Genomic DNA, 115,343 nt, shown 5'->3' on the forward strand with positions numbered 1-115,343 from the left:
CTACGTATCGGTGCCGAGCCAGACTCTGCGCGAGAACCTCCGCGACATCCGCGACCTCGTGCCCGCCGGCGTGCCGGTCGTCAGTCTCATGAAGGGCGTCGAGAAGGGTACCGGCCTGCGGATGAGCCAGGTGATCGTCGAGGAGCTCGGGATCGATCCCGCGCTCGTCGCCGTCGCCTCCGGCCCGAACCTCGCGCTCGAGATTGCCAAGCGGCAGCCGACCGCCGCGGTCATCTCGTCGGAGAGCCTCGAGACGGCGACGCTCGTCGCCGCGACGGCCACGAACCCCTACTTCCACTCGTTCGTCAACACCGACGTGATCGGCACCGAGTTCGGCGGCGTGCTCAAGAACCTCATCGCGGTGGCCATCGGCATCGTCGACGGCGTGGGCTACGGCGAGAACACCAAGGCGTCGATCATGACGCGGGGGCTCGCCGAGATGACCAGCTTCGCCGTGTCGTTCGGCGCGCAGCCGTCGACGATGGCGGGCCTGGCGGGTCTCGGCGACCTCATCGCGACCTGCCAGTCACCCCTGTCTCGCAATAACACGGCGGGCCGCCTTCTCGGGCAGGGCTACCGGTACGACGACGTGGTGCGGCAGATGAACCAGACCGCCGAAGGGCTGTCCTCGGTCGCGCCGATCCTCGAGCTCGCCCGCAGCAGGGGAGTCGACATGCCCATCGTCGCCCAGGTCGCCGAGGTGCTCGCCGGTACGCTGGATCCGCGAGACATCGCGCCGCATCTCACCGAGACCGGAGAGCCACAGGGCGAATAGCCGGCTCGCCACCACCCGAAAGGCCCCCGTGACCGACACCGCTCCCGCTGCCCGCCTGAAGGTCGTCGTGCTCTTCGGAGGGCGCTCCAGCGAGCACTCGATCAGCTGCGCCACCGCGGGCGGCGTGCTCGCCGCCCTCGACCGTTCGAAGTACGACGTCGTGCCGGTCGGCATCACGAAGGAGGGCGCCTACACGCTCCAGCCCGACGATGCCGAGCACTTCGCGCTCGACGCGACGAAGCTGCCGGTGGTCGACGACAACGGCACGCGGGTGCGGTGGCCCGACTCGGCCGCCACGCGCGAGATGACCGTCGTGTCGGCCTCGGGCGAGGTGTCGTCGCTCGGGGACATCGACGTCGTCTTCCCCATCCTGCACGGCCCCTTCGGCGAGGACGGCTCGGTGCAGGGCATGCTCGAGCTGGTCGGCCTGCCGTACGTCGGAGCCGGGATCCTCGGGTCGGCCGTCGGCATGGACAAGCACTTCTCCAAGTCGGTCCTGCAGCAGGCCGGCATCGCCGTCGCCCCCTGGCTGACCGTCCGCGCGCACGAGTGGCGCGACCACCGCGCCGTCGTCGAGGAGCGCGCGGAGGAGCTCGGCTGGCCCGTGTTCGTGAAGCCGGCGCGCGCCGGCTCCAGCGTCGGGGTCTCGAAGGCCACGTCGCTCGCGTCGCTCGCCGAGGCGATGGAGGTCGCCCTCGCCGAGGACAACAAGGTGCTGATCGAGGCCGCGATCGTGGGCCGCGAGGTCGAGATCGCCGTGCTCGGCGGCGTCGACGGCGGAGCACCGCGTGTCTCGGTGGCCGGCGAGATCGTGCTCTCCGACGACCGCTTCTACGACTTCGAGTCGAAGTATCTCGGTGGCCCCGGGGCCGAGCTGCTCTGCCCCGCGCCGCTCACCGACGCCGAACTCGCAGCGTTCCAGGACCTCGCCGCCCGCGCCTTCGAGGCGATCGGCGGCGCCGGGCTCGCCCGCGTCGACGTGTTCCTCACCGACGACGGCTTCGTCGTCAACGAGCTCAACACGATGCCCGGGTTCACGCCGATCTCGATGTTCCCGGCGTGCTGGCTGGCCTCCGGGCTCAGCTACCCGGCGCTCCTCGACGAGCTGATCGCGCTCGGTCTCGCCGAACAGCGCTAGCCGCACGGCGCCGGCCCGCCGCCGTGCTGCGCTCCCAAGCCCGTAAAGAACCTCCGAGCGGCCAAGGAACCGCCGCGCGCTAAGGTTCGTCCGCCGCTTGGCGGTTCGCAGGCGAAGGGGCGGAAACGGACGGCCGCCCCGAGCACTGTGCACAGCTGCCGGCTTGTCCACAGATCGCCGACCGGCGGCCCGGTGGCGGGTAGGCTCGGCCACGATCGGCGTATGGATCCTGTGCCCCTCGCCCTCCGCTCCACTGACCTCGTGCACGCGGGTTTCGACGACCGTGACGTGCGTGATCGCGCCGCGCGGGGGCAGCTCGCCCGCGTCACCCGCGGCTCGTATCTGCCGAGCGAGGACTGGCGGTCGTTGGACGCACGCCAGAAGTACGTCTCGCTGATCCACGCGGTCGTGTCGGGGTTCGAACGGCAGTGCGCCGTCTCGCACTGGTCCGCAGCCGCAGTGTGGGGGCTGCCGGTGCCTGACGAGTGGCCTCGGCACGTCGAGGTCATCGATCCTGCGCGCTCGACCGCGCAGCTCGCCAGCCGTATCCGTCGACGCCCAGGCACACTCAGACGGGCCGATGTCCTGCCCCGGGAGTCCACGTGGATCACGTCGGCGGCGCGCACGGCGACGGACATCGCCCTGACCGGCCCTTTCGAGGAAGCCGTGCTCGTCTTCGACCACGGCCTGCGCCTCGGGCTCTTCACGACGAGCGACATCGAGCGGGAGCTCGCCGGGCGGCCCGGCGCCCGTCGGTCGCGCTCGGCCGCCTCGGCCCTCGGCTTTGCCGACGGCGCAGCCGAGTACGCGGGCGAGTCGTTCAGCCGCTGCGGGATGGCGGCGCGAGGACTTCTCATGCCGACCCTGCAGGAGGAGTCCCGGCGTGGGTGGCGACTGATCGCGAAGGCGGACTTCTGGTGGGAGAGCTCCGGCATCGTCGGCGAGTTCGACGGCGACTGGAAGTACTCCGACCCGCGGTGGCTCCGGGGCCGCACGCCCGCTGAGGCGATCGCCGACGAGAAGCGTCGGCAGAACGAGCTCGCGGCCCACCCGCGTGTGCGCACGATCGTGCGGTGGGACTACGCCGTGGCGCGGAACCCCGACGAACTGGCGCGGCGCCTCCTGGCGGCGGGCGTGCCGCGCGTGCGTCCGCCGGCCGGGCGACGAACCGTCGAGCGGCGAACACACCGCCGATAGGGGCGGTTCGTTGGCCGGAGGAAGGTTTACCGGGGTGGGCGGGCCGCCCTACTTCGACAGGGCGGACTGGCAGCTGCCGGTCTTCGGCAGGGTCTTGACGGCCGAAGCGACGTCGAAGAGCACGTTGCTGGCCGTCGGCACGGCCTTCGTGTCGACGACCACCTGCACTCCGGGCGATCGCCCGTAGGTCGTGTAGACGGCGTCCTTGTCGCCCGCGCCCGTCTGCGTGACGAGCCAGTCGACGCCGCCGACCGTGTAGCAGGCCAGATCGGAGACCTTCGGTGTCGTGATGCCGCAGGTCATGAGCACCGAGGCGGGCGAGCCCCACGCCGCCGTGCCCTGCGCGTTGGTCGAGCGAGCTGACAGTCCCTCGAGCGAGCTCGGCAGGCGCACGACGACCCCCGCGCACCCGACGGTGTTCGCGCGGGCGGCCGGCGTGAGCGACACCGTCGACGTGCAGCCGGCCACGAGCGGCAGGAGCAGCGCGAGAGCCAGCCCGGCGAGAGTGCGTCGGCGTGCGGAGGGGACCATCGAGGACACGTTAGCGTGAGTGGCATGAGCAGCGAGTGGACGGGCGACGAGACGGTCGCGAGCTTGGGGGAGGCCGAGACGCTGTCGCGGATCCTGCCCCTGATGCCCGCCGCCCGCGACACCCTGCTCGGCCCGGGCGACGACGCCGCGCTCGTCTCGGCGCCCGACGGTCGCTTCGTGGTCACGACCGATCTCATGGTCGAGGGGCCCGACTTCCGGCGCGCCTGGTCGGAGCCGCACGACCTGGGCTGGAAGGCCGCCGCTTCGAACCTCTCCGACGTCGCCGCGATGGGCGCCCGGCCGACCGCGCTGGTCGTGGCCCTGGCCGCGCCGACGAGCACGCCGATCGCCGTGCTCGAGGGCATCGCCCGCGGTCTCAGCGACGGCTGCGCGGCGATGGCGCCGGGTGCCGGCGTCGTGGGCGGCGACCTCTCGACGGCTCCCGTGCTCATGATCGCGGTCACGGCGTTCGGCGACCTCGGGGGCCGGGCGGCGGTCACGCGCAGCGGCGCGCGGGCCGGCGACGTCGTCGCGGTCTCCGGCGTGCTCGGCGATTCGGGCCGTGGTCTCGACCTGCTCTTCCGTCTCGCCGTCGATCACGAGGGCGAGCCCGACGCGCGCCTCGGCTCCGAGCTGCGCGGCCGCGACGCGGGGGTCCGCTGGCATCTCGCGCCGACTCCGCCGGTGGGCGACGGTGTCCGCGCCGCCGAGGCGGGTGCGACCGCCATGCTCGACCTCTCCGACGGCCTCGCCCTCGACGCCACCCGGCTCGCCCGTGCGTCGGGCGTCGTGATCGCCCTCGACTCCTCCTCGCTCGGCGACGACCCGCACGCGGCGCTCTCCGGCGGCGAGGACCACTCGCTCCTCGCGACCTTCCCGTCCGGCACGCCGCTCCCCGGAGGCTTCCGGCCCATCGGCACGGTCGTCCCGCGCGAACACGGGGCGCAGGAGCACGCGCACCCCGTCACCCTCGACGGCATCCCGCTGGCCCAGGTGCCCGGCTGGGATCCCTACGCCTGGTCGCCCGAGGCGCGCTGACCCTCGGGGTCGGCGGTCGCCGCACCGTCCGGAGCGACGCGTCTCGCCCACCACAGGACCGTGTCGCCGTACGCCTTGCTCTGCTCGAGCTCGAGCCCCGCGGGCCAGCGCGGCTCGCCGCCGCGGGCGCGCCGCTCGACGACGACGAGGGCGTCGTCGGCCAGAGCGGGCACGAGCGCCTCGAGATCGGCGTCGAGCGCGGGGGAGTCGAGCTCGTACGGAGGGTCGATGAACACGACGTCGAGGGAGGCCGGCGCCGCGTGGAGCAGCCAGGTGCGGACGGCGGACGCGGCCACCTCGACCGCCGGTGCCGTGGCTCGGCCGGCCCGGGAGGCGACGAGCCGGGCGTTCTCCCGGCAGATCCTGGCGGCCTGAGGGGCCTTCTCGACCAGGGTGACGTGCGCGGCCCCGCGCGACGCGGCCTCGAGCCCGAGCGCGCCCGTTCCCGCGTACAGGTCGGCGACGCGCAGGCCCCGGATCTCGTCGCGGGACTCCAGGGCCGAGAAGAGGGCCTCGCGGACCCGGTCGCTGGTCGGCCGGGTACCGGTCTTGGGCACGGCGAGAGCGGTGGACCCCGCGAAGCCGGCGATGATGCGTGTCACCAGGACATCCTGGCATGCGCGGGGCGAGTGGCCCCGACTCGGCTGTCGGCGGCCGCCTGTAGCGTGGTGGCGTGGTCACCTCCGTCGTCTCGCCACTCGACACGACGCTTCAGAACGCCCTCGGCGGGCGCACCGCGGGCGCCCTCAAGCGCGCCTTCGGCATGGAGACCGTGGGCGACCTGCTCAGCCACTACCCGCGCCGGTACGCCAAGCGCGGCGAGCTCACGGCGCTCAACGAGCTCGCGATCGGCGAGAGCGTGACGATCGTCGCCGAGGTGCTCGACGTGCGCGAGCGCACGATGCGGGCCCGGCGCGGGTCGATCCTCGAGGTGAGGATCGGCGACGGCCAGGGGATCCTCACGCTGACCTTCTTCAACCAGGGCTGGCGCGCGAAAGACCTCGTGCCCGGCAAGCGCGGCATCTTCGCGGGCAAGGTCGGCGACTACCGCGGCAACCGGCAGCTGGCGCATCCCGACTACGAGCTGTTCGACGCCGACGACGAGCGAGCGGCCGAGGCGGGCGACGTCACCGCCCAGGCCTGGTCGAAGCAGCCGATCCCGATCTACCCGGCCAGCGCATCGGTCGCGTCGTGGCAGGTGCAGAAGTCGATCGCCGTCGCCCTCGACACGCTGCCGCCGCTGCCCGACTCGGTGCCCGAGTCCGTCCGCCGCGAGCTCCAGCTGATGCCGCTGCGCGAGGCGTTCGAGAAGATCCACCGCCCCGAGCGCGACCGCGACTTCATGGCCGCCCGCGAGACGCTGAAGTTCGACGAGGCGTTCGTGCTCCAGGCGGCGCTCCTCCAGCAGCGAGCGCTCCTGCGGCAGTCCGCCGCCGTCGCGCGCGTCGCGAGACCCGGCGGCCTCCTCGACGAGTTCGACCGGCAGCTGCCGTTCAGCCTCACCGGCGACCAGGCGCTCGTGGGCGACGAGATCGCTCGCGACCTCGGCTCCGACGTCCCGATGAACCGCCTCGTGCAGGGCGAGGTCGGCTCGGGCAAGACGCTCGTGGCCCTCCGAGCGATGCTCGCGGTGGCGGAGTCCGGCGGCCAGTCGGCCCTCCTCGCCCCGACCGAGGTGCTCGCGGCGCAGCACCTCCGCTCGATCGTCGCCACTCTCGGCCCCGACCGCGCGGCGAGGCTGCACCCCGTCCTCCTCACCGGCCAGATGTCGACGGCCGAGCGGCGTCGCGCCACCCTCGCGATCGTCAGCGGCCAGGCGCACATTGTCGTCGGCACCCACGCCCTCATGAGCGACGGCGTCGAGTTCTACGACCTCGGCCTCGTCGTCGTCGACGAGCAGCACCGGTTCGGCGTCGAGCAGCGCGACGCCCTCCGGCAGAAGGGCCACGTGCCGCCGCACGTCCTCGTGCTCACCGCGACGCCGATCCCGCGCACCGTCGCGATGACCGTCTTCGGCGACCTCGACGTCTCCACCATCGCCGAGCTTCCGCGCGGCCGCCAGCCGATCGAGTCGTTCGTCGTGCCCCTCGACCGCCCGGTGTGGATCGACCGGGTGTGGAAGCGCGCCGCCGAGGAGATCGCCAAGGGCCGCCAGGTCTTCGTGGTGTGCCCGGCCATCGATGCGCTGAGCTCGCTCGAGAATCCCAACCCGGAAGAGGGCGAGACCCCGACCGGGACCGCCTCGGGCGACTCGGTCGACGTCGACGGGCCTCAGGGTGCAGGAGCGGCGGCTCACCTCCCCGAGATCGCCAACGTCGTCCGCACCCTCGCCACCCTCCGCACGACCGAGGCCCTGCAGGGGCGCCGCGTCGAGGCGCTCCACGGCCGCATGCCGTCCGCCGAGAAGGACGCCGTGATGCAGGCGTTCGCGCGCGGCGAGATCGACGTCCTGGTCGCCACGACCGTCATCGAGGTCGGCGTCGACGTGCCGAACGCCTCCACGATGGTCGTCCTCGACGCCGAGCGGTTCGGCGTCTCGCAGCTGCACCAGCTCCGCGGCCGAGTCGGCCGAGGCGGATTCCCGGGCCTCTGTCTGCTCGTGACGAGGGCCGAGGAGGGCTCTCTCGCCCGCCAGCGGGTGGACGCCGTCGCCTCGACCACCGACGGATTCGAGCTGGCGCAGATCGACCTCGAGCTGCGGCGCGAGGGCGACGTGCTCGGGAGCACGCAGTCGGGCGGGCGCTCGTCGCTTCGCCTGCTTCGTGTCGTGCACGATGCGGACGTCATCGAGCAGGCCCGCGAGGTGGCTGCCAGCGTGCTGGAGTCGGATCCTGCGCTCGATGGGCACCCCGCGCTGGCCGCGGCCATCGAGCGGCGTCTGGACGACGGCAGTCGCGCGAGCCTGTCGAAGAACTGACCCACCGGCGCTCTCCGGAAGCATCGATGACACATCCTCGAACCGTTCAGCCTGCGGACACGCCCGGCGGCTAGTGTGAGGAAATGAGCACCATCGCCGTCGTCCCGGGATCATTCGACCCGGTGACCCTGGGGCACCTCGACGTCATCGACCGTGCCGCCCGCATCTTCGACGAGCTGCACGTCCTGGTCGTGCACAATCCGGCCAAGAACGCCCTGATCCCGGTCGGGAAGCGGGTCGAGCTGATCGAGAGCGCTCTGGACGAGAGCCGCAGCCCCGCGACGGGCGATCGCTCGAACGTCCGCGTCACCAGCTGGAGCGAGGGGCTCCTCGTCGACTACTGCACGCAGGTCGGCGCGACCGTGCTCGTGAAAGGCATCCGCTCACAGGTCGACGTCGCCTACGAGACGCCGATGGCGATCATGAACCGGTCTCTGGCCGGTGTCGAGACGGTCTTCCTGCTGCCGGATCCCGCGCACGCCCTCGTCTCGAGCTCGCTCGTGCGGCAGGTCGCCGGGCTCGGCGGCGACGTCGGGCCCTATGTGCCGCGGCCAGTCGTCGAGTATCTTTCCGAGCAGGCCTCGATCAAGGGGGAGAAGTGACCACCACGACGTCCGACACGCACGCCCCCGGCGGCATGCGTTCCGGCGACGCGGCGGGCCGCGCGGGTGCGCCGAGCGACCTCCCGCCGATGGAGCTCGACGAGGTGCAGCAGCACGCCCGGTCGATCCTTGAGGCGATCGGCACGGTGATCGACGGCAAGGCCGGCGCCATCTCGACTGCGCTCACCGTGCTCCTGGCCGAAGGTCACCTGCTCATCGAGGACGTCCCCGGCGTCGGCAAGACGCAGCTCGCGCGGGCCCTGGCCAAAGCCGTCGACGCGTCGGTGAGCCGCGTCCAGTTCACCCCGGACCTCCTGCCCAGCGACATCACCGGCGTCTCGATCTTCGACCGCCAGCGGAACGAGTTCGAGTTCAAGCCCGGCCCCATCTTCGCCAACGTCGTCGTCGGCGACGAGATCAACCGCGCCTCGCCGAAGACCCAGTCCGCCCTGCTCGAGAGCCTGGAGGAGAAGCAGGTCACCGTCGACGGCATCTCGCACCCGCTCCCGACGCCGTTCCTCGTGGTCGCGACGCAGAACCCGGTCGAGATGGAGGGCACGTACTCGCTGCCCGAGGCTCAGCGCGACCGCTTCATGGCGCGGATCTCGCTCGGCTACCCCGACGCCGCGAGCGAGCTGCGGATGCTGCGGCAGCGCGAGACCCGAAGCCCACTCGACATCCTCGAGCCGCTGGTCAGCCTCGAGCAGCTGCGCCGAATGATCGCGACCGTCCGGTCGGTCTACGCGGCGAGCGTGGTCGAGCGGTACGCGGTCGACATCGTGCAGGCGACCCGCGTGCACCCCGACCTCCGGCTGGGCGCGAGCCCCCGGGCTACACTGCAGCTCATGCGGGCCGCGAAGTCGTGGGCGGCCCTGAACGGCCGCCGCTTCGTGATCCCCGACGACGTCGACGCGCTGGCCGGCCCCGTGCTCGGCCACCGTCTGATCCTGGCCGGTCGCGCAGGAGCAGGGGCGGTCGCCGCCGCCTACGACATCGTCGAGTCCGTGGTCGCCTCCACCCCCGTCCCGCTCGACGACGCCGTCTGAGCCGCACGTGAACGCTCCCCGGCGGCACCTGCCGCGCCCGACCCGGCGCGGCGTGGGCGTCGTCGTGGCGGGCGCCCTGCTGATCGGCGTGGGTCTCGGCCTGTCGTCCCTGCCCCTGGTCTTCGCGGGCGTCGCGCTGGTCGCCCTCGTGTTCGCGTCCCTGGTCGGTGTCGCCATCCGCGTGCCGTCGATCGAGGTGTCGCGGCGATTCGCGCCAGACCGTGCAGTCGCAGGGTGGTCGGTCGTCGAGACGGTGACGCTCGTCGCGCCGGGATCGCGCTCGCCGGTGAGCGTGCGGGTTCGCGACACCGTCGCGTGGCGTGTCATGCACTCGAGCGAAGGCCGCGTCACGACGATCCCGGGCGGGGGAGCGGCGACGGTGTCGTTCCTCCTCGACGACCTCCCGCGCGGTCGCCACCGCGTGGGCCCCGCTCTCGTCGACGTCGTCGAGGCGTTCGGCGTCGCGCGCCGGCTCGTGTCGGTGCCCGGTCGCAGCGAGCTCACGGTGCTCCCCGAGGTGGTGCCCGTGGGCCGCGGACGCGAGTCCCGCGCGCTCGGCGAGACCGGCCGGCAGCGTCGCGACCACACCTCCGGCGGCCAGGACGACCCCATCACGCGCGAGTACCGCCGGGGCGACGCCATGCGCCGCGTGCACTGGAAGGCGACAGCCCGGCAGGGCGAGCTCATGGTGCGGCAGGAGGAGCAGCACGGCCTCCCCAGCGCGCGCGTCGTCCTCCCCACCGACCCGGCGAACTGGCGTGACGCGCACCCGGCGCTCGGCTCGAAGCTCCCGGTGAGCGACGGCTTCGAGTGGGCCGTCTCGGCGGCGGCCTCGATCGCGATCGAGTTCGGCCTCGCCGGGTCCGAGACGCGCGTCGTCACCCTCGACGGCTCCCTGCTCGCCGACCACGACCCGGCGATGACCCCGCTCTTCCTCGAGATGCTTGCCGACATCACCCTCGGCGACGAGGTCGACCTGCTCAGCCCCGAGCCCGCCCCGCGCGAGCCCGTCATCGCCGTCGTGTCGAGCCTCGCGCCCCGCGAGATCGACGCACTCGGCCGCAGCCGCGGGCCCGGCGTGCGCGGCGTGGCCGTCGTGGTCCACCTCGACTCCGACCCGCTCACGCCCGACGACAGCGGCGAGGGGTCGCCGGGCAGCGTGGCGCGAGCGCTGCGTGAGACGGGATGGCTCGTGGTGGAGACCGACTCGGTGGCCGACGTGGCTGCCGTGCTGCAGACGCCGGGGGTGTTCGGTGGTTGACCTGCGCACCCGGCGCCAGGCTCCTGCGCCCTCGCAGCCCCGCCCCGCACGGCAGCCGGCGCGCCCGCGCTGGGGCCTCACCGCCGCCCTCTGGTTCACGCTCGTCGTGTCGCTGGCGAGCATCGGCGGGCTCTTCCAGGGCACGGGCTGGTGGTTCGCGAGCGCGACCGTCGCCCTCGTGGTCCTCGGGGCGCAGGAGCTCGCGCGAACCCTCCGCTGGCCGGCGCCCGCGGCGCTCGCCACCGGCCTCGTGGTGGCCGCGATCGCCTGCACGCTGACCGTCTCGGGCGGCACGGCCCTCCTCGGCGTCATCCCCACGGCCGACACGATCGACCGGGTGCGGCTCCTCGCTCAGCAGGCGAGCGAGACCATCGTCGCGGACCAGGCCCCTGTGCCGGTGTCGGCGGCGATCCTGGCGGTGATCGTGGGGTGCGTGGCCGTGGCGTCGATCGTCATCGACGTGCTCGCCAGGATCCTCCGGACCCCCGTCCTCACCGGCGCCGTCTTCGCCGTCGTGCTCGTCGTCCCCTCGCTGGTGCCCGATGTGCAGCCGAGCTGGCCCTGGGTCGTGCTGACCGTGCTCGGCTTCATCGTGGTGCTTCTCGTCTCGACCGGTCGCCGCCCGTCGCGGTCGACGGTCATCACGGGTGTCGCGTCGCTCGCCGCGGCGGGAATCGTGACCAGCCTCGTGCCGATGTCGGTCGACACCGCCCTGCAGGGGCTCGGCACCGGCGCCGGGATCTCGACGGGCGTCAACCCGGTGGTCAACCTCGGCAAGGACCTCCGGCGCGGCACGGCCGTGAACGTGCTCTCCTACACGACCACGGACCCGAACGGCGAGTACCTCAAGCTGGTCGACCTGGTCGACTTCTCGGGCAAGAGCTGGAGCCCGGCGAAGGTGTCGCTCAAGTCGTCCGACACCGTGTCGAAACTCCCGGCGGCCCCGGGCATCTCGTCGACCACGAGGCGGAAGACCGCCACGACGAAGGTCTCGGTGAGCCTGCTGCGCAGCCCCTACCTGCCGATCCCGGTGCCGGCGACGAAGATCACCGGCGTCGACTCCCAGTGGAAGTACGTCGACGCGTCGGGCGTGACCGTCCGCTCGTCGACGGAGGGCTCGCAGGGCCTCGACTACACCGTCGTCTCGAAGCCGGTGAACCCCACCCGGGCGCAGATCGTCGCGTCGCTCGGGCAGACGCCGGCCTCCCTCGCCGAGTACCGCAGCGTGAAGGGCGTCCCGGCGTCGATCTCGACCCTGGCGAAGAAGGTCACGGCGGGCGCCGCGAACCCGTTCGACGCCGCGGTCGACCTCCAGAACTACTTCCGCAACGGCGACTTCACCTACTCGGAGACGACGCCCGTGCGCGAGGGCTACGACGGCACCGGGCTCGACGCCATCTCGGTGTTCCTCAAGCGCAAGAGCGGCTACTGCGTCCATTTCGCCTCCGCCATGGCCGTCATGGCGCGCACGCTCGGGATCCCGTCGCGCATGGCGGTCGGGTTCCTGCCGGGCACGCAGAACGGCGACGACGAGTCGTGGACGGTCACCAGCAACGACCTCCACACCTGGCCCGAGCTGTACTTCCAGGGCCTCGGCTGGGTGCCGTTCGAGCCGACGCCCGGCCAGGGCACGACGAGCGACTACCTACAGCAGACAGGCAGCACCGCCAGCCCCTCGGCGAGTGCGACCGCGAGCCCGAGCGATTCCTCCAGCGCGTCCGCGTCGTCGTCGGCGACCGCCCAGGCGACCGCGACGAGCACCGGCGCCGTCCCGTCGAGCGCGGCGGCGGCCGCGACCACGGGAACACCCGTCGGGACGACACCGCTTCTGGCGGCCGGCATCGGGATCCTGCTGCTGCTCGCCCTCAGCCCGTGGTGGCTGCGGACGCAGCGGCGCCGACGGCGGCTGAGAGCGGGTCCGCCCGACGCGGCGCTCAACGCCTGGCGAGAGGTGGTCGACACGGCGAGAGACCTCGGCATCGCGGTGCCGGCGGCCGCAACGCCCGTGCAGGCGGCCGACGTGCTCCGGGTCTCGCTCGCCCGAGACGGCACGGAGCCCGGCGCGCCCGAGCTCGAGTCGCTTCTCGCCGCACTTCAGCGCGAGCGGTTCGGTGACGAGCCGGCCGCGCACGAGGTCCACGACCAGGCCCGGAGGGTCATCGCGAGACTGCGCCGCTCGGTCGGAGCACCCGCTCTCGTGCGGGCGACGGTGGCACCGCGCACGCTGTTCGCCGAGCAGCGTTCGCGACAGGCGATCTGACCAGGGGCACGATCCCCGCCCGACTCTGCCGGGGGAGGCCCTGCGGGGCGTACAATCGTCGCTCGTGTCTCATTTCGAAAAGACCCCGTACACCGTCGGTGTGCTGGACCTCATGCGCCGCCCGGGCGAGATGCGCCAGACCGATCTCGACGTCGTCGTGCCGACAAAGCTCGGCGAAGGCGTGATCGCCGTGCCCGAGGGCTCGACCCTCGAGCTCGACCTGCGCCTGGAGAGCCTCCACGACGGCATCCTGGCCTCCGCGCACGTCTCCGGAACCGCCGTCGGCGAGTGCAGCCGATGCCTCAAGCCGATCGAAGAGGGTGTCGAAGTCGATTTCGCGGAGCTTTTCGCGTATTCTGACGAGGAAGGTTTCGACTACCAGGTTCAAGACGATCACGTGGATCTTGAACCGGTCGTCCGAGATGCGGTGGTCCTGTCACTGCCCTTCCAACCGGTTTGCCGGCCAGACTGCCCTGGTCTCGACCCCGAAACGGGCGAGCGCATCGAAGATCTGGTCGACTACCACCCCCGTGAAGTGCTCGATCCTCGCTGGTCGGCGCTCGCCCAGCTCGCAGGCGACAGCCTGCAGGCCGACACGGACTCCAAGCCCACCGATTAGTCGTGTGCGGGAGGCGAGAGCCTCCGCGTGCACCGAGCACCACCGATACGAAAGCAGAGACAGACATGGCAGTTCCGAAGCGCAAGCAGTCGCGCGCCAACACGCACGCCCGCCGTTCGCAGTGGAAGGCCGCGCCCGTCACGCTCGTCAAGAGCGTCGAGGGCGGCAAGACCGTCTACAGCCTCCCGCACCGCGCCAAGGTCGTCGAAGACAGCGCCGGCACCGCCCTGTACCTGGAGTACAAGGGCCGCAAGGTCGCCGACGTTTGAGCCGCGTCCGACTCCGGTCGGTAAGCTCCTCGTCATGAGTCAGCCCGTGTCAGGTTCCGCCTCCCTCGAGAGCGGGCCCGACCGGGCTGAACTTCTGTCCACGCTCGGCGTGGATGTCTCGCCCGACCTGCTCGAGCTCGCCCTCACGCACCGCTCGTACGCGTACGAGCACGGCGGCATCGGCAACAACGAGCGCCTCGAGTTCCTCGGCGACTCGATCCTCGGGCAGGCCGTCACGGTCATGCTGTTCCGCGAGAACCCCGACCTCGACGAGGGGGACCTCGCGAAGCGGCGGGCCAGTCTCGTCTCGACCGTCGCGCTGGCGGAGGTCGCCGGTCACATCGGCCTCGGAGCCTTCATCCGGCTCGGGCGCGGGGAGGAGATGACGGGCGGTCGCAAGAAGCACTCGATCCTGGCCGACACCGTCGAGGCCATCATCGGGGCGACCTATCTCGACGCCGGCCCCGTCGAGGCCACGGCGCTCGTCATGCGTCTCATCGCACCCCTGCTCGCCGACCCCGACCGCTTCGGCGCCGCCATGGACCCGAAGACGAGCCTCCAAGAACTGGCCTCGGCCCTTGGCCGCGGCATGCCGAACTACGTCATCAGCGACTCCGGCCCCGACCACGACAAGCGATTCCACGCCGTCGTCCGCCTCGGGAAAGACGACATCGCGTCCGGCGAGGGGTCGAGCAAGAAGATGGCCGAGATGGCGGCGGCGCTCGAGGCATGGACCTCGCTCACCGCAGCGCAGGCCGGGGGCGGCGTCGCATCCGACGACACGGTCGGCTCGCCGGCATCCGCCGACGTCGCGACGACACCGGGCGCCGACTCGTAGGTGCCCGAGCTCCCCGAGGTCGAAGTCGTCCGGGCCGGCCTGCATCCCGCCGTGAGCGGCGCCGTCGTCGAGGGTGTCGCCGTCCTCGAACCGCGCTCGCTCCGTCGCCACGAGGGCCCGCCGAACGACTTCGTCTCGCGGCTCCAGGGCGCGACGATCCTCTCGGCCGTGCGACGGGGCAAGTTCCTCTGGTTCCCCCTCGAGCTGGCGCACGAGCCCGCGTCCGAGTCGTCGACCGCGCTCGTCGCCCACCTCGGCATGAGCGGCCAGGTGCTGCTGCGCGATCGCGAGGCCGCCGACGACCGGCTCCTGCGCATCAGGCTGGACCTCGCTCACCCGACCCGCGGCCACGTGCGCGTCGCGTTCGTCGACCAGCGCATCTTCGGGTCGATGGCGCTCGACGAGACCGTTCCGGTGGCAGACGGCGCCGCCGCGGGCTACTCGGGGCCGGGGCTTCTGGGGCACGACATGGCCGACGAGGGGGTGTCGGGCGGCGGGCAGCAGGATCCTGCGCCCTGGCTTCTCAGGATTCCCCACCAGGTCGCGCACATCGCCCGCGACCCCCTCGACCCGGCCTTCGACGACGCCGCGTTCTCGCGGCGCCTGCGGGCGCGGAAGACCGGCGTGAAGCGAGCCCTGCTCGACCAGACCCTGGTCTCGGGCATCGGCAACATCTACGCCGACGAGTCGCTCTGGGCGTCGAAGATCCACTTCGAGCAGCAGTGCACGTCGCTCTCGGCGCGGCGCGTCTCGCTGCTGCTGCTTGAGATCCGCGCGGTGCTCTACAAGGCTCTGGCCGAGGGCGGCACGTCGTTCGACGAGCAGTACAAGAACGTGAACGGCGAGTCGGGCTACTTCGCGCACAGCCTCAACGCCTACGGGCAGCAGGGGAAGCCGTGCCCGCGGTGCGGCACCCCGATCCGCCGAGTGTCGTTCATGAACCGCGGCAGTCACTTCTGTCCGCGCTGCCAGCGGCTGCGCTGACCGCCCGGCTGCGAGAGCCGGGCGGTCACCGCGGCGTTGGCTACGAGCGCCAGAGCACCTTCGAGCCCTGCGCGAGCGTCACGACGCCCGTCGTCGAGAGGCTGAGTGCGGCGCCCGAGGTGCCGGCGACGCCGTGGTGGAACCAGACGATCGGGCCCGTTCCGTCGAGCGCCTCGACGTCGAAGTCGCCGTTCGGGTCGACGAACGCGGCCGCCCCGGCGTGCCCGGAGGTGCCGCTCGACCAGACGGCCTTGCCGTTGACGTACGAGACGAGGTTGCCGTCCGACTGCATGATCAGCTGCGCGGGGCCGTTGTAGAGGTACCAGCCCGTCTCGAGCTCGGCGTACCCTCCGCCCATCGACGACGTGCCCGCCCCGGGGCTGCGCCAGACGACCTGGCCGGTGTTCCGGCGCACGACCCAGTAGCCGTCCTTGCCGACGGCGACCTCGCCCTCGACCTCGACGCCCGCCTTCGCGGTCTGCGTGCTCCAGAGCGGCTTGCCGTTCGACGTGTAGACGACCGCGTTGCCGTCGGTCTGCATCTTGAAGTAGGCGCCCGGGTGCCCGCCCGTCTTCGACGACCAGATCGCGCGGCCGTTGCCGACCTCCACGAGGTTGCCGTCGGTCTGCATCCGCAGGATGTACTGCCCTCCGGTCGACATGCGGTACTGGCCCGACTGCAGCGACAGGTTCGTCGGCAGCGTGTTCGGCGTCCGGTTGACGGGGCTCGAGGCGTTCGCCGGAGCGAGGCCGAACGCCGCCCCCGCGACGACCGCGGCCACGGCGACGGTGGCGGCTGCGCGACGGATGGTCTTCTTCATCATGGTGTCCCCCCAAGGACTCTCGGCAGCGGCTCATCCGCTGCGACACGGCCACGGTAGGCGACGCTCGGGGAGTGCCGCGTCGGCCGCGAGAGCGATGCCCCGTCATCCTGCGGTCGCGTCGCGAAGGCCCGGAATGACGGGGAAGTGGGTGCCGCGCCGCTACTCTGGGATGATCGGCGCAGGGCCGGTCGGTCAGGAAGGGGCGGCGTGTACCTCAAGAGCCTCACCCTCAAGGGCTTCAAGTCGTTCGCCCAGCCGACCACCTTCGCCTTCGAGCCCGGTGTCACCTGCGTCGTCGGCCCGAACGGCTCGGGCAAGAGCAACGTCGTCGACGCGCTCGCCTGGGTCATGGGCGAGCAGGGCGTCAAGACTCTCCGCGGCGGCAAGATGGAGGACGTCATCTTCGCCGGCACCTCGACCCGAGGGCCTCTCGGGCGCGCGCAGGTCGTGCTGACGATCGACAACTCCGACGGCGCTCTGCCGATCGACTACACCGAGGTGACGATCAGCCGCACCCTGTTCCGCAACGGCGGCAGCGAATACGCGATCAACGGCGAGGGCTGCCGACTCCTCGACGTGCAGGAGCTCCTGAGCGACTCCGGCCTCGGCCGCGAGATGCACGTCATCGTCGGGCAGGGGCAGCTCGACGCGGTTCTCCGCGCCACGCCGGAGGAGCGCCGCGGCTTCATCGAGGAGGCCGCGGGCATCCTCAAGCACCGGCGCCGCAAAGAGAAGACGATCCGCAAGCTCGAGGCGATGCAGACGAACCTCACGCGGCTGAGCGACCTCGCGGGCGAGATCCGCCGCCAGCTCAAGCCGCTCGGGCGCCAGGCCGAGATCGCCCGCGAGGCGCAGGGCATCGCCGCCGTCGTCCGCGACGCCAAGGCCCGCCTGCTCGCCGACGAGGTCGTCACCCTCCGCGAGGCGCTGACGACTCAGTCGAAGAACGAGAACGAGCGGAAGAGCGAGCGCATCGTCCTGCAGGAGCAGCTCGACCAGAACAAGCTCCGCGAGCAGCGTCTCGAGCAGGCCATGGTCGGCGACGCGGTCGACGACGCCCGTCGCATCACCTTCGGCCTCGAGAGCGTCCAGGAGCGCCTGCGGAGCCTGCAGAGCCTCGCCAACCAGAAGCTGACCCTGCTCGCCCAGCAGGCCGACGGCCCCGGCGTCGCCTCGACGGTGTCGTCGGGCATGGTCGCCGACGCGCAGGACGAAGCGGAGCGCCTCGCCGAGGGCGTCGCCGAGGCCGAGCTCGCCGTGGCTCAGGCCGCCGCCGAGGTCGCCACGGCCCGAGCCTCGCTCGACTCGCTCGACGACGAGATCGCCGCGCAGAGCGCCCTCGTCTCCCAGCACGACCTCGAGGTGGCGCGGCTCGCCAGCGCCGTCGAGGTCGCCCGCTCCAAGCTCGCCGCGGTCAAGGGCGAGCAGCTGCGCCAGTCCAACGCACTCGAGGCCTCCGAGGCGAGGCGCGAGTCGAGCCGAGAGGAGTTCGCGGCGCTCGACTCGTCGCCCGAGGCAATCGACGAGGGCGCAGGAGCAGCGGGAGAGCCCGCCGAGCCCATCGACCACGCCGCGGCACAGCAGCTCGCCGACGAGCGCGTGCAGGCCACGCAGGCCGACGTCGAGACCTTCCGCGACCGTCTCCACGCTCTCGAGCGCGAGCGCGACGGACTCGCGGCGCGCACGAGCGCCCTCTCGCTGGCCCTCGACCAGAACGACGCGTCCAGCGCCCTCGTGGCCGCCGCCCGACCGGGTGTCCGGGGACTCGTGGCCGAGCACGTCCAGGTCGAGCCGGGCTACGAGGTGGCCATCGCCGCCGCCCTCGGCTCCGTCGCCGACGCGGTCCTCGCCGACACCGAGGCCTCCGCGTTCGGGGCGGTCGAGCACGTCACCGCTGAAGAGCTCGGGCGCGTCGAGGTGGTGTGGGAGCACGTCCCGGCCGAGGCGCAGGAGCCGGCGCAGAGCCTCCCCGCGGGAGCCGTGGCGGCCGCCTCCGTCGTCACCGCACCCCCCGGGATCCTGCGCGCCCTCGCCTTCACCGCCATCGCCGACGACCTCGCCGGAGCCCACGCGGTCGCGGACGACCTCTCGCGGTCGGGCCGCCCGTTCACGGTCATCACGCGCGCGGGCGAAGCCGTGACCGGGCATTCGGTGCGCGGCGGCTCCGCCGGCGGGCGCTCGCGCCTCGAGCTCGTCGCCGAGCGCGACACCGCGGCCGAGGCCCTCACCGGCGTCAGCATCGAGATCGAACGCGCGGCGGACGAACTCGCCGCGGCTCGTGAGGCCAACTCGGAGGCCCGCACGGCCGCGAAGGCCGCGGCGACCGCCGCCCGCGAGGAGGAGACCCGCAGGGCGGCCCACGACCAGCGCGCCAGCCGCCTCCGCGCGGCGCTCGACGCCGCCGAGGCCGAAACCGAGCGCCTCGCGACGGCTCTCCAGGCCTCCGCCGAGAACGTGCACCAGGCCGAGCGCGCCGTCCAGGCTGCCGTCAGCGCGCACGAGGAGTACTCGGCGCAGCCGCGGCCGATTCTCGATGTGTCGGCCCGCGACGGCGTCCTCGCCGAGGTCGAGAACGCGCGCGGCGTCGAGATCGAGAAGCGGATCCAGCTCGAGACGATCCGCGAGCGGGTGCGCGCCGAGGTGTCGCGCGCCAAAGACCTGCAGCGGCAGCTCGACGAGCAGCGCGCCGCCGCCGAGGAGCACGCGCGCCAGACGGTCATCCGCCAGCGGCAGATGGCCGCGACGACCCGCGTCCTCGACGCCCTGCCCTCGGTGCTCGACGCCGTCGACCGCTCGGTCTCCGAGGCGAGGGGAGTCCTCGCCGCGCGCGAGAGCGAGCGGTCGACGCAGAACGCCGAGCTCGCGACGCTCCGCGCGGAGGAACGCACCCTTCGCGAGCGCCTGCACGCCGTCACCGAGAACGTGCACGGCCTCGAGATGGAGATCTACGAGAAGAAGCTCCACCTGTCGAGCCTGCTCGAGCGTGCCGGATCCGAGCTGGGTCTGGTCGAGTCGGTTCTGGTCGATGAATACGGTCCCGAGGTCGGAATCCCTGCGGCCACCGACGACGACCCCGACGCCCTTCCGCTCCCGTACGACCGCAAGGAGCAGAAGGCCCGCCTCGCGAAGGCCGAACGCACCCTCGCGCAGCTCGGCCGGGTCAACCCGCTCGCGCTCGAGGAGTTCGCGGCGCTGGAGCAGCGGCACAAGTTCCTCACCGACCAGCTCACCGACCTCACCGAGACCCGCAAGGACCTCCTCGAGATCATCGCTGAGATCGACGAGAAGATGCAGGCCATCTTCCAGTCGGCGTTCGACGACACGAAGGAGGCGTTCAACCGCGTCTTCCCGATCCTGTTCCCGGGCGGGTCGGGGTCGATCCAGCTGACCGACCCGGAGAACCTCCTCGAGACGGGCATCGAGGTCACGGTGAAGCCCGCGGGCAAGAAGATCGAGCGCCTCTCGCTGCTGTCCGGCGGCGAGCGGTCGCTGGCAGCCGTGGCGCTGCTCATCGCCATCTTCAAGGCGCGGCCCTCGCCGTTCTACATCATGGACGAGGTCGAGGCGGCGCTCGACGACGCCAACCTCGGCCGGCTCCTGACGATCTTCCAGGACCTCCGCGAGAACAGTCAGCTCATCGTCATCACGCACCAGAAGCGGACGATGGAGATCGCCGACGCCCTCTACGGCGTCTCCATGCGGCAGGACGGCGTCTCGGCCGTCGTCGGCCAACGCGTCGTCTCGGAGGCCGAGCGGGCGCAGGCCGCCTCGTAGGGCTCCCACCCGAACGGGGCGGCGCGCTCACAGACGCGGCCGGGTAGCCTTCGAGGGTGAGGGGATACTGGCCACCGCCCATCTGGGTGCCTGCCGAGCAGCCGGCGAAGAAGTGGATCGGCCGATTCGGCGGTCTCTGGATCGCCGGAGCAGGCGCGGTCCTCTTCGTGTACCTCCTCGTCGTCGGCGCGCTCCTGCTCCACAACGGCGCCGACGTCACCATCGCGCTCGTCGTCGGCTCGGTCACCGTCGCCGCCTCGTTCATCTACACGATGGCCTACCGGCTGGGGCCGCGCGACACCGTGAGCCTGTCCCGGCTCCTGCTCGCCTTCGGCCTCGGCGGCCTCGTCGCCGTGACCCTCGGCTCGACCTTCGACTCGCTGCTCACCAAGGCGGCTCCCGGGGTCGACGGCAAGACGAGCGTCATCGTGCTCTTCCTCGCCGGCATCTCGGAAGAGCTCGCGAAGATCCTCGCGGTCGTCCTCATCTCCAAGGGGCTGTCCGACAAGTCGATGCGCAACGGGCTCTTCCTCGGCGGCGCAGTCGGACTCGGCTTCGCCGCCATGGAAGACCTGGCCTACGCCTACAACTTCTACTCGAACCCGCCGCCGCAGCTGCATCTCACGCACATCGGGGCCGCGCTGGTACTGGTGCCGACCCGGGCGGTTCTCACGCCGCTCCTGCACCCGCTCTACACGGCGCTCTTCGGCGCCGCGCTGTTCTCGGCGTCGAAGAACGGCCGGTTCAGGATCACAGGGCGCGTCGTGATCGCGTACCTCGGCGTCGCGCTCGCCCACGGCCTCTGGGACGGCGGCGCGGGGCTGCTGCAGGAGCCCGCGCTGAAGCGGTACCTGCTGCTGCTCGCACCGATCGTCGTCTTCGTCGTCTATCCGGGCGTGATCGTCGGCACGGGCCTGATCTGGATCAAGGTCGCGCGCCGCGCGCGGTGGGCGTTCCAGCTGCCGGTCGCCTGGTGGCTCGCGCCGCCGCCGTTCGGCGGGCCCCCGCTGCCGCCTCCCGGCCCGCCAGGGCAGCAGGTGCCCGTCGGGGCGTGGCCCGCGCCGGCGTGGCCGCAGCCGCACGCCCAGCCCCAGCAGTCCGGCCCGCCCGCGCAGCAGTGGCCTCAGCCGCAGCTTCCGCCGGGGCCGCCGCCCGTGCCGCAGTGGGCGCCGCCCGCCCGCCCGGGCCGCCACCTCTGATCCTGCGCCCCATTGCCTTGGCGCGACAAAACGCGACACGTGCGACGCACGAGGACGTCGCAGGTGTCGCGTTTTGTCGCGGGGGAGGGGCCGGGACGGCCCACGGGACGAGGAGCGAGCTAGCCCTGGTCGCCGACGACCGAGACGGTCTCGTCGACGGCGTCGGCGAGCGAGTCGACCGGCTCGTCGTTGATCGACAGGACGTGCCAGCGGCCGTCGCGCCACTCGATCTGGTTCGCCGCCGCATTGTGGATGTGCCCGACCTCGCGGCCGAGCAGCGCCGAGAGCGTGAACCGGATGATGGTGCCGTGGCAGACGACGGCGATGTTCGCGCCGTCGCCGTCGAGTGGCAGCCGACTGTCGCGGATGTCGGCGATCGCGGCGAGCCCGCGCTCGGCGACGGCCCCGCGCGGCTCGATGTCGGGGAAGAACTCGTTCGGCTCGTCGGGGATCTTCGTGGTGGCGACGGTGCCCTCGCGCGACGCGTAGTCGCGCTCGATCAGCTCGGGGTAGGCGGCGCCCAGCTCGATGCCGAGCTCGGCCGCGATGATCTCGGCGGTCTCGCGGGCTCGCATCAGCGGCGACGAGACGATCGCCGACCACTCGTAGGGGGCGAGGAGGAGCGCGGCGCGGTGGGCCTGCTCGCGGCCTGTGTCGTTGAGCGGGATGTCGGACGAGCCCTGCAGCTGGTCGTGGAGGTTCCAGTCGGTCTGTCCGTGGCGGATCAGTTCGAGGCGCATGTCGTCCGTTCTCGTCGATCGCTCGACGTCGTGTGCGCCGGTGAGGCGCGGTGTCGCGCCTCTTGCCGCAGGACGGTCACGAGGCGCTCTTTCGTCGCGCGGCGACCTCGGCGCGCTGGTCTTCGTCTGCTCGGTCTCTGCTCGACTTCCGCAGGCTGAGGACGGTGGCCACCAGGATCGTCAGCACGATGAAGCCGAGCGAGACGGAGATCGGGATCTCGGGGATCCACTCGACGGAGTGGCCGCCGTTGATCCAGGGTACTTCGTTCACGTGCAACGCGTGGAAGACCAGTTTTACTCCGATGAACGCCAGGATCACGGCGAGCCCCTGCGCCAGATACACCAGCCGCTCGAGCAGCCCCGAGATGAGGAAGTACAGCTGCCGGAGGCCGAGGAGTGAGAAGGCGTTCGCCGTGAAGACGATGAACGCATCCTGCGTCAGACCGAAGATCGCCGGGATCGAGTCGAGGGCGAAGAGCACATCGGTGAAGCCGATCGCCAGCATCACCAGCAGCAGCGGCGTGAAGAGCCGTCGGCCGCCGACCTTCGTGGTGAGCTTCTGCCCGTCGTAGTCGGGCGAGGTGGGGATCACGCGACGCAGGATCCGGATGAGCCGGCTGTCGCCATCGCCCGAGTGGTCGTCGTGCCCGCCTCGCACCTGGCTGTACGCCAGCCAGAACAGCAGGGCGCCGAACAGGTAGAAGACCCACGAGAAGTTCTCGATGATCGTCACGCCCACGGCGATGAAGAGCCCGCGCGAGACGAGGGCGATCGCGATGCCGACGAGCAGCACCTTCTGCTGGTAGATCCGTGGCACCGCGAAGCTCGTCATGATGATGAGGAAGACGAACAGGTTGTCGACGCTGAGCGCCTTCTCGGTGATCCACCCGGCGAAGTACTGCCCGCCGAGGTCCCAGCCGCTCGTCAGCCCGACACCGACGCCGAACGCCACGGCGATGCCGATGTAGACGATCGACCAGGTGGCCGACTCGCGGATGGTCGGCTCGTGCGGCGTGCGGACGTGGCTGTAGAAGTCGAAGATCAGCAGGCCGAGGACGAACAGGATCGTCAGCAGCCAGATCCAGAACGGGGTCTCCATGCGGTCTCCTTCGGTCGGCGCGCACACTGCGCGCTCGGGTACCGAAGGTCTCTTCCGCCGCGGACTCGCGGGGCGAGGCCTGGGCCGACGCACCCGGGACCAGGTCGATCTGATCCGTATTGACGAGTGCGCCGCGAGAGGAATACTCCCCTTCAACACGGCCAGTCTAGCCGAGGGCGCAGGATGCGAAGGCCGCCCGGCTAAAGTTGCACCCATGGCAAATCCCTGGTCGCTCTCGGGCGCTCTCCGCGGCGTGTTCGGCCGCAAGACCATCGACGACTCGACGTGGGACGACCTCGAGACCTCCCTCATCGGCGCCGACTTCGGCCCCGACGTGACCGAGCAGGTGACCGACGAGCTCCGCGAGAAGGTCGCTCGGTACAACACGACCGACCCAGCCGACCTGCGCCGCATGCTCCGCGAGACGCTGGAGGAGCGCCTGTCGAAGCTCGACCCGACGCTCAAGCTGTCGAACCGCCCGGCGGTCGTGCTGGTCGTCGGCGTCAACGGCGTCGGCAAGACGACGACGATCGGCAAGTTCGCGAAGTTCCTGCGCAACTTCGACCGCTCGGTCGTCGTCGGCGCCGCCGACACGTTCCGCGCGGCCGCGGTCGAGCAGCTCGGCACCTGGGCCGAGCGCGCCGGCGTGTCGATCGTCAAGCCGCAGGCGCAGGGGCAGGATCCCGCGTCGGTCGCCTATCAGACGGTCGAGAAGGCCGTCCGCGAGGGCATCGAGATCGTCATCATCGACACCGCCGGCCGCCTCCACACCAAGGGCGGGCTCATGGACGAGCTCGGCAAGATCAAGCGGGTCGTCGAGAAGCAGACGGAGATCGCCGAGGTGCTTCTCGTGCTCGACGCGACGACGGGGCAGAACGGCCTGGCGCAGGCGGAGGCCTTCATCGAGCACGCGGGCGTCACCGGGCTCGTGCTCACGAAGCTCGACGGTTCGGCGCGCGGCGGATTCGTGCTCGCCGTGCAGGAGCAGACGGGCATCCCGATCAAGCTCGTCGGCCAGGGCGAGGGCATCGGCGACCTCACCGGCTTCACGCCGCACGTCTTCGTGCAGAACCTGATCGGCTGAAAGCCGACCGGGGCTAGACCGCCTGGCGGCCGGGAGCGGCCTCGAGCAGGTGACGCAGCGGCTCCTGCACTTCGCGGCCCCGCGCCTGCATCGTGCTGGCCCAGAGGCGCCCGGCCCGGTACGACGAGCGCACCAGCGGCCCCGCGAGCACGCCGCTGAACCCCATGTCCTCGGCGATCTCGCGCAAGTCGACGAACTCCTCTGGCCGCACCCAGCGGGCGACCGGCAGGTGTCGCGGCGACGGCCGGAGGTACTGCGTCAGCGTGATGATGTCGGTGCCCGCGTCGCGGAGGCGTTCGAGGGCGTCGATCACCTCGCCGTACTCCTCGCCCATGCCGAGGATCAGGTTCGACTTCGTGACGAGCCCCGCGTCGCGCCCCTGTCGCAGCACGTCGAGAGAGCGCTCGAAGGTGAACGCCGGCCGGATCCTGCGGAAGATGCGCGGCACCGTCTCGACGTTGTGGGCGAAGACCTCGGGCGCGGCGTCGAAGACCAGGCCGAGCAGCTCGGGGCGGCCCGAGAAGTCGGGCACCAGGATCTCGACGCCCGTGCCAGGGTTCAGCCGGTGCACCTCGCGGATCGTCTCGGCGTAGAGCCACGCCCCCTCGTCGTCGAGGTCGTCGCGCGCGACGCCGGTGACCGTCGCGTAGCGCAGGCCCATCTCGCGCACCGACTCCGCGACCTTCCGGGGCTCGGCGCGGTCGAGCGGCGACGGGCGCCCGGTGTCGATCTGGCAGAAGTCGCACCGCCTCGTGCACTGCGACCCTCCGATGAGGAAGGTCGCCTCGCGGTCCTCCCAGCACTCGTAGATGTTGGGGCAGCCCGCCTCCTGGCAGACGGTGTGCAGCTTCTTGTCGGTCACCAGCGCGGTGAGCTCACGGAACTCGGGCCCCTGCTTCGCCGTGGTGCGGATCCACGCCGGCTTCTTCTCGATCGGGGTGGCCGCGTTGCGGGCCTCGAGGCGCAGGAGCCGGCGGCCGTCCGGGCCCGCGCTCATGCCCGCCCGCCCACGAGAGCCGTCTGCGCCTGCCGTCCGTCGGCGGCGTGACCGTCGCGGCGCCGCTCGGCGAGAGTCGCGAGGTACGCGTCGAGGTGCGCCTCCAGAGTGTCGACGACGTCGCCGGGCGAGACCCTGCGGCCGAGGACCCTGCTGAGCGTGGTCACCCCGGCGTCCGCGATGCCGCACGCGACGATCGCGCCGTACGGCTCGAGGCTGTTGTCGCAGTTGAGCGAGATCCCGTGCATCGTCACGCCGTTCGCGACGCGGATGCCGATGGCGCCGACCTTCTCGTCGCGGAACGGGCGCCGGATCCAGGCGCCGCTGCGGCCCTCGACGCGCTCGGCGTCGACGCCGAACACCGCGCAGGTGTCGATCACGACCTGCTCGAGCGACCGCACGTAGGCGACCACGTCGAGCGGTTCGGGCAGGCGCACGATCGGGTACGCCACGAGCTGGCCCGGCCCGTGCCAGGTGATGCGGCCGCCGCGGTCGACATCGACGACCGGGCTTCCGTCGCGGGGGAGGTCGGAGGGCTCGGTGCGGCGGCCGGCGGTGTAGACGTCGGCGTGCTGGCAGAGGACGAGGTGGCTGTCCGCTGCTCCTGCGACCACCTCGTCGTGGAGGCGACGCTGCAGGGCGTAGCCCTCGTCGTAGTCGAGGGGCGGGCCGGAGAGTCCGAGGCGCATCGTCGTCATGCCGACACTGTAACTGATAAGTAGACGCAGTACAGAAACCTCGGCGCCACGGCTTTCGCCGTCGGCGATCGCGCGCCGGGCACGCACGGACGCGTCGGTTAAGATGGTCGGATCATGGCCACTTTTGGATCGCTCTCCGACCGCCTCGCGCAGACCCTCACCAACCTGCGCGGCAAGGGCAAGCTCTCACCCGCCGACGTCGACGGGACCGTCCGCGAGATCCGTCGCGCCCTGCTCGACGCCGACGTCTCGCTCGACGTCGTCAAGGCGTTCACCGGCGCGATCCGCGAGCGTGCCCTCGGCGACGACGTCAACAAGGCGCTGAACCCGGCCCAGCAGGTCGTGCAGATCGTCAACGAAGAGCTCATCACGATCCTCGGCGGTCAGCAGCGCCGCCTCGAGTTCGCGAAGCGTCCGCCCACGGTGATCATGCTCGCCGGCCTCCAGGGCGCGGGCAAGACGACGCTCGCGGGCAAGCTCGCCAAGTGGCTGAAGAAGGAGGGGCACACGCCCGTCCTCGTGGCCAGCGACCTCCAGCGCCCCAACGCCGTGACGCAGCTCCAGGTCGTCGGCGAGCAGGCGGGCGTTCCCGTCTTCGCGCCGGAGCCCGGCAACGGCGTCGGCGACCCGGTGAAGGTCGCGAAGAACGGCGTGAAGTTCGCCGAAGACAAGCAGTACGACACGGTCATCGTCGACACCGCCGGTCGACTCGGCGTCGACGCCGACCTCATGAAGCAGGCGTCGAACATCCGCAAGGCGGTCGACCCCGACGAGGTCTTGTTCGTCATCGACGCGATGATCGGTCAGGACGCCGTGGCCACCGCCAAGGCCTTCCAAGACGGTGTGGACTTCACCGGCGTCGTGCTCACGAAGCTCGACGGCGACGCGCGAGGCGGTGCGGCGCTCAGCGTCGCGAGCGTCACGGGCCGCCCGATCATGTTCGCGTCGACGGGCGAGACGCTCGACGACTTCGAGCCGTTCCACCCCGACCGCATGGCGAGCCGTATCCTCGACCTCGGCGACATCCTCACCCTCATCGAGCAGGTGCAGAGCGCGTTCGACGAGAAGGAGGCCGCCGAGATCGCGGAGAAGTTCGCGACCGACAGCTTCACCCTCGACGACTTCCTCAAGCAGATGCAGCAGCTGCGCAAGATGGGCTCGATCAAGGGCATGCTCGGCATGCTCCCGGGTGCCAAGGGCATGCGCGAGCAGCTCGACAACTTCGACGAGCGCGAGATCACGCGCACCGAGGCGATCATCCAGTCGATGACCCCGCAGGAGCGCGCGAACTCCAAGCTGCTGAACGGGTCGCGCCGGCTCCGCATCGCCCGCGGCTCGGGCATGACCGTGACGGACGTGAACCAGCTCGTCAACCGCTTCGAGCAGGCCGCGAAGATGATGAAGACGGTCGCCAAGGGCGGCGTCCCGCAGGTGCCGGGCATGGGCCCCATCCCCGGTGCGAGCTACGGCGGCCGCAAGCAGGTGGCGAAGAAGAAGGGCTCGAAGGCGGGCAACCCGGCCAAGCGCGCCGCGGAGAACGCTCGCATCGCGGCCGGCGAGCGGGCTCAGCCTGCAGCGGCCCCGGCGGGCGGCTCCGGCTTCGGCCTCGGCGGCCGTGGGGGAGCGAAGCCCGCACCCACCGAGGAGGAGCTCGCCAGCCTGCAGAAGTTCCTCGGCCGCTGACCCGCCGCCGTGGCCGCTCTCCCGTACGTCGCTGAGGACTTCGCCTGGCCGGAGTCCGTCGACCCGCGTGCCGTGCGGTTCATCGAGGGCTACAACGGCACCGCGGGTGCGCGGAACGTCGCAGCGTGGCAGGGCATCGACATCGTGCCCCGGATGCTCCGGGACTCGACGGCGGTCTCGACCGCCTGGACCCACACGGGCCTGAGCTTCAGCAGCCCGATCGTCGTGGCGCCGTGGGCGAGCCAGACCTTCGTGCATCCCGAGGGTGAACGCGCCACCTCGCGCGGCGCGGCCGACTCGGGTTCGCTCCTGGTCTTCTCGTCGAACAGCGCGACCGCCGTCGGCGATCTGCCCTCCGACGGTGCACCCTTCTACGCCCAGGTCTATGTCCCCCCGGTGCGCGACGACCTCGTGCCCTACATCCGCGAGGCCGAGCGGGCGGGCGCCCTCGGGCTCGTCCTCACGCTCGACACGCCCCCGACGCGCGAGGAGTTCCCGTTCCGGGCGGCCGTGGAGCGCATCCTGCCGCCCTCGGTCAACTTCGCCGGCGGCGCGCCCGCCAAGGCCGGAGACCTCGGGCCGGGCGACATCGAATGGCTGCGCTCGATCACCTCGCTGCCCGTGTGGGTCAAGGGCGTCCTGGCCACGGCCGACGTCGAGCTCCTGCTGTCCCTCGATGTCGCCGGGATCATCGTCTCGAACCACGGCGGGCGGCAGCTCGGCGCCGCCGTCACCACCGCGTGGGCCCTGCCCCGCGTCGTCGACGCCGTCGCTGGCCGCGTGCCGGTGTGGGTCGACTCCGGCATCCGCTCAGGGGAGGACGCCTTCCGCGGCCTCGCGCTCGGAGCCGACGCCGTGCTCGTCGGTCGCCCCGCCGCCCGGGCCCTCACCGAGGGCGCGGAAGGCGTGGCGCGGCTGATGGAGGCGCTCCGCGAGGAGCTGCACGTGGCCATGATGCTCTCGGGCGTGACCGACCTCGCCGCGTTCGACCGGTCGTACCTCGCCCTCTGAGGGACGCGCCCTAGGCCCCGGCGACGCCGTCGCGCAGCTCGGCCACGAGGTGCGCCACGACGGCCTTGAGGCTGCCGTCGCTGCGCGCGGCGACCGCCAGCTGCCGCTGGTACGAGGCGCCGTGCTCGACGATCGTGTTCACGCCCATGAGCTCGGGCACGCAGCCCAGGCGGTGGGCGACAGGTTCGAGCCGGCCCAGCAGGTCGACGAGGTCGTCCGTCACGAGCCGCTCGTCGCCGGCGGCGTTCTGGATGACGATCGACTCGAGGCCGTAGCGAGCGGCGCGCCACTTGTTCTCGCGGACGAACCACGACGGCATCCTGGGCAGCTCCTCGCCCCTGTCGAGTCGCTCCGAGAAGTCGTCGACGAGGCACTGGACGAGCGCCGCCATCGAGCCCACCTCGGCGACCGTCGAGATGCCGTCGAACACCCGCACCTCGAGCGTTCCCCACTTCGGTGACGGCCGGAGGTCCCAGCGCAGCTCGCTGTGGTCGTCGATCACCCCGGTGCGAGTCATGTCGCCCACCATCGCCTCGTACTCGCCCCAGTCGTCGAACTGCGGCGGCAGACCGGCCGTGGGCAGCTGCTGGAACATCATCGCCCGGTTCGACGCGTACCCCGTGGCCTCGCCGACCCAGAACGGGCTCGAGGCCGTCAGCACCTGGAAGTGCGGCACGTAGGTCAGCAGGGCGTTCAGGATCGGCAGCACCTTCCGGCGATCGTCGATCCCCACGTGCACGTGCACGCCCCAGATCATCATCTGACGTCCCCACCAGCGCGTCCGGTCGATGAGGGTCTCGTAGCGCTCGGAGTCGGGCGTCACCTCCTGCTGGAACCACTGGCTGAACGGGTGGGTGCCGGCGCAGAGGAGGTCGGCCCCGAGCGGCTCGGCCTCGTCGCGCACAGCGGCGATGGTGCCCTCGAGGTCGGCGACGGCGTCGGCCACCCGCTCGTGCACTCCGCTCACCACCTCGACGGTGTTCGTAAGCAGCTCTTTCGTGACCCGATCGCCGTCGTCGTTGAGGTGACGGAGGGCGCTCAGGATCCGAGGCGCGTGCGGTGCCAGCTCGCCCGAGGTCCGATCGACGAGCGCGAGCTCCCACTCGATGCCCAGCGTCGAGCGCGGCGAGCGTGAGAACTCGATCTCCGGCGAGGGGTTCATCCGCCCATCGTGCCAGGGCACCGGGGTACGCGGCACACGGCAAGTCCATATCCTCCGAAGAAGGGGCGCCGTTTTTGCAGGGTGTCTCACGACTTTGCGAGCGTCGCTCGAAACACGCTCCTGCGCGCCGTGCAGTCTTCGGTCGTGGACTAACCTTTTGGGCGGCGCAGGCTCACGAAGCCCGTCGGTGCTAGCTAGGGAGGCATACGCGATGCAACTGGTCGTCCGCGGAACATCAACCCGACTCGAAGGCGAACTCGACATCCCGGTGTCGAAGTACCACGCCCACCGCGCTCTCGTCCTGGCCTCCCTCGCTCCCGGCCGCTCCGTCATCACCGGCGTCTCCACCACCCGTCAGGTCGAGTGGACCGTCGGCACGCTCCGCGCCCTCGGCACGAAGATCACCATCAAGGACGGCACGTACATCGTCGAGGGCGGCCCGTACAAGGCCACCGACGTCGTCGACCACGGCTCGAAGGGCGCCGAGGGCCTGCTCAACATGGGCTCCTCCGGCACGACGCTCTACTTCATGGTGGGCCTCGCATCGCTCGCCGACCAGCCGATGACCCTGACGGGCATGAAGTACTTCCGTCGCCGGCCGATCAAGGCCCTGCTCGACTCGCTCAAGCAGATGGGCGTGACCCTCGACGCCGACGAGGACCGCCCTCCGGTGCACGTCCAGCCGGGCCGACCCCTCGGCGGCGACGTGTCGATCGCCGGCACGCTCAGCCAGTGGATCTCCGGTCTGCTCCTGGTCGCGCCGTTCGCCCAGACCGACACCACGATCCACATCACCGGCGGCACGCTCAACGAGCAGCCCTACGTCGACCTGACGATCCGCATGATGCGCATGTGGGGGCTCGAGGTCACCCACTCCGACGACTGGCTGACCTTCCACATCCCGGCGAACCAGACTGCCACGCCGCACGACTACGTGATCCCGGCCGACATCGGCTCGGCCGCGTTCGGCATCGCGGCGGCCGCGATCCACCCCTCCGACGTGCTCTTCAAGGGCCTCCGCACGCATCTGACGAGCGAGACCGACCACCCCGAGTCCGAGTTCCTCGACCTCTCCACGGCGATGGGCGTGCCGTTCTCGATCGACGAGAAGACCGGCTTCGTCCGCATCACCAGCGACGGCAAGCCACTCAAGGCCATCGACATCGACTGCCAGCCGATCCCCGACCTCCTGCCGATCCTGTCGACCATGGCGACCTTCGCCGAGGGCACCTCGACGTTCCGAAACGTCGGGCACATCCGGCTCAAGGAGAGCGACCGCGTCTCGGCCATGCTCCAGCTCAACAACCTGGGCGGCTCGGCCGACCAGACCCACGACGAGCTGCGGGTCACCGGCGCGTCGGGCCCGCTCACGGGCGCACCGCTGTCGTCGTTCAACGACCACCGGGTGCTCATGTCGCTCGCGATCGCGGCGACCAGGGCGGTCGGAGCAACGTCGCTCACCTACCCGCGCGCCTACCGCATCTCGTATCCCACCTTCCTCGAGGCCATGACCTCCATCGGTCTCGACCTCGACATGGGCGACCCGAAGAGCCTCGAGAGCGCCGAGAACGTCGAGTTCGAACGCGACGAGCTGAGCGAGGAGGCCTCGCTGCAGGAGGCTCCGCTCGAGCTCCAGGGCGTCGATGCCGATCCGCTCGTGCTCAGCGAGAAGGTCCGCGCTCTGGCCGAGTCGCAGCCCGACGAGCCCGCCGTGATCGAGGTCGGCGGGGTCGAGCCCGTGACCACGACCTGGCGCGAACTGCAGGACGAAGCGGACCGCGTGTCGCAGCTCCTGCTCGAACTCGGCGTCCAGAAGGGCGAGTCGGTGGCCATGCAGCTGCCGAACTGGAAGGAGTTCGTCGCGATCACGCTCGGCACCGTCCAGATCGGCGCCGTCGCCACCCCGATCATGCCGGTGTTCGGCCCGCGCGAGACCACGATGACGCTGTCGCGGTCGCGCGCCCGCGTCGTGTTCCTGCCCAACGTCTTCCGCCGTCGCCGGCCGGCGATCGAGCTGCTCGACGTCATCGACGAGGCGAAGGCGCAGAAGCGCCGCCTCGCCCTCGAGCACGTGGTCGTGCTGCGCTCGGAGAGCCGCGGCGACGCCGGCGCCCACAGCGACGTCACGCCGATCCCGCAGGCGGTCGCCGCCCGGGTCGAGGCGTCGGAGTGGAACTGGCGCTACTACGACCTCGCCCTCGCCGCGGTCACGCCCGACCAGGGGCTCATCCGCGAGCGGGCGCCGAAGCCGGACGACGTGTGCCAACTCCTGTTCACCTCCGGCACCACGGGCGAGCCGAAGGGCGTCCAGCACCCGCACCGCACGCTCGGCCTCGCCACGGCGATGGAGGTGGCGCACCTCGGGCTCACCACCGACGACCGCATCTACATCCCGTCGCCGCTCGCGCACCAGACCGGTTTCCTCTACGGCATGCTGCTCTCGTGGCGCCTGGGCGTCGCGAGCGTCATCCAGCCGGTGTGGGACGCCCAGATCTCGCTGAACCAGGCGTTCGCGCAGGGTGGAGCGACGTTCGTCCAGTGCGCCACGCCGTTCCTCACCGACCTGGTCGACGCGGTCGAGGCGGGCGCCCGGGCTCCTGAGTCCCTCCGGATCTTCGTCGCCACCGGCGCCGCGGTGCCGCGCGCCCTCGCGCAGAAGGCGACGACCGTGCTCGCCACGAGCGTGCTCGGCGCGTTCGGCACCTCCGAGACCTGTCTCGGCGCGCTCTCGACGCCGTTCGACGCGCCGGAGGACGCCTGGGGGAGCGACGGCAAGCCGCTCCCCGGAATCCGGCTGCGGATCGTCGACGACGAGGGCGTCGAGCTGCCCCGAGGCACCGAGGGCAACTACGAGCTGCACTCGCCGACGATGTTCGGCGGCTACCTCGACCGTCCCGACCTCACCGACGACGTCTTCACGAGCGACGGCTGGTACCGCACCGGCGACCTCGCGAAGGTCGACGAGAAGGGCTTCCTGCACATCACCGGGCGCGTGAAGGACGTCATCAACCGCGGCGGCGAGAAGATCCCCGTGGTCGAGATCGAGAACCTCCTGTACCAGCACCCGATGATCACCGACGCCGCCATCGTCGCCATGCCCGACCCGCGACTGGGCGAGCGCGCCTGCGCCTTCGTCGTGGCAGCCAAGCCCGACGCCCACCTCGAGTTCGCCGCGATGCAGAAGTACCTCGGCGACGCGGGCGTGTCGAAGTACTACTGGCCCGAGCGCCTCGAGTTCATCGACGAGATCCCGCGCAACGTCGTCGGCAAGGTCCAGAAGAACGTCCTGCGCGACATCGCGGCCGAGCTGGTCGCCGCGTCGTCCGCCGAGTCCGCCGCCGCCGGCACCACCGTCAAGGAGAAGTAGAGATGACCACCACCGCCGCCGCGACGGCCGCCGATTTCGACGAGGCCGACTTCCAGGCGATCAAGGCCGACATCACCGCCTGGGTCGAGGGCCCGGGCGAGGCGTACGCCGACGAGATCGAGGCCACCGGGCAGGTGCCCGACCGGCTCCTGCCCGAGCTGCGCGACCGCGGATACCTCTCGCTCGCAGCCCCCGTCGAACTCGGCGGCCGAGGCATCCCGTTCTCGCGCTACCTCGAGCTGATGGAGATCGTGTCGCGCTCGCACGCATCCATCCGCATGCTCGTGCACGTCATCAACGGCACCTGGCGCGCCATGGTCCCCTTCGCCACCCCTGAGCAGCTGGAGGAGGTCGTCAAGCCCTCCATCGCGGGCACGAAGCTCGTCGCCTTCACGCTCACCGAAGCCACGGCCGGCACCGGGCAGGATCTCCGCACCACGGCCCGCCTCGAGGGCGACACCTGGTACCTCAACGGCGAGAAGCACCTCATCACCTTCGGCGTGAAGTGCGACTACTGGCTCATCGCCGCCCGGATCGAGGGGTCCACCGCTCCCGACGGCTTCGTCGCCTTCCTCATGCCGAACACCGGGCTTCCGGGCGCCGAGGTCATCGACGACAGCGACACGATGGGCGTGCGCGGCACGGACCACGCGATCCTGCGCTTCACCGAGACCCCGGTGCCGGCGTCGGCCCTCCTCGGCGAGGAGGGCGACGGCCTCAAGGTCGCCCTCGGCGGGTTCCTCCTGCCGAGCCGCGTCTCGGTCGCCATGAGCGCCGTCGGCCTCGCCGAGCGCGCCCAGCAGCTCGCCGTCGAGTACGCCAACCGTCGCGAGACCTTCGGCAAGAGGCTGTCGAGCCGCCAGGCGATCCAGTTCTACCTGGCCGAGAACTACGCCGACATCGCGGCCGCCCGAGCCCTCGTCATCGAGGCCGCGAAAGCCTACGAGGAGGACCGCGCCGACGCCGGTGTGCTCTCCAGCGCGTCGAAGATGGTCGCGGTCGACATGCTCGCCCGCGTCACCGACAAGGCCCTCCAGGTCCACGGCGGCCAGGGCTACTGGAAGCGCAACAAGATCGAGCGCGTGTACCGCGACGCTCGCGCGCAGCGCTTCGAGGAGGGCACGAACGAGATCCAGAAGCTCGTCGTCGGTCGTGCCGTGGTCTCCGGCGCCGTCTCCTACTGATCCACACCCTCGCAGAAAGGCCTCTCGTTGGCTGACTCCACCACCCGTCCTGTAGCCCTCATCACCGGTGCCTCGCGCGGCATCGGCAAGGTGCTCGCGCTGAAGCTCGCGAGCCGTGGCGTCGACGTCGTCGTGACCTACAAGAAGAACGCCGAGATGGCCGAGGGCACCCTCGCCGAGATCCGCGAGCTCGGAGCGGACGGCATCACGGCCCAGCTCGACGTCGAGCAGCCCGAGTCGATCGACGCGGTCTTCGCGACGGTCAAGGAGACCTACGGCAAGCTCGACATGTTCATCGCGTCCGCCGCTGCGTCGGCCTTCAAGCCGGTGTCGGAGCTGAAGCTCCACCACCTCGATCGCAACTACGCGACGAACATCCGCTCGTTCGTGCTCGGTGCCCAGGCCGCGGCGGCCATCATGCCGAACGGCGGCCGCATCGTCGCGATCACGAGCTACGGCTCGCTGCGAGCCTTCCCCACCTACGCGTCGCTCGGGGCGGCGAAGGCCGCCAACGAGGCCTACGTGAAGTTCATGGCGACCGAGTTCGGCCCGCGCGGAATCACGGTCAACGCCGTCAACGGCGGGCTCATCGACACCGACTCGCTCGACTACTTCTACAACTCCGTGCCGGGCATGGCGCCGATGGAGACCGTGCTCGAGAAGATCCCGCTGCAGCGCAAGGGCACCGCCGACGACGTCGCCGACGCCGTCGACTTCCTCCTGTCCGAGAAGGCGGGCTACATCACCGGCCAGACGCTGTCGGTCGACGGCGGCCTGACCGTGATCGCGCCGCCGTTCTGGGCCGACACGACGAGCCCCCTTCGTGACGCGGTGCTCGGTGGCTCCGACGCCTCCTGAGGTCTCGGATCCTGAGCCCTCGGGTCCTGAGCCCACTCTCTCGGGCTCGTCCGCGCTCGAGCTGACCCGACGGCCCTGGTCGCTGGGCTCGCTCCGGCTGTCGCACCGCGTGGTCGTGGGCAGCATGCACACCGGGCTCGAGGTGAAGGACGACGGCGGGGCGGCGCTCGCGCGCTTCTACCAGGAGCGCGTCGAGGGCGGCGCCGACCTCGTCATCACGGGTGGCCTCGCGGTCAACTCCGAGGGTCGCGGCGGCGAGGACTACGCCGTCCTCGGGCAGGAGGCCGACGACGCGCGATTCCGGCGGGCCGTCGCCGCAGTCCACGAGGCGGGTGGGGCCATCTCGGCCCAGCTGTTCCACGCGGGTCGATACGCCCTGACGGCCGGGCTCACGAAGCCCGACGGCTCACCCGAGCGGTCGGTCGCGCCCTCGCCGGTCCCGTGGCGAGCGGCCCGCGGCGTCGTACCGGTCGAGCTCACCGACGAGGGCGTCCGCAGAACCATCGGCGACTTCGCCTCCGCGGCCGCGAGGGCGCAGGAGCTCGGGTTCGACGCCGTCGAGGTCATGGCGTCCGAGGGCTACCTCGTCAACCAGTTCTGCTCGCCGATCACGAACCAGCGCGACGACGAGTGGGGTGGCGACGCTGCTCGCCGCCGCCGCTTCCCGCTCGAGGTGCTTCGCGCGGTGCGTGCCGCGGTGGGGCCGGCCTTCCCCGTGAGCTTCCGTGTCTCCGGTGACGACCTGATGCCGGGCTCCTCGACGCCCGACGAGGTCGACGCGCTCGTGACAGCCCTGGTCGAGGCCGGTGTCGACGGCATCAGCGTCGGCGTCGGCTGGCACGAGTCGACCGTGCCCACCGTGCAGGCGGCCGTGCCGCACGGCGTCTGGGTGCCGATCGCCGAGCGCCTCGCTGGGGTCGTGCGGGCGACCACCCGCCCGGAGGTCGCTGTCATCGCGAGCAACCGGCTGACCGACCTGCGCGATGTGGAGGACATCCTGTCGCGCGGCACCGTCGACGCCGTGGCCCTGGCGCGTCCGTTCCTCGCCGACCCGGCGATCGTCGCCAAGAGCACCTCGGGCCGGTTCGATCTCGTCACCACCTGCATCGGCTGCAATCAGGCGTGCATCGACCGCTCGATCTTCGGAAAGCCCGTCTCGTGCCTCGTGAACCCGCGGGCCGCGCGCGAGCTGGAGTTCCCGCTCGTGCCGAGCCGCCGGATCCTGCGGACCGCCGTCGTCGGCGCCGGCCCCGCGGGCCTCTCGGCCGCCCTTGACCTCGCCCGCCGCGGCAACGACGTCACGGTCTTCGAGGCTCGCGAGAACCTCGGCGGCCAGTTCGATCTGGCCGCGTCGATCCCGGGCAAGGAGGACTACGCCGGCCCCGTCCGGTCGATCAGCGCCGAGCTCGAGCTGCTCGGCGCCTCGATCGTCACCGGCACGAGGGTGGGGGCGCAGGAGCTCGCCGCATACGACCACGTGGTGGTGGCCACCGGCGTCTCTCCGCGTGTCCTCGACCTGCCCGGGATCGACCTCCCGCACGTGCTGAGCTACGAGCAGGCCCTGCGAGGGGGCGTGCCCGACGGGACCGTCGCCATCATCGGAGCGGGCGGCATCGGAGTCGACACGGCGGCGTTCCTCGTCGAGTCCGGCCACGAGGCGACGCGCGCCTCGCAGTTCGTGGCGTCTGTCGGTCTGCCGTCGTCCGCGACGGACGCGTCGTCGGCTCCGCAGCGGCGCGATGCCACGAGGCCGCATCCCGTGCGCCCCGGTTCGCAGGTCACGCTCGTCAGCCGGTCGGGCAAGTTCGGCAGCGGCCTCGGCGTGACGTCGAGGTGGGTGGCGGTCGGTCGGCTCCGCGAGGCCGGCGTGAACTTCGTCGGGGGCGTCTCGTACCGGTCGATCCGGCCCGGCTTCCTGGACGTCGCGGACGAGTCGGGCGACCTCGTGTCGCTGCCCGCCGACGTGGTCGTCGTCTGCGCCGGGCAGGAGCCCGTGGCCGGCCTGGCCGCATCGCTGGCGGCCGCCGGGATTCCCCACACCGTGGTCGGGGGTGCCCTGGACGCGCGTGCCGTCGACGCGGTCCGCGCCACGACGGAGGGTCTCGAGGCGTCGCGTCGCGTCGCCCCCTGACCCTCGCTCCTCCGCCCGCCGCCCCCGTGCGGCCCAGTCTTTCGCCGATCGCCTTCCCTCGGGACGGAGTAGTCAGTGCGGGTGAGTTACAGGTTCGCCTGAATTCAGGCGAACCTGAAATTGGGGTTCAGGTCGAGAGTGAGGCCAACTTCAGGAATTCCTGAATTCAGGCGAATCTGTACAACGCTCGAGACGAACTCTTCTCCGGTGCTCCGGCCTGACGACCAGGCCTTCACAGGCGCTCAGCGAGGGTGCTTCGGACCTGGGTGCTGTGGAAAGCGGGAATCGCCGGTGGCGCGGCCTGGACAATCGCAGCATGAGTCCAGACCGAGCACCATCGGGAGACGCGTGGGACGCAATGGGTCACCCGGCCCGCCGATTCATCATCCGCGAGCTCGCTCAGCGCGAGAGCCTGTCGCGCGAGATCGCGGAAGCCGTGCAGCACGTGTTCGGGCTGGGCTGGCCGGCAGTGACGAGACATCTCAAGATCCTCAACGCGGCCGGATTCGTCCGCGTGCGCCGCGTCTGGAACGAACGGCTTTACCGGTTGGACGATCAAGCGCTCGATCGACTGGAGGACGACGTCCGAGAACTCGGCCGATTGTGGAGAAAGCGAACCGGCGGCGGATATCACGGTCTGTACGACGAAACTGACGACAGCTGGGGCCGTCCGCGACAACCGCGCAGGCCGGTCGACGCCGCCGAGGCGTTCGACCGACTTCTGCGCGACGAAGGCATCGATCCGGCGACCGGGAAGTTGGTCCGAGACGCACCGGGGGAGGGATTGGCCGAAACGGCGGGGGTCTGACAGAATGGGGGGTCGAGTCTGCGCGCGCCCGACCCTCTAATCAGGCGCGACGCACGACCCCATCAGAGCTTTCGAGCCGAGTGTGCCCCCACGCTCACGGCTGGCAACTCGCACCGCAACCATGCACACAGGAGAACCGTGGCAGTCAAGATCCGTCTGAAGCGACTCGGTAAGATTCGCGCGCCCTACTACCGCATCGTCGTCGCCGACTCGCGCACCAAGCGCGACGGCCGCGTGATCGAGGAGATCGGCAAGTACCACCCCACCGAAGAGCCCTCGCTCATCGAGGTCGACTCCGAGCGCGCCCAGTACTGGCTCGGCGTGGGCGCACAGCCCACCGAGCAGGTCACCGCGCTGCTCAAGCTCACCGGCGACTGGGGCACCTTCAAGGGTGAGAAGGACGCCAAGAGCACCGTCAAGACCAAGGCCGAGAAGGTCGCCTTCGTCGCCGACGAGAAGAAGAAGCCGGTCCTCAAGCCGAAGACCGAAAAGGCCGCCGAGCCGGCTCCGGCCGCCGAGGCGCCCGCTGCTTCCGAGGCTCCCGCGAGCGACGAGGCCGCCGCCGAGTCGACCGAGGCGTAGTCAGTGCTCGCACCTGCACTCGAACACCTCGTCCGGGGGATCGTCGATCACCCGGACGAGGTGCAGGTGGTCTCGAAGACCTCCCCGCGCGGCGACGTGCTCGAGGTCCGCGTGAACCCCGAAGACCTCGGCCGCGTCATCGGACGCGCCGGGCGCACGGCCAAGGCGCTCCGCACCCTCGTCACGGCTCTGGCCGATGGCAAGCGCGTGCGCGTCGACGTCGTCGACACCGATTTCTGATTCGGTGACCGACGCACCAGTCCCCGGCGGCGACGACGAGCGGACCCGCCTCCGGGTCGGCCGCCTCACCAAGGCGCACGGTCTCAAGGGCGCTCTCAAGCTCGAGCTCTACACCGACGCCCCCGAGAAGCGCTTCGTGCCCGGCGCCGTCTTCGCCCTTCAGGTGCCGCGCGACTCCGCGTGGCACGGCAAGACCGTCGAGCTCGCAGAGCTCCGCTGGTACAACTCGCACCCCGTCGGCTTCTTCAAGGGAATCGACGACCGCACCGCCGCCGAGACGCTCGTCAAGGCCATCCTGTGGATCGAGCACGACGGCGTCGAGGTGAGCGATGAGCCCGACGCCTGGTTCGACCACCAGCTCGTCGGCCTCCGCGTCCTCCGCGACGGCGCCCAGGTCGGCACCATCGCGCGCGTCGACCACCTGCCCGCACAGGACCTCCTGGCGATCGACACCGACAGCGGCGAGGTCCTCGTCCCGTTCGTGAGCGCGATCGTGCCGAGCGTCGACCTCGCCGCAGGCACCGTGACAGTCACCCCGCCGGTCGGCCTCTTCGAGCCGAACCCCGACGACGACGCCGTGCCGAGCGGCGACGCCGCCGCGACGAGCAGCATCGGCGACGACGACGCGAGCGACGACTCCGCACCGTCGGCCGAATGACCTCGCGATGCGCATCGACATCGTCAGCATCTTCCCCGAGTTCTTCGGCGTGCTCGACGTCTCCCTCCTCGGCAAGGCCCGGCAGCAGGGCCTCCTCGACGTTCGCGTCCACGATCTCCGCGACCACACCCACGACCGCCATCGCACCGTCGACGACACCCCGTACGGCGGCGGCGCCGGCATGGTGATGAAGCCCGGGCCGTGGGGCGAGGCCCTCGACGACCTGCTCGGCGAGAGCGAGACCGAAAGCGACGGCGCAGCGCAGGAGCCGGCTCCTCGCGTGGTCATCATCGTCCCGTCGCCCGCCGGCCGCCCCTTCACGCAGAAAGAGGCCCGCGCCCTGGCGCTCGAAGACCGCCTGGTCTTCACGTGCGGACGCTACGAGGGAATCGACCAGCGCGTCATCGACCACGCCGCGACGCGGCCCGGTGTCGAGGTGCGCGAGATCAGCCTCGGCGACTATGTCCTGAACGGCGGCGAGGTCGCCGCGATGGCCATGATCGAGGCGATCGGCCGCCTCGTCCCCGGCGTGGTCGGGAACCCCGAGAGCCTCGACCAGGAGAGCCACGAGGGCGACGGGCTGCTCGAGTACCCGAGCTACACGAAGCCGGCCGAGTGGCGTGGGCTGGCGGTGCCCCCGATCCTGCTCAGCGGAAACCACGGTGCGATCGACGCGTGGCGCCACGAGCAGCAGCTCGAGCGGACCCGTCGCGTCCGGCCCGACCTGCTGCCCGACGCCGACGCGGCCGAGTAGCGCGCGTCGGCCGGGGCGCGCGTCAGTCGCGAGCGGTCAAGACCAGCGGCCCGTCTTCGGTGATCGCCACCGTGTGCTCGGCGTGCGCCGTGCGCGAGCCGTCCTTGCTGCGCAGGGTCCAGCCGTCGGCGTCGGTGTAGATCTCGTCGGTCGTCGCCATCAGCCACGGCTCGATCGCGATGACGAGGCCGGGCTTCAGCGGGAAGCCGCGGCCCGGGCGCCCGTCGTTGGCGATGTGCGGGTCGCCGTGCATCTCGGTGCCGACGCCGTGGCCGCCGAACTGCAGGTTCACGCCGTAGCCCGCCCGGTGCGCGACGGTGCCGATCGCCGACGAGATGTCGCCGACCCGGTTGCCGGCCTGCGCTGCGGCGATGCCGGCCGCGAGCGCCTCCTCGACGGTGGCGATGAGCTTCGCGTCGCCGGGGGTCTCGTCGCCGCCCACGACGAAGCTGACGGCGCTGTCCGACACCCAGCCGTCGACCGAAGCGGCGAAGTCGAGCGTCAGCAGGTCGCCCCGCTGCAGGCGGTAGTCGTGCGGGAGTCCGTGCAGAACGGCGTCGTTGACCGACGTGCAGATCACCTTGCCGAACGGGCTCGCGCCGAACGAGGGGTGGTAGTCGATGTAGCAGCTCTCGGCCCCGCGGGCGTTGATCATGCGGTGCGCGAGGGCGTCGATCTCCAGCAGGTTCACGCCCGGCTCGGCTGCTGCGCGGGTGGCGTCGAGCACGGAGGCGACGAATCGACCGGCAGGTCGCATCGCCTCGATCTCGGAGGGCGTTCGGAGGTCGATCATGCTCCCATTCAACACGGTCGCAGGCTCGTCTTCGAAGGCGTGGCAGGAGCCCGCGAGAGTGTGGCACAATAGACGCTTGTGCCCGCGCACGACTCTGCCACAGGGGAGTCCGCATCTCACGGGTACGGTGTCGATCGCGAGGCGAAGTCTCGCGCGGCCCACTTCCTTTGACAATTCACACCCGCGTTCGACCTGTGGCGGTCGCAGAGAGCGAATCATCATGAGCCACATCCTCGACAGCCTGGATGCAGCGTCGCTTCGCAGCGATGTCCCCGACTTCCGCGCCGGCGACACCGTCCGCGTCCACGTGAACATCATCGAAGGCACGCGCTCGCGTGTCCAGGTGTTCCAGGGCATCGTCATCGGCCGCCAGGGCGACGGCGTCCGCGAGACCTTCACGGTCCGCAAGGTCAGCTTCCAGGTCGGCGTGGAGCGCACGTTCCCCGTGCACTCGCCGGTCATCGACCACATCGAGGTCGTCACCCGCGGTGACGTCCGCCGCGCCAAGCTCTACTACCTGCGCGAGCTCCGCGGCAAGAAGGCGAAGATCAAGGAGAAGCGCGAGAACTGATCTCGCCGCACCTTCGCACGATCCTGAGCCCCCCGCCCGTACACTCGGGCGGGGGGCTTTTCGCATGACACGGAAGAATCGATGACTGAGACGGGTACGACGCACTCGCGCGAGGAGCGTCGGGGCGGCGGATGGAGATTCCTCCGCGACATCCTCATCATCGTCCTCGCCGCTCTGCTGGTCTCGTTCCTCATCAAGACCTTCCTCGTGCGCTCGTTCTACATCCCGTCGGTGTCGATGCAGAACACCCTGCAGGTCAACGACCGGATCCTCGTCAACGAGCTGGTGCCGCGAATCGAGTCGATCCACCGAGGCGACGTCATCGTCTTCACCGACCCGGGCGGCTGGCTGTCGAACAGCGAGACGCAGACCTCGACGACGTCGTCGAACCCGGTCGTGCACGCCGTCCAGGACGCCCTCACCGCCGTCGGCCTCGGCACGGCCGACTCCGACAACCACCTCGTCAAGCGCGTGATCGGACTGCCGGGCGACAAGGTTGCCTGCTGCAACGCCTTCGGCCAGATGACGGTCAACGGCGTGCCGCTCGACGAGCCCTACACGAAGCTCCCGCCGGGCGTCACGCGCGAGTCCCAGAACGACTTCTCGGTGACGGTGCCGAAGGGCGAGCTCTGGGTCGAGGGCGACAACCGGTATTCCTCGGCCGACAGCCGGTACCAGCGCGACACCCCGACGAAGGGCTTCGTGCCGGAGGCGGACGTCGTCGGGCGGGCGTTCGTCATCACCTGGCCGTCGAGCCGGTGGAGCTGGCTCTCCTCGTACCCCGATGTCTTCCAGGGCACCGGCAAGGGGGCGTCGTGATGGCCGTCGTCGACCCGACGATGGACTTCGAGCGCGAGCTCCACGACTCCGGCGCCGGCTGGGTCGTCGGCTGCGACGAGGTCGGGCGCGGCGCGATCGCCGGGCCCGTGGCCGTGGGCATGAGCGCCGTCCTGGCCGGGTTCTCGCCGCTGCCCGCGGGGCTGCGCGACAGCAAGATGCTCAGCGAGAAGAAGCGCGAAGAGCTGTACCCGCAGGCGCTCGAGTGGTGCTCGGTGTCGGCCGTGGGGCTCGCCGGGCCCGAGGAGGTCGACGAGATCGGCATCATCGCGGCTCTCGGGCTCGCGGGGAGGCGAGCGCTGGTGAGCCTGCACGAGGCGGGTGTCGAGATCCTGCGCTCGGTCGTGGTCCTCGACGGCAACCACGACTACCTGACCCCGGCTCTGACCAGCGCGCCGACGGTCGTCACCCGCATCAAGGCCGACCGCGACTGCGGCTCGGTGGCGGCCGCCTCGGTGATCGCCAAGGTGCACCGCGACCGGCTCATGATCGCCCACCACGACGACCACCCGGGCTACGGCTGGGCGGCGAACAAGGGCTACGGGTCGACGACCCACTACGAGGCGCTGCACGAGCTCGGCCCGTCGCCCCTGCACCGGCTCACCTGGCTGCACTGACGTAAGATGAGCGTCCGATGGACGACGACGATTTCGAAGACTACGACCGCGAGGTCGAACTGGCTCTCTACCGCGAGTACCGCGACGTGGTGTCGCAGTTCCGGTACGTCATCGAGACCGAGCGGCGCTTCTACCTGGCGAACGAGGTCGAGCTCGTGCGGCGCGACACCGAGCACGACTTCTACTTCGAGCTGACGATGAGCGACGTCTGGGTGTGGGACGTCTACCGCTCCGACCGCTTCGTCAAATCCGTCCGCGTGCTCACCTTCAAAGACGTCAACGTCGAAGAGCTCACAGCCCGCGACCTCGAGCTGCCGAAAGAGCTGGCGCTCGACGAGTAGGGCCCTGCCCGCTCCCTGACCCTTCCACCCCTCCTCCACAGGGGCGCAGGATCGGCAGCCCTCTCCACAGATTCCCTCTCACCCCGTTCCCGGCTCCTCCCTTCGGCGATCCTCGACCCGGGAGGTCGAGATGACGAAGTCGACGAGAAGCAGAGAGCTGGGCATCCGCGGCGAGCAGGAGGCAGCTGAGCACCTGGAGAGGTCGGGGTTCCGGATCCTGGCCCGCAACTGGCGGTGCGCCGAAGGGGAGATCGACATCGTGGCGCACGAGGCCGCCACTGGCGACGTCGTGATCGTCGAGGTGAAGACCCGGCGCGGGCACGGAGCCGGCCATCCGTTCGAGGCGGTGAGTCGCGAGAAGCTCTCACGGCTGCGGACTCTGGCGACCGCCTGGTCGCTGGCGCACCCCGGCGTGGGGTGCCGGCGGCGGATCGACGTGGTCGGCGTGACGGCGTGGCCCGACGACAGCCTGACGGTCCAGCACCTCGTGGCGGTCGACCTGTGAGCGTCGCACGCACCCGGGCGGTGTCGCTGCTCGGGCTGACCGGCGCCCTGGTCGAGATCGAAGCCGACATGAGCGACGGCCTGCCCGGGTTCCTACTCATCGGCCTTCCCGACGCGTCGCTGGGTGAGGCGCGCGATCGCGTCCGGGCGGCCGCGTCGAACTCCGGCTGCCCCCTGCCGCCGCGCAAGCTCACCGTGAACCTGTCGCCGGCGTCGCTGCCGAAGCACGGCTCGTCGTTCGACCTCGGGATCGCCGTCGCGGCCCTCGCAGCCGCCGACCTCGTCGACCGCGAGTCCATCGAGCGCGTGGTGCACCTCGGCGAGCTCGGACTCGACGGTCGCCTCCGGCCGGTCAACGGGATCCTGCCCGCGGTTCTCGGGGCGGCGCGCGCCGGCGCGGCGACGATCATGGTGCCCTCTGCCAACGCCGATGAGGCCTCGCTCGTGCCGGACGTACGGATCGTCGCGGTGCCGAGCCTCCGCGACGCCGCCATCTGGCACGGCGGCGACTTCGCTCCCGAGCCGGTCGAGGCGATCGCGCGAGAGACCCCTGCGCAGAGCGAGTCTCCCACGCTCGAGCTGGGCGACGTGATCGGCAACCCGGCGGCCGTCGACGCGCTCATCGTGGCGGCGTCCGGCGGGCACCACCTGCTCATGGTGGGCCCGCCGGGTGCGGGCAAGAGCATGCTCGCGGCGCGCCTTCCCGGGATCCTGCCGGATCTCGACGTCGCCTCGTCGCTCGAGGTGTCGTCGCTGAGATCCCTCAGCGGGCGGGGTGTCGCGGGTGCGCTCGAGGTGCGGCCGCCGTTCGAGAGCCCGCATCACTCGTGCAGCGCGGCCGCCCTCGTGGGAGGCGGCAGCTCGGTGATCCGACCGGGTGCGGCGTCGCTGGCGTCGCGCGGCGTGCTCTTCCTCGACGAGGCTCCCGAGTTCGCCGTCTCGGTGCTCGACTGTCTGCGTCAGCCGCTCGAGTCAGGGGAGGTCACGATCCATCGGTCGCGGGCCGTCGCTCGATTCCCCGCGCGGTTCCAGCTCGTGGTCGCTTAGATAGCGTCTGACGCGTCAGTGCTACAGTCGGGGCCATGGATGGCGCATTGGATCAGGCTCGGGCAGAAGCGCCTGCGCCATCGTCATGGCGAGTTTGGAGTACGTCGCGCGGTTATCGGAGAGGCGCTGACCCCGCCTCGTGGATCGCGGAGCGCGAGTGGCTAGATTCGCAGATGCTCGAAGAGGGTTCTCCCTTCATCCTGTCTCCCGATGGCGGATTTGATGTCGATGTAAATCGCTACCTGTCACGGGCCGTGATGCTGTCGCGTTCCATAAACACGAGGAAGGCGTACGCCGATGATTTGGCGCGTTTTCTCACGTTTCTCGGCTTAGGTCGGCCTGGCAGTCGTGAACCGATCGACTGGCGCGAGGCAACGGTCGAAGACCGTCGTCGTTTCAACTTCTGGCGGAATCGGAGTCCGGAAGGCCCTCACGTCTCAGCGAGAACGTGGAACCGCGAGGTCACGGCGGTATTTCAGTTCTACGAGTGGGCGGTCAACGAGGATCTTGTCACCGAGTCTCCCTTTGAGACCAAGAAGACGTGGAGGAGCCACCGTGCGGGCGGCGGTTGGGTCCGCGTTCCGACGGAGACTCGAGCGGATGACGATGCGTCGTTCGCGACTTGGCTGACAGCATCGGAGTACCGGCAGTGGCGCGACATCGGGATCCGTGGATTCACGGCACGGGGTCTGCCGGATACGGCTTTCCGGGGGCCGCAGGCTGGCCGCAACGTGGCGTTCGTTGATCTGATGGTGAGTTCCGGGATGAGGCTGACGGAGCAGGCAGTCCTGTTGAAATCGGACGTCCCGAGTCGTTCCGGGGGCAACTCGCATGAACGATTGCGCCTCTCCGCTCGGACGACAAAGGGCAGCAAACGGCGGCATGTGTACGTTCCTCATTCCGTACTTGGCGAGATTGAGGCGTACTGCGAGTTCGAACGCGCTCAGGTCGTCGAAGACGCGCAAATGCGTGGCGACTACGGGTCGTTGGAAGACTGGTTTCTGCAGTCGTCGCCGACGGTAGCGACCGTTGTCGGTCCCAGCGGAGAGAAACGAAAACTGGCGACTCTCACGGCTCGCGAGCGAATGCGGGTTCTCGTCAGAACCGAGGCGGGCTTAGAGCCGGCCGCCCTGTGGCTTTCGGAGCGAGGTTTGCCACTTCGACCGCCGAGCTGGCAAACGATATTCCGAGGGGCCAATGAGCGCAACGTGAAGGCCGGCACCGGCATTACCTGTCATCCTCACGCGCTCCGCCACACGTACGCAATGGCCACGCTGGAGAAGCTCCAGCGAGGCCAGAACGATGTTCTCGCCGACAAGTCCGAGCGGCAGCGAATGCACTACGCCCAGGTGTTCGGAGATCCCATCAACTGGTTGCGACTTCGCCTCGGTCACCGATCTGTCACGACAACCCACCTCTACCTCCGGCTTCTGGGTGACCTCGAGATGGAGACACGGCTTCGTCTCCTGGGTGATGACCAGGAATGGTCGCTTCCTGTCGACGACGGAAATCAGATCACCGACCACTCGATGGCGAGGACTCAACTGTGACCCGACGCGCACGTCCCACCGGCAACGGAGTTTCCTCGGTCCAGCCTCTTCACGGCGATGGCTACGTCGATCCGTTGACGGTCATGGATGACGGGACAGTCCGAATCGCATTCTCCGGGCTTGATGGCCGGACAGCGACGCTCTCCACTGCGTCTTGGCCGATGCGCCAGCTACATGAAGCAATCGGGCGTCAATTCGCTCAGATCGTGACCGTCAGCGGCACACGTAATACGCTCGCGTCGGCAAAGAGTCTCTGGAGCGACTGCAGGAAAGTCGTCCGCTACCTCTCGGAGGAAGCCCCCGACCTTCCGGGCCTCGGGGCTCTGCGCGTCGAACACGCGCGTGAGTTCTGGGCGGATCTCACACGGAAGAACTCGGCTAGTGCAGCGGCCATCATCGGCAATGTCAACGTCGTCCTCGGCAGCGACGACTCGCTTGACAGCGGATTTCTCGTCGAGCTCGGTCGTCCGCGACGCCAGAATCGTTCGGCAAACCGTGACGGACTCGGCAAGGACCTCAGCGACGCGGAGTTCGAACGAGTCAAGGCCGCCGCGCGCAGCCAGGTCGTCGACATTCGGCAGCGCGTGCGAAAGGGGCACCGCTTGATTGAGGCCTACCGGAACGACCCCGAGGCGGTTCCCGCCCACGAGAGACGTTTGGCCGCACTTCTGACAGAGTTTGCCGACACAGGGTTCATGCCGGTCCTCGCGCCCTTGGGGCCCGACTACCAGTACAACAAGGGCCGGATGAAGTTCGCCGCCCACATCTCCCTCGTCGAGGCAGACATGATGCCGCTGTTGGCACTCTTCTGCTGCCTCTCCGGGCGCAACTCGGAAATTGTGAAAGAACTCCCTTTCCGCCACGAGATTCGCGACGGCGTCGCACTGAGCTGCAAAGTGGTGAAACGTCGCTCGGGCAAGCACAGTTGGAACGAAACCGCAGTCTGGGAGATTGGCCGAGAGAGTCGACAGCTTCACGAGCCCGGGGGATTCTTCCTGCTCATCCAAGAACTCACGTCGATGGCCCGGCCCCACGTGGACCAAGACCGACTATTCCTGACCTGGGTGAACCCCTACGGAAAATACCGCGACGGATTCCGGTTCGCGTGGTCTCAGGGCCTGGACCAGATCAAGATGCTCTGGGCGCATTGGGCCCGAGAGCAAAACCTCGTCAACGACGACGGTGGAGAACTCGTCTTTGACCTGAACGCTGTCCGCACGGCATTCATTCGTCAGCGATCACGCGCCCTCGGAGGGCACGCCCCCTCGTCAACGTTCCAAAACAGCCTCGAGGTCCTCTTCGACAACTACCTCCGAGGAGATCCCGAAACCATCCAATGGGCCAGGAATCTGGTCGCCGACACGTACCGCGACGTCGAGGTCATGATCCGCGCTCAGCACGCGAAGACATTCCAGGCCACGGGTGGCCGCATCCCGTCCCTCGACGACGACACCTCAGAGGGTGCCCCGGATCCGGCACTGCGCGCCTACAACTCCTGCGCCGATCTCCTTCTCGGACCGGTCAACCCAGGGGAGCCCTGCCGGGCAAGTGTCCTGACCTGTTTCAGGTGCCCCAATGCGCTTGTCGGCGAACGTCACCTCCCCGCACTGGTTCATCTCGAACGTGACCTCCGGGAACGCTCCGAAACGATGCCCATTCACGATTGGTGGGCGCTGTTCGGACAGGCGTGGATGGCCCTCACCGAAGACGTCCTCACGCGGTTCACCGACGCGCAACTCAACGCGGCCGAGGAGGCGGCTGATGACTTCCCGCCGCTCGAATGGCTGGAGGACGCCGCATGAGTCACGTAGGCCTCGCCGCATCCGCAGCAGCCCACGAGCCGACGCCTTCCGTATTCGGCCGACGGACAATCCGCCTCGATGACGCCCGCGGGACCCTTCCGACCTTCGCCGATGACGCGTGGGATCTCTCCGCCATCCAACTCGCCGAGAACCTTCGCAAGCTGACCTTGAACTTCGCGGCCCTGCCACCGTTCTACAAACTCGTCACGAAGAACCTTTTCCGCACCCTGATCACACTTGAAGGCTCGGACGGTGAGGCTGCCATGGCCGCAGCCACAATCCACACCAAACTCTCCAACATCAAAGCGTTCCTGGAATGGCTCAGCGCCGACGGTGAGCCCGCCCTGTCGGCTGTGACGATGAGAGACCTGGAGCGATTCACCGACTTCGCGGTCTCCACCTGGAAATCCGTCAAAACGAAGCCCTTCGACGTCGTCGACGCCGTCAGGCTCTTTTACCTGTTCCGCCAGGAACTCGACGGCGACGGTCTCATGGTCGACCCCGGCCAGACCGAGTGGCGCCGATCCACTCCCTATCCACGATCCAGCGCCGACAACACCACGCTGCGCATCCCGGAAGGCGTTCTCCGGCCCCTTCTCGAATGGTCACTGCATTGGGTCGACCACTATGCACCCGACATCTTCCGCGCCCGCGACGAATACTTCGAACTCCGAAGCCGAGGCCGAGTAAGAGCAACTCGACAGCGTTTCGGAGACCCGGGTGTCCCTGCCATCGGTGAACTCGCCAAAGCCCGCCTCCGTGACGTCTTAGACCGCTACGTCAAAGAAGGACGGCCTTTGCCTAGCCGGCATCTATCAGGGGACGACCGTCGGGTCAACGTGCTCGCGCTGGCGCGAGAAGCGCACGCCAACGACATCTACATCGGCACCCATGGACGCGAACTTATCGATACCGCTGCGTCCATTGTCGGCATCGATGACGACACCTACCTGCGAACGGAGACATCAGCGCTGGGGGACCGGCCAGCTCTCCCTCGTTTCAACACGACGAACTTCCTCAACGAACTTTCAAACCTGCAAGCCGCCTGTTACGTCCTCATCGCGTTCTTCTCGGGCATGCGCGATGACGAAATCAAGAGCTTGCAACGCGGGTGCCTCCGTGAAGTGCACGATTCGACCGGCGCGATTACGCGCTTCCACGTCAAAGGCATCGCCTACAAGAACGAGCCCCCGGGTGGCACCGAGGCGATGTGGGTTGTCGGGGAGTACGCCGCTCGATCCATTCGTGTTCTCGAGCAGCTACACCCGGAGACGCAGGCTGCACTATTTGCGGCGCCAGCGCACGGGCAGAGCGCGCAGAAGCGATCCAGACAAGCTGTCCCGTACTCGAAAACAAACCTCGACCTTGCGCGGCTCGTGGCCGTCATCAACGGTCTCATGGATACCGCAGGGGTCGGCGAGTCGCTCCACCATGAAGGCAGCCCTTGGTCACTGGCTACGAAACAGTTCCGACGGACTCTTGCTTGGTTCATTGCTCGAAGGCCCGGTGGTTCCATCGCCGGCGCAATCCAGTTCCGCCACCAAACAGTGCAGATGTTCGAAGGGTATCTCGGCACGGACACGGCGGGATTCCGCGTCGAGGTCGAGGGCGAAGAGACCCTGCTGCGCGGCGAGTACCTGATCAACGTTGCCCAACAGGGAGCGGGCCACTTCCGAGGCCCGTCCGCAGCCATAGCGGATACGCGTGCAGCAAACTTCGCGTCCCGAATCGGTTTTCCCGGAAACGTCGCGGAAGGCACCCGCCAGTTCGACATCGCCGTCAAGCGCGCTCAACCTGACGTCTTCCACGGACCGCACGTGACCTGCGTGTTCAATCGCCCCAAGGCGGCGTGCCTCAACGGCGACACGAAGGCCGTCAGGCCAGTCTTCGCTCGCTGCCGTCCATTCGCCTGCGCCAACGTCGCGCTCGACGACGAGAACGTGCAGTTCTGGCAGGACGAGTATGTGGGAGTGCAGCGTCTCCTCGCAGTCTCTGCCACACTCGCACCATTTGTCGTCGATCAGATGACGACATACCTTCAGAACATCGCTGAACTGCTGGGAATTGAAGGCTAGACGAGCATGGCTACTCCCAAGGACCTCAACCGGGCCGATGTCGAACGGCTCCTCGCCGCCTACCTCGAAGAAGCGGAAGCGGACGGCGGCGAGCCAACCGTCGCCGAGTTCGCTCGTCGCCTCGACGTCAAACGACCCGCGTTCATCTACGCCTTCCCCGATCTCGTCGCACGCATCGTCTCACCACCATCACGACCGACGCTTGAACCTTCAGTCCGGGAAGCTCTCGAAACTAAGCTCCAACGCGAGCGCGGCAGGCGACGTGCGGCCGAACGTGGCCTCGAGCTCTACGCCGCCCAAATCCGCCGGCTCACCCTCACGAACGCAGAGCTCGAACGGCAGCGCGCGGCTCTCGAGGCAGACCTGGCCTCGCGAGAGGGCATCGCCGACCTTCGGAGCCGGCGACCCCGTAATCCATAAGTTCGGGTCGCGTCGGCAGTCGAGGACTGGTCACTGGTCTATGAGCCTGCGAATCGAGACTCCGAGGCACCCCTAAACGGGGGTAGGACGATTCGTTGCCATCTTTCGGGGTCGTCGTTAGATTTCTCTCACGATCACTTGGGGGAATGACAGTGAAAATCAAAGTATTTGTCGTGTCGGTCGTTGCTATCACGTCGATTGCCGTGGGGATGGGGTCGGCGGCGTCGGCGGCGCCATCGGCCAGCACCACGTCCGCATCAACGCCGGTCGCTGCGTCGACAGGGCAGGCAGTGACGGCCGAACAAGCAGCGGAACTGGCTAAGAACGGAGTCGCGACCGGGGTGGCTCCTAGCGTCCCGGGCTCGGCACCGAAGATGAACGCCATGAAGTCGAAGACGTGTTCTGCGCCTTCGTCCGCGGGCACATACGAGTGCCTCGAGCCGGCCACCGTGGCGAACGTTGGAAAAGCGGAGATGGCCAAGCTGCAGAAAGCGGCGGCGGGCATCGAGACGAAGCCTTCTAACTCGGCGAAGGCGCCACAGCAGTCTGCCGCGGCCGTCGATGCCGACGGGACCCCGCTCTATCCCGTCGACTCATGTCAGAAGGCTCAGCCTGAAGGCGAAGTAGTCCAGACCAGATTCGAGGCTTGCCAACTCGACGACTGGGTTGCCGATATCTATCAAACGGATGACGACGGCAGTCAGGAACTCATCGGTTGGGTCGACGGTATCGACGCGATTTACTCGCAGATGGTCGACGGCTCGACGAACTGGGCATCCGGTGTGGACCTGGAAGTACTCGACACGGTTGGGGCGGGCGCTTCGGCAGTGTTGACGGCCGAGCCCGTGTGCGCAGGTGATGCCTGCAACGTGCTCGAAATTGACGCAATCAACATGGACCCGGTGACAGCCGAGGACGAACAAATCGGGTCGGCCTACTACGACTGGACACCCGTCAAGGGTGGCACCGGCCTGGGCGAAGTGGCTTGGACCGTTACCGTCGAGACGCCCGGTGCAGTGCCCGGTACAGCGGAGTTTAGGAACGTGCCGACGCGCTGCGACAAGGCTCTGCCGAACAGCAACAGCGTCGGTTGCGTCGACCCCGACACAACCGAATACATCCTGTTCGACACCACGGTTCTGCCATCATTCACGCACCACCTGGCCGAAGCACTCGGATCGGGTCTGCCTGGAGCCGACTACGGCAGCAACCCTTCGCCCCTGCACAGGCTCGTGAACGCCACGCTCCGCAACAAGAACCGCTCGACAGCCTGCCCGGCATCCTTCCCTCGACCTTCGGGTGAGAGTTGCGACGAATACCCATTCGCCTCGACCAAGGAGGGCGCCTTCACCGGCAACGGCGCCGGCGCCCGTACGTTCGATGGTTGCGACATCACCCTGCCGAATCCTTCGTCGACCGGGCCGACCGGTTGTAGCGTCTGCATGATTGATGCGACTCAGAACTCCAAGGCCGGTTCGGATCTTCAGGTGCAGCTCTACCGCCCGTACCGGATGCTCGACGGCGACACGTTCAACGTCGACTACACGGTCATCAACTAGGAGATGAGCCATTGACCAGCGGAGTCATCAACGTCGACGACCACCTCTTCTACCTGAGTAGCCGGGCAATGTACGACTTCGGGGCGGCACGGCAGAGCAGGATCGACGGACTCGTAAGCGATTTCGACGGAACGTTGGCTGTCATGGCCGGCATAGCCGCTGGACCTGTCCGCATTCATGCCTCTCTCGTGGACGAAGCGCCTCAAGATCTCGACACGACACCTGACACAGGTTCGGGTCGACTCATCACAGCGGGACCGCTCTACTTCTACGGGCCCGACGGCGACACATTCAGCCCGCCAGAATTCGCTGCCGTCGAACGCAGCGCGTACGGAGTCCAAATACAGGCCGAGGGGCGGGACGTTGCCTGGGACCTCGTCGTGACCGAACCTGTCGAGGACTACAACGTCATCGTCTGGCCCCTCCGCCCAAGCGAACGGTTCGCACTCCTCAAGCAAGCGCACAAACAAGCACTGGCCAGAACAACGCCAGGAGTCTTCGTCGGCGAAGAAGCGCGCAGAAGGCAACGCGAGGCACGCGCGCGGCAAGAGCAAAAACGGAACGGCGGTGACGTCGGTCCGGGGGAAGCCGCACATCGGTGAGTCCAAGGCTTGAGCAGGTTCAGTACGTCGCGTCGATAGACATCTCGTCTCTGCACGTCATCGGCGCGCAAGCCGCGAGCGAGATTAGGTCGAACGACACGGATGGAGACCTGATCATGTCGCTTCCCGATGGCCTGCTCGTGACAACGGCAGCCGAGGACGGCGACGTACCGGTCACGGCCGAGCGTTGGGACAGTGAGCCGCCCACCGATGAGTCCTGGGAGGAATCGTCGGAGATAACTATCGAGACGCACTCCGAGGATGGGAATCTGTGGGTCGGTGGATATGACTACACCAATCCGGAAGAACCCATTCTGACGGGCGGGAATGACGGGCGATTCGTTCTGCGGGTGTATGCCTCTGGCCGGCAGATCCCGTGGGTCGGACCGATCACCGAGAGCTACCTCGTGCAGGTCTGGCCTTCGGAATAGCCGGATCTCGCAATGGCTCTGTGCGATTCGTTCGTCTATCTCAAGGTGCCTTTGGCTGCGTCTCTAGGTGCCCGAAGTTCCTGACCTAGTCAGCCCGGTCGGGAGTACCGACCTTTCCCATTGGCTCTGCTCAGCTCCCCTCGGGCGCTTCTGGTTCTGACTAGTCAAAGTAGCGCCATAAGATGGCGGCCAATCCCTGCCCCTGCGGGCAGTACGGCGCGCGGGACGCCGCGTGCACGTGCTCGGCCCAGTCGCGGCGGCGCTACCTGGCCCGGCTCTCCGGGCCGCTCGTCGACCGCATCGACATGCAGCTCCGGGTGGCCCGGATCGCGTCGGCGCAGTTCCGGCTGGCGGAGAGCGGCGAGGTCACCACGGTCTCGACGGCCGATGCCCGCGAACGGGTCCTCGGCGCACGTGCGCGTGCCCGCGAACGCCTGCGCGCGACCCCGTGGTCTCTGAACGCGGAGGTGCCCGGGCAGTTCCTCCGCAGCGGCGACCGACGCCTCGACGCCTCGCGCACGGGCGCGATCGATCGCGCCCTCGAACTCGGCACGCTGACCATGCGGGGCTACGACCGCGTTCTCCGCCTGGCCTGGACTCTCGCCGACCTCGATGGCGCCGACCGGCCCGACCGCTCGCACGTCTCGAATGCGCTGGCGCTGAGGAGGTCGCTGTGACCGGGCGAGGGCTGCTCGCTGGCTTCGGCGACGGCGAGATTGCCGACATGCTCGGCGGTGTCGGCCGCGCTGGCGGCGCTGACAATGTCGCCCGCGCTGCGGGCGCCGGCGGCGCCGGGGCGAATGACGCCCTCGCCAGCGCCGTGTGGTCGTGCCTCACAGAGCCGGGCGACGGCGCAGCAGGCCTTCTGCGTCTGGCTCTGGGGCCGGCCGGTGCTCTGGCGGCGCTCGAACTGCCCGACGACGAGATCGTGCGCCGCCTCGAGGCACGCGGTGCCGGCGAGGCGTCCCGTGTCGATCTCACCGGCGCGCGCAAGCGCTGGGAGCCGCGCATGTCGGCGACCGCCGTGCGATCCGCCTTCCGCGCCGCGTCCGTCCTCGGGGTGCGCCTCGTCGTTCCCGGCGACGCCGAGTGGCCCGCGGGCCTCGACGATCTCGGCCTCCACGGCCCGGCAGCGCTCTGGATCCGGGGCGACGCGGGTGCGCTCACCGCGAGACCCGGCATCGCGATCGTGGGGAGTCGTGCCGCGACCGGCTACGGCGAACATGTCGCAGCCGACCTCTCGGACGGTCTGAGCACTCGAGGGTGGTCGGTGTTCTCGGGCGGCGCGTACGGCATCGACGGAATGGCGCACCGTACGACCGTGGCGTCCGACGGCCTCACGGTCGCCATCATGGCGGGCGGCGTCGACCGCTACTACCCGGCCGGGAACGCCGACCTGCTCCGCCGCGTCGCGGAGACGGGTGCGGTGGTCGCCGAGGCGCCCTGCGGAACCACGCCGTCGCGCTGGAGATTCCTCCAGCGGAACAGGCTCCTCGCCGCCACGACGGCGGCGACCGTCGTCGTGGAGGCCGGGCATCGCTCGGGCGCGCTGAACACGGCCAACCACGCTCGCGCGCTCGAGCGGCCCCTGGGCGCCGTGCCCGGTCCGGTGACCTCGCCCGCGTCGGCCAGCTGCCACCGGCTCCTCCGGGAGGGCGGCGCCGAGTGCGTGACGAGCCCTGACGACGTCGTCGCGCTCGTGACCGGAGGCGTCCTCGACGACGTCGCCCGCTACGGGCCCGGTCGCGACGCACCAGGCGAGATGCGAGTCCTCGACGCCCTGTCGACCCGGTCCGCGCAAACGGACCTCGACGTCGCGCGACGCTCTGGTCTCGCCGCGGGCGAGATACGGGGGATCCTGGCTGTGCTCGAACTCGGCGGCCGCGCCGAGGAGCGCGAGACCGGCTGGGTGAGATGTCATTAGGCTCGGGCCGTGACCGTCTCCGCGACCCCGCCGACACCCGACTTCACCATCGCGCACCTCAGCGACACGCACTTCCTCGGCGGTCGCGCCCCGTGGGGCGGCGTGATCGACACCGACACGCAGATCGAGTCCGCTCTCGCGCAGCTGACGCGCTCAGGGCGCCGCCCCGACGCGATCGTGCTCACGGGCGACCTCACCGATCTCGGCGAGCCCGAGGCCTATCGCCGCCTCCGCGCCATCGTCGAGCCCGTCGCCGACGACCTCGGGGCGCAGCTGGTCTGGGTCATGGGCAACCACGACGAGCGCGGCGTCTACGCGCGCGAGCTCTTCGGGGAAGACCTCGAAGGGCCCGACGAAGACCATCCCCAGGATCGCGTCTACGACGTCCGGGGGCTGCGGATCATCGCCTTCGACAGCACCGTGCCCGGGTATCACCACGGCGACGTCGACGCGGCGCAGCTGGAATGGCTGCGCGGGGTTCTCGCGGATCCTGCGCCCCACGGAACCCTGCTGGCACTGCATCACCCGCCGATCAAGACGCCGCTCGAGCTGATGAACCTGCTGCAGCTGCAGCACCAGGACGACCTCGCGGAGGTGATACGCGGCACGGACGTGCGAGGCGTGCTCGGCGGTCACCTGCACTACTCGACGTTCGGGCTGTTCGCGGGTGTGCCGGTCTCGGTGGCGTCGGCCACCTGCAACACCATGGACCTCACGGCGCCGCCGCGCGAGCTGCGGCAGATCGACGCGCTGCGGACCTTCTCGCTCGTGCACGTCTACCCCGACGGACTCACGCACTCCGTGCTTCCCGTCGACGACTACGAGCCGGTCGAGACCCTCGACTCCGACTTCCTCGCCCGTATCGAGGCTCTTCCCGCGGCCGAGCAGTTCGAGCGATTCTCGAAGAAGCGGACGATCGGCTGATCGTGGCGGAGTCGATGGCGCGCGCGGTCGAGGACTTCCTCGGCCACCTGCGGCACGCCCGCGGCCTCAGCGACAACACGGTGCGCGCCTACGGCACCGACCTCGACGCCCTCGTGGCCGACATCGGCTGGAGAGTCGACGGCACGCCCGGCGTCGACGGGCTCGACCTCGAGACCCTGCGCGACTGGCTCTGGCGCTCGACGGAGCAGAAGCTCGCCCGAGCCACCATCGCCCGGCGCTCGGCGTCGGCGCGAGGCTTCACGAAGTGGCTGCACGAGAGCGGCCGCCTGCCGACCGATGTCGGGGCACGTCTCCGTGCGCCGAAGGCCGAGTCGCACCTCCCGCGGGTCCTCACCGAAGAGCAGGTCGACGGGGTCCTGCGCGGGCTCGCCGAGAGGGCGGCCGGCGGCGAACCCGGCGCCGTGCGCGATCTCGCCGTGATCGAGCTGCTCTACGGGTCGGGGCTGCGGGTCTCCGAGCTCACCGGACTCGACAGAGGCGGCGTCGATCTGGAGCGCCTCACGGTCCGTGTGCTCGGCAAGGGGGCGAAGCAGCGCGTCGTTCCGTTCGGCGTGCCGGCCGCCGCCGCCCTGTCGGCCTACCTCGACCGCGGAAGGCCCGTCCTCGCCGCCCAGGAGGGCGCGGACCCCGCCGCGTTCTTCCTCGGCCGATCGGGCCGGCGTCTCGGCTCCCGCGCGGTCTACTCGCTCGTCGCGCGTCTCCTCGAGCCGCTGCCAGGCTCGGGCCCCGCGGGGCCGCACGCCCTCCGTCACACCGCGGCGACCCACCTCCTCGACGGCGGAGCCGACCTCCGGGCCGTCCAGGAGCTCCTCGGGCACGCGAGCCTCGGCACGACGCAGATCTACACGCACGTCTCCACCGAGCGCCTCCGCGAGAGCTACCGCTCGGCGCACCCGCGCGCCTGAACCCGACGGGGCCGCCGCGTGGTGCCCCGCTCCCTGCCGCCGCGCCACCGGCCCGTCACGGCACCGGGCGCGTCGGCAGCAGCACGGCCGGCCGCAGCTCACCGAGCAGGAGCAGCGGATTCACGTACCGCCCATCGACCCGCGCGCCCAGATGCAGGCACACCGACACGCCGCAGTGCCCGGTCACGAGGACCCCGATCGGCTGCCCCCGCGCGACCGCCTCACCCTGCTTCACGACGCCCGCGACCGGCTCGAAGCTCGACAGCACGCCGCCGCGATGCTCGATCGACACCACCGGGCGGTCCACGACCGTGCCCGTGAAGTGCACGACCCCCGCCTCGGGCGCGACGACGACGGCCCCGTCCGCGGCGGCGATGTCGACGCCGCGATGGCCGGGCGACCACGCCTCGGCCGGCTGGACGTAGCCGCGCACCACGTCGTGCGGTGCGGGCAGCGGCCACGTCCACCGGCCCGTGAGCGACGACGGCACGGCCGGCGCCGCACTGGAGACCGGGGCCGCCGCCGCCTGCTCGAGCACCACCCCCGGCGCCACGCCCGAGAGCACGACCAGGGCGAGCAGGAGCACCGCGAGAGCACCTCGGCAGAGTCGGGCGGGCGGACGCGGCCGTGCGGGCGGAGAATCGGGCGAGCGGGACATACGCCGATCCTGCTGCGTGATCGACCGCTCGCCGGACGGCGTATGGTGCAGGTGGTGCACAACGTTTCGTGCATCGCATTTGTGGGGGAGAGGTGATCACGAGTCGCCCTCCTCGGAGCGCTTCCGCGACGGAAGCCGACGGGGCCGCGAGAACGGCCCGCTGAGAAGAGATGAGTACCGTGTCACAACCGACCACATCACCGATCGAACTGAGAAGGCTCGACCGCAAGGTCACCGCCCTGGCTGTCGTCGCGGCCATCGGCGGCTTCCTGTTCGGCTTCGACTCGTCGGTCATTAACGGCGCAGTGAACTCGATCACGTCGCACTTCAAGATCCCCGAGGCTCTTTCGGGCTTCACCGTGGCGTCGGCCCTGATCGGCTGCGCTGTCGGCGCGTACGTCGCCGGTCGCCTGGCCGACCGCATGGGCCGCATCCGCGTCATGCTGATCGGCTCGGGACTCTTCCTCGTCTCGTCGATCGGGGCGGGCCTCTCGTTCGCCGTGTGGGACTTCGTCCTGTGGCGCCTCATCGGCGGACTCGGCATCGGCATCGCCTCGGTCATCGCGCCCGCGTACATCTCCGAGGTCAGCCCGAAGGCGATCCGCGGCCGGCTCGCGTCGTTCCAGCAGCTCGCCATCACCCTCGGCATCTTCGCGGCCCTGCTCTCCGACCAGCTGCTCGTCACGGGCAACAACGGCGACGCCTCGGCCAACCTCGGCCCGTTCGAGGCCTGGCGGTGGATGTTCCTGGTCGGCATCATCCCGTCCGTGGTCTACGGCGTCCTCGCGCTGACGCTTCCCGAATCGCCGCGCTATCTCGCTGGTGCGGGCCGGCGGGACGACGCCCGTGACGTGCTGTCGAAGATCGTGCCGACCGAGACGGTCGAGACGAACCTGAAGGACATCGAGGACGCCATCCAGAAGGAGGCCTCGATGGAGACGAAGGCGAGCATCCGCGGCACCGTTCTGGGGCTCAAGGGCATCGTCTGGGTGGGCATCATCCTGGCGATCCTGCAGCAGTTCGTCGGAATCAACGTGATCTTCTACTACTCGACGACGCTCTGGCAGGCCGTGGGGTTCAAGGCGTCGCAGTCGTTCCTCATCTCGACGATCTCGTCGATCATCAACGTCGTCGTCACGTTCGTCGCGATCATCTGGGCCGACCGCTGGGGTCGCCGCCCGCTGCTCATCGCCGGCTCGGTCGGCATGACGCTGAGCCTCGCCTTCATGGCGATCGCGTTCAGCCAGTCGCACCTCGTGAACGGCAATCCGCAGCTGCCCGGCGCCTGGGGCCCGATCGCCCTCGTCGCGGCCAACATCTTCGTCATCTCGTTCGGCGCCACCTGGGGTCCGCTCATGTGGGTCCTGCTCGGCGAGATGTTCCCTCCCGGCATCCGCGCCGCCGCGCTGGGCATCGGCTCGACCTTTAACTGGATCGCGAACTTCGTCGTCACCGTGATGTTCCCCGTCCTGGCCGGCATCAACCTCGCGTTCGCCTACGGGATCTTCGCGTTCTTCGCCCTGGTGTCGTTCTTCTTCGTGTTCTTCAAGATCAAGGAGACCAAGGGCCGCTCGCTCGAGGAGATGGGCGAATCCGCCCTCGCGGGGGAGGCCTCCGCGCGGGCCTAGGCCTGCTATTATTGCCACGCAGCCCGCTCGGCGGGCTGACTTCGCGCGCCTACAGCATTCGCAACCGAATGCATCCGGCACCATCCCCACTCGGTCCCTCGTAGAGGGCGGGAGCATGGGCCCGGGCGCCAGGCAGAGGCGGTCGACCGACCGTCCATCCAACCGAAAAGCGTGCGCGCGTGAGCGCGCAGAGAAAAGGAGAACGGCCATGGCCGTCGTCACCATCCGCCAGCTGCTCGACAGCGGCGTCCACTTCGGACACCAGACCCGCCGCTGGAACCCGAAGGTGAAGCGCTTCATCCTCGCCGAGCGCTCGGGCATCCACATCATCGACCTCCAGCAGTCGCTCGGCTACATCGACAAGGCCTACGACTTCGTCAAGGAGACCGTCGCGCACGGCGGCACCATCCTCTTCGTTGGCACCAAGAAGCAGGCTCAGGGCTCGATCTCCGAGCAGGCGATCCGCGTCGGCCAGCCCTTCGTCAACCAGCGCTGGCTCGGTGGCCTCCTCACCAACTTCCAGACGGTCTCGAAGCGCCTCGCTCGCATGAAGGAGCTCGAGGAGATCGACTTCGACGACACCACCCAGGGCTTCACCAAGAAAGAGCTCCTGATCAAGAAGCGCGAGCTCGACAAGCTCCACAAGACGCTCGGTGGTATCCGCAACCTCACGAAGACGCCGTCGGCACTCTGGGTCGTCGACACCAAGAAGGAGCACCTCGCGATCGACGAGGCCAAGAAGCTGGGCATCCCGGTCATCGGCATCCTCGACACGAACTGCGACCCCGACGAGATCAACTTCCCGATCCCGGGCAACGACGACGCGATCCGCTCGGTGGGCCTGCTCACCCGCATCGTCGCCGACGCCGCGGCCGAGGGTCTGATCCAGCGCCACCAGAAGCCCGACGAGAACGACGCGGTCGCCGCCGAGCCCCTCGCCGAGTGGGAGGCCGAGCTCCTCGCGCAGACCACCGAGGCCGACGACAAGCAGGCCGTCGAGCTCCGCGAGGCCGTCGCCTCCGTGGGCGAGAAGACCGAGGCTCCCGAGCCGACCGAGGAGAACGACGCCGACGCGCAGGTCGCCGAGAAGGCCCTGGGCGAGCCCGTCGCCGAGCCGGTGGCCGAGGCCGACCCCGAGGTCGCGAACGCGGTCGACGCCGACGCCGCTGCGGTCGACGCCGAGTCGTCCAAGTAATCCCTTCTCTCAGCAAGCCACGAAAGGGCACATCCATGGCCAACTACTCCCTGGCTGACGTCAAGGTCCTCCGCGACCGTCTCGGCGCCGGCATGCTCGACTCCAAGAACGCTCTCGTCGAGGCGGAGGGCGACCTCGAGAAGGCGATCGAGATCCTGCGCGTCAAGGGTCTGAAGGGCGTCGCCAAGCGCGAGGGCCGCACCACCACGGCCGGTCTCGTGACCGCCGCCGAGGGCACCGGCTCCGCGACGATCATCGAGCTCGCCAGCGAGACCGACTTCGTCGCGAAGAACGAGAAGTTCATCGCTCTCGCCGAGAACGTCCTGACGGCCGTCGCGGCCGCCGGTGCGACGTCGGTCGAGGCCGGCAACGCTAGCGCCATCGAGGGCACCACGGTCGAGTCGTTCGTCAACGACGAGGCCGCGCTGCTCGGTGAGAAGGTCGAGCTCCGCCAGGTCGCGACCGTCTCCGGCGACCACTTCGCGATCTACCTCCACAAGACCTCCAAGGACCTGCCTCCGCAGGTCGGCGTGGTCGTGGGCTACACCGGCGGCGACGCCGAGACCGCCCGCTCGATCGCTCAGCACATCGCCTTCGCCGCGCCGACGTTCCTGTCGCGCGACGAGGTCCCGGCCGACGACGTCGAGCGCGAGCGCGCCATCGTCGAGGAGACTGCGAAGAACGAGGGCAAGCCGGAGGCGGCGCTGCCCAAGATCATCGAGGGTCGCCTGACCGGCTACTTCAAGGAGATCGTCCTCCTCGACCAGGCCTACGCGAAGGACAGCAAGCTGTCGGTGCAGAAGGTCGTCGACGAGGCGGGCATGACCATCCAGGGCTTCGCCCGCGTGAAGGTCGGCGCGTAACAGCGACGTGAAGGGGTTCGAGACGAGCAATCGTCTCGAACCCCTTTTCCATGCACCCCGATACCCTGACACCAACCGTCCGGCGCGCGCGGGCGCCGTCGAGAGAGGCCACATCATGAAGACACCGAAGACCAACCGCAGGCGCGTCCTCCTCAAGCTCTCCGGCGAGGCGTTCGGCGGCGGATCGCTCGGCGTGAACCCCGACGTCGTCAGCCAGCTCGCGGGCGAGATCGCCGAGGCCTCGAAAGACGTCGAGGTCGCGATCGTCGTCGGCGGCGGCAACTTCTTCCGCGGCGCCGAGCTCAGCCAGCGTGGCATGGAGCGCGGCCGGGCCGACTACATGGGCATGCTCGGCACCGTCATGAACGCCCTGGCCCTCCAGGACTTCCTCGAGCAGACCGGCGCGTCGACCCGCGTCCAGTCCGCCATCTCCATGACGCAGGTGGCCGAGCCCTACATCCCGCGGCGCGCGGGCCGCCATCTCGAGAAGGGCCGCATCGTTATCTTCGGCGCAGGAGCAGGCCTCCCGTACTTCTCGACCGACACGGTGTCCGCCCAGCGCGCCCTCGAGATCGGCGCCGACGAGGTCCTGGTGGCCAAGAATGGCGTCGACGGGGTTTACTCCGACGACCCGCGGACCAACCCGGCGGCGACGAAGTACGACCACCTGACCTACCAGGACGCCCTCGTCAAGGGCCTCAAGGTGGTCGACTCGACCGCGTTCAGCCTCTGCATGGACAACGGCATGCCCATGCACGTGTTCGGCATGGAGCCTGCGGGCAACGTGGCGAAGGCGATCCTGGGCGAGCGCATCGGAACCCTCGTCAGCAACTGATCGCGACGCGGCGGGCCGGGCGTCCGCCCACCGCCGCCCGAGTAAGCTGACCAAGACATAAGGAGCATTGTGGCGATCACAGACGTACTCAGCGAGACCAAAGAGAAGATGGGCAAGGCCGTCGACGTCGCGAAAGACGACTTCAACACGGTCCGCACCGGTCGCATCAACCCGGCCCTCTTCCAGAAGATCCCGGTCGACTACTACGGCACGCCCACCCCGCTGTCGCAGCTCGCGTCGCTGCAGGTCCCCGAGGCCCGCACGATGATCGTCACGCCGTACGACAAGACGGCGCTGAAAGAGATCGAGAAGGCCATCGCGACCTTCCCGAACCTCGGGGCCAGCCCGACGAACGACGGCACCATCGTCCGCGTGACGATCCCCGAGCTCACGCAGGACCGCCGCAAGGAGTTCGTGAAGATCGTCAAGACGAAGGGCGAGGACGCCAAGATCGCGATCCGCAACATCCGCCGCAAGGCGAAAGACGACCTCGACTCGCAGAGCGATGTCGGCGAGGACGAGATCGCCCGCGCCGAGAAGGAGCTCGAGGCGATCACCAAGAGCTTCGTCGACCAGATCGACGAGGCCCTCAAGAAGAAGGAAGCCGAGCTGCTCGAGGTCTGATGGCGCGCATGGACGACGACCCAGGCGCTCCCGAGCACCACCAGACCGGAGCCGAGCGCGCGCAGGCGGCCCGCTCCGACATCGAGGCGCAGCTGCGTGCGCAGCGCGCGAGGCTCGAGGCGAGCAACGAGAAGCTGACGGCCCGCACCGGCCGCAACCTGCCGGCGGCGATCGGCATCGGGCTGGGCCTCGGCGGCTCGGTGCTGGTGAGCCTGATCCTGTTCAAGGCGCTCTTCATGATCGTCGCCGTCGTCCTGATCTTCTTCATCGTCTTCGAGCTGACGACCGCGATCCGGGCCGCGGGGCGCGACGTCCCGCGTGTGCCGAGCGTCGCGGTCGGCATCGCGATCGTCCCCGCCTCGTACTTCTTCCGGGCGGAAGGGCAGTGGCTGACGCTGATCGGCGGCATCGTCGTGATCTCGCTGTGGCGGCTCGCCCTGCAACTGGGCTCGTCCCGGCGCACCGGCGCGACGGACCTCTGGCGCGACCTCGGCTCCGGCGCGTTCGTGCAGATCTACACGACCTTCCTCGGGTCGTTCCTCGTGCTCCTCACAGCTCAGCCCGGCGGGCAGTGGTGGGCTCTCGCGACCCTCATCGTCGTCATCTCGGTCGACACGGGCGCCTACGCGACGGGTCTGTCCTTCGGCAAGCACCCGATGGCACCGCGGATCAGCCCGAAGAAGACCTGGGAGGGCTTCGCCGGCTCGGTGGCGGCCGCGATGATCGCGGGCGTGCTGATCTCGCTCTTCATGATCCACCAGCCCTGGTGGCTCGGCCTGGTCATGGGCGCCGTTCTCACCCTCACGGCGACGATGGGAGACCTCACCGAGTCGCTGATCAAACGCGACCTCGGCATCAAGGACATCTCGACCTGGCTGCCCGGTCACGGCGGGTTCCTCGATCGGCTCGACTCCACGCTGCCGTCGGCCGTCGTGGCTTACGCGCTGTACCTCATCTTCGCCGCGCACTAGGCGACGCTCGCGACGCGCATCCTGCGACTCGCGCGAACGCGCATCAGGCGATGCTCGCGACGCGCACAGGTCGCACTCACGTCCTCCCTCGGAAACGTACGGCACAATGGGCGCGTGAGTTCGACTTTTTCCACGGTGAGCGGTTCGCAGCGCGGCTATGACGTCCAGCAGGTCGAGGCCTTCCTCGCCGAGGCCCGCAGCGCGTACTCCGGCGAGCCCGACGCCCCGCACGTCACCGCCGAGACCATCCGCCAGACCGCCTTCGCGATGGTCAAGAACGGCTACATCCCCGAGCAGGTCGACTCCGCACTCGAGCGGCTCGAAGACGCCTTCGCCATGCGCGAGCGTGAGCGCGTGCTCCGCGAGACCGGGGACGAGACCTGGTTCACGCAGGCGCGGTCGGTGGCCGAGGCGATCGTGAACCGGCTCGACCGCCCCGAGAAGCACCGCTTCGACCGAGTCTCGTTCCTGTCGAACGGCTACGACACCGGCGACGTCGACCGCCTCGTCGAGAAGCTCAAGGGCTACTTCTCCGAGGGCAAGGCTCTCAGCATCGAAGACGTCCGCACGAGCGTCTTCCGGCCGAAGCGCGGCGGGTACCGCGAGGGCCAGGTCGACCTGGTGCTCGACAGCGTCGTCGACGTGATGCTGGCCGTCCGCTGACGGTTTCCCCGTGTCGATCACGGGGTGCAGGATCCGACTCACCGTGGTTCGGCCTTGGCGGCTCGTGATCCGTCCGTTATAGTTGTCGGACTTATGGGTAGGCACGCGGCAGTACACGTATCCGGTAAGGCTCGTCCGACAGACGCCGACGCTCTCGCGTCGGCAGGCGCCGTCGACGAGGAGTTCCGCCGGGAGGGCGTCGAGCGACCCTCCGCGACGCAGACGGGCGACCGCGCTGCGGCCACCGCCGGGTCACGTCGGGCGCTTCGCGAGGCGGCTGCGACGGCCGCCGCGGCTGAGGTCGCGCGGCCCGTGGCTGCTCCTGCGCCCGCCGTCAAGCGCGTCGTCTCACCGGCGCCGGTCGCCATCGACGCGCCGGCCTTCCGTCGCCCGATCCTCACGCGCAAGCGCGTCGCACTGCCCCTCGTGGGCTTCGCCGCGACCTTCGCCTTCGTCTCGGGCTCGCTGATCAACCCGCTGTCGGGCGCCTACGCCTCCACCGCCTCGGGCACCGACGTCGCCACTCCGGCCGTCGCGACCCGTATCGCCGGCCAGAACTACCAGGTGACGGCGACGGGCGGCCCGTCCGCCTCGCGCGACAGCTACACCGTCAACTACACGCCGCCGGTGGTGAAGAAGGCCACCGTCAAGGCGACCACCACGTCGACGAGTTCGGCCACGACCACCACGACCGCGACTGCTCCCGTCGCCGGCACGCCCGACCCCGGCAGCGCGCAGGCGATCGGCGCCCAGATGGTCGCCGCACGCGGTTGGGGCACCGACCAGTACAACTGCCTCGTCTCGCTCTGGAACAAAGAGTCCGGCTGGAACGTCTACGCCTCGAACCCGAGCGGCGCCTACGGAATCCCGCAGGCCCTGCCGGGCAGCAAGATGTCGAGCGCCGGTGCCGACTGGCAGACCAGCGCCGCCACCCAGATCACCTGGGGTCTCGGCTACATCCAGGGCCACTACGGCACTCCGTGCGCGGCCTGGGCGCACTCCGAAGCCGACAACTGGTACTGATCCTCCCGGGGTCGCCCTCATGCCGCGCAGCAACCGCCCACGGCGCGGATCGTCACGCCCCGACGGCGACGACGAGGCCGGCGACCTCTCGCGTGTCCTCTACGGCGGCCAGCACACCGAGATCCGTCGCGGGCGCGCGTACACGGTCCAGGCGATCGCCGGCACGTCGTCGACGAAGCCGTACGTCTGCCCGGGCTGCACGCTGACCATCGAGCCCGGCACCCCGCACATCGTCGCCTGGCCCGCCGACGGGCTGTTCGGCGAGGAAGCCGATCTCGCCTCCCGGCGACACTGGCACAACCACTGCTGGAGGATCTCATGACGGCAGGCCACCCCGAGGCCGAGTCGACCGAGCGCATCGAGGTGCGCGGCGGCGTCCTCCTGCCCGCGAAGCGCGCAGACATCGAGCTGCACACCGACGACGGCCTCACTCTCGTCGGGGAGCTCTCGGTTCCTGCCGACCGCGCCCCCGTCGCGACGCTGCTGACGCTGCACCCGCTGCCGACCGCGGGCGGCTTCATGGACAGCCACATCATCCGCAAGGCCGCCGCCCGACTTCCGGCCCAGGCCGACCTCGCCGTGCTCCGGTTCAACTTCCGCAGCGTCTCGTCGCCCCGGGGCCGCTCCGAGGGCGAGTTCGGCGACGGCGAGACCGAGGGCTACGACCTCGCGGCGGCGATCGCCTTCCTGGACGAGCAGGGTCTGCCCACGCCGTGGCTGGTGGGCTGGTCGTTCGGCACCGAGGTGGCGATCAAGCACGGTCTCGAGCACGAGATCGCAGGAGCAGTGCTCCTGTCGCCGCCCCTCCGCCGCGCCACCGCTGACGAGCTCGCCCGCTGGCACGGGGCTGGTCGGCGCCTCGTCGCCGTGATCCCCGAGTTCGACGACTTCCTGCGACCCGCCGAGGCCCGGCAGCAGTTCGCCAGTGTGCCCGAGACCGAGCTCGTGGAGGTGGAGGGCGGCAAGCACCTGTGGGTGGGCGAGAACCAGACCCGTCGAGTTCTCAGCGAGATCGTCCGCGTCGTGAACCCCGACGCCCTGCCGCTCGGCGAGCACTGGCCCGCCTGACCCCGCCCCGCGACAAAACGCGACACCTGCGACCCGACCGCGCGTCGCAGGTGTCGCGTTTCGTCGCGCTAGCGCTCGTTCTGCCGGGGTATGACCACCTCGCGCACGATCAGCAGCACCGCCGCCGCCACGGGAACCGCGATGAGCGCACCGAGCACGCCGAGCAGCGTGCCGCCCACCAGAGCCGAGATGATGACGATGACGCCGGGCACCTTGACCGCCTGGCGCATGACGCGGGGCGAGAAGACGTACGCCTCGACCTGCATGTAGATGAGGTACCAGACGGCGATCGAGATCCAGGTCGCAGGGGAGAGCGGCAGGAGAGCGACCTGGGCGCAGACGATGACAGCGGCGGCGCCGACCGTGCCGACGAGCGGGATGAGCGCGCCGATGAACGCCAGGAACGCGAAGAAGGCCGGCAGCTGCGCCCCGACGATCGACAGCACGATGAAGCTCAGCACGCCGTTCAGCAGGGCGAGGGCGACCTGGCCGATGACGTAGCGGCCCACCGAGGCGCTGATGGCGTCGGCGAGTCGGGCGAACTCCGACCGGCTCGACTTCGGCACCAGCTGGTACAGGCCGCTCTTCATGCTCTTGAGCGAGGCCATGAAGTAGAGCGTGAGGATCAGCACGATGATGGTGCCTGTGACCCCGTTGGTGATGGCGACACCGACCGCGAGCACGCCGCCGCCGATGGTCACGATGTTCTTCGGGTCGGTGAGGAAGCCGATCACCGTGTTCAGGGCATCCTGCACGTTGAAGACGTTCTTCGGCACGAGCGACTGCAGGTTGTCGACGAACTGCTGGGCGGTGAGGCTCTGCAGGTAGGTCGCGAGATTGTTCACGAGGTCGGTCGTCTGGCTGACGATGGTCGGCACGATCGCGAAGACGACGCCGACGAACGCGGCGAGGACGGCCACCATGACGATCGCGACGGCGGCGGGCCGAGGCACCCGGCGCGCCTCGAGGAAGGCCACGACCGGGTCGAGGCCGAGCGCGAGGAAGAGGGCGACGCCGACGTAGGTCAGGATCGTCGAGAGCTCGCCGAGCGCCGTTCCGATGAGGACGGCCGCCAGGACGCCGAGCCCGCCGAACAGGCCCAGCCGGAACGCGCCGTGGATTCTCACTCGGGGGAGACCTGCTCGATCTGGCCGATGCTCTGGCGGACGTTCTCGAAGTACGCGGCCACCTGGTCGCGCTCGCGCGTGATCTCCGCGAGGCGCTCCTCCGCGTCGCCGATGATGTCGCGCGCCTGACGCTCGGCGTCCTTCACGACGAACTCGGCCCGCGACTGCGCGTTGCTGATGGTCTCGCCTGCGACGCGCTCGGCGTCGAGCCGGGTGGTGCGCGCCTCGGTGTACGCGGCCTCCTCGGCCGCCCGCGACTCGCGGCGCTTCGTCTCGGCCCGTGCGGTGACGTCGGCCAGCTGCCGGTTCGCCTCGTCGAGATAGGTCTGGGTCTCGGCGACGGCGTCGTTGTGGCGGCTGATGAAGTCCTGCTCGGCCTCGTCGCGCTTGGTGGCGAGCTCGGCGTCGAGGTCACGGCGCGCCTCGGCGGCCTCGCGCTCGAGGATCCCGTGCACCCGCTCGCGCTCCGCGCGGAGCTCGGCGTCGAGGGTCTCGCGCTCGTTCTGGAGGCGGGCGCGCTGCTCCTCGTCGTCGTGAGCGAGTCGGGCGCGCGTCTCGGCGAGGTCGGCCTCGAGGTCGGCCTTGGCCTGAGCCTCCTCCGCGGCGAGGCGAGCGGCCTGGTCGGCGACCTCGCGTGCGAGGGTCGACCGCGTCTGCTCCTGCTCGCGCTCGATCTGCTCGCGGCTCTGGCGCTCGGTGCGCTCGATCTCGTCGCGGCTGGCGGCCTTCGCGGCCTCGATGTCGTCGTGGGCGTCGGCGACCTCGCGGTCGAGGTCGGCGCGCGTGGACTCGGCTTCGCGCTCGAGAGCCGTGCGCTGCGCCTGCGCGTCGGCGGCGAGGGCCTCGCGGGCGGCGGAGATCTCGCGCTCGAGAGCGGCGCGCTGGTTCTCGCGGTCGTCGTCCAGCTCTTCGCGGGTGTTGATGACCTCGCGGTCGAGGGCGTCGCGGCGGCTGCTGACCTCGCGCTCGAGCTCGGCGCGGGTGGTCTCGTCGAGGCGTGCGAGGTCGTCCCTGACCGTGGCGGCCTCGAGCTCGAGGTCGGCCCGCTGCCGCTCGGAGTCGCTGAGGAACCGGGCCCGCCCCTCTTCGGTCTGGCGGTCGAGGTCGGCGGCCTCCTCGCGCGCACGGGCCAGGTCGCCTTCGACCTGCTGCCGGAGCTCGGCGACCTCGCGCTCGGCGTCGGAGCGCAGGGCCGCGGCCGTGCGCGTGGCCGTCGACACGGCCTCCGCCGCCTCGGTGGTGGCGGTGGCACGCGTGGCGGCGGCGTCGCGCTCGGCGTCGGCGATCATCGCCGCGGCATCGGCGCGTGCGCGCTCGACGAGCCGGTCGGCCTCGCCGGTGGACTCCTCGACCTGGGCGGCGGCGCGCCCGCGAGCGTCGTCGAGCATGTCGGCGGCGCGCTCGCCCGCCTCTTCGACGATGCGCTGCGCCTCGGCGGCGGAGGAGGTGCGCAACTCCGACGCGTTCTTCTCGGTCGTCGCGATGAGGCGACTCGACTGCTCTTCGGCCACGCGGAGGGTCGACTCGAGCTTCGCACCGAGACCGCGGTAGCTGGGGGCTCCGACCTCGTCGAGCTCGGCCTCGAGGTCGGCGATGCGCTGCTGGAGCTGACGACCCTGGTCGGCCACGTCGGCCCGGTCGTTGTTCGCCTTGATGAGCTCGCGGCGCAGGTCGCCCAGGGCCTTGTCGACCTCCTCCTTGCGGTAGCCGCGCAGCTCGGTGCCGAACTCTGCCTCGTCTGTCGCCACGTCTTCTCCTGAATGGTCTCCGGGCCCGCAAAGGGCGAACCTCCGCATTTTAGCGGGATACCCCTCCTCAGGGCGGAGGTAGGTTGCTCTCAGAGACGTCCGCTAACCTGAACCGTCTTAAATTCGCTGCCGCTCAGCCCGAGGGCGAGCCCGGTCCGATCCGGGTCGGCGGCACGAAGGGAGTGAACACGTGCGTTTCGTCATCGCCGTCATCACGCTGGTGGTGGCGGCCCTGCTGGTGCTGCTCGGCCTGGCCCAGCGGACCGTCTTCGCTCCGCCCTCGTCGGTGACCTCGTCGGTCTCGACCACGAAGTCCGACGCGACGCTCACCGTCATCAGCGCGAAGGCGCTGAAGGGCTACGCGGGCCGCGAGCACATCGTCATCTCGGGCAGCGACCAGACGATCATGGCGGCGTACGGCCGCACCAGCGACATCAAGGGGTGGGTGGGCGACGCGACCTACAACTCGGTGACCTTCGACAAGACCACCGGCAAGCTGGTCACGAAGAAGATCTCGGGCTCCGAGACGACCGTGCCGAATCCCCACGGCAGCGACCTCTGGTACCAGGAATACCGCGGCTCCACGCTCGACTTCTCGCTCGACGCGCCGAGCGACATCTCGCTCATCATCGCGACCGACGGCACGCACCCGGCCCCGTCGTCGATCTCCGTGACCTGGCCGCTCTCCACCGCGACGCCGCTGGTGGGCCCCCTGATCTCGGCCGGCCTGCTCGTCTTCCTCATCGGGATCCTGCTGTTCGTGTGGGCGATCCTGCACCACCGCCGCCTCCGCGGCCCGCGCCGCTCGTCCGGCGGTGGTCGCGGCCCGAAGCTGCCCCGGTCCGAGCGACCGCGCTCGGTCCGGTCGGGTCGCCGCACGGCCCTCGGCATCGAGAGCGGTTCGAAGAGGCGGACGCGCAGGATCATCGCGGTCGTCCCGGTCGTGGTCGTCGCCTCTGTCGCACTGGCAGGCTGCTCGCCCGACTACTGGCCCCAGCCCGCGAGCGGCGACGCCTCGAGCCAGGCGACGCCGACGGCCACGGCCACGACGGCTCCCGGCAACCAGCTCCAGCCGCCGGCCATCACGCAGACCCAGGCGACCGACATCATGCAGCGCGTCGTCTCGGTCGAGAACGTGGCCGACAAGTACTCGAGCGCCCGCGTCCTCGGCGGCCGCTTCGAGGGGCCGGCCCTCGCCCAGCGCTCCGCGTACTACACGATCAAGAAGACCGACAAGACGGCAGCCGCCCCGGTGACGATCCCCGAGGGCAAGCTCACGCTGACCCTGCCGCAGCAGACCGACACCTGGCCGCGCACCGTCTTCGTCGTCGTGCAGTCCTCGACGAGCACGACGACCGCCCCGGTCGGCGTCATGCTCAAGCAGGACTCCGCCCGCGACCCCTACAAGGTCGACTATCTCGTCGGTCTGGAGGCGCAGGCCAAGCTCACCAACCTCCCGCCGGCGTCGCTGGGGGCCGCGCGTCTCGCTCCCGACGTCAAGCTCCTGCTGGTGCAGCCCGACGCTCTCGCGGCCGACTACGCCGACATCCTCAAGAACGCCGACGCCAGCGACTTCGCGAAGTATTTCGACGCGACGGGCGACACGCTGCGCGACAAGATCGGCCGACCGTACAAGCTCGCGAAGGCCGCCAAGCTGCCGTCCACGGCCAAGATCGCCTACACGTCCGCCGTCGGGTCCGAGCCCAGCATCGCCCTCGCCACGAACGACGCCGGTGCGATCGTCTCCGTGTCGCTGAACGAGATCGAGACGGTCACGCCGACGAAGGCCGGCGCCGAGGTGAACACCGAGGGCGAGGTCAAGTCGCTCTCGGGTGTCGCGAAGTCCACCAAGGGCATCACCGCGACCTACGGCGTGCAGCTGCTGTTCTCCGTCCCGCCGGTGGGAAGCAAAGACAAGGTCGAGCTGTTGGGATTCAGCCAGGGCCTGATCTCCGCGAAAGAGGTGTCCAAGTGACCAACGTCCCCCCGTCCCCGGCGTCGCTCCGCGGCGCAGTCGACCTCTCCTCCCTCGTCAACCGCGCGCAGGCGCCTGCGCCGGCTCAGGGCGCAGGAGGCGGCGCCGCGCCGTCCGACACCACCCCGACCGGCACCCTGCCCTCCCTGGTCGTCGACGTCACCGACGCGACGTTCGGCGCGGTCGTCGAGCTCAGCCAGACGGTCCCGGTGATCGTCGACATCTGGGCGGAGTGGTGCGGCCCGTGCAAGCAGCTCTCGCCGATCCTCGAGAAGGTCGTGAACGAGTACGCCGGCCGGATGGTCCTCGCGAAGGTCGACGCCGACACGAACCCGCAGCTCACGCAGGCGTTCCAGGCTCAGTCGATCCCGACGGTCGCGGCGATCGTCGGCGGTCGACCGGTGTCGCTGTTCGTCGGCGCGCTGCCGGAGGCCCAGGTGCGCGACGTGCTCGAGCAGGTGCTCGAGCTGGCCGCGCAGAACGGCGTGACCGGCACCGTCGCCGTCGACGGTGACGCGCTGGCCGAGCCTGCGGGAGAGCCCGAGCCCGAACCACTGCCGCCGCACCACCAGGACGCCTACGACGCCATCGAGCGCGGCGACTACGAGGCGGCGCAGGCGGCCTATCGGACGGCGATCGCCCAGGACCCACGCGACCAGCTCGCCGTGGCGGGCCTGGCGCAGGTGTCGCTGCTCGCACGCCTGCAGGGGACGACGATGGCCGAGGTGAGGAACGCGGCTGCCGCGGCTCCTGCCGATGTCGATGCCCAGCTCGCGGTGGCCGACCTCGACGTGTCGGGAGGCCACATCGACGACGCGTTCGATCGCCTGCTGGCACTGTTCCCGTCGCTCGATGCCGACGGGAAGAACGCCGTGCGTACGCGGCTGCTGGAGTACTTCGAGATCGTCGGGACGGACGCCCCGAGCGTCGTCGCCGCCCGACGTCGCCTCACGATGCTCTTGTACTGAGCCGACGGAGCTTTGCGGCCGCCATCCACCCACGGGTGGAGGGCGGCCGCCGTCTTTCCACCCGCAGCCCGCCCTGGGGCCGTGGGGCGCCGATCGCCGCCGCGCCAGCCTGGACGAGGAGGTCGGCACGGTGCCGCCTCCACGGTGAAAGGCGGTTCCCATGGCTTCCCTCCTCGCCCGGATCGGCGGATTCAGCGCGCGACACCGATGGTGGGTGGTCGCGGCGTGGCTCGTGCTCCTGGTCGCCGCCGTCGGCTCGGCCGGCGCGTTCTCCAAGTCGCTCGAGTCGACGTTCACGATCGACGGCCTGCAGTCGATCGACACCCTGAACACGGTGCAGAAGGAGTTCCCCTCGGCGGGCGGCTCGGGCGGCGACGTCGTCTTCGCGGCTGCTGCGGGCCAGAAGCTCACCCCGGCCGACGCCCAGGCGGTCGCCGACCTCACGACGCGCCTGAAGTCCGTGCCCGGCGTCACCGGCGCGGTCGACCCGTTCACCGCGCCCGCCGCGGCGAAGACCCTCTCGCCCGACGGCCGCATCGGCTACGTCGCGGTCTCGATCAGCGGATCGGACCCCACGGCCGCGACGACCCGCGGCGTCGAGCACGCCATGGCCGCGGTGCGCAGCGACGACCTGCAGGTCGAGGCGTCGTCGGGCCTCGTGCCGGCCACCACGGCGTCGAGCAGTCAACTCGTCGGCATCGTCCTCGCCTTCGTGATCCTGTTCATCACGTTCGGATCGCTCCTCGCCGCGGGCCTGCCCCTCGTCACGGCCCTGTTCGGCCTGGGCACGAGTGTCGCCACGATCTACGCCTCGACGGCGTTCGTGAGCCTGAACTCGACCGCGCCCGTCCTCGCGATCCTGCTGTCGCTCGCCGTCGGCATCGACTACGCGCTCTTCATCGTCAACCGGCACCGTCGCAACCTCCTCGCCGGTGTGCCCGTGCGCGGGTCGATCCGGCTCGCGGTCGGCACCGCCGGCTCGGCCGTCTTCTTCGCCGCCGCGACCGTCATCGTGGCACTGGCGGGTCTCTCGGTCGTCGGCGTCGGATTCCTCACGCAGATGGGCCTCTCCGCGGCGTTCGGCGTGCTGGTGGCGCTCTTGGTCTCACTCACCCTCACCCCGGCGCTCCTGAGCGTCCTCGGCGTCCGCGTGCTGTCGAAGCGGGCCAGGCGCAGGATCGGCGAGACGACCGACGCGGAGCGCCGCACGCTCTCGACGCGCTGGGTCTCCGGAGTCCTGCGTCGCCCGGTCGTGTTCGTCGTCGCCGCGGTCGCGGTGCTGGCGATCCTCGCGGTGCCCCTCGCCGGACTCCGCCTCGGGCTGCCGAACGACGGCGACGACACCCCGGGTACGACCACCCGCGAGGCGTACGACCTCATGGCCGAGGGCTTCGGCGCCGGATTCGACGGCCCGATCCTGGTGCTCGCCCACGGCGCGACCGCGTCCGACGTGCCGGCCCTCGAGAAGGCCCTGGACGGCACCGACGTCGACCGCGTGATTCCCTCCGGGGTCGCAGGATCCGACGTCCTCCTCACCGTGATCCCCGAGTCCGGGCCGTCCGACGCCGCCACCGAGACACTCGTGCACACCCTCCGGCGGTCGTCGGCTCAGCTCGGCCTCCCGCAGGGGGTCTCCCTCGAGGTGACGGGCACGACCGCCGTGGCGATCGACATCTCGCAGCGACTCCTCGAGGCGCTGCCGGTGTACCTCGCGCTGGTGGCGGGCTTCGCGTTCCTGCTGCTCATGGTGGTGTTCCGGTCGCTGCTGATCCCGCTGAAGGCGGTGCTGAGCTTCCTGCTGTCGCTCGGCGCGGCCCTCGGCGCGACCGTCGCGGTGTTCCAGTGGGGGTGGCTCGGCGGGCTCTTCCACGTGGATCCTGCGGCTCCGCTGCTGAGCTTCCTGCCGATCCTGGTCGTCGGGGTGCTGTTCGGCCTCTCCATGGACTACGAGATGTTCCTCGTCTCGGGCATGCGCGAACGACGCGCCCACGGCGACTCGTCGCCCGCCGCCGTCACGACGGGCTTCTCGAACGGGGCCAAGGTGGTCGCCGCTGCGGCGCTGATCATGATCGGCGTCTTCGGCAACGGCGCGGTGATGGGGCACGGCACCGTGCAGCCGATCGCGTTCGCGCTGGCCGTGGGCGTGCTCGTCGACGCCTTCGTGGTGCGGATGACGCTCGTGCCGGCGGTGATGCGCCTGTTCGGCGACGCGGCGTGGTGGCTGCCCCGGTGGCTCGACCGCGTGCTGCCGAACGCGGACGTGGAGGGTGCGGCGCTCGAGCGCGAGAAGACGGAGGGCGGGCGGCTCTCGGATCCTGCGCCCGCCCTCGTCGGAAGGTAGGGCTACTCGAGGCGCAGCCAGATCACGCCGAGAGGCGGCAGCGTCACGTCGGCGGACGCCGGGCGACCGGCCCACGGGTCGGCCGTCGCCGTGACGCTGCCCATGTTGCCCACTCCCGACCCGCCGTACTCCAGCGCGTCGGTGTTCAGGATCTCGTGCCACACGCCCGCCGCGGGCAGCCCGAGGCGCATCTGCACGGGCTGCCCCGAGAAGTTCGCGCAGACGGCGACGCGCGAACCGCCGGGCGTCTTGCGGAGGAACGCCACGACGCTCTGCTCGGCGGCGCCGCCGTCGATCCACTCGAAGCCGTCGGTGTCGAAGTCGTGCTGCCAGAGGGCAGGCTCGCCCTGGTACACGTGGTTGAGGGTCTTCACGAGCGAGTGCAGGCCCTGGTGGGTGGGCTGGTCGAGCATCCACCAGTCGAGGCCGCGCTGCTCGCTCCACTCCGAGGGCTGCCCGAACTCGGAGCCCATGAACAGCAGCTGCTTGCCCGGGTGGCCCCACATGAAGGCGAGGTAGGCGCGCAGGTTCGCGCGCTTCTGCCACTCGTCGCCGGGCATCTTGCCGTAGAGAGAGCCCTTCCCGTGCACGACCTCGTCGTGGCTGATCGGCAGCATGAAGTTCTCGCTGAACGCGTACACGAACGAGAACGTGATCTCGTTGTGGTGGTAGCTGCGGTACAGCGGGTCGCGCTGGATGTACTCGAGCGAGTCGTGCATCCAGCCCATGTTCCACTTCAGGCCGAAGCCGAGCCCTCCGTCGGCCGTGGGCCTCGTGACGCCGGGCCACGACGTGGACTCTTCGGCGATCATGACGATGCCGGGGTTCTTGCGGTAGGCAGTCGCATTCGCCTCCTGCAGGAACGAGATGGCCTCGAGGTTCTCGCGGCCGCCGAACTTGTTCGGCACCCACTCGCCGTCGTTGCGCGAGTAGTCGAGGTAGAGCATCGAGGCGACGGCGTCGACCCGGAGGCCGTCGATGTGAAACTCCTCGAGCCAGTAGAGCGCGTTGGCCACGAGGAAGTTGCGCACGTGCGAGTCGCCGAAGTTGAACACGAGGGTGCCCCAGTCGGGCTGCTCGCCGAGGCGCGGGTCGCTGTGCTCGTAGAGGGGCTGGCCGTCGAAGCGGGCGAGGGCCCACTCGTCCTTCGGGAAGTGCCCGGGCACCCAGTCCATGATCACGCCGATGCCGGCCTGGTGGAGCCGGTCGATCAGGTAGCGGAGGTCGTCGGGCGTGCCGAAGCGCGACGTCGGGGCGTAGTAGCCCGACACCTGGTAGCCCCACGAACCGCCGAACGGGTGCTCGGCGAGCGGCATGAACTCCACGTGGGTGAACCCGAGGTCGCCGACGTAGCCGATCAGCTGGTCGGCGAGGTCGCGGTACGACAGGCCGGGGCGCCAGGAGCCGACGTGCAGCTCGTACACGCTCATCGGCTTCGACCACGGCTGGCTCGACGCCCGGCCCTCCATCCACGCGGTGTCCTGCCACTCGTGGAACGCCTTCGTGATCACGGAGCCGGTCGCGGGCGGGGTCTCCGCCTGACGGGCCATCGGATCGGCGCGGTCGACCCAGCGGCCGTCGGCGGTGAGGATCTCGTACTTGTAGACGCCGTCGGTGAGGCCGGGCACGAACAGCTCCCAGACGCCGTTGCCGTCGAGGCGGCGCATGGCGTGGGCGACGCCGTGCCAGCCGTTGAAGTCCCCCTTGACTCTCACTGCCTGCGCGTGCGGCGCCCACACCGAGAACGCGGTGCCGACGGTGCCCTGGTGCTCGCGCACGTGCGAGCCGAAGACCCGCCAGAGCTCTTCGTGGCGGCCCTCGCCGAAGAGGTACAGGTCGACGTCGCCGACGGTCGGCCAGAAGCGGTACGGGTCGTCGGTGGTCCACGCGCCGGAGGCGTCGTAGGTCGCCTCGACGCGGTAGGCGCCCGGCTCGATGATGGCCAGCGCCTCCCAGATGCCGTGCGAGACGTGCGCCATGGCGAGGCGTGCCCCGGTCTCGAGCACGAGCGTGACGCTCTGAGCGAGAGGGCGGAGGACGCGCACGAGCACGCCCGAGTCGAGGTGGTGCGGGCCCAGGATCTGGTGCGGGTGCGGGTGCGACCCGATCGACACGAGGTACGCCTCGTGGCCGTCGAGCGGCGGGACGAGCTGGGTGTCGGTGCGGGGTGTGGCGCTTCCGGTGGTCATGGTGCTGCCTCCTAGGGGGCGCGGTTGTAGTCGACGCTGAGGATGTGCGCGGGCTCGACGAACGAGTCGAGGCGCACGTAGTCGTCGTCGGTCCAGGTCCAGGACTGCTGGGTGATGAGGTCGCGCACGGTGAACCGGCTGCCGGGCTCCAGGCCGATCGCCCGGAGGTCCAGGTGCACGGTCGTGTCGCGGGCCGAGTGCGGGTCGGTGTTGACGACGACGATGATCGCGTCGGACCGCCCCGAGCGGATGTGCCTGCCGTCGAGGTACTTCGAGTAGACGAGGATCGCGTCGTCGTCGGAGGAGTGCACGGTCAGGTTGCGCAGCTGGCGGAGGGCGGGGTGCGCGCCGCGGATCCGGTTCAACTGGGTCAAGTACGGGGCGATGGAGGCGCCCGCGGCCTCCTCGCCGGCCCAGTCGCGCGGCTTAAACTCGTACTTCTCGTTGTCGATGTTCTCTTCCGAGCCCGGGCGGGCGACGTTCTCGATCAGCTCGTAGCCCGAGTACACGCCCCACGTCGGCGACGCGGTGGCGGCGATCGCGGCGCGGATCTTGTACGCGGGCACGCCGCCGTACTGCAGGTACGGCGTCAGGATGTCGTGGGTGTTGACGAAGAAGTTCGGGCGGAACCACGGGCTCGTGACCTTCGAGATCTCGTGGAGGTACTCCTCGAGCTCCCACTTCTCGTTGCGCCAGGTGAAGTAGGTGTACGACTGCTGGAACCCGACCTGCGCCAGGGCCTGCATCATCGCCGGCTTGGTGAACGCCTCCGCGAGGAAGACGACCTCGGGGTGGTCGCTGCGGATGTCCTCCAGCAGCCACTCCCAGAAGTGCACCGGCTTGGTGTGCGGGTTGTCGACGCGGAAGATGGTGACGCCGCGATCGATCCAGAACCGAACGATCCGCAGGATCTCGCGGCTGAGGCCCTCGTAGTCGTTGTCGAAGTTGAGCGGGTAGATGTCCTGGTACTTCTTCGGCGGGTTCTCGGCGTACGCGATGGTGCCGTCCGGCAGCGCCGTGAACCACTCCGGGTGCTCGGTGACCCACGGGTGGTCGGGCGAGCACTGCAGGGCCAGGTCGAGGGCGAGCTCGAGGCCGACGTTCTTCGCCGCGCCGACGAACCACTCGAAGTCGGCGAGGGTGCCGAGCTCGGGGTGGACGGCGTCGTGGCCGCCGTCAGCCGAGCCGATCGCATAGGGCGAGCCCGGATCGTTGGGGCCGGCGTCGAGGGTGTTGTTCGGACCCTTGCGGAAGGTGCGGCCGATCGGGTGCACCGGCGGGATGTACACCACGTCGAAGCCCATGCGCGCGATGGCCGGAAGGCGCTTTGCCGCGGTGCGGAAGGTGCCGCTCTGCCACGACCCGTCGTCGCGCTTCTTGGCGCCCTCCGAGCGCGGGAAGAACTCGTACCAGTTGCCGACGGCGGCGCGGCTCCGCTCGACGCGGACGTGCTTCTTCGCGCTCTGGGTGATGAGGCTCGCGAGCGGCCGCGCGAAGATCGCGGCGTTCAGGCGACTGTCGGTGGCGACCTTGAGCCGGGCCTGCGGGCTCAGGGCGGCGTTGCCGAGGGCACGGGCGGCGTCGGCGAGGAGGGCGTTGGACGAGTCGCGCTTCGAGGCCCTTTCCAGCAGGAGCCGACCGGAGGCGAGCACGTTGTCGATGTCCTGCCCGGCCGGGATCTTGATCTCGGCCGTGTGCAGCCACGTCGCCCAGTCGTCGGTCCAGGCCTCGACCTGCCAGGTGTAGGTGCCCTCGGCCTCGAACAGCCACTCGGTGCTCCAGAGGTCGGTGCCAGGGATGCCCGCGGTCATCCGCTGCCGACGGACGGCGCCGGTCGGCTCGGTGACGACGATGGCCGCGTCGATGACGTCGTGGCCCTCGCGGAAGACCGTCGCCTCGAACGGCACGACCTCGCCGACGAACGCCTTGGTGTCGAACGCGTCGTCGGGGGTGCGCGGCCTCAGCCCCGCGATCGGGATCCGGCCGGTGATGGTTCTGGCCGGGCTCTGCCCGACTCTGGACTGTTCTCTGGTCACCACGACACCGACGCTACCCGGTCCGCGACGGCGCGGGTCTGAGATTGCCCCCCGCTTTGGGTGCATGCGTCGACATGAATTCGCTTGTCCGCACTATGGGGGACCGCTAATGTCGTCATCACAGCAACGGAAGGTCAGCTGAACGACCATCCCGACGAACCGTCCGCAGCTGTCTCTCGCTCCGCCGGCGCACTCCTGCGCCCGCGCCGGTGCCGGGTCCCCGCCCGAATGGGACCCGTCACCGGGCGATGGCGGCGAACGTCCCTCCGGTGGCCCGGGCGAGGTCGCCCGGCGTCAGCTCGACGTCGAATCCGCGTCGTCCGCCCGAGACGAAGACCGTGTCGTAGAGCTCGGCCGTCTCGTCGATCACCGTGGCCAGCGCCGTCTTCTGCCCGACGGGGCTGATCCCGCCGACCACGTAGCCCGTGCGTCTCTGGGCGAGCGCAGGATCAGCGAGTGCCGCCTTCTTCGCGCCGACCGCCGCCGCGAACGCCTTCAGGTCCACCCGCCCCGACACTGGCACGACCGCCACGGCGAGGGCGTCGTCCGTCTGCAGCACGAGGGTCTTGAACACCTGCCCCTCGTCGAGGCCGAGCAGGGCCGCGGCCTCCTCGCCGAAGTTCGTCGCTGTCTCCTGGTGCTCGTAGGTGTGCGCCGTGAAGGCGATCCCCGCTCGCTCGAGCGCGAGCGTGGCCGGAGTGCCGGGGGAGGAACTCACGACACCTTCCACAGCGTCACCGTCGGGCCCACGACGTCGTAGAGGTCGCCGGGCTTCCGCGGCGTGGGGTCGAACGTGTCGCCGCTGGTCCACAGGGCCTCGTACGAGCGGACCCCGCGATGCTCGGGGAGCGTCACGGCGACGCTCGACTCGGAGCCGTGGATGCTCACGAGGACCCGGTTGAACTCCTCGAGCTCGGGCGTGGAGGCGGCGAGGTACTGGAGGGTGCGTCGGTGCGGGTCGTTCCAGGCGTCGCCGGCCACCTCTGCTCCTGCGGCATCGAACCAGGTCATGTCGGTCGCCGACAGCGTGACCTGGCCCATGGTGCCGAAGCGGACCGGTCGGAGGGCGGGGTTCTCGCGGCGGTGGCGGATCAGCGCGCGGGTGTCGGCCAGCAGGGCGGCCTTCTCGTCGTCGAGGATCCAGTCGACCCAGCTGGTCTCGTCGTCGGAGCAGTAGCCGTTGTTGTTGCCGCGCTGCGTGCGGCCGATCTCGTCGCCCGCGGTGAGCATGGGGATCCCGGCCGATAGGAACAGGGTCGCCAGGAGATTGCGGGAGGCGCGGCGGCGGGCGTCGATGATCCACGGGTTGTCGGTCGGCCCCTCGGCCCCGTGGTTGAACGACCGGTTGTCGTCGGTGCCGTCGCGGTTGTCCTCGCCGTTGCGGAGGTTGTGCTTCGCGTCGTACGAGACGAGGTCGGCCAGGGTGAAGCCGTCGTGGGCCGTGATGAGGTTGACGCCGGCCAGCGGGCCGCGGTCGTGCGCGTAGATGTTGCTCGACCCGGAGATCTTTGACGCGAAGCTGCCGAGGCCGTTCGCGGCGACCCCTCCGCCGCGGGCGTCGGCGATGTCGCGCAGCCAGAAGTCGCGCGCGCGATTGCGGAAGCGGTCGTTCCACTCGCTCCAGCCGTCGGGGAAGTTGCCGGTCTGCCAGCCGCCGAGCCCGACGTCCCACGGCTCCGCGATGAGCTTGACCCCGGCCAGAGCCTCGTCGTCGCGGATAGCTCTCAGCAGCGGTTCCTCGCTGCTGAACACGGCGTCGGTGCCGCGCCCGAGCGTCGCCGCCAGGTCGAAGCGGAACCCGTCGATCTGGCACTCGTTCGCCCAGTACCGCAGCGAGTCGAGGACGAGACGGGCGCCGGCCGGCAGCGACGTGTCGAACGTGTTGCCGCAGCCGGTCACGTCGATCGGGTGACCCGCCTGGTTGTGCCGGTAGTAGGCGCCGTCGAGACCGCGGAAGCTCGTGACCGGGCCGCCCTCGCCCTCCTCGGCCGTGTGGTTGTAGACCACGTCGAGCCAGACCTCGATGCCCGCCGCGTGCAGCAGCCGCACCATGCCCTTGAACTCGCGCAGGATCGCGCTCGGCCCGCCCAGCTGCGCCTCGCGCGACGCGTACGCCGGATGCGGCGCGAAGTACGACAGCGTGTTGTAGCCCCAGTAGTTCTCGAAGCCCTGCTCGACCAGACGCTGCTCGTCGACGTGGTGATGCACCGGCAGAAGCTGCACGGCCGTCACGCCGAGAGCGGTCAGGTGCGCGATCGTCGACTCGTGGGCGAGGCCCGCGTACGTTCCGCGCAGGTCGTCGGGCACCGCCGGGTTCAGCCTCGTGAGCCCCCTCACGTGCGCCTCGTAGACCACGGTGTGATCCAGCGGCACCGCCGGCTTCTCCACCCCGCCCCAGTCGAACGACTCGTCGACGACGATCGACCGCCACTCGCCGCGGCCCGTGCGCGCCAGCCCCCGCGCGTAGGGATCGAGCAGGTTGACCGCAGGATCGAAAGGCGTCACGACCCCGGCGTCGCTCACCCGGTCGCCGTCCGCCCGCAGCCAGTAGCGCCTCCCGGGCGTCAGCCGCGGGTCGGAGCCCGTCCACACCCCGGACGCGTCGCGCGTCAGCGGAACGACCCGCTCGGTCGGAGCGTCGTCGATCACGAGGTCGATCGACGACGCCGCCCCCGACCACACGCGCAGCGTCGGGCCGGCCTCGCCCCACCGCACGCCGAGGTCACGGAACGGATCGGCCTTCGGGGGCGCGGCGCTCACCAGGTCGACGTCGGACATGCGATCTAGAGTAGTGAACCGGACGATGCCGGATTTCCGAGATCGGAAACACGGCCGAAACGTAGGCAGGAGGCCCGGCCCATGGCCGTCTATCTCGACCACGCGGCGACAACCCCCATGCTGCCCGAGGCGATCCAGGCCTACACCGCCGCGCTCTCGACCGTCGGGAACCCCTCGTCCATCCACAGCGACGGGCAGAACGCCAAGCGGGTGCTCGAGGAGGCACGAGAGACGGTCGCCGCCTCCCTCGGCTGCGACCCGATCGAGGTCGTGTTCACCTCGGGCGGCACCGAATCGGTGAACCTCGCGGTGAAGGGACTCTGGTGGGCCCGGCAGGAGGGGCCGGTGAAGCGCCCCCGGATCCTGGTGCCCGGAGGCGAGCACCACGCGACCGTCGACACCGTCGAGTGGCTCGAGCGGTACGAGGGCGCCGTCATCGACTGGCTGCCCGTCGACGCCTACGGCCGCATCGTGCTCTCGGCGCTCGCCGCGGCGCTGGAGGCGCACGACGACGTCGCGCTCGTGACGTTCCTCTGGGTGAACAACGAGGTCGGGACGATCCAGCCCGTCGACGAGATCGTGGCGCTCGCCGCCGCCCACGGCGTGCCGACGCACTGCGACGCGGTGGCGGCGTACGGCCAGGTGCCCCTCGACTTCCGCTCGATCGGCCTCGACGCGCTGAGCGTGTCGGCGCACAAGGTGGGCGGCCCCATCGGGATCGGAGCCCTCGTGCTGTCGCGCGCGGCGACGGTGGTGCCGCTGATCCACGGCGGCGGCCAGCAGCGCCAGGTGCGCAGCGGCACGCAGGACGCCCCGGCGGCCGTGGCGTTCGCGGTGGCCGCCCGGCACGCGTCGCGCCCCGAGAGCGCGGGGGAGTACGCCCGGCTGCGCGATCGCGTCGTCGACGGCGTTCTGGCGAGGGTGCCGTCCGCGATCCTGCGAGGAGACCCGGTCGACCGGCTGCCCGGCAACGCGCACTTCACCTTCCCGGGCTGCGAGGGCGACTCTCTGCTGTTCCTCTTGGATGCGGCGGGCGTCTCGGTGTCGACCGGGTCGGCGTGCCAGGCGGGGATCCCCGAGGCGTCGCACGTGCTCCTCGCCATGGGGCTCTCGGATGACGAGGCCCGCGGAGCGCTCCGGATCACGGTGGGGCACTCGACGACCGACGCCGATGTCGACGCGTTCCTCGACGCCCTGCCCGACGCCGTGGCGCGTGCGACGAGGGCGGGCTACGCGGCGCGCGAGACGCGCCTGAGCGGCACCCACGCGCAGACGCCGCAGAGCACCGCGACTCCGACGAACGCGGCCAGGTAGCCGACCACGGGGGCGAGCGCCGCCAGGATCATCGGCAGGAAGAACCCGGCGTAGCTCACCGAGTAGAAGATCGCGGTCAGCCCGGCGAGGTCGTTCCCGTCGGCCATCGCCTGCACCGCCGACAGCCCGGCCACCATGCACAGGCCGTAGCCGGCGCCGAAGATCGGAGCGGCGACGAGCACGGCCGCGATCGACGAGTCGAGGGCGGCGGCGACCAGGATCACGGCGCCGATCCCGGCGAGTGCCACCCCGACGGTTCCCGACCGACCGTGCAGGGCCCGGTCGATGGCCGCGAACGCGAGCTGCACGGACGTCCCGACGCCGAGCGTGATGACGGTGGCGAGGGTCGCGAAGGCGACGTCGAGGTGCCCGGTCCGAGCCGTCACGAGACTCGGCCCCACGGCGAAGGCGAGAGCGGAGGCCCCGAAGATCCACGGCGCGATGGGGAGGACTCGGCGCAGGAACACGCCCCGGATCGCCGGGCGGATCCGGACGTCGCCGATGATCGCCGTGATCGACGGGTCCGGCTGCCGGGTCTCGGCGGCTCCCAGGACGACCACCAGGCCGACGAGCGTCGCGGCGATCTGGACCGCATACGGCAGGATCGTCGGCCACGGCCCCCACTGAGCGAGTACGCCCGCCACACCCGCCCCGCCGCCGAAGCCGAGCGAGAGCGTGATCGACGCACGTCGCGCCCCCGCCTGACCCTGCCCGCTCGCCTCGGAGAGCTCCTTGATCCAGCTCGATCCGACGACCATCGCCACGGCGACGCTCACGCCGCTGAGGAACCGGCCCGCGCACATGCCGGCGATCGTGGAGCTTCCGAGGGCCAGGATCACGCTGCCCGCGATGCCGATCGGCAGCCCGGCGAGCATGATCCGCCTGCGGCCCCACCGGTCGGACCACGTGCCGGCGAGCAGGAACCCGGGAACGAGGCCGATGACGTAGACGGCGAGGAAGAGGTCGACCTGCACCTGGTCGTACCCGTCGATCGACCGGTACATGAGCATGAGAGGGATGAAGTGGTTTCCGCCCCAGGCCAGCGCCGCCACCGCCGGGGCCACTCGGAGGAAGCCGCGAGGGTCGTCGGTTCGGGTCACGCCACCAGCCTGGCACGCTCCGCCGGCGCCACCAGCCATGCACGCTCCGCCGACTAGACTCGAAAACCATGATCGAGCTCGACTTCTCCGACCGGATCGCGGCCCTGCGCTCCACCTTCGCCGACATCTCCGCCGTGGTCGGCCCGGAGCGCCTCGAGGCGGAGATCGCCGACCTCGAGAAGCAGGCGAGCGACCCCGAGCTCTGGAACGACACCGAGAACGCCCAGAAGGTGACGTCGGCGCTCAGCCACCGCAAGTCCGAGCTCGAGAAGATCACCACGACCGCGCAGCGGCTCGACGACCTCGAGGTGCTCGTCGAGCTCGCGAACGAGGGCGACGACCAGGAGTCCGCCGACGAGGCGACCGCCGAGCTGGCGAGCATCCAGAAGATGATGGACACCCTCGAGGTCCAGACCCTCCTCGACGGCGAGTACGACCCGCGCCCCGCGGTCATCACGATCCGGTCGGGCGCCGGCGGCGTCGACGCCGCCGACTTCGCCGAGATGCTGCTGCGCATGTACCTCCGGTACGCCGAGCAGCACGGCTTCAAGACCACGGTGATGGACACCAGCTATGCCGAAGAGGCGGGCATCAAGTCGGCCACGTTCGAGGTCGACGCACCCTACGCCTTCGGCACGCTCAGCGTCGAGGCCGGCACGCACCGCCTCGTGCGGATGTCGCCGTTCGGCGCGGCCGGCAAGCGCCAGACCAGCTTCGCCGCCGTCGAGGTGATCCCGCTCATGGAGGAGACGGAGTCGATCGACATCCCCGAGAACGACATCCGCGTCGACGTCTTCCGCTCCTCCGGCCCCGGCGGCCAGTCCGTCAACACGACCGACTCCGCCGTCCGCATCACCCACCTGCCCACGGGCACGGTCGTGTCGATGCAGAACGAGAAGAGCCAGATCCAGAACCGCGCCGCGGCGATGCGCGTGCTGCAGTCGCGCCTGCTCCTGCTCAAGCGCGAGGAAGAGAACGCGAAGAAGAAAGAGCTCGCCGGCAACATCACGGCGTCGTGGGGCGACCAGATCCGCTCCTATGTGCTCGCGCCGTACCAGATGGTCAAAGACCTCCGGTCGGAGTACGAGGTCAACAACCCGTCGAACGTGTTCGACGGCGACCTCGACGGGTTCCTGTCGGCGGGCATCCGCTGGCGGAAGCGCAAGGAAGACTAAGTCTCTTCGATCCTGCGACCGGGTCGCGCTGTCGGCACGTTCCCAGGCGATTCCGAGGCTCGCCCGGGAGGCGCGCCTCCTGCCGTTTCGGCTGTACCCCGCCTAGTCTTGCCCCGTCATGATTCGCTTTGATGAGGTCTCCAAGTTCTACGCCGGCAACCCCCGCCCGGCGCTCAACGGCATCTCGCTCGAGATCCTGAAGGGGGAGTTCGTCTTCCTCGTGGGTGCCTCGGGCTCCGGCAAGTCGAGCTTCTTGCGCCTCGTGCTGAAGGAGGAGAAGCCCTCGAAGGGGCAGATCCACGTGCTCGGCCAGCGCCTCGGGTCGCTCTCCAGCCGCAAGGTGCCGTACTTCCGCCGTAACCTCGGCGTGGTGTTCCAGGACTTCCGGCTGCTGCCGCAGAAGTCCGTCTTCGACAACGTCGCCTTCACGCTGCAGGTGATCGGCAAGAGCCGCGGCTACATCCAGGAGGCCGTGCCCGACGTGCTCAAGATGGTCGGCCTGGCCGGCAAGGCGCAGCGTCTGCCGCACGAGCTCTCGGGCGGCGAGCAGCAGCGGGTGGCGATCGCGCGTGCCATCGTCAACCGTCCCGCGATCCTGCTGGCCGATGAGCCCACGGGCAACCTCGACCCCTCGACGAGCGCCGGCATCATGACCCTCCTCGACCGCATCAACGCCTCGGGCACCACGGTGCTCATGGCCACGCACGACGCCGGCATCGTCGACCAGATGCAGCGCCGCGTCATCGAGCTCTCGGGCGGTAACGTCGTGCGCGACGAGCGCTCGGGCGGCTACCAGACGCAGGCCGTGCCGATCGTCCAGGTCGCGCAGGAGCAGGCGGTAGCGTCGACCGGGTCCGTCACGGCCCAGACCGCCCCGGCGCCGCGACTCGACACCTCGTCGATCGAGAAACAGTCCGTGCCGAGCTGGGGAGCCGACAAATGAGGCTCGGGCTCGTCTTCAGTGAGGTCGGCCAGGGCCTCCGCCGCAACCTCTCGATGGTCATCTCCGTCGTGCTGGTCACCTTCATCTCGCTCACCTTCGTCGGCGTCGCCGTGCTGATGCAGATGCAGATCAACCAGATGAAGGGGTATTGGTACGACAAGGCGCAGGTTGCCGTCTACCTGTGCACCGACACCGACACGACCGGCAACTGCACCGGAGCCAAGGCCACCACCGACCAGGAGGCGCAGGTCAAGGCGCAGCTCCAGTCGACGACCCTGTCGCCCTATATCAAGAAGTTCTACTTCCAGGACCAGCAGCAGGCCTACGACGAGTTCAAGAGGCAGTTCGCGAACAGCCCGGCCACGGAGTTCGTGCAGCCGTCGTACCTCAACGAGACGTTCTGGGTGAACCTCAAGAACCCGTCGCAGTCCGACGTGCTCATCGAGGCGCTGTCGAACCAGGCCGGAGTGCAGAGCGTCGTCGACCAGAGGGGCTACCTCCAGCCGATCTTCGCCGTCCTCAATGCGGCGAGCTACACGGCCATCGGCATCGCGGTTCTGATGCTGATCGCGGCCGTGCTTCTGATCGCCACCACCATCAGGCTGTCGGCGTTCTCGAGACGCCGAGAGCTCGGCATCATGAGACTCGTCGGGGCGTCGAACCGTTTCATCCAGACGCCGTTCATCCTCGAGGGGGTGATCGCAGCGCTCGTGGGATCGGTTCTCGCCGGAGGGGCGATCTACCTCATCGTGCGGTTCTTCGTGCGCGACTACCTCGCGGCGTCGTTCGCCTCCACGCCGTTCGTCGGCATGAACGCGACCGTGTTCGTGGTGCCGCTGCTGATCGTCATCGGCGCGGTGCTCGCCGCGCTGTCGGCGAACGTCGCGATCCGGCGGTACCTCAAGGTCTGACGCCGGCGCCACCGCCCTCTATACTGGGAGGCTGCCCTGATCGGGGCGGAGCGACAGCGACAGCGGGAGGCACAGCATGGCGAAAGCGCCGTCCGAGAGGGACAGAGGCGAGAAGGTCGTCGCCACGAACCGGCGCGCCCGCTTCGACTATCTGATCGACGACACGTACGAGGCCGGCATCGTCCTCACCGGCACCGAGGTCAAGGCGCTGCGACAGGGTCGGGCCTCGCTCGTCGACGGCTACGGTTACATCGACGACTCCGGCGAGATGTGGCTCGACGCCGTCCACATCCCCGAGTACACCGAGGGCACCTGGAACAACCACTCGCCGCGCCGCAAGCGGAAGCTGCTGCTCCACAAGGCTCAGATCGTCAAGATCAGCCACAAGACGAAAGAGGGCGGCTACACGCTCGTCCCGCTGCGCATCTACTTCGCCGACGGCCGGGCCAAGGTCGAGCTCGCCGTCGCGAAGGGCAAGAAGGAGTACGACAAGCGCCAGACGCTGCGCGAGCGCACCGACCGTCGCGAGGCCGAGCGGGCGATGTCGTCTCGACGCAACATGGGCGACTGAGCTAGACTGAATGGCCCGCTTCGGCGGCACGAGGTTCGGCTCACAGCCGGGCGAGCACAACTCCACAGCGCACGACAGAAGGCCCAGCATGGGGATGATCGGTTTCGACATTGCCTGTATGCGAACGAGAAGCGGGCCGAGGATGTGGGGTTATCTCGTAAACGCTCCCCGCAAAACAATAAGTGCCAATAAAAAGAGCACTGACTTCGCTCTCGCTGCGTAAGCAGTAGAGCCCTAAAAGTCCGTCAGACCGGTGACCGTTCTCTAACCGGATCCTGGCGTCAGCTAGAGAACTCGCTGCACGGTTGCGTCACAGGGCCGCGCGGGACTTCCACTGCGACTGGGCTCGTCCACCTAGATGCCGATAGCAAAGGTGGGAGCCGAGCAGAACGAATCAATCGGCTACACCCGTAGAAGGCGTTCAATCTCAGCAGTGGACGGGGGTTCAATTCCCCCCATCTCCACCAATTTGTCTTCTGTCGTGCGCTGGTGCGCCCGCCACGCCGGTCCCCGCCCGGCGCGGGCCTCTCTCGTGCGCTGGCAGTCGCGACAAAAAGCGACACCTGCGACGCGTTTAAGCGTCGCAGGTGTCGCTTTTTGTCGCGGGGGGACGCGCTAGCGGGCGAGGGGGAGCTCGAAGGCCATCGTCGTGCCCGCGGACGACGTCGACTCGACGCGCACCCGCCCGCCCTGACGCTCGGCGATGTCCCGCACGAGCGACAGCCCGATGCCGAAGCTCTGCCGGTTGGCCGTCGGCCCGTCGGCCCTCCCGTCGTCGCCGCTCGGCGCCGAGTGCGCGAAGCGGTCGAAGACGCGCTCCGGGGCGATGCCGGTGATGCCGGGCCCGTCGTCGGCGACGCGCAGGGCGAACGACGCCCCGGCGACGGAGGCCGAGACGCGCACGGTGCCGCCCCGGGGCGAGTGGCCGATGGCGTTGTCCACGAGGGCGACGGTGCAGCGGCGGAGGGCGGCGGCCGGGATGGCGACCCGCCCTGGCTCCTGCGCCGTGATCTCGAGCGTGACGCCCCGATCTCGGGCGAGGATCTCGAGCGATCGCACCGCCTCGGCCACCACGGGTGCGGCGTCGATGGCGGCGCTGTCAGCCCGGTCGCCGCCCGCGGCGAGCAGCAGGTCGTTGACGATGTCGATGAGCGCGCGCGAGTCCGAGCGCAGCTCTGCGACGGTCTGGCGGGTGCTCGCAGGATCAGGAGCGCCGTCGGCGTCGAGTCTTCTCTGCAGCACCTGGATCCGTGCGTCCAGCACCGCGAGAGGCGTGCGGAGCTCGTGGCTGGCGTCGGCCACGAACTGCCGCTGAAGCCGCAGCGCTGTGCCGAGCGGCTTGACGGCCCGCCGCGCCACGAACCAGCTCACGAGCCCGGCGAAGACGACCGCGCCCGCGCCGAGGAGCACCAGCGCCTGCATCACGTCGGACGAGTCGACGTACACGTGGCTGGACGAGTGCTCGAGGTCGATCTGCTCGCGGGGGAGCGCCTGGTGCAGCAGGAACACGATGCCGATGACCACGATGCCGAGCACGAGCACGGCGGAGGCCGCCATGATCTGCCAGCCGATGACCAGCGACGCGCGCCGCGTGGCGCGGGCGTCGGGATCGCTCCGGTCGGCGCGGGGCGACGAGCCGGAGTCTGTCACAGCGACCCCAGCCGGTAGCCGCGCCCGCGCATGGTGAGCACGATCTCCTTCTCGGTCTTGCGACGCAGGTAGTGGACGTAGGTGTCGACCGTGCCGGGCTTCTCGCCGGCGGGGAAGGCCACGCGCAGCAGGTGCTCGCGCGAGAAGGTCCGCTCGGGCTCGCGGGCGAGTACCGCCAACACGCCCGACTCGCGCTCTGTGAGCACGACGTGGTCGCCGTAGGGGGAGGTGAGCACGTGCTCCTCCGGTGCGAAGCGCCAGGAGCCGATGGGCAGCGTCGACCCGGAGGCGCTGAACGTGCGGGTGAGGGCTCGAAGGCGCGCGAGGAGCTCGTCGAACTCGAACGGCTTGACCAGGTAGTCGTCGGCGCCGGCGTCGAGACCGTCGACGCGGTCGGCGACGGTGCCGAGGGCCGTGAGCATCAGGATCGGAGACGTCACCCGACCGCGACGGAGCCTCTCGACGATGCCGAGCCCCTCGATCGACGGCAGGCGCCGGTCGACCACGAGCACGTCGAAGTCGCCGTCGAGACCGGCGACGAGCCCCTCGCGGCCGTCGACGTGGCGCGTGACGTCGTACACCTCCGACAGCACCTCCTCGATGAGGGGGCCGAGGCCGGGGTCGTCTTCGATGAGAAGAAGCGTCGGCCGGGCTCCTGCGCCCCTCGCGTCAGCGTTCATGGCCCCAGGCTACCGGGCGGAGAAGGGGCGTCACGGGAGGAGCCTGTCGCGCGCGTTCCCAGAAAGGGCCAAGGCCGCCCGGATCGCCAGTGCGTCGCAAATACCCCAGGGGGGTATAGGGTTCTGGGGAGATGACGGAAGGCTGGTGGACATGTTCGTGCTCGACGCGATCCTCGACGCGCTGAAGATGGCGGGGCTCATGGGGTGGGAGATCCTCTGGCCGCTGCTGCTCGGCTTCACGCTGTCGGGCGTGATCCAGGCCGTGGTGCGCACCGAGCGCATCACGAAGCTGATGAGCGACGACTCACCTCGGTCGATCTCGGTCGCGACGGGCCTCGGCGCGCTGTCGTCGTCGTGCTCCTACGCCGCCGTCGCCCTGGCGCGGGCGCTGTTCCGCAAGGGCGCGTCGTTCTCGTCGGCGATGGCCTTCGAGATCGCCTCGACCAACCTCGTCGTCGAGCTGGGCCTCGTCCTCGCGTTCGTGCTCGGCTGGCAGTTCACGGCGGCCGAGTTCGTGGGCGGGCCGCTCATGATCCTGCTGGTCGCCCTCGGGTTCCGCCTCTGGATGCGGGGCCGGGTCGCCGAGGCCGCGCGCGAGCAGGCCGACCGCGGGCTCGCCGGCGGCATGGAGGGGCACGCGGCGATGGACATGTCGGTCGCGGGCGACGCGCCGTTCCTCCGCCGTCTCTTCTCGAAGCCGGGCATCGTGTCGACGTCGCAGTACTTCGTCATGGACTGGGCGTCGGTGCTGCGCGACATCGTGATCGGCCTGCTGATCGCCGGCGCCTTCGACGCCTGGGTGCCGAAGGAGTGGCTGCAGGCCGTCTTCGCCTCGCACCACCCGGCCGTCTCGTTCGTGATCGGGCCGCTCGTCGGGCCGCTGCTCGCCGCGGTCTCGTTCGTGTGCTCGGTGGGCAACGTGCCGCTGGCGGCCGTGCTGTGGAACGGCGGCATCTCGTTCGGCGGCGTGGTGTCGTTCGTCTTCGCCGACCTCATCATCGTGCCGATCATCCTCATCTACCGCAGGTACTACGGCGGGCGGGCGGCCTTCAGGATCACGGCCGTGTTCTACGGGGCGATGGTCGTCGCCGGCTACATCGTCGAGCTCGTCTTCACGCCCCTCGGGCTCGTGCCGACGGGGCGCGACGTCACGATCCTCGACGCCGGGATCTCGTGGAACTACACCACCTGGCTCAACATCGCCTTCCTCGTGATCGCGGCGCTGCTGCTCGTCGTGTTCGTGCGGTCGGGCTCGTGGTCGATGCTGGCGATGATGGGCGGCAGCCCCGATCAGGAGCACGACCACTCGCACCACGACCACGGTTCGGCGGGTCACGACCACGCCGCGCACGACCACGCCGCGCACGACCACGCTGGTCACGACCACTCGCACCCCTGAGGCCTCGAGTGGCCCGGAACGTACGCGAGTCCTCGCGGCGGCGTACGTTTCGGGCCACTCGGGCAGCGGGGTGTCGCTACGAGGAGGCGGGCTTCGCGTACGACGTCGCCCCGGTGCCGGCGTAGGCGCCGCCCTCGACGATGAGGTACTCCTTGCGGATGGGACGACCGGCGAAGAACGCCTCCAGGATCTCGCGAGTGCCCGCCGCGTACCGGTACTGCGACGGTAGCGACGATCCCGAGACGTGTGGCGTCATGCCGTGGTGCGGCATCGTGCGCCAGGGGTGGTCGGCGGGGGCGGGCTGGATGTCCCAGACGTCTCCCGCGTATCCTGCGAGCTGCCCCGAGTCGAGGGCGCGGACGATCGCGTCGCGGTCGGCGATCGCGCCGCGCGCGGGATTCACGATGTACGCGCCGCGGCGCATGGTCGCGAGGCGGGCGTCGTCGAAGAGCCCGCGCGTCTCGTCGGTGAGCGGTGCGTGGACGGTGAGGACGTCGACGAGCGGCAGCATCTCGTCGATCGACTCGTGGAAGGTCAGTCCGAGGCGCTCCTCGACGTCGTGGGGGAGCCGCGCCCGGTCGGTGTAGTGCAGGCGCACGTCGAACGGCGCCAGGCGCTCGAGGACGGCCCGGCCGATGCGCCCGGCGGCGAACACGCCGACGTCCATGCCCTCGAGGTCGTAGGCGCGGGCGACGTTGTCGGCGATGTCCCATCCGCCGTCGAGCACCGTCTCGTACGCGGGCAGGTAGTTGCGCACGAGGGTGAGCACCTGCATCACGGTGTGCTCGGCGACGCCGATGCTGTTGCTGTACGTGACCTCGGCGACGGTGATGCCCTTCTCGATCGCCTTCGCCAGGTTGACGTGGTCGCTGCCGATGCCGGCCGTGATCGCGATCTTGAGGTTCTGCGCTTTCTCGAGGCGCTCGGGCGTGAGGTAGGCGGGCCAGAACGGCTGCGAGATGACGACGTCGGCGTCGGGCAGCTCGCGCTCGAACACCGAGTCGGGGCCGTCCTTGTCGCTCGTCACGACGAGCGTGTGCCCGGCGTCTTCGAGGTACTTCCGCAGGCCCAGCTCGCCCGACATGCTGCCGACCAGCTCGCCGGGTGTGAAGCCGAGCCCCTCCGGCGTGGGCAGCGTCTGCCCGTTCGGGTAGTGGTCGATCTGCGGCAGGCCGTCGCGCGCGTACTCGGGCGGGTAGCCGGTCTTGGGGTCGGGGTACAGGACGAGCAGGACTTTGGCCATGATCACTCCATCGTGGGTCGGGGCGGTTGCTCGTCGAACGTACCCCCGGCTCCTGCGCCCCGCTGTGCCCGCCGCTACTTCGCGAGCGCTGTGAGCGTCGCCTCGTGCAGCAGGCCGTTGGTGGCGAGCGCCGAGCCGTGCCAGATGCCGTCGCCGCCGTCGATTCCGCCGAAGCGCCCGCCGGCCTCGCGGACGATCACGTCGAGCGCGGCCATGTCGTACGGCTGCAGGTCGAACTCGCCCGAGATGTCGATGGCGCCCTCGGCGACGAGCATGTACGACCAGAAGTCGCCGTACGCGCGCGTCCGCCAGACCTGCGACGCCAGCGCCAGCAGCTGCGGCACGCGGTCGGCCTTTATCCAGTACTGCAGGCCGTTGTAGCTGAGGCTCGCCGCGTCGAGCGTCGACACGGCCGAGACGCGCAGGAGCCGCGGCACGGCCGCCCCGCCCTCGCTCTGCTCCGCGACGAACGCGCCGCCCCCGGCACGCGCCCACCACCGCCGCCCGAGGGCCGGAGCGCTCACCACACCGACCACGGGCTGCGAGTCGACCACGAGCGAGACGAGCGTGGCCCACACCGGGACACCCCGCAGGAAGTTCGCCGTGCCGTCGATCGGGTCGACGATCCACTGGCGGTGGGGCATGCCCTCGATTGAAGTGCGGCCGGTCTCTTCGCCGAAGAAGGCGTCGTCCGGGCGCTCCCTCGCGAGGAGGTCGCGGATCCTGCGCTCCACCGCCCTGTCGGCGTCGGTGACGTGCGTGTGGTCGGCCTTGAGCGACACGTCGAGGTCGGCGGCGCGGTAGCGGGCGTGGCTGATCGCGTCGGCCTCGTCGGCCAGGCGGAGGGCCAGCGCGAGGTCGTCGGCGTACGAGGCGTCGTCGGAGTGCGAGGGCGAGGTGGTCACGAAGCCAGGCTATCGGCCGGCATCAGCCGGAGACGGCGCCGCCGGTCGACTCGACGAGGGAGAGCAGGGACTCGAGGCGCTCGCGACCGACGTCGCCGAGCTCGCCCTCCTCGACGCGGTCGACGATCTCCCAGTCGTGGGCGTCGACGAGGGCGATGCCGTCGGGCGGCTCGTAGCCGGGCGGGAAGACGGCGTGGGAGGCGAACGACCGGAGGATGTTCTCGGGGTCGACGTGCCCGAGGCCGAAGGAGCGGACGCCGGGAGTGTCGATGATCCTGCCGCCCGTGGGCACCCGGAGCGAGACGGTCGACGACGAGGTGTGACGACCCCGGCCCGTGACCGTGTTCACCACCCCGGTGGCGCGGGTCGAGCCGGTGAGAGCGTTGACGAGGGTCGACTTGCCGACTCCCGAGTGGCCGACCGTGACCGTGACGTGCCCGTCGAGGATCGCCCGCAGCTCGGCGAGGGTCGGCTCGTCGACGCGCGTCGACGAGGAGGTGACGACCTGCAGGTCGAGGCAGGCGAACTGCTCCGCGAACGGCTCGGCCGACGCGAGGTCGGTCTTGGTGATGCACAGGATCGGCTCGATGCCCGCGTCGAACGCCGCCACCATGTAGCGGTCGACGAGGCGCGGCCGGGGCTCGGGGTCGGCCGCCGCCACGACGATGAGCATCTGGTCGGCGTTCGCGACGATGACCCGCTCGACGGCATCGGTGTCGTCAGCGCTCCGTCGCAGAAGCGTGGTGCGGTCGTGGACGCGGACGATGCGCGCCAGCGACCCCTCGGCGCCGGAGGTGTCGCCGACCACGTCGACGACGTCGCCGGTGACGACGCTCTTCTTGCCGAGCTCGCGGGCACGGTTGGTCGTGATCTCGCGCTCGTCCGGCGTGCCGGCGGCCAGCAGGACGCCGTAGCGGCCGCGGTCGACCGTCCAGACCACACCCACGGCGGCGTCGTCGTACGTCGGCCGCTGCTTGGTGCGAGGCCGGTTGCCCTTGGGGTTCGGGCGGACGCGCACCGACGACTCGTCGTACTCGCCGTACTCCTCGTCGTCGTCAGCGTCGTCGACGTCGTCCCACCACGGCATCCGCGCGCCTACAGGAAGCCGAGAAGGCTCGTGTCGGCCGGGCTGACCGAGACGGTGCGGCCGAGCAGGTCGTCCCAGAGCTCGACGAACTGCGGCAGGGTCTTCGAGACGACGCGCACATCGTCGAGCTCGACGTTCGGCACGGCGAGGCCGATGATCGCCGCGGCGTGGGCCATGCGGTGGTCTTCAAACGTGCGCCACTGGCCGCCGTGCAGGGGCGAGGGTTGGAGGTGGAGGCCGTCGTCGAGCTCGGTGACGCGACCGCCGAGTGCGTTGATGTCGTCGGCGAGAGCCTTGAGGCGGTCGGTCTCGTGGCCGCGCAGGTGACCGATGCCCGTGATCGTGCTCGGGCCCTCGGCCAGCGCCGCGAGGGCGACGAGGGCGGGCGCCAGCTCGCCGCCGCGCGAGAGGTCGAGGTCGACGCCGGGCAGCGACCCGCCGCCGACGAGGCCGACGCCGCCGTCGACGGTGAGCCGGTCGCCGTCGCGGGTGACCGTTGCACCCCACAGCGGGAGGAGCTCCTCGAGGTCGCCACCGACCTGGGTCGTCTCGGTCGGCCAATTGCGCACCGAGACACGCCCGCCCGCGACGAGAGCCGCGACGAGGAACGGGGCGGCGTTCGAGAGGTCGGGCTCGATGGTGACGTCGCGGCCCAGGATCGGCGACGGCGGCACGACCCACACCCCGCGCTCTGGCGACTCGACGGCGACCCCGCGCTGCGCGAGGGCGTCGATGGTCATCTCGATGTGCGGCATGCTCGGCAGCGTCTCACCGGTGTGGCGCAGCGTGAGCCCGCGGGTGAAGCGAGGGGCGGCCAGCAGGAGCCCGGAGACGAACTGACTGGAGGCCGACGCGTCGATCTCGATCTCGCCCCCCTCGATCTCGCCGGTGCCGTAGAGGCTGAACGGCAGAGTGCCTCGGCCGTCGTCGGAGACCTCGACACCGAGGGCCCGGAGAGACTCGATCGTGGTGCGCATCGGGCGACGGCGGGCGTTGACGTCGCCGTCGAACGTGACCGGGCCGGAGGCGAGAGCCGCGACGGGCGGCATGAAGCGCATCACCGTGCCTGCCAGGCCGCAGTCGATCGACGAGCCGCCCGTGAACGCGCCGGGCGTCACCCGGAGGTCGGGGCCGTACGCGCTGTCGTTCGGCACCTCGTCGATCTGCGCCCCGACGTCGCGGAGCGCCTCGATCATCAGTTTGGAGTCGCGGGAGTGCAGGGGCAGGCGGATCAGCGACTCGGAGTCGGCCAGCGCGGCGAGCACCAGCTCGCGGTTCGTCAGCGACTTCGAGCCGGGCAGCGACACGACGCCGTTCACCGGCTCGGTGACGGTCGGCGCGACCCAGAAGCCCTCGTCGATCTCGGGCTTCTTCTGCGTCTCGCCGCTGCCGTCGTCGTAGGGGTTGAACTCCGGGTCGGAATACGTGAATACCTGCATCGGTTGTCAAGGGTAATGCACCCCGATCCCGGAGGAACCGTGGCAACTGTCACCGCAACGCGTGCCCCGAGCATCGCCGAACTAGAATCGGCGCTGATGAGCACTTCCGAGGGCGCCACCCGTGCGTCGGCCGAGTCCACCAGCGCCGAGTCGAGCGAGAGCGAGACCGAGGCCGTCGAGAGCGCCCTGGAGGCCGTCCCGTCGACGGCCGACGTGCGAGCGCTCTTCGAAGAGCAGGCGCTGCCGTTCATGGACCAGCTCTACGCCGCCGGCATGCGCATGACGCGCAACCCCGCCGACGCGGCGGACCTCGTGCAGGAGACCTACGTCAAGGCGTTCGCGGCGTTCGGGCAGTTCACCCAGGGGACCAACCTCAAGGCGTGGCTGTATCGGATCCTGACCAACACGTTCATCAACAACTACCGCAAGAAGCAGCGCGACCCGTACCAGGGCACCATCGACGAGCTCGAGGACTGGCAGATGGGCGGCGCCACGTCGGCGACGCTCACCACGACGTCGCGGTCCGCCGAGGCGGAGGCCATCGACCACCTGCCCGACTCCGCCGTCAAGGAGGCGCTGCAGAAGGTGCCGGAAGACTTCCGGCTGGCCGTCTACCTCGCCGATGTCGAGGGCTTCTCGTACCAGGAGATCGCCGACATCATGAAGACCCCCGTCGGCACCGTCATGAGCCGACTCCACCGAGGGCGGCGCCTGCTGCGCGACCTGCTCGGTGACTACGCACGCGATCGCGGGATCGCCGTGCCAGAACCTTCCACGAAAGGCAGCAAGAAATGACCGACTGCGGCTGCGACAAGGCGAAGGCCGAGCTGGTGGAGTACCTCCACAACGAGCTCGCGCGCGACGACGCGAGCGACATCCGCGAGCACATGGCCGGGTGCGCCGACTGCTCCAGCGAGTTCCACGTCAACGTCGTCATGACCGAGACCGTCCAGCGGGCGTGCCGCGAGACCGCTCCGGAGGAGCTCCGTGTCCAGGTCCTGGCGCGGCTGCGCGACCTGCAGGCGAGCCACGGCTGATCGCGAGGTCGGGCGGCCCGTGCGGGTCTCGGATCCTGCGCCCTGCGCGTGACGTCACACCGTCGTGACGTGCTGTAGCGTCGGGGCATGACCGCCACCGTGGAGTCGCTCGGCGAAGCGACGCCTGATGACCTCGTCGATCTCGTGCACCTCATCGAGCTGCTGGGCTACAGCGTCGACGCCGAGCGGCTGGCCGCGCGACTCGGCCACCTCGACAGCGCGGCGGGCTATGAGACCTGGGTGGTCCGCGACGAGGGCGGCAGGATCTCGGCCGTCGCCGGCGGGCACGTGCTCTGGGCCTACAACGCCGACCGCCCCGCAGCCCAGCTGATGCTGCTCGTGGTCCGTGAGGACGCCCGCCGCGAGGGGCTCGGCTCGCAGCTGCTGTCGCACTTCGAGGCGTGGGCGCGGTCGCACGACGCGGCGTCGCTCGCAGCGGTCTCGGCCGCGGCGCGAGAGAACGCCCACCGCTTCTACCAGAAGCGCGGCTACCACGCGGCCGGCAGCGCCTACACGAAGATGGCCTAGCCCCCGCCCTCGACCCCGCACGAACGAGAAGGCCGCCACCCCGAGGGGTGGCGGCCTTCGCCGTGGGTCGGTGGCTCGCTAGCCGAGGGCGCGGTCGAGCAGGGCGGCGAGCTCGCCGGCGCTGCGCTTCGACGACCCGTTGGCCGGCGACGCCGACGCCGGACGCGACGCGACCGCGAGCGGTCGGCCGAGCTTCGGCGCGAGCTCGAGCGCCATGAACGGCCAGGCGCCCTGGTTCTCGGGCTCTTCCTGCGCCCAGACGAGCTGCGCGTTGGGGTAGCGGTCGGTGATGCGGGTGATGTCGCCGGCCTCGAGCGGGTACAGCTGCTCGATGCGCACGAGCGCCACACGGTCGGCGACGCCGCGCTTCTCGATCTCGCCGAGGAGGTCGTAGTGGATCTTGCCGGAGTGCAGGACCACGCGGGTGACCGCCTCGGGGTTGGTGATCCGTGCGTCGTCGATCACCGGCTCGAACCGGCCGGAGGTGAACTCGGCCACATCGCTCGTCGCGCCGCGCAGGCGCAGCATCGCCTTCGGGCTGAAGACGATCAGCGGCTTGCGCGGCCTCGCGTACGCCTGGCGGCGCAGCAGGTGGAAGTACGAGGCCGGGGTCGACGGGCGGGCGACGGTCATGTTGTTCTCGGCGCACAGCTGCAGGTAGCGCTCGATGCGAGCCGACGAGTGGTCGGGCCCCTGGCCCTCGTAGCCGTGGGGGAGCAGCAGCACGACGCTCGACCGCTGACCCCACTTCTGCTCGGCGCTCGACACGAACTCGTCGATGATCGTCTGGGCGCCGTTGGCGAAGTCGCCGAACTGGGCCTCCCAGAGCACGAGGGCGTCGGCCCGCTCGACCGAGTAGCCGTATTCGAAGCCCATCGCCGCGAACTCGCTGAGCAGCGAGTCGTAGATCCACAGCTTCGCCTGGTTGTCGGTGACGTTCTGGAGCGGGATCCACTCCTGGCCGTTCTCCTTGTCGTGGAGCACGGCGTGGCGCTGCACGAAGGTGCCTCGACGGGAGTCCTGGCCGGCGAACCGCACCGGCGTGCCCTCGATGAGAACCGAGCCGAGGGCCAGGAGCTCGCCGTACGCCCAGTCGATACCGCCCGAGCGGCTCATCTCCGCGCGCTTCTTGAGCAGCTGCTGCAGCTTCGGGTGCACCGTGAAGCCTGCGGGCGGATTGTCGAACGCGTCGCCGATCGACTCGATGACCGAGACGTCGACGGCGGTGTCGAACGAGGTGCCGGTCGCGGCGTCGTCCTGCTGGGCAGCCGGGCGCTCGAGGTCGGCGACGGCGCCGCCGTCCTCGGTGATGATCGGGATCGACCCGGTCTGCGCGGCGTGCGTCTCGGCGAACGCACGCTCGAGGCGGTCCTGGAAGTCGCGGTGCGCCTGCTCGTACTCTTCGTCGGTGATGTCGCCGCGGCCGACGAGAGCTTCGGTGTAGAGGGTGCGGACACTGCGCTTCGCGTCGATCAGCGAGTACATCAGCGGCTGGGTCATCGACGGGTCGTCGCCCTCGTTGTGACCGCGGCGGCGGTAGCAGACGAGGTCGATGACCACGTCGCGCTTGAACTCCTGCCGGTAGGCGAACGCGAGCTCGGCGACGCGGGCGACGGCCTCGGGGTCGTCGCCGTTCACGTGGAAGATCGGCGCCTGGATCGTCTTCGCGACGTCGGTCGAGTAGATCGACGAGCGCCCCTCGCTCGGCGACGTGGTGAAGCCGACCTGGTTGTTGATGACGATGTGGATCGTGCCGCCGACGCGGTAGCCGCGCAGCTGCGACATCTGCATCGTCTCGACGACCACGCCCTGGCCGGCCATGGCGGCGTCGCCGTGCACGAGGATCGGCAGCACCGAGAAGGCGAGCGGCACACCGCGGTCCTGCTTGGCGCGGACGATGCCCTCGAGCACTCCGTCGCCGGCCTCGAGGTGCGAGGGGTTGGCGGCGATGTAGACGGGGATCGTCGAGCCGTCGGCCGAGGTGAACTCGCCCTCGGTGCCGAGGTGGTACTTGACGTCGCCGGAGCCCTGGACGGTCTTTGGGTCTTGCGTGCCCTCGAACTCGCGGAAGATCTGCCCGTAGGTCTTGCCGGCGATGTTGGTGAGGACGTTGAGGCGGCCGCGGTGGGCCATGCCAATGGCGACCTCCTGCAGGCCCGCGGTCGCGGCGTCCTGGATGATCGTGTCGAGCAGCGAGATCGCCGACTCGCCGCCCTCGAGGCTGAAGCGCTTCTGGCCGACGTACTTCGTCTGCAGGAAGGTCTCGAACGCCTCCGCCTCGTTGAGCTTGCCCAGGATCCGCATCTGCTCGTCGTGGCCGGGCTTCTGGTAGGGGACCTCGACGTGCTCCTGCACCCAGCGGCGCTGCTCCGGGTCCTGGATGTGCATGTACTCGATGCCGATCGTGCGGCAGTACGAGTCGCGCAGGACGCCGAGGATGTCGCGCAGCAGCATCGCGGACTTGCCGCCGAAGCCGCCGGTCACGAACTCGCGGTCGAGGTCCCAGAAGGTGAGACCGTGACGCTCGATCTCGAGGTCGGGGTGGATCCGCTGGCGGTACTCGAGCGGGTCGATGTCGGCCATGAGGTGGCCGCGTACGCGGAAGCTGTTGATGAGCTCTTGCACCCGCGAGGTCTTGCCGACGCGCTCGGACAGGTTGACGTTGATGTCGGGGGTCCACTTGATGGGCACGTAGGGGATGCGGAGGGCGGAGAAGATGCCCTCGTAGAAGCCCTGCTCGCCGATCAGCAGCTCGTGCACGATCTTCAGGAACTCGCCCGAGCCCGCGCCCTGGATGACGCGGTGGTCGTAGGTCGAGGTCAGCGTGATCGTCTTGCCGATGCCCAGCTCGACCAGCGTCTTGGGGGAGGAGCCCTGGAACTCGGCCGGGTACTCCAGCGCGCCCGCGCCGATGATCGAGCCCGCGCCCTTCATGAGCCGCGGCACGCTGTGGACCGTGCCGATGCCGCCGGGGTTCGTGAGCGAGATCGTGTTGCCGGCGAAGTCGTCGGCGGTGAGCTTGTTGCCGCGGGCGCGCTTGACGATGTCCTCGTAGGCGGCGACGAACTGCGCGAAGCTCATCGTCTCGGCCTTCTTGATGCCGGGTACCAGGAGCGCGCGAGTGCCGTCGGGCTTCGGGATGTCGATGGCGAGGCCGAGGTTGATATGGGCAGGGGTGACGACGGAGGGCTTGTCGTCGACCACGTCGTAGTAGACGTTCTGGCTCGGGAACTGCTTGAGCGCCTGGACGAGCGCCCAGCCGATGAGGTGCGTGAACGACACCTTGCCGCCGCGCGTGCGGCGGAGGTGGTTGTTGATGACGATGCGGTTGTCGATCATCAGCTTCGCCGGGACGGTGCGGACGCTGGTGGCGGTGGGGACCGTGAGGCTGGCGTCCATGTTGGTGGCGAGGCTCTTCGACATGCCGCGCAGCGGCTGGACGACGTTCTCGGCCTCGGCCTGCGGCTCTTCGCCCTTCTTCGGAGCCGTCTGCGGCGCCTCCGCCGGGATCGGCTTCTCCTTCGGCTGCACCGAGGTCGTGCGGGCGGCGACGACCGGGGTGGAGGCGGTGACCGGCGCGGGCACCGACGCCGGGGCGGCGGAGGGCGCAGGAGCCGCGGCTGCCGCGGCCTGGGCGGGTGCCGCGGGCGTGTCGTCGGCGGGCTTGTAGTTCTCGAGAATGGGCCACCAGGACTGGTCGACGGAGTTCTTGTCGACGACCCACTTCTCGTACTGCTCGTCGACGAGCCATTCATTGGCACCGAACTCGTCGGAACCCTTGTCGGTCGTCCCGGTCACGTGGCTTGACACAGCCGATCGCCCACTCTCCGTTGATTGTTGATCAGGGCCGGCCCGCCCGCGAGCCGACATGTCAAGACTAATCGTTCGACACCGAGTGATGGGCGGAGGTCTCTCGGCGCTTCACCCAGTTCGCGGCGGGAATAGGTTGGGGCTCATGAGGTACTACGAGACGACTCCGACGCACGATCTGACGTACTCCGACGTGTTCCTCGTCCCGAGCCGCTCGGGCGTCACGTCGCGGCTGGACGTATCGCTCGACACGGGCGACGGCACCGGAGCATCGATCCCCATCGTGTCGGCGAACATGAACTCGGTGACCGGCCCGCGCCTCGCGGCGACGCTCGCCCGCCGCGGCGGTCTCGGCGTCCTGCCGCAGGACATGCACCTGCAGGATCTCGACGCCGCCATCCGGTGGGTCAAAGACCAGCCCGTCGTCTTCGACACCCCGTACGCGATGGCCCCCTCCGACACCGTCGAGCAGGCCCTCACCCGCCTTCCGGCCGTCGAGGGGCAGGGCATCGTGCTGCACGAGGCGAACGGCGGGTTCGTCGGCTGCCTTCCCGCGCAGCGGCTCGCCACGGCACCCCGGGACGCGCTCCTCGGCGACCTCCTGCACGGGCCGCTGACCTCGCTCGACGCCGACGACATCGACGGACCCCGCGCGGCCTTCGACCTCCTGGTGGCCGCGGACCTCGACTTCGCCCCGGTCCTGCACCAGGGCCACGTGGTCGGCACGCTGAGCCGGAAGGGCGCGCTCCGCTCGACGCTCTACCGGCCCGCGCTCGACCGCGACGGCCGGCTCGTCGTGGCGGCCGCCGTCGGCATCAACGGCGACGTCGCCTCGAAGGCGAAGGCGCTCGTGTCGGCCGGGGTCGACGTCCTCGTCCTCGACACGGCGCACGGCCACCAGGAGGGGATGCTCCGCGCCATCTCGACCGTGGCCTCGCTCGGTCTCGGGATCCCGATCGTCGCCGGCAACGTCGTCACCGCCGACGCCGTGCGGCACCTCGTCCACGCCGGCGCGACGATCGTCAAGGTTGGCGTCGGCCCGGGCGCCATGTGCACGACGCGCATGATGACGGCCGTCGGGAGGCCGCAGTTCTCCGCCGTGCTCGAGACCGCCGACGCCGCGCGGGCGCTCGGGGCGCACGTGTGGGCCGACGGCGGCGTCCGCTACCCGCGCGACGTCGCGCTCGCGCTGGCCGCCGGCGCGGCGAGTGTCATGATCGGGTCGTGGTTCGCGGGGACGATCGAAGCCCCGGGCGAGCTGGTGTCGGATCCTGCGGGCGCCGTCTACAAGGAGAGCTGGGGCATGGCGTCCACCAAGGCGGTCCGGTCGAGGTTCGAGCGGCTCGACCCGTACGAGCTGGCGCGGAAGACGCTGTTCGCCGAGGGGATCTCGTCGTCGAAGATCCACCTCGACCCGCTGCGGCCGAGCGTGGAGGACCTCCTCGACATGATCACGTCGGGCGTGAGGTCGTCGCTCACGTACGCCGGGGCCAGGTCGCTGGCCGAGTTCTCGGATCGCGCGCTCGTCGGCATCCAGTCCGCCGCCGGGTACGAGGAGGGGAAGCCGCTGCCGGTGTCGTGGTGACGCCCGGCGGTTCGGCGTTTTCTCGGTCAGCCGCGGTCGCCGTTCCGTAGAATGGCGGGACGATGGACGACCCCCACCATAAACCTGTCTCGCCCACCCGTGTCGACTACACGACACGATCCCTCCCGCCGAAGCGGAGGTCCCGCCGATGAACGAGTGGATCCTGCTCGCCATCGGTCTCGTGCTCACCGTCGGCACCGGCTTCTTCGTCGCCAGCGAGTTCTCGCTCGTGAACCTCGACCGCGCCGACCTCGAGGCCCGGCAGGAGCGCGGCGAGAAGCGCCTCGGCGTCACGATCGGCGCCCTCAAGGTCACCTCGACCCACCTCTCGAGCGCGCAGCTGGGCATCACGCTGACGACCCTGCTCACCGGTTTCACGATGGAGCCGGCGATCGCGACCCTCCTCGAGGACCCGTTCCGCTCGTTCGGCGGCGATCTCGCGGTGGTCGACGTGGTCGCGCCGATCCTGTCGATCGTCATCGCGACGCTTCTCTCGATGATCATCGGCGAGCTCGTGCCGAAGAACTTCGCGCTCGCCCTGCCGCTCGCGACCGCGCGGCTCGTCATGCCGTTCCAGGTGGGGTTCACCGCGGTGTTCCGCCCGGCCGTCGCCCTGCTGAACGGCACGGCGAACGTCGTGCTGCGCTCCATCGGCATCGAGCCCAAGGAGGAGCTGTCGGGTGCTCGCACCGCCGAAGAGCTGTCGTCGCTCGTGCGCCGCAGCGCCTTCGAGGGCAGCCTCGACCTCGACACGGCGACGCTGCTCGCCCGCACCCTCGTCTTCAGCGACCACACCGCCTCCGACGTCATGACACCGCGGCCGCGGGTGACGAGCGTCGCCCGCACCGACCCGGCGTCCGCCGTCCTCGAGGCGGCGCGTCGCACGGGCTACTCCCGGTTCCCGGTCACCGACGACGACATCGACGACATCGTCGGCCTCGTCCATGTGAAGCAGGCCGTGTCGGTGCCGCGGAAGAAGCGCGACCAGGTGCCGGTGTCGGCGCTGCAGACCGACGCGATCCGGGTGCCCGAGACGATGAAGCTCGACTCGCTCCTCGGCGAGGTGCGCGGCAAGGGCTACCAGATGGCCGTCGTCGTCGACGAGTACGGCGGCACGGCAGGCGTGGTCACGCTCGAAGACCTCATCGAGGAGCTCGTCGGCGAGGTGTCGGACGAACACGACCGCACGCGCGTCGACGTGGTGAGGTCGCGTGGCTGGCTGACGTTCCCCGGGCTCCTGCGACCCGACGAGCTCTGGGAGCGCGCGAACGTGCGCGTGCCCGACGACGGTCCGTATGAGACCGTGGGCGGCTACCTCATGGCGATGCTCGGCCGTCTGCCGGTCGTCGGCGACGTCGTGTCGACCGACGAGGGCGAGTTCCGCGTCGAGCGGCTCGAGGGGCGGCGCATCGACCGGGTGCGGTTCACTCCGCGCGCCGATCTCGAGAGCGGCCCGGTGCCGTCGGCCGACGCCCAGGGCGCAGGAGCCGGGGAGGTCCGCTCGTGAGCGACTGGCTCGGCATCATCTGGCTGATCGTCCTCCTGCTCGGCAACGCCTTCTTCGTGGGTGCCGAGTTCGCCGTCATCTCCGCGCGCCGCTCGTCGATCGAGCCGAAGGCGGAGTCCGGCAACCGCTCGGCGCAGACGACCCTTTACGCGATGGAGCACGCGACGCTCATGCTGGCGACGAGCCAGCTCGGCATCACCGTGTGCTCGCTGCTGATCCTCAACGTCTCCGAGCCGGCGATCCACCACCTGCTGGAGGGCCCGCTGCACCTCACCGGTCTCACGGACGGACTCGTCGACACCGTCGGCTTCATCATCACGCTGGTCGTGGTGTCGTTCCTCCACGTCGTGTTCGGCGAGATGGTGCCGAAGAACCTCTCCTTCTCGGTGCCCGACCGCGCGGCGCTTCTCCTCGCGCCGCCGCTGGTGTTCGTTGCGCGCATCTTCCGCGTCGTCATCGTGACGCTCAACTGGCTGACGAACGCGGTGGTCAAGGCGTTCGGCGTCACGCCAAAGAACGAGGCGACGAGCGCGTTCACGGTCGAGGAGGTGCAGACGATCGTCGCGCAGTCGCAGCGCGAGGGCGTCCTCCTGGACACGACGGGCACCCTGCGGGCCGCGTTCGAGTTCACCGAGAAGACCGTGGCCGACGTCGCGCTGACGATGGACTCGCTGGTGACGCTGCCCGACTCGGCCACGCCCGCCGACGTCGAGAAGGCCGTCGCCCGCAAGGGGTTCTCGCGGTACGTGCTCGTCGACGGGCGAGGAGAGCCGACCGGCTACCTGCACCTGAAGGACGTCATCGACCTCGACGAGGCGGAGTTCCGCGAGCCGGTGCCGCCGAAGCGGATCCGACAGCTCATCTCGATCTTCGAGGGGACCGAGCTGGAGGACGCCCTGGCGACGATGCGTCGCGCGGGCGTGCACGTGGCGCGGTCGTTCGACGCGACCGGCGCCACGCGCGGCGTGCTCTTCCTCGAGGACATCCTCGAGGAGCTCATCGGCGAGGTCCAGGACGCCACCCGCCGCGCCTAGCCCCGAGATTCACGGTGAGCGGCGTCCCGACGGGTGAAATGCAAGGCGGAGGACGCAGCCATGGCGGAGCCATCGCGAGGACGACAACGCCGCAGATTGCCCGCCGGGGCGTCGCTCACGAGTGGAAGGGGGCGCGGTGGTATTGCTGCGGGTAGTACGGCAGGTCGACGCCGAGCTCGAAGGCGGCTCGCAGGGCGAAGTGCGGGTCGCGGAGGAACTCGCGGCCGACGAACACGACGTCTGACTCGCCCGTCGCCACGATCTCCTCGGCCTGCTGCGCCCCGATGATGAGCCCCACGGCGCCGGTCTCGACGTCGCCGTCGCGCTTCACGGTCGCGGCGAGCGGCACCTGGTAGCCGAGGCCCACGGGGATCTCGGCCTTCGCCGCGATGCCGCCGGAGGAGATGTCGAAGAGGTCGGCACCCGCATCCTGCGCCCAGGCCGCGACCTGCGCGGTCGACGCCTCGTCCCAGCCGCCGTCGACCCAGTCGGTCGCCGAGAAGCGGACGACGATCGGGAAGCCCTCGCCGGTGGCGGCGCGGATGCCCTTCACGGCGTCGATCACGATGCGGGCGCGGTTCTCGAGCGACCCGCCGTACTGGTCGGTGCGCTCGTTGCTGAGCGGTGACAGGAACTGGTGCATGAGGTAGCCGTGGGCGGCGTGCAGCTCGACGAAGTCGAAGCCGGCCTGCTGCGAGCGGACGGCAGCGTCGACGAACGCCTGGACGACGCCCTCCACCTCGGCGGCCGTGAGCTCGCGAGGCGTGTCGAGGCCGTCGAACGCGATCGGCGACGGGCCGACGACGGGCCAGCCGTGCTCGGCCTCCGAGAGCGTGCCGACCTGAGGGTCCCAGGTGCGGGCGGTCGACGCCTTGCGGCCGGCGTGCGCCAGCTGGACGCCGATCTTCGATCCCTCGGCGTGCACGAAGTCGACGATCGGGCGGTACGCGTCGCGCTGCTCGTCGTTCCAGATCCCCAGGTCGTTCGGCGAGATGCGGCCCTCCGGCACGACGGCGGTCGCCTCGGTGATGATGGCTCCGGCGCCGCCCCGGGCGAACGAGCCGAGATGCACCAGGTGCCACGTGGTGGGCACGCCGTCGCGCTTCTCGACGGAGTACTGGCACATGGCCGGAACCCAGAGGCGGTTGCGGAACTCGGTGCCGCGCAGGGTGATGGGGGCGAAGAGGGCAGACGTCATGTTCAAGACAACAGTCGTCGCCCGCGTGCATTCCCGGGCGGCGGGCCAGGGCTCAGACCGAGGGCGCAGGAGCCGCGAGACCCCGGAGGAACGACTCGAGCCCGGCCGGCGACGTGAACACGTGGCCGGTGATGCCGAGCTCCTGCGCCCCCTCGATGTTCTCGGCCTTGTTGTCGATGAAGACCATGGCGGACGGCTCGATGCCGAGCTCGTCGAGGACGGTGCGGTAGATCGAGGCGTTCGGCTTGAGGTCGTACATCTCGGCGCTGACGTAGACGTGGTCGAAGAGCGAGCCGACGGGGGAGAACCGGAGCGGCGAGGCGTAGTCGAAGCCGGCGTTCGACAGGATCGCGAGAGGCGTGCCGCCCTCGTGCAGGGCCGCGATGACGTCGACCGTGCCGGGCTCGGGGTCGATCCAGGCGGGGAAGTCGATCGCCCAGAGCTCGTGGATGCGGGTGATGGACAGGTCGAGGCCGTTCTCGGAGGCGAGGGTGCGCCAGTAGTCGACGACCGACAGGGATCCGCCGTCGAGGGCGTGGCGGTGGCGGCCGTAGCTCGCCCAGAACGCGTCGATGTCGGTCGCGCCCGCCAGGGCGAGGAGACGGTCGCGAACCGAGTCGGCCGGCGTCCGGCTGATCACCTCGCCGTAGTCGAAGACGACGGTCTTGCCGGGCAGCGACAGCGGTGCGACGGGGTTCGAGGTCATGTGGCCACGCTAGCGGCTGCTTGGGCCCGCTCGGGGGGCGGCGCGGATACTGTCGAGGGCATGACCGAGACGTACACCCCCTTCGGGCCCGCCGACGCCGCGCGCTGGATCGCCGTTCCGAAGGTCGACGACGACAAGTACAGCCGCGGCGTGCTGGGGGTCGTCACGGGGTCCGATCAGTACCCGGGCGCGGCCGTCCTCGGAGTCGAGGCGGCCCTGCACACCGGCGTCGGCATGCTGCGCTACCTCGGGCCCTCGCGCGCCGCCGACTTCGTCCTCCACCGGCGACCGGAGGCCGTGACAAGCCCTGGGCGCGTGCAGGCCTGGCTGCTCGGCTCGGGCATCGACCCGGCGACGCTCGACGGCGTGACCGCGAACCGGTTTGCCGAGGCGGCGGAGTCGGGTGTGCCGCTGGTGCTCGACGCCGGTGCCCTCTCGCTGCGCGAGCAGACAAGTGCGCCGGTCGTCGTGACGCCGCACTTCCGCGAGCTGGCACGAGCCACGGGGAAGACCGTGGACGAGATCGCCTCGGATCCTGCGCGCGCCGCGGCCGAGGTCGCCGAGCAGTGGGGCGCGACCGTGCTGCTCAAGGGGCATCACACTTTCGTGGCGGGGCCGGACGGCAGCCGCTTCGTGGCCTCGAGCGCTCCCTCGTGGCTCGCCACCGCCGGCGCCGGTGACGCGCTCGGCGGGATCCTCGGCGCCCTCGTCGCCACGCACGCCGATCAGGTGGCGCAGGATCCGGCGGCCCTGCCGGCCCTCGCCGCCACGGCCGCCGTCGTCCACGGCCTGGCGGCCTCCCGGGCGTCCGGCGGTGGGCCTCTCACGGTGCTCGGCCTCGTCGCGGCCGTGCCGGGCTGCATCGCCGAACTCGTGGCCGGGGCCGGTAGCGTGTCAGCGTGACGACAGCCCCGGGCCGAGCCCAGCCCGCGCCCCGGAGCCCGATCGCCCTGTTCTGGGCGGCCTTCGTCGGGGTGCACCTGTGTCTCTGGGTGCTCGAGGGCGTCGCACCGCACACGCCGCTGAACGACGTGAGCCAGGTCTACTACGACTGGGTCGACGCCGGCCTCCACGGGTCGGGATGGGTCGGCGTGACGCTCGACTGGGTCTACCCCTCGGCGGCGCTCCTGCCCATGCTTGCCGCGGCCGGGCTCGGTCTCGCCCACTACACGACGACATGGCTGGCACTGGTCACCCTCCTCGACGCGGCGGCGATCGCGTTCGTCACCCGGGGCGGCACGTCTCGTCGCGAGGTGGGCTACTGGTGGCTGGCCTTCCTGCTGCTCCTGGGGCCCATCGCCCTGGGTCGTCTCGACTCGGTGAGCGTGCCGCTGGCGATCGTCGGCCTGCTCTACGCCGTTCGCCGCCCCGTCGTCGCCGGGGTGCTCGTCGGCCTGGCCACCTGGATCAAGGTCTGGCCCGCCGCCCTCGCACTGGCCCTCCTCGTCGCGGTGGGTCGCAGGATCCGCGTGGCGATCGGCCTCGTCGGCGTCAGCCTCGCGACCGTGCTCGCCGTCCTCCTTCTCGGCGGCTCGACCTCGGTGGTCCTGTCGTTCGTCGGCCAGCAGACCGGCCGCGCCCTGCAGATCGAGGCGCCCGTGACGACCTGGTGGCTGTGGCAGGAGGCCCTGCACGTGCCGGGCACGACGACCGCGTTCGACTGGCTGCTGCTCACGTACCAGGTCAGTGGCCCGGGGGCTGTGGCTGCGGCGCGCGCCATGACGCCGATCATGGGCGTGGCGATGCTGGGGGTCGCGGTGCTCGGCGTCCGCGCCGTCCGTGGCGGCGCACGGCCGGTGCACGTGCTGGCGCCGCTCGCCCTGGCCTTCACCGCGGCGTTCATCGTGACGAACAAGGTCGGCTCGCCGCAGTACCAGACCTGGATCGCGGCGCCGGTCATCCTCGGGCTCCTGCTGGCCCGCCGGGGTGGCGGGTCGTTCGTCGTCCCCGCCCGCCTGGCGCTCGTGATCGCGGCCCTGACCCAGGTGATCTACCCGTGGGCCTACGACCCCCTCGTGGCCGGTCAGCTCTGGATCGTCGCCGTCATCACCGTCCGGAACGCCCTCGTCGTCGCCCTCCTCGGCTTCGCGGTCGTGCGTCTGTGGCACGTCGGCGCGCCCGCGATCGACCGCGTCGCCGTACCGACCGGCGCGCGGCACGAGGCCGACGAGCCCGTGACAGGATGAACCCATGCTCGTAGCGTTCAGCGTCTCCCCGTCCGGCGGCCCGGCCGCGGGCTCGGAGCCCGACTCCGTGCACACGGCGGTCGCGGCGGCCGTCAAGGTCGTGCGCGACTCCGGGCTCCCGAACCGCACCACGTCGATGTTCACCGAGATCGAGGGGGAGTGGGACGACGTCATGGCCGTCGTCAAGGCCGCGACCGAGGCCGTCGCGCCCTTCGGCCGCCGGGTGTCGCTCGTGCTCAAGGCCGACATCCGCCCCGGGCACACGGGCGAGATCGACGGCAAGGTGGCGCGGCTCGAGCAGGCTCTCGACGGGGAGAGCGGCGAGGGCTGATCGGGCTTCCCGATCCTGCGACCCGATTTGTTGCCCTCGGCGGCAAAACGGTGCCTCGCTTGTCGTGACAAGGGCCCGGCGGCCCTAGCATGGGAGGACGGGCACGCGCCCGACGGACTCGATGGCGAGCCGACCCGCTCCCCACCGCACCCGTCTCGAAGGCCCGCCCGTGTCATCGCTCGCACCCGCCCCTCTCTCCGCCACGCGCCGCCGGCTCGCGCTGCTGTCTCTCGCGATGGGCGGCTTCGGCATCGGCGCGACCGAGTTCGTCGCCATGGGGCTGCTGCCGAACATCGCCCACCAGCTGCTTCCGACGGCGTACGCGGCCTCGGCGGAGGACGCCACGGCGCACGCGGGCATCCTCATCTCGGCGTACGCGCTCGGCGTCGTCATCGGTGCGCCCACGATCGCGGCGACCACCTCGCGCATGCCGCGGAAGAAGCTGCTGCTGATGCTGCTCGCCGCGTTCGTCGTGGGCAGCGTCGCGTCCGCCGTGCTGCCGACCTTCGGCCTCGTCGTGCTCGCCCGCTTCGTCGCCGGGCTGCCGCACGGCGCCTACTTCGGCATCGCGTCGCTCGCCGCGGCGAACCTCATGGGGCCGGGCAATCGCGGCAAGGGCGTCGCGTTCGTCATGGCGGGACTCACGATCTCGAACGTCGTCGGCGTGCCCCTCATCACCGCTCTCGGGCAGGCGGCCGGCTGGCGCGTGGCCTACGGGGTCGTCGCCACGATCTTCGCCCTCACCTTCATCGCCGTGGCGATCGCGCTGCCGCACCAGCCCGCCGCCGAGGGCGCCTCGATCAAGCGCGAGCTGAGCGCCTTCGGCAAGCCGCAGGTGTGGCTCGTCATGGGCGTCGGAGCGATCGGCTTCGGCGGGTTCTTCGCCGTCGACAGCTACGTCTCGACCGCGGTCACGCAGGGGGCGGGGGCGCCGGAGGCGGTGGTCCCGTTCGTCCTCGTCGGCATCGGCCTCGGCATGACCGTCGGCAACCTCCTCGGGGGCTGGGGCAGCGACAAGAGCATCGGGAAGACGCTCGTCGTCGGCTTCACGGGCCTCCTGGTCGCCCTGGCCGGCTACGCGCTGACCTCCCACGCCATCGCCGGGATCTTCGTCTTCGCGTTCCTGCTCGGCACGTTCTCGTCGATGATCAGCCCGGCGATCCAGACGCGGCTCATGGTCGTCGCGGGCGACTCGCAGGTGATCGCGGCGGCACTCAACCACTCGGCGTTCAACATCGGCAACAGCCTCGGCGCCTTCCTCGGCGGCGTGGTCATCGCGGCCGGCCTCGGCGCGGGCGCCCCGGCCTGGGTCGGGTTCGTGCTCGCGCTGTTCGGGATCGCGCTGACGGCGATCAGCTTCGCGGCGCAGAGGCGGTCGACCCGGCGTGACGGGCTCACGGGGGCGACTCCTGCGACGCAGCCGGTGCCGATCGCCGGGCTCTGACCCCTCCCGGTGGGACGGGCCCGATCGTGGCCTGATGCGACAAAACGCGACACCTGCGACGCTGTCGGGCGTCGCGGGTGTCGCGTTTTGTCGCGGCGAGAGAGCCGCAGGGGACAGCGGAGGGGCTAGAAGCCGGCGGAGGGCGCGGCGTCGTCCGTCTGCAGAAGGATGCCGTCCTGGATCGCGCGCTTCCGCAGGGCCACCTTGGTGCCCACGTCGAAGCCGGCGACGCGGTACTTCTCGCGGATGCGCTTGAGGTAGCTCTTCGCGGTCTCCTCCGAGATGCCGAGCTGGTAGGCGACGGCCTTGACCGGCTCGCCACCGCCGTAGAGGGCCATGACGCGGCGCTCCTGGGCGGAGAGCTTCGGCACGCCGCCCACCTCGGCGGCGTTGAGCGCGAGGTCGAGCTCGGCCGAGATGTACGACTCGCCGTTGGAGGCGGTGCGGATGGCCTCGACGATCATCTCGGCGTCCTCGCTTTTGACGAGGTAGCCGAGCGCGCCTGCGGCGAGGGCCTCGCGCACGACGTTGGGCTCGGAGTACGTCGACATGAGCACCGTCTTGACGCCGGCGGTCTTGAGGGTCGAGATCTTGAGCGAGATCGGCAGGTTGTCCTTGAGGTCGAGGTCGAGCAGCACGACGTCGACGGGGAACTCCGGGTGCGTGAGCAGCTCGGGCCACGACGCGACCGCGGCGACCATGGAGATGTCGCTGGCGGCGCCGCGGATCCACTCGCTGAGCGCGCCGAGCAGCATCTTGTGGTCGTCGACGAGGGCGAGGCGAATACGGCCGTCGGAATCAGGCACGGATGTTCTCTCTTTCACTGAAGATGAGGTGAAGCACAGTGTTGACGAAATCTTAGGTGTCTGCAGGGTTTTCGACCGTGCATCTGATGGCGAGCCGCAGACTTCCGCTCTGGGTGGAGGTCTGGAAGTCGCCCACGCGCTGCAGCGCGCTCCACGTCGGCGGAGTCACCCGGTTGCGGCGGATGCCGGTCGTCGAGACGTCGATCGGCACCTCGACCGTGCGACCGGCGAGCGACGCGATGGAGTTCGACTGGGTGATCGGGCCGAGGGTCAGGGTCACGCTCACGCCGGCGGCACGCGTGCGACGGTCGCCGAGCAGCAGCCACACGGCCTGAAGCAGACCGTCGCGCTGTTCGGGCGCCAGGAGCCCCGCGAGGCTCGACGGGTCGGAGAGCTTGACGGCGCGCCCGAGGTACTCGGACTCGGTGACCGCGTGGTACAGCCAGGTCTCGCGGCGCCCTTCGATGAGGTGCAGGCGCAGCTCGGTCGCGAGCGACGCGGCGGTCGACGCGACCTGCGGCTCGAGGGGGAGCGGGACGTCGCCTGTCGCGACGCCGTCGAGGAGCTTCTCGGCGGCGAGGTCGAGGCGGGCGAGCTCGTCGCTGGCGAGCATGCCGACCGCGAGGCGCGGCTGGGTCACGGTCGACTGGACGAGCACGCGGTCGAGCTCGATCTGGATCATGCGCCGGAAGCGCTGCACGAGGTAGATCGCGATGAGCGCGGGGAGGATCGCGATGCCGATCATCGACACCTGCTGCGGGAACGTCTTCGCGGTGATGGGCGTCGTGAGGACGACGGCGACGACGAAGGCGACGAACAGGACGCTGAGGCAGATGATCAGCTCGCAGGCCGGCCGGAGGGTGACGAGCGGCAGGAGCCCGAAGCCCACGGTGATGCTCGCGGTGGCGTAGGCGCCGACATTGTGGAGCGGCCAGATCGCCACGAAGTCGAGGCCGACGACGATCGCGAGCGCGACGCAGACGCCGATCATCACGGTGGCGGTGAGGCGCTCGCCCTGGATCGCGACGAGGGTGACGACGCCGATGAACGTGGCGAGGTAGATCAGCCAGGCGATGATCGCGGGAGCCGCCACGGGGTACACCGACAGGTGGACGAGGAAGAAGATGAGGCTGTAGATCGCCTGCACGGCGGCCACGGCGGCGGCGCCCATGCCGAGGTACCCGGTGCCGAGCGTCGCGCCGGCCTGCTGCGCCTGGCGGAGCGACCGGGCTCCTGTCGAGGAGGTCGGGAGGCCGCGAGCGGCGCGTCGGTGGCGCGGGACGCCGAGGGTGTTCTCGTCGAGGCCGGAACTGCTGCTCATCGCGGTGCCTCCAGGACGACGGTGGTGCCCGCGCCGGGGGCGGAGAACAGGCGGGCGCTGCCGCCGACGTCGCGGAGGCGGTTGACGACGCTCTCCTTGAACCCGAGGCGCTCCTCGCTGACGCCGTCGAGCTCGAACCCGACGCCGGCGTCGGTGACCATGGCGCGGACCATGGCGTCGTCGTGGATGATCGTGACGTGCGCCTCGGTCACGCCGGCGTGGCGTCGGACGTTCTCGAGGCACTCCGCGAGGGCGAGCAGGAACGCGTCGAGCACGTGCGACGGCAGCAGCACCTGGCCGGTGCCGTGCCACGACACCTCAAGGCCCATGCGCCCGAAGCGCTGCTTGACCGACTCGAGGGTCTGCCCGAGCGGGCTCTCCTCGGCCGTCTCGAGGTTGTAGTTGCCGGCCTGCTGCGGCTGCGGGGTCGATCCGAGGCGCAGATGGCGCAGGAGCCGCGCATCCTCTGCCGCCTGAGCTCTCAGCGCATCCGGCGTCACCCCGAACCCCGAGTGGGCGAGCAGCGTCAGCGTGGCGAGGACCGTGTCGTGCAGGAGCCGGGCGCCCTGACGGCGCTGCGCCTCGGTCTCGGACGCCTGCCGCTCGGCGCGGTGGGCGTTGCCGATGGAGTAGATGCGGCGGGCGGCCCGAGGGACGCTGTTGCCGATCCAGAAGCCGGCGACGAAGCAGAGGACCCAGCCGAGGAGGACCGCGGCGACCTGCACGGTGAAGACCGAGTGCATGCCCACGATGACCATCGCGACGACGAGGACGGCGGCGATGATCGCGAGGACGACGCGACGCGTGGTGGAGGAGAGGAGGAGGGCGAAGGAGGCGATCGAGCCGCCGACGAGGGGGATGACCGCGGTGGCGAGCGGCCCGTCGACGTGGCCGGGGAGGAGGGCGATGGCGCCGGCGCCGAGACCCGAAGCCATTCCCAGGACAACCCACAGGAGCCTTCCACTTCGGCCCACCATGATGAGGAAGACGATCATCAGAAGGCTGAACAGGGCGATGGCGCCCTGACGCGGCAGACCCGTCACCCCCGGGTAGCTGATCGACACGAGTGACACGACCGTGCAGGCGATTCCGAGGAAGCGCGTGGTCGTCCGCAGGAGGCGATCGCGCTCCTGGGCGAAGAGGTCCATTCGTGTCCAAGAGAGGTCGAGAGTCAGGCGTCGGTAACGCGCCTAGACACATCGTTCCATAATTCGGGCCCGGCGGAGCGCCGCGGCGCGCGATTTCGTGCCCGAAACGAGACCGAACGGTGTGGAACTCAAGCTTCAAGCAGTGCTCGAAGGTACTTCCCGACGTATTCGTTCTCGATGAGGAAGCCGTCGTGACCGAACTCGCTGGCGACCATCACTGCTCCTGAGGCCTCGGTCTTGGCCCTGTGGTCGTCGGTGTCGGGCGCGAACCGGGACGACGGCCGGAGGCTCTGCGCGATGCGCCGCTGGTCGTCGGGCGGGAACAGCCGGTCGCTGTCGATGCCG

General features: G+C 70.1%; 102 protein-coding genes, 1 other RNA gene and 1 pseudogene (2 of these 104 cut by a window edge). 74 read left to right on the top strand and 30 right to left on the bottom strand.

Annotation, left to right across the window (positions count from 1 at the left end; all coding sequences use genetic code 11):
* From C8E83_RS03670 to C8E83_RS03680, 3 genes are all read left to right on the top strand, one after another.
* On the top strand, positions 1-775 hold the 3' portion of the coding sequence (locus C8E83_RS03670; RefSeq protein WP_245981393.1) for an NAD(P)H-dependent glycerol-3-phosphate dehydrogenase. 266 nt of this gene lie to the left of the window's left edge; only the last 775 of its 1,041 coding nucleotides appear in the window; the start codon falls outside the window, past its left edge; it ends in the stop codon at positions 773-775.
* A gap of 28 nt (positions 776-803) precedes the next feature.
* Positions 804-1,913, top strand: coding sequence for a D-alanine--D-alanine ligase family protein (locus C8E83_RS03675; RefSeq protein WP_121368490.1), 1,110 nt, complete (start codon positions 804-806; stop codon positions 1,911-1,913).
* Between the two features lie 222 nt (positions 1,914-2,135).
* Positions 2,136-3,110 carry a hypothetical protein gene (locus C8E83_RS03680; RefSeq protein WP_121368491.1) on the top strand — a complete coding sequence of 325 codons (975 nt, stop codon included), beginning with the start codon at positions 2,136-2,138 and terminating at the stop codon, positions 3,108-3,110.
* A gap of 48 nt (positions 3,111-3,158) precedes the next feature.
* Here C8E83_RS03680 and C8E83_RS03685 read toward each other — a convergent pair whose 3' ends face one another.
* Positions 3,159-3,641 carry a DUF3515 family protein gene (locus tag C8E83_RS03685; RefSeq protein WP_121368492.1) on the bottom strand — a complete coding sequence of 161 codons (483 nt, stop codon included), beginning with the start codon at positions 3,639-3,641 and terminating at the stop codon, positions 3,159-3,161.
* Positions 3,642-3,665: 24 nt separating this feature from the next.
* Between C8E83_RS03685 and thiL the strand changes: the two genes are divergently transcribed.
* Entirely contained in the window at positions 3,666-4,679 is a 1,014-nt protein-coding gene (gene thiL, locus C8E83_RS03690) for a thiamine-phosphate kinase (RefSeq protein ID WP_121368493.1), read from the top strand.
* Here thiL and rsmD read toward each other — a convergent pair.
* Positions 4,652-5,281 (bottom strand): 16S rRNA (guanine(966)-N(2))-methyltransferase RsmD, encoded by a 630-nt coding sequence (gene rsmD, locus C8E83_RS03695; protein WP_121368494.1) that lies wholly within the window; start codon positions 5,279-5,281, stop codon positions 4,652-4,654. The two genes, thiL and rsmD, sit on opposite strands and share 28 nt — an antisense overlap.
* 71 nt (positions 5,282-5,352) lie before the next feature.
* Between rsmD and C8E83_RS03700 the strand changes: the two genes are divergently transcribed.
* From C8E83_RS03700 to C8E83_RS03740, 9 genes are all read left to right on the top strand, one after another.
* Positions 5,353-7,596, top strand: a complete 2,244-nt coding sequence (locus C8E83_RS03700) for an ATP-dependent DNA helicase RecG (RefSeq protein WP_245981394.1) — start codon at positions 5,353-5,355, stop codon at positions 7,594-7,596.
* 83 nt (positions 7,597-7,679) lie between these two features.
* Positions 7,680-8,198, top strand: coding sequence for a pantetheine-phosphate adenylyltransferase (gene coaD, locus C8E83_RS03705; protein ID WP_121368495.1), 519 nt, complete (start codon positions 7,680-7,682; stop codon positions 8,196-8,198).
* Between the two features lie 35 nt (positions 8,199-8,233).
* A complete protein-coding gene (locus tag C8E83_RS03710) occupies positions 8,234-9,244 on the top strand; it encodes an AAA family ATPase (protein WP_425454774.1) in 1,011 nt (336 codons plus the stop codon).
* A gap of 7 nt (positions 9,245-9,251) precedes the next feature.
* Positions 9,252-10,505 (top strand): DUF58 domain-containing protein, encoded by a 1,254-nt coding sequence (locus C8E83_RS03715; RefSeq protein WP_147430076.1) that lies wholly within the window; start codon positions 9,252-9,254, stop codon positions 10,503-10,505.
* Positions 10,498-12,765 carry a transglutaminase TgpA family protein gene (locus tag C8E83_RS03720; RefSeq protein WP_121368497.1) on the top strand — a complete coding sequence of 756 codons (2,268 nt, stop codon included), beginning with the start codon at positions 10,498-10,500 and terminating at the stop codon, positions 12,763-12,765. Before C8E83_RS03715 ends, C8E83_RS03720 begins: the two co-directional genes overlap by 8 nt.
* 64 nt (positions 12,766-12,829) lie before the next feature.
* Positions 12,830-13,384 carry a YceD family protein gene (locus C8E83_RS03725; protein WP_121368498.1) on the top strand — a complete coding sequence of 185 codons (555 nt, stop codon included), beginning with the start codon at positions 12,830-12,832 and terminating at the stop codon, positions 13,382-13,384.
* Between the two features lie 65 nt (positions 13,385-13,449).
* A complete protein-coding gene (rpmF, locus tag C8E83_RS03730) occupies positions 13,450-13,653 on the top strand; it encodes a 50S ribosomal protein L32 (protein WP_121368499.1) in 204 nt (67 codons plus the stop codon).
* Between the two features lie 34 nt (positions 13,654-13,687).
* Complete coding sequence (rnc, locus tag C8E83_RS03735) at positions 13,688-14,491, top strand: ribonuclease III (RefSeq protein WP_121368500.1); 804 nt, start codon at positions 13,688-13,690, stop codon at positions 14,489-14,491.
* On the top strand, positions 14,492-15,475 hold the full coding sequence (locus C8E83_RS03740; RefSeq protein WP_121368501.1) for an Fpg/Nei family DNA glycosylase: 984 nt from the start codon (positions 14,492-14,494) through the stop codon (positions 15,473-15,475). It begins immediately after the preceding gene.
* A 40-nt stretch (positions 15,476-15,515) separates the two neighbouring features.
* On the opposite strand, the gene C8E83_RS03745 is transcribed toward C8E83_RS03740, so the two are convergent.
* Positions 15,516-16,298, bottom strand: coding sequence for a hypothetical protein (locus C8E83_RS03745; RefSeq protein ID WP_121368502.1), 783 nt, complete (start codon positions 16,296-16,298; stop codon positions 15,516-15,518).
* A gap of 207 nt (positions 16,299-16,505) precedes the next feature.
* Here C8E83_RS03745 and smc point away from each other — a divergent pair, with 207 nt between their 5' ends.
* Positions 16,506-20,072, top strand: coding sequence for a chromosome segregation protein SMC (gene smc / locus C8E83_RS03750; protein WP_121368503.1), 3,567 nt, complete (start codon positions 16,506-16,508; stop codon positions 20,070-20,072).
* Between the two features lie 56 nt (positions 20,073-20,128).
* Positions 20,129-21,271, top strand: coding sequence for a PrsW family intramembrane metalloprotease (locus C8E83_RS03755; protein WP_147430077.1), 1,143 nt, complete (start codon positions 20,129-20,131; stop codon positions 21,269-21,271).
* Between the two features lie 119 nt (positions 21,272-21,390).
* Here the strand turns inward: C8E83_RS03755 and C8E83_RS03760 are convergent, their stop codons facing one another.
* Together C8E83_RS03760 and C8E83_RS03765 are read right to left on the bottom strand one after the other, a co-directional pair.
* Entirely contained in the window at positions 21,391-22,011 is a 621-nt protein-coding gene (locus tag C8E83_RS03760; RefSeq protein ID WP_121368505.1) for a histidine phosphatase family protein, read from the bottom strand.
* A 76-nt stretch (positions 22,012-22,087) separates the two neighbouring features.
* A complete protein-coding gene (locus tag C8E83_RS03765) occupies positions 22,088-23,110 on the bottom strand; it encodes a TerC family protein (RefSeq protein ID WP_121368506.1) in 1,023 nt (340 codons plus the stop codon).
* A gap of 214 nt (positions 23,111-23,324) precedes the next feature.
* On the opposite strand from C8E83_RS03765, the gene ftsY reads away from it, so the two are divergent.
* Entirely contained in the window at positions 23,325-24,194 is an 870-nt protein-coding gene (ftsY, locus tag C8E83_RS03770; protein WP_121368507.1) for a signal recognition particle-docking protein FtsY, read from the top strand.
* A gap of 13 nt (positions 24,195-24,207) precedes the next feature.
* Here ftsY and lipA read toward each other — a convergent pair whose 3' ends face one another.
* A complete protein-coding gene (gene lipA / locus C8E83_RS03775) occupies positions 24,208-25,191 on the bottom strand; it encodes a lipoyl synthase (protein WP_121368508.1) in 984 nt (327 codons plus the stop codon).
* Positions 25,188-25,889 (bottom strand): lipoyl(octanoyl) transferase LipB, encoded by a 702-nt coding sequence (gene lipB, locus C8E83_RS03780; RefSeq protein WP_121368509.1) that lies wholly within the window; start codon positions 25,887-25,889, stop codon positions 25,188-25,190. The genes lipA and lipB overlap by 4 nt, the downstream gene beginning before the upstream one ends.
* Positions 25,890-26,003: 114 nt before the next feature.
* Between lipB and ffh the strand changes: the two genes are divergently transcribed.
* Both ffh and C8E83_RS03790 read left to right on the top strand, forming a co-directional pair.
* Complete coding sequence (gene ffh, locus C8E83_RS03785; protein WP_121368510.1) at positions 26,004-27,572, top strand: signal recognition particle protein; 1,569 nt, start codon at positions 26,004-26,006, stop codon at positions 27,570-27,572.
* A gap of 9 nt (positions 27,573-27,581) precedes the next feature.
* Positions 27,582-28,583, top strand: a complete 1,002-nt coding sequence (locus C8E83_RS03790) for an alpha-hydroxy acid oxidase (protein WP_121368511.1) — start codon at positions 27,582-27,584, stop codon at positions 28,581-28,583.
* 10 nt (positions 28,584-28,593) lie between these two features.
* Here C8E83_RS03790 and C8E83_RS03795 read toward each other — a convergent pair whose 3' ends face one another.
* Positions 28,594-29,745, bottom strand: a complete 1,152-nt coding sequence (locus C8E83_RS03795) for a glutamate--cysteine ligase (protein WP_121368512.1) — start codon at positions 29,743-29,745, stop codon at positions 28,594-28,596.
* Between the two features lie 211 nt (positions 29,746-29,956).
* On the opposite strand from C8E83_RS03795, the gene aroA (C8E83_RS03800) reads away from it, so the two are divergent.
* The 9 genes from aroA (C8E83_RS03800) (at position 29,957) to trmD (ending at position 40,327) form a co-directional block, all read left to right on the top strand.
* Positions 29,957-33,112, top strand: a complete 3,156-nt coding sequence (gene aroA / locus C8E83_RS03800) for a 3-phosphoshikimate 1-carboxyvinyltransferase (protein WP_121368513.1) — start codon at positions 29,957-29,959, stop codon at positions 33,110-33,112.
* Between the two features lie 2 nt (positions 33,113-33,114).
* Complete coding sequence (locus tag C8E83_RS03805) at positions 33,115-34,296, top strand: acyl-CoA dehydrogenase family protein (RefSeq protein ID WP_121368514.1); 1,182 nt, start codon at positions 33,115-33,117, stop codon at positions 34,294-34,296.
* A gap of 27 nt (positions 34,297-34,323) precedes the next feature.
* Positions 34,324-35,154, top strand: coding sequence for an SDR family oxidoreductase (locus C8E83_RS03810; RefSeq protein ID WP_121368515.1), 831 nt, complete (start codon positions 34,324-34,326; stop codon positions 35,152-35,154).
* Positions 35,135-37,285, top strand: coding sequence for an FAD-dependent oxidoreductase (locus tag C8E83_RS03815; protein ID WP_211331657.1), 2,151 nt, complete (start codon positions 35,135-35,137; stop codon positions 37,283-37,285). The genes C8E83_RS03810 and C8E83_RS03815 overlap by 20 nt, the downstream gene beginning before the upstream one ends.
* 358 nt (positions 37,286-37,643) lie before the next feature.
* Complete coding sequence (locus C8E83_RS03820) at positions 37,644-38,093, top strand: ArsR/SmtB family transcription factor (protein ID WP_211331658.1); 450 nt, start codon at positions 37,644-37,646, stop codon at positions 38,091-38,093.
* A gap of 138 nt (positions 38,094-38,231) precedes the next feature.
* Positions 38,232-38,675 carry a 30S ribosomal protein S16 gene (rpsP, locus tag C8E83_RS03825; protein WP_121368517.1) on the top strand — a complete coding sequence of 148 codons (444 nt, stop codon included), beginning with the start codon at positions 38,232-38,234 and terminating at the stop codon, positions 38,673-38,675.
* A 3-nt stretch (positions 38,676-38,678) separates the two neighbouring features.
* The gene (locus tag C8E83_RS03830; protein WP_121368518.1) at positions 38,679-38,915 is read left to right on the top strand and encodes an RNA-binding protein; all 237 of its coding nucleotides are present in this window, start codon (positions 38,679-38,681) and stop codon (positions 38,913-38,915) included.
* On the top strand, positions 38,872-39,573 hold the full coding sequence (gene rimM / locus C8E83_RS03835) for a ribosome maturation factor RimM (RefSeq protein WP_121368519.1): 702 nt from the start codon (positions 38,872-38,874) through the stop codon (positions 39,571-39,573). Before C8E83_RS03830 ends, rimM begins: the two co-directional genes overlap by 44 nt.
* Positions 39,574-39,580: 7 nt before the next feature.
* The gene (trmD, locus tag C8E83_RS03840) at positions 39,581-40,327 is read left to right on the top strand and encodes a tRNA (guanosine(37)-N1)-methyltransferase TrmD (protein WP_121368520.1); all 747 of its coding nucleotides are present in this window, start codon (positions 39,581-39,583) and stop codon (positions 40,325-40,327) included.
* Positions 40,328-40,349: 22 nt separating this feature from the next.
* On the opposite strand, the gene map is transcribed toward trmD, so the two are convergent.
* Complete coding sequence (gene map / locus C8E83_RS03845; protein ID WP_121368521.1) at positions 40,350-41,120, bottom strand: type I methionyl aminopeptidase; 771 nt, start codon at positions 41,118-41,120, stop codon at positions 40,350-40,352.
* 220 nt (positions 41,121-41,340) lie between these two features.
* Here map and rplS point away from each other — a divergent pair, with 220 nt between their 5' ends.
* The 17 genes and pseudogenes from rplS to C8E83_RS03925 all read left to right on the top strand — a co-directional run bounded on the left by rplS (position 41,341) and on the right by C8E83_RS03925 (position 57,250).
* Positions 41,341-41,691 (top strand): 50S ribosomal protein L19, encoded by a 351-nt coding sequence (gene rplS / locus C8E83_RS03850; RefSeq protein WP_121368522.1) that lies wholly within the window; start codon positions 41,341-41,343, stop codon positions 41,689-41,691.
* A gap of 81 nt (positions 41,692-41,772) precedes the next feature.
* Positions 41,773-42,510 carry a signal peptidase I gene (gene lepB, locus C8E83_RS03855; RefSeq protein ID WP_121368523.1) on the top strand — a complete coding sequence of 246 codons (738 nt, stop codon included), beginning with the start codon at positions 41,773-41,775 and terminating at the stop codon, positions 42,508-42,510.
* Complete coding sequence (locus C8E83_RS03860) at positions 42,510-43,145, top strand: ribonuclease HII (protein WP_121368524.1); 636 nt, start codon at positions 42,510-42,512, stop codon at positions 43,143-43,145. Before lepB ends, C8E83_RS03860 begins: the two co-directional genes overlap by 1 nt.
* Before the next feature lie 17 nt (positions 43,146-43,162).
* Positions 43,163-43,486: a DUF2469 family protein gene (locus C8E83_RS03865; protein WP_121368525.1), complete on the top strand. Its 324-nt coding sequence runs from the start codon at positions 43,163-43,165 to the stop codon at positions 43,484-43,486.
* Positions 43,487-43,616: 130 nt separating this feature from the next.
* The gene (locus C8E83_RS03870; protein ID WP_121368526.1) at positions 43,617-43,991 is read left to right on the top strand and encodes a YraN family protein; all 375 of its coding nucleotides are present in this window, start codon (positions 43,617-43,619) and stop codon (positions 43,989-43,991) included.
* Positions 43,988-45,034: pseudogene (locus C8E83_RS03875) on the top strand (YifB family Mg chelatase-like AAA ATPase); the annotation flags it as partial. The gene C8E83_RS03870 and the pseudogene C8E83_RS03875, both read left to right, overlap by 4 nt.
* A gap of 176 nt (positions 45,035-45,210) precedes the next feature.
* Positions 45,211-46,587: a tyrosine-type recombinase/integrase gene (locus C8E83_RS03880; protein WP_170159836.1), complete on the top strand. Its 1,377-nt coding sequence runs from the start codon at positions 45,211-45,213 to the stop codon at positions 46,585-46,587.
* A 206-nt stretch (positions 46,588-46,793) separates the two neighbouring features.
* On the top strand, positions 46,794-48,389 hold the full coding sequence (locus tag C8E83_RS03885) for a hypothetical protein (RefSeq protein ID WP_147430078.1): 1,596 nt from the start codon (positions 46,794-46,796) through the stop codon (positions 48,387-48,389).
* The gene (locus C8E83_RS03890) at positions 48,386-50,464 is read left to right on the top strand and encodes a hypothetical protein (protein WP_121368530.1); all 2,079 of its coding nucleotides are present in this window, start codon (positions 48,386-48,388) and stop codon (positions 50,462-50,464) included. The genes C8E83_RS03885 and C8E83_RS03890 overlap by 4 nt, the downstream gene beginning before the upstream one ends.
* 6 nt (positions 50,465-50,470) lie before the next feature.
* The gene (locus C8E83_RS19140; protein ID WP_147430079.1) at positions 50,471-50,884 is read left to right on the top strand and encodes a hypothetical protein; all 414 of its coding nucleotides are present in this window, start codon (positions 50,471-50,473) and stop codon (positions 50,882-50,884) included.
* Between the two features lie 146 nt (positions 50,885-51,030).
* Entirely contained in the window at positions 51,031-52,443 is a 1,413-nt protein-coding gene (locus tag C8E83_RS03895) for a NucA/NucB deoxyribonuclease domain-containing protein (RefSeq protein WP_121368531.1), read from the top strand.
* Positions 52,444-52,454: 11 nt separating this feature from the next.
* Positions 52,455-53,045: a hypothetical protein gene (locus C8E83_RS19145; protein ID WP_147430080.1), complete on the top strand. Its 591-nt coding sequence runs from the start codon at positions 52,455-52,457 to the stop codon at positions 53,043-53,045.
* Positions 53,042-53,476: a hypothetical protein gene (locus tag C8E83_RS03905; protein ID WP_121368533.1), complete on the top strand. Its 435-nt coding sequence runs from the start codon at positions 53,042-53,044 to the stop codon at positions 53,474-53,476. The genes C8E83_RS19145 and C8E83_RS03905 overlap by 4 nt, the downstream gene beginning before the upstream one ends.
* A 182-nt stretch (positions 53,477-53,658) precedes the next feature.
* Positions 53,659-54,153, top strand: a complete 495-nt coding sequence (locus C8E83_RS03910) for a magnesium chelatase subunit ChlI family protein (protein ID WP_121368534.1) — start codon at positions 53,659-53,661, stop codon at positions 54,151-54,153.
* The gene (gene dprA / locus C8E83_RS03915) at positions 54,150-55,400 is read left to right on the top strand and encodes a DNA-processing protein DprA (RefSeq protein ID WP_245981395.1); all 1,251 of its coding nucleotides are present in this window, start codon (positions 54,150-54,152) and stop codon (positions 55,398-55,400) included. Before C8E83_RS03910 ends, dprA begins: the two co-directional genes overlap by 4 nt.
* 9 nt (positions 55,401-55,409) lie before the next feature.
* Entirely contained in the window at positions 55,410-56,324 is a 915-nt protein-coding gene (locus C8E83_RS03920; protein WP_121368535.1) for a metallophosphoesterase, read from the top strand.
* Positions 56,325-56,338: 14 nt separating this feature from the next.
* Positions 56,339-57,250, top strand: a complete 912-nt coding sequence (locus C8E83_RS03925; protein ID WP_121371719.1) for a tyrosine recombinase XerC — start codon at positions 56,339-56,341, stop codon at positions 57,248-57,250.
* 55 nt (positions 57,251-57,305) lie between these two features.
* Here C8E83_RS03925 and C8E83_RS03930 read toward each other — a convergent pair whose 3' ends face one another.
* Positions 57,306-57,908, bottom strand: a complete 603-nt coding sequence (locus tag C8E83_RS03930; protein WP_121371720.1) for a M23 family metallopeptidase — start codon at positions 57,906-57,908, stop codon at positions 57,306-57,308.
* 170 nt (positions 57,909-58,078) lie between these two features.
* Between C8E83_RS03930 and C8E83_RS03935 the strand changes: the two genes are divergently transcribed.
* The 10 genes from C8E83_RS03935 to C8E83_RS03980 all read left to right on the top strand — a co-directional run bounded on the left by C8E83_RS03935 (position 58,079) and on the right by C8E83_RS03980 (position 66,778).
* Positions 58,079-59,536, top strand: coding sequence for a sugar porter family MFS transporter (locus C8E83_RS03935; protein WP_121368536.1), 1,458 nt, complete (start codon positions 58,079-58,081; stop codon positions 59,534-59,536).
* Between the two features lie 208 nt (positions 59,537-59,744).
* A complete protein-coding gene (gene rpsB / locus C8E83_RS03940) occupies positions 59,745-60,731 on the top strand; it encodes a 30S ribosomal protein S2 (protein WP_121368537.1) in 987 nt (328 codons plus the stop codon).
* 35 nt (positions 60,732-60,766) lie between these two features.
* A complete protein-coding gene (tsf, locus tag C8E83_RS03945; RefSeq protein WP_121368538.1) occupies positions 60,767-61,594 on the top strand; it encodes a translation elongation factor Ts in 828 nt (275 codons plus the stop codon).
* A gap of 115 nt (positions 61,595-61,709) precedes the next feature.
* On the top strand, positions 61,710-62,429 hold the full coding sequence (gene pyrH, locus C8E83_RS03950) for a UMP kinase (protein WP_121368539.1): 720 nt from the start codon (positions 61,710-61,712) through the stop codon (positions 62,427-62,429).
* A gap of 108 nt (positions 62,430-62,537) precedes the next feature.
* Positions 62,538-63,053, top strand: a complete 516-nt coding sequence (gene frr / locus C8E83_RS03955; protein ID WP_211331752.1) for a ribosome recycling factor — start codon at positions 62,538-62,540, stop codon at positions 63,051-63,053.
* A gap of 8 nt (positions 63,054-63,061) precedes the next feature.
* A complete protein-coding gene (locus C8E83_RS03960) occupies positions 63,062-64,024 on the top strand; it encodes a phosphatidate cytidylyltransferase (protein ID WP_121371721.1) in 963 nt (320 codons plus the stop codon).
* 114 nt (positions 64,025-64,138) lie between these two features.
* Positions 64,139-64,687 carry a DivIVA domain-containing protein gene (locus tag C8E83_RS03965; RefSeq protein ID WP_121368541.1) on the top strand — a complete coding sequence of 183 codons (549 nt, stop codon included), beginning with the start codon at positions 64,139-64,141 and terminating at the stop codon, positions 64,685-64,687.
* A 93-nt stretch (positions 64,688-64,780) separates the two neighbouring features.
* Positions 64,781-65,710 (top strand): aggregation-promoting factor C-terminal-like domain-containing protein, encoded by a 930-nt coding sequence (locus tag C8E83_RS19820; protein ID WP_245981396.1) that lies wholly within the window; start codon positions 64,781-64,783, stop codon positions 65,708-65,710.
* Between the two features lie 19 nt (positions 65,711-65,729).
* Positions 65,730-66,032 (top strand): hypothetical protein, encoded by a 303-nt coding sequence (locus C8E83_RS03975; RefSeq protein WP_121368542.1) that lies wholly within the window; start codon positions 65,730-65,732, stop codon positions 66,030-66,032.
* The gene (locus tag C8E83_RS03980; RefSeq protein WP_121368543.1) at positions 66,029-66,778 is read left to right on the top strand and encodes an alpha/beta hydrolase; all 750 of its coding nucleotides are present in this window, start codon (positions 66,029-66,031) and stop codon (positions 66,776-66,778) included. Before C8E83_RS03975 ends, C8E83_RS03980 begins: the two co-directional genes overlap by 4 nt.
* A gap of 68 nt (positions 66,779-66,846) precedes the next feature.
* On the opposite strand, the gene C8E83_RS03985 is transcribed toward C8E83_RS03980, so the two are convergent.
* Together C8E83_RS03985 and C8E83_RS03990 are read right to left on the bottom strand one after the other, a co-directional pair.
* Positions 66,847-67,905 carry an AI-2E family transporter gene (locus tag C8E83_RS03985; protein WP_121368544.1) on the bottom strand — a complete coding sequence of 353 codons (1,059 nt, stop codon included), beginning with the start codon at positions 67,903-67,905 and terminating at the stop codon, positions 66,847-66,849.
* A complete protein-coding gene (locus C8E83_RS03990; RefSeq protein ID WP_121368545.1) occupies positions 67,902-69,653 on the bottom strand; it encodes a coiled-coil domain-containing protein in 1,752 nt (583 codons plus the stop codon). The genes C8E83_RS03985 and C8E83_RS03990 overlap by 4 nt, the downstream gene beginning before the upstream one ends.
* A 190-nt stretch (positions 69,654-69,843) precedes the next feature.
* On the opposite strand from C8E83_RS03990, the gene C8E83_RS03995 reads away from it, so the two are divergent.
* From C8E83_RS03995 to C8E83_RS04005, 3 genes are all read left to right on the top strand, one after another.
* Entirely contained in the window at positions 69,844-71,628 is a 1,785-nt protein-coding gene (locus C8E83_RS03995) for a DUF8094 domain-containing protein (RefSeq protein ID WP_121368546.1), read from the top strand.
* Complete coding sequence (locus C8E83_RS04000) at positions 71,625-72,596, top strand: tetratricopeptide repeat protein (protein WP_121368547.1); 972 nt, start codon at positions 71,625-71,627, stop codon at positions 72,594-72,596. The genes C8E83_RS03995 and C8E83_RS04000 overlap by 4 nt, the downstream gene beginning before the upstream one ends.
* A gap of 160 nt (positions 72,597-72,756) precedes the next feature.
* Positions 72,757-74,937, top strand: coding sequence for an MMPL family transporter (locus C8E83_RS04005; RefSeq protein ID WP_121368548.1), 2,181 nt, complete (start codon positions 72,757-72,759; stop codon positions 74,935-74,937).
* 2 nt (positions 74,938-74,939) lie between these two features.
* On the opposite strand, the gene glgB is transcribed toward C8E83_RS04005, so the two are convergent.
* The 4 genes from glgB to glgX all read right to left on the bottom strand — a co-directional run bounded on the left by glgB (position 74,940) and on the right by glgX (position 81,940).
* Positions 74,940-77,126 (bottom strand): 1,4-alpha-glucan branching protein GlgB, encoded by a 2,187-nt coding sequence (glgB, locus tag C8E83_RS04010; RefSeq protein ID WP_121368549.1) that lies wholly within the window; start codon positions 77,124-77,126, stop codon positions 74,940-74,942.
* An 11-nt stretch (positions 77,127-77,137) separates the two neighbouring features.
* Positions 77,138-79,228 (bottom strand): alpha-1,4-glucan--maltose-1-phosphate maltosyltransferase, encoded by a 2,091-nt coding sequence (locus C8E83_RS04015; protein WP_121368550.1) that lies wholly within the window; start codon positions 79,226-79,228, stop codon positions 77,138-77,140.
* Between the two features lie 172 nt (positions 79,229-79,400).
* Positions 79,401-79,880, bottom strand: a complete 480-nt coding sequence (gene ybaK, locus C8E83_RS04020) for a Cys-tRNA(Pro) deacylase (protein WP_121368551.1) — start codon at positions 79,878-79,880, stop codon at positions 79,401-79,403.
* Positions 79,877-81,940, bottom strand: a complete 2,064-nt coding sequence (gene glgX / locus C8E83_RS04025) for a glycogen debranching protein GlgX (protein ID WP_121368552.1) — start codon at positions 81,938-81,940, stop codon at positions 79,877-79,879. The genes ybaK and glgX overlap by 4 nt, the downstream gene beginning before the upstream one ends.
* 81 nt (positions 81,941-82,021) lie before the next feature.
* Here glgX and C8E83_RS04030 point away from each other — a divergent pair, with 81 nt between their 5' ends.
* Positions 82,022-83,254: a cysteine desulfurase family protein gene (locus C8E83_RS04030; RefSeq protein ID WP_121368553.1), complete on the top strand. Its 1,233-nt coding sequence runs from the start codon at positions 82,022-82,024 to the stop codon at positions 83,252-83,254.
* On the opposite strand, the gene C8E83_RS04035 is transcribed toward C8E83_RS04030, so the two are convergent.
* Positions 83,170-84,354, bottom strand: a complete 1,185-nt coding sequence (locus tag C8E83_RS04035) for an MFS transporter (protein WP_170159837.1) — start codon at positions 84,352-84,354, stop codon at positions 83,170-83,172. The two genes, C8E83_RS04030 and C8E83_RS04035, sit on opposite strands and share 85 nt — an antisense overlap.
* A gap of 68 nt (positions 84,355-84,422) precedes the next feature.
* Between C8E83_RS04035 and prfB the strand changes: the two genes are divergently transcribed.
* The 5 genes from prfB (at position 84,423) to ssrA (ending at position 88,421) form a co-directional block, all read left to right on the top strand.
* A complete protein-coding gene (gene prfB / locus C8E83_RS04040; protein ID WP_121368555.1) occupies positions 84,423-85,529 on the top strand; it encodes a peptide chain release factor 2 in 1,107 nt (368 codons plus the stop codon).
* Between the two features lie 118 nt (positions 85,530-85,647).
* On the top strand, positions 85,648-86,472 hold the full coding sequence (gene ftsE, locus C8E83_RS04045) for a cell division ATP-binding protein FtsE (RefSeq protein WP_121368556.1): 825 nt from the start codon (positions 85,648-85,650) through the stop codon (positions 86,470-86,472).
* Positions 86,469-87,383 (top strand): permease-like cell division protein FtsX, encoded by a 915-nt coding sequence (gene ftsX / locus C8E83_RS04050; protein ID WP_121368557.1) that lies wholly within the window; start codon positions 86,469-86,471, stop codon positions 87,381-87,383. Before ftsE ends, ftsX begins: the two co-directional genes overlap by 4 nt.
* Before the next feature lie 76 nt (positions 87,384-87,459).
* A complete protein-coding gene (gene smpB, locus C8E83_RS04055; protein WP_121368558.1) occupies positions 87,460-87,954 on the top strand; it encodes an SsrA-binding protein SmpB in 495 nt (164 codons plus the stop codon).
* Between the two features lie 90 nt (positions 87,955-88,044).
* Positions 88,045-88,421: a transfer-messenger RNA gene (gene ssrA, locus C8E83_RS04060) on the top strand.
* 148 nt (positions 88,422-88,569) lie between these two features.
* On the opposite strand, the gene C8E83_RS04065 is transcribed toward ssrA, so the two are convergent.
* Together C8E83_RS04065 and C8E83_RS04070 are read right to left on the bottom strand one after the other, a co-directional pair.
* Complete coding sequence (locus tag C8E83_RS04065) at positions 88,570-89,604, bottom strand: sensor histidine kinase (RefSeq protein WP_121368559.1); 1,035 nt, start codon at positions 89,602-89,604, stop codon at positions 88,570-88,572.
* Positions 89,601-90,284, bottom strand: coding sequence for a response regulator transcription factor (locus tag C8E83_RS04070; protein WP_121368560.1), 684 nt, complete (start codon positions 90,282-90,284; stop codon positions 89,601-89,603). Before C8E83_RS04070 ends, C8E83_RS04065 begins: the two co-directional genes overlap by 4 nt.
* 151 nt (positions 90,285-90,435) lie before the next feature.
* Between C8E83_RS04070 and C8E83_RS04075 the strand changes: the two genes are divergently transcribed.
* Positions 90,436-91,683 (top strand): permease, encoded by a 1,248-nt coding sequence (locus tag C8E83_RS04075; RefSeq protein ID WP_121371722.1) that lies wholly within the window; start codon positions 90,436-90,438, stop codon positions 91,681-91,683.
* A gap of 76 nt (positions 91,684-91,759) precedes the next feature.
* Here the strand turns inward: C8E83_RS04075 and C8E83_RS04080 are convergent, their stop codons facing one another.
* The 4 genes from C8E83_RS04080 to aroA (C8E83_RS04095) all read right to left on the bottom strand — a co-directional run bounded on the left by C8E83_RS04080 (position 91,760) and on the right by aroA (C8E83_RS04095) (position 96,357).
* Positions 91,760-92,926: an NAD-dependent formate dehydrogenase gene (locus tag C8E83_RS04080; protein WP_121371723.1), complete on the bottom strand. Its 1,167-nt coding sequence runs from the start codon at positions 92,924-92,926 to the stop codon at positions 91,760-91,762.
* A gap of 74 nt (positions 92,927-93,000) precedes the next feature.
* Positions 93,001-93,831 (bottom strand): inositol monophosphatase family protein, encoded by an 831-nt coding sequence (locus tag C8E83_RS04085; protein WP_121368561.1) that lies wholly within the window; start codon positions 93,829-93,831, stop codon positions 93,001-93,003.
* Between the two features lie 22 nt (positions 93,832-93,853).
* Positions 93,854-94,918 (bottom strand): ribosome small subunit-dependent GTPase A, encoded by a 1,065-nt coding sequence (rsgA, locus tag C8E83_RS04090; protein ID WP_121368562.1) that lies wholly within the window; start codon positions 94,916-94,918, stop codon positions 93,854-93,856.
* An 8-nt stretch (positions 94,919-94,926) separates the two neighbouring features.
* Positions 94,927-96,357, bottom strand: a complete 1,431-nt coding sequence (aroA, locus tag C8E83_RS04095; protein WP_121368563.1) for a 3-phosphoshikimate 1-carboxyvinyltransferase — start codon at positions 96,355-96,357, stop codon at positions 94,927-94,929.
* A 96-nt stretch (positions 96,358-96,453) separates the two neighbouring features.
* Between aroA (C8E83_RS04095) and C8E83_RS04100 the strand changes: the two genes are divergently transcribed.
* The 3 genes from C8E83_RS04100 (at position 96,454) to C8E83_RS04110 (ending at position 97,922) form a co-directional block, all read left to right on the top strand.
* The gene (locus tag C8E83_RS04100; protein ID WP_121368564.1) at positions 96,454-97,152 is read left to right on the top strand and encodes a sigma-70 family RNA polymerase sigma factor; all 699 of its coding nucleotides are present in this window, start codon (positions 96,454-96,456) and stop codon (positions 97,150-97,152) included.
* Positions 97,149-97,394, top strand: coding sequence for a zf-HC2 domain-containing protein (locus tag C8E83_RS04105; protein WP_121368565.1), 246 nt, complete (start codon positions 97,149-97,151; stop codon positions 97,392-97,394). Before C8E83_RS04100 ends, C8E83_RS04105 begins: the two co-directional genes overlap by 4 nt.
* Before the next feature lie 87 nt (positions 97,395-97,481).
* Positions 97,482-97,922, top strand: coding sequence for a GNAT family N-acetyltransferase (locus C8E83_RS04110; protein WP_121368566.1), 441 nt, complete (start codon positions 97,482-97,484; stop codon positions 97,920-97,922).
* Positions 97,923-98,000: 78 nt separating this feature from the next.
* Here the strand turns inward: C8E83_RS04110 and C8E83_RS04115 are convergent, their stop codons facing one another.
* Positions 98,001-101,732 (bottom strand): multifunctional oxoglutarate decarboxylase/oxoglutarate dehydrogenase thiamine pyrophosphate-binding subunit/dihydrolipoyllysine-residue succinyltransferase subunit, encoded by a 3,732-nt coding sequence (locus tag C8E83_RS04115; RefSeq protein ID WP_245981400.1) that lies wholly within the window; start codon positions 101,730-101,732, stop codon positions 98,001-98,003.
* A gap of 145 nt (positions 101,733-101,877) precedes the next feature.
* On the opposite strand from C8E83_RS04115, the gene guaB1 reads away from it, so the two are divergent.
* From guaB1 to C8E83_RS04130, 3 genes are all read left to right on the top strand, one after another.
* Positions 101,878-103,317 carry a GMP reductase gene (gene guaB1 / locus C8E83_RS04120; protein WP_121368568.1) on the top strand — a complete coding sequence of 480 codons (1,440 nt, stop codon included), beginning with the start codon at positions 101,878-101,880 and terminating at the stop codon, positions 103,315-103,317.
* A gap of 148 nt (positions 103,318-103,465) precedes the next feature.
* Positions 103,466-104,824, top strand: a complete 1,359-nt coding sequence (locus tag C8E83_RS04125; protein ID WP_121368569.1) for a hemolysin family protein — start codon at positions 103,466-103,468, stop codon at positions 104,822-104,824.
* Complete coding sequence (locus tag C8E83_RS04130; protein WP_121368570.1) at positions 104,821-105,858, top strand: hemolysin family protein; 1,038 nt, start codon at positions 104,821-104,823, stop codon at positions 105,856-105,858. The genes C8E83_RS04125 and C8E83_RS04130 overlap by 4 nt, the downstream gene beginning before the upstream one ends.
* 115 nt (positions 105,859-105,973) lie before the next feature.
* On the opposite strand, the gene C8E83_RS04135 is transcribed toward C8E83_RS04130, so the two are convergent.
* Both C8E83_RS04135 and C8E83_RS04140 read right to left on the bottom strand, forming a co-directional pair.
* Positions 105,974-107,056: an NADH:flavin oxidoreductase/NADH oxidase gene (locus C8E83_RS04135; RefSeq protein WP_121368571.1), complete on the bottom strand. Its 1,083-nt coding sequence runs from the start codon at positions 107,054-107,056 to the stop codon at positions 105,974-105,976.
* Positions 107,057-107,108: 52 nt separating this feature from the next.
* Positions 107,109-107,762, bottom strand: coding sequence for an HAD family hydrolase (locus C8E83_RS04140; protein ID WP_121368572.1), 654 nt, complete (start codon positions 107,760-107,762; stop codon positions 107,109-107,111).
* A gap of 60 nt (positions 107,763-107,822) precedes the next feature.
* Between C8E83_RS04140 and C8E83_RS04145 the strand changes: the two genes are divergently transcribed.
* The 4 genes from C8E83_RS04145 to C8E83_RS04160 all read left to right on the top strand — a co-directional run bounded on the left by C8E83_RS04145 (position 107,823) and on the right by C8E83_RS04160 (position 111,723).
* On the top strand, positions 107,823-108,665 hold the full coding sequence (locus tag C8E83_RS04145; protein ID WP_121368573.1) for an ADP-dependent NAD(P)H-hydrate dehydratase: 843 nt from the start codon (positions 107,823-107,825) through the stop codon (positions 108,663-108,665).
* A complete protein-coding gene (locus C8E83_RS04150; protein ID WP_121368574.1) occupies positions 108,662-109,948 on the top strand; it encodes a glycosyltransferase 87 family protein in 1,287 nt (428 codons plus the stop codon). Before C8E83_RS04145 ends, C8E83_RS04150 begins: the two co-directional genes overlap by 4 nt.
* A 4-nt stretch (positions 109,949-109,952) precedes the next feature.
* A complete protein-coding gene (locus C8E83_RS04155) occupies positions 109,953-110,279 on the top strand; it encodes a thiamine-binding protein (protein ID WP_121368575.1) in 327 nt (108 codons plus the stop codon).
* 235 nt (positions 110,280-110,514) lie between these two features.
* Positions 110,515-111,723, top strand: coding sequence for an MFS transporter (locus tag C8E83_RS04160; protein WP_245981877.1), 1,209 nt, complete (start codon positions 110,515-110,517; stop codon positions 111,721-111,723).
* 125 nt (positions 111,724-111,848) lie between these two features.
* Here the strand turns inward: C8E83_RS04160 and C8E83_RS04165 are convergent, their stop codons facing one another.
* The 4 genes from C8E83_RS04165 to metX all read right to left on the bottom strand — a co-directional run.
* Complete coding sequence (locus C8E83_RS04165; protein WP_281270793.1) at positions 111,849-112,529, bottom strand: response regulator transcription factor; 681 nt, start codon at positions 112,527-112,529, stop codon at positions 111,849-111,851.
* 52 nt (positions 112,530-112,581) lie between these two features.
* Positions 112,582-113,850 carry a hypothetical protein gene (locus C8E83_RS04170; RefSeq protein ID WP_121368577.1) on the bottom strand — a complete coding sequence of 423 codons (1,269 nt, stop codon included), beginning with the start codon at positions 113,848-113,850 and terminating at the stop codon, positions 112,582-112,584.
* Positions 113,847-114,998 (bottom strand): sensor histidine kinase, encoded by a 1,152-nt coding sequence (locus C8E83_RS04175; RefSeq protein WP_121368578.1) that lies wholly within the window; start codon positions 114,996-114,998, stop codon positions 113,847-113,849. Before C8E83_RS04175 ends, C8E83_RS04170 begins: the two co-directional genes overlap by 4 nt.
* A 128-nt stretch (positions 114,999-115,126) precedes the next feature.
* On the bottom strand, positions 115,127-115,343 hold the 3' portion of the coding sequence (gene metX, locus C8E83_RS04180) for a homoserine O-acetyltransferase MetX (protein ID WP_121368579.1). The gene runs 1,031 nt beyond the window's last position; only the last 217 of its 1,248 coding nucleotides appear in the window; its start codon lies off the right edge, out of view; the stop codon is at positions 115,127-115,129.

It is taken from the genome of Frondihabitans australicus (assembly GCF_003634555.1).
Classification (GTDB): Bacteria; Actinomycetota; Actinomycetes; order Actinomycetales; family Microbacteriaceae; genus Frondihabitans; species Frondihabitans australicus.

Bases quoted from the DNA above. Each gene is read 5' to 3' on its own strand.
- coaD (WP_121368495.1), top strand. From the start codon at position 7,680: ATGAGCACCATCGCCGTCGTCCCGGGATCATTCGACCCGGTGACCCTG.
- rpsB (WP_121368537.1), top strand. From the start codon at position 59,745: ATGGCCGTCGTCACCATCCGCCAGCTGCTCGACAGCGGCGTCCACTTC.
- trmD (WP_121368520.1), top strand. From the start codon at position 39,581: ATGCGCATCGACATCGTCAGCATCTTCCCCGAGTTCTTCGGCGTGCTC.
- C8E83_RS04100 (WP_121368564.1), top strand. From the start codon at position 96,454: ATGAGCACTTCCGAGGGCGCCACCCGTGCGTCGGCCGAGTCCACCAGC.
- C8E83_RS04175 (WP_121368578.1), bottom strand. From the start codon at position 114,998: ATGGACCTCTTCGCCCAGGAGCGCGATCGCCTCCTGCGGACGACCACG.
- C8E83_RS03880 (WP_170159836.1), top strand. From the start codon at position 45,211: ATGCTCGAAGAGGGTTCTCCCTTCATCCTGTCTCCCGATGGCGGATTT.
- aroA (WP_121368563.1), bottom strand. From the start codon at position 96,357: ATGCAGGTATTCACGTATTCCGACCCGGAGTTCAACCCCTACGACGAC.
- C8E83_RS03890 (WP_121368530.1), top strand. From the start codon at position 48,386: ATGAGTCACGTAGGCCTCGCCGCATCCGCAGCAGCCCACGAGCCGACG.
- rpmF (WP_121368499.1), top strand. From the start codon at position 13,450: ATGGCAGTTCCGAAGCGCAAGCAGTCGCGCGCCAACACGCACGCCCGC.
- lipA (WP_121368508.1), bottom strand. From the start codon at position 25,191: ATGAGCGCGGGCCCGGACGGCCGCCGGCTCCTGCGCCTCGAGGCCCGC.
- C8E83_RS04170 (WP_121368577.1), bottom strand. From the start codon at position 113,850: ATGAGCAGCAGTTCCGGCCTCGACGAGAACACCCTCGGCGTCCCGCGC.
- C8E83_RS03895 (WP_121368531.1), top strand. From the start codon at position 51,031: ATGACAGTGAAAATCAAAGTATTTGTCGTGTCGGTCGTTGCTATCACG.
- C8E83_RS04155 (WP_121368575.1), top strand. From the start codon at position 109,953: ATGCTCGTAGCGTTCAGCGTCTCCCCGTCCGGCGGCCCGGCCGCGGGC.
- C8E83_RS03805 (WP_121368514.1), top strand. From the start codon at position 33,115: ATGACCACCACCGCCGCCGCGACGGCCGCCGATTTCGACGAGGCCGAC.
- C8E83_RS04015 (WP_121368550.1), bottom strand. From the start codon at position 79,228: ATGCACCCAAAGCGGGGGGCAATCTCAGACCCGCGCCGTCGCGGACCG.
- thiL (WP_121368493.1), top strand. From the start codon at position 3,666: ATGAGCAGCGAGTGGACGGGCGACGAGACGGTCGCGAGCTTGGGGGAG.
- lepB (WP_121368523.1), top strand. From the start codon at position 41,773: ATGACTGAGACGGGTACGACGCACTCGCGCGAGGAGCGTCGGGGCGGC.
- pyrH (WP_121368539.1), top strand. From the start codon at position 61,710: ATGAAGACACCGAAGACCAACCGCAGGCGCGTCCTCCTCAAGCTCTCC.
- C8E83_RS04135 (WP_121368571.1), bottom strand. From the start codon at position 107,056: ATGACGTCTGCCCTCTTCGCCCCCATCACCCTGCGCGGCACCGAGTTC.
- C8E83_RS19820 (WP_245981396.1), top strand. From the start codon at position 64,781: ATGGGTAGGCACGCGGCAGTACACGTATCCGGTAAGGCTCGTCCGACA.
- C8E83_RS04140 (WP_121368572.1), bottom strand. From the start codon at position 107,762: ATGACCTCGAACCCCGTCGCACCGCTGTCGCTGCCCGGCAAGACCGTC.
- C8E83_RS03765 (WP_121368506.1), bottom strand. From the start codon at position 23,110: ATGGAGACCCCGTTCTGGATCTGGCTGCTGACGATCCTGTTCGTCCTC.
- ftsX (WP_121368557.1), top strand. From the start codon at position 86,469: ATGAGGCTCGGGCTCGTCTTCAGTGAGGTCGGCCAGGGCCTCCGCCGC.
- glgB (WP_121368549.1), bottom strand. From the start codon at position 77,126: ATGACCACCGGAAGCGCCACACCCCGCACCGACACCCAGCTCGTCCCG.
- C8E83_RS03745 (WP_121368502.1), bottom strand. From the start codon at position 16,298: ATGATGAAGAAGACCATCCGTCGCGCAGCCGCCACCGTCGCCGTGGCC.
- C8E83_RS03685 (WP_121368492.1), bottom strand. From the start codon at position 3,641: ATGGTCCCCTCCGCACGCCGACGCACTCTCGCCGGGCTGGCTCTCGCG.
- C8E83_RS04070 (WP_121368560.1), bottom strand. From the start codon at position 90,284: ATGAACGCTGACGCGAGGGGCGCAGGAGCCCGGCCGACGCTTCTTCTC.
- C8E83_RS03980 (WP_121368543.1), top strand. From the start codon at position 66,029: ATGACGGCAGGCCACCCCGAGGCCGAGTCGACCGAGCGCATCGAGGTG.
- frr (WP_211331752.1), top strand. From the start codon at position 62,538: ATGGGCAAGGCCGTCGACGTCGCGAAAGACGACTTCAACACGGTCCGC.
- C8E83_RS03910 (WP_121368534.1), top strand. From the start codon at position 53,659: ATGGCGGCCAATCCCTGCCCCTGCGGGCAGTACGGCGCGCGGGACGCC.
- map (WP_121368521.1), bottom strand. From the start codon at position 41,120: ATGATCGACCTCCGAACGCCCTCCGAGATCGAGGCGATGCGACCTGCC.
- glgX (WP_121368552.1), bottom strand. From the start codon at position 81,940: ATGTCCGACGTCGACCTGGTGAGCGCCGCGCCCCCGAAGGCCGATCCG.
- C8E83_RS03960 (WP_121371721.1), top strand. From the start codon at position 63,062: ATGGACGACGACCCAGGCGCTCCCGAGCACCACCAGACCGGAGCCGAG.
- C8E83_RS04080 (WP_121371723.1), bottom strand. From the start codon at position 92,926: ATGGCCAAAGTCCTGCTCGTCCTGTACCCCGACCCCAAGACCGGCTAC.
- C8E83_RS03860 (WP_121368524.1), top strand. From the start codon at position 42,510: ATGGCCGTCGTCGACCCGACGATGGACTTCGAGCGCGAGCTCCACGAC.
- C8E83_RS03975 (WP_121368542.1), top strand. From the start codon at position 65,730: ATGCCGCGCAGCAACCGCCCACGGCGCGGATCGTCACGCCCCGACGGC.
- C8E83_RS04030 (WP_121368553.1), top strand. From the start codon at position 82,022: ATGGCCGTCTATCTCGACCACGCGGCGACAACCCCCATGCTGCCCGAG.
- C8E83_RS04145 (WP_121368573.1), top strand. From the start codon at position 107,823: ATGACCGAGACGTACACCCCCTTCGGGCCCGCCGACGCCGCGCGCTGG.
- C8E83_RS03925 (WP_121371719.1), top strand. From the start codon at position 56,339: ATGGCGCGCGCGGTCGAGGACTTCCTCGGCCACCTGCGGCACGCCCGC.
- C8E83_RS03870 (WP_121368526.1), top strand. From the start codon at position 43,617: ATGACGAAGTCGACGAGAAGCAGAGAGCTGGGCATCCGCGGCGAGCAG.
- lipB (WP_121368509.1), bottom strand. From the start codon at position 25,889: ATGACGACGATGCGCCTCGGACTCTCCGGCCCGCCCCTCGACTACGAC.
- C8E83_RS04110 (WP_121368566.1), top strand. From the start codon at position 97,482: ATGACCGCCACCGTGGAGTCGCTCGGCGAAGCGACGCCTGATGACCTC.
- rsgA (WP_121368562.1), bottom strand. From the start codon at position 94,918: ATGCCGTGGTGGGACGACGTCGACGACGCTGACGACGACGAGGAGTAC.
- C8E83_RS03680 (WP_121368491.1), top strand. From the start codon at position 2,136: ATGGATCCTGTGCCCCTCGCCCTCCGCTCCACTGACCTCGTGCACGCG.
- C8E83_RS19140 (WP_147430079.1), top strand. From the start codon at position 50,471: ATGGCTACTCCCAAGGACCTCAACCGGGCCGATGTCGAACGGCTCCTC.
- C8E83_RS03865 (WP_121368525.1), top strand. From the start codon at position 43,163: ATGGACGACGACGATTTCGAAGACTACGACCGCGAGGTCGAACTGGCT.
- ftsE (WP_121368556.1), top strand. From the start codon at position 85,648: ATGATTCGCTTTGATGAGGTCTCCAAGTTCTACGCCGGCAACCCCCGC.
- tsf (WP_121368538.1), top strand. From the start codon at position 60,767: ATGGCCAACTACTCCCTGGCTGACGTCAAGGTCCTCCGCGACCGTCTC.
- aroA (WP_121368513.1), top strand. From the start codon at position 29,957: ATGCAACTGGTCGTCCGCGGAACATCAACCCGACTCGAAGGCGAACTC.
- C8E83_RS04160 (WP_245981877.1), top strand. From the start codon at position 110,515: ATGGGCGGCTTCGGCATCGGCGCGACCGAGTTCGTCGCCATGGGGCTG.
- C8E83_RS03930 (WP_121371720.1), bottom strand. From the start codon at position 57,908: ATGTCCCGCTCGCCCGATTCTCCGCCCGCACGGCCGCGTCCGCCCGCC.
- ftsY (WP_121368507.1), top strand. From the start codon at position 23,325: ATGGCAAATCCCTGGTCGCTCTCGGGCGCTCTCCGCGGCGTGTTCGGC.
- rimM (WP_121368519.1), top strand. From the start codon at position 38,872: ATGGCAAGCGCGTGCGCGTCGACGTCGTCGACACCGATTTCTGATTCG.
- C8E83_RS03795 (WP_121368512.1), bottom strand. From the start codon at position 29,745: ATGAACCCCTCGCCGGAGATCGAGTTCTCACGCTCGCCGCGCTCGACG.
- C8E83_RS03820 (WP_211331658.1), top strand. From the start codon at position 37,644: ATGGGTCACCCGGCCCGCCGATTCATCATCCGCGAGCTCGCTCAGCGC.
- C8E83_RS03710 (WP_425454774.1), top strand. From the start codon at position 8,234: ATGCGTTCCGGCGACGCGGCGGGCCGCGCGGGTGCGCCGAGCGACCTC.
- C8E83_RS04125 (WP_121368569.1), top strand. From the start codon at position 103,466: ATGAACGAGTGGATCCTGCTCGCCATCGGTCTCGTGCTCACCGTCGGC.
- C8E83_RS03935 (WP_121368536.1), top strand. From the start codon at position 58,079: ATGAGTACCGTGTCACAACCGACCACATCACCGATCGAACTGAGAAGG.
- rnc (WP_121368500.1), top strand. From the start codon at position 13,688: ATGAGTCAGCCCGTGTCAGGTTCCGCCTCCCTCGAGAGCGGGCCCGAC.
- C8E83_RS04005 (WP_121368548.1), top strand. From the start codon at position 72,757: ATGGCTTCCCTCCTCGCCCGGATCGGCGGATTCAGCGCGCGACACCGA.
- ffh (WP_121368510.1), top strand. From the start codon at position 26,004: ATGGCCACTTTTGGATCGCTCTCCGACCGCCTCGCGCAGACCCTCACC.
- smpB (WP_121368558.1), top strand. From the start codon at position 87,460: ATGGCGAAAGCGCCGTCCGAGAGGGACAGAGGCGAGAAGGTCGTCGCC.
- guaB1 (WP_121368568.1), top strand. From the start codon at position 101,878: ATGAGGTACTACGAGACGACTCCGACGCACGATCTGACGTACTCCGAC.
- rplS (WP_121368522.1), top strand. From the start codon at position 41,341: ATGAGCCACATCCTCGACAGCCTGGATGCAGCGTCGCTTCGCAGCGAT.
- prfB (WP_121368555.1), top strand. From the start codon at position 84,423: ATGATCGAGCTCGACTTCTCCGACCGGATCGCGGCCCTGCGCTCCACC.
- C8E83_RS03760 (WP_121368505.1), bottom strand. From the start codon at position 22,011: ATGCGCCTCGAACTGATCCGCCACGGACAGACCGACTGGAACCTCCAC.
- C8E83_RS04105 (WP_121368565.1), top strand. From the start codon at position 97,149: ATGACCGACTGCGGCTGCGACAAGGCGAAGGCCGAGCTGGTGGAGTAC.
- C8E83_RS04075 (WP_121371722.1), top strand. From the start codon at position 90,436: ATGTTCGTGCTCGACGCGATCCTCGACGCGCTGAAGATGGCGGGGCTC.